Origin of the sequence: Pseudomonas sp. 313, from assembly GCF_000316965.1 — a bacterium.
Lineage (GTDB): Bacteria > Pseudomonadota > Gammaproteobacteria > Pseudomonadales > Pseudomonadaceae > Chryseomonas > Chryseomonas benzopyrenica.
On the sequence record NZ_ANBZ01000024.1, the window covers coordinates 224,428 to 338,696 of the forward strand.

General features: G+C 65.0%; 99 protein-coding genes, 1 other RNA gene and 2 pseudogenes (2 of these 102 only partly in view). 40 read left to right on the forward strand and 62 right to left on the reverse strand.

Annotated features, from left to right (window positions below; genetic code table 11):
- The 16 genes from C722_RS0104465 to C722_RS0104540 form a co-directional block, all read right to left on the reverse strand.
- Positions 1-762: the 5' portion of a lipopolysaccharide assembly protein LapB gene (locus C722_RS0104465; protein WP_017639353.1), read on the reverse strand. Its footprint begins 228 nt before the window's first position; 762 of the gene's 990 nt are visible here — the first part of the coding sequence; it begins with the start codon at positions 760-762; the stop codon falls past the left edge of the window.
- On the reverse strand, positions 740-2,113 hold the full coding sequence (locus C722_RS0104470; RefSeq protein ID WP_017639354.1) for a PelD GGDEF domain-containing protein: 1,374 nt from the start codon (positions 2,111-2,113) through the stop codon (positions 740-742). Before C722_RS0104470 ends, C722_RS0104465 begins: the two co-directional genes overlap by 23 nt.
- Positions 2,113-2,628: a hypothetical protein gene (locus tag C722_RS0104475; protein ID WP_017639355.1), complete on the reverse strand. Its 516-nt coding sequence runs from the start codon at positions 2,626-2,628 to the stop codon at positions 2,113-2,115. Before C722_RS0104475 ends, C722_RS0104470 begins: the two co-directional genes overlap by 1 nt.
- A 22-nt stretch (positions 2,629-2,650) precedes the next feature.
- A complete protein-coding gene (locus C722_RS0104480; RefSeq protein WP_017639356.1) occupies positions 2,651-6,247 on the reverse strand; it encodes a tetratricopeptide repeat protein in 3,597 nt (1,198 codons plus the stop codon).
- Complete coding sequence (locus C722_RS0104485; RefSeq protein ID WP_017639357.1) at positions 6,228-8,951, reverse strand: bifunctional glycoside hydrolase 114/ polysaccharide deacetylase family protein; 2,724 nt, start codon at positions 8,949-8,951, stop codon at positions 6,228-6,230. Before C722_RS0104485 ends, C722_RS0104480 begins: the two co-directional genes overlap by 20 nt.
- Positions 8,952-9,315: 364 nt before the next feature.
- Positions 9,316-10,428, reverse strand: coding sequence for a polysaccharide biosynthesis/export family protein (locus C722_RS0104490; protein WP_017639358.1), 1,113 nt, complete (start codon positions 10,426-10,428; stop codon positions 9,316-9,318).
- A 285-nt stretch (positions 10,429-10,713) separates the two neighbouring features.
- Positions 10,714-11,748, reverse strand: coding sequence for a glycoside hydrolase family 5 protein (locus tag C722_RS0104495; protein ID WP_017639359.1), 1,035 nt, complete (start codon positions 11,746-11,748; stop codon positions 10,714-10,716).
- A gap of 57 nt (positions 11,749-11,805) precedes the next feature.
- Positions 11,806-13,077 (reverse strand): flippase, encoded by a 1,272-nt coding sequence (locus C722_RS24615; protein WP_256204520.1) that lies wholly within the window; start codon positions 13,075-13,077, stop codon positions 11,806-11,808.
- Between the two features lie 55 nt (positions 13,078-13,132).
- Entirely contained in the window at positions 13,133-14,410 is a 1,278-nt protein-coding gene (locus C722_RS0104505; protein WP_017639361.1) for a hypothetical protein, read from the reverse strand.
- Positions 14,411-14,495: 85 nt separating this feature from the next.
- On the reverse strand, positions 14,496-15,236 hold the full coding sequence (locus C722_RS0104510) for a WecB/TagA/CpsF family glycosyltransferase (protein WP_017639362.1): 741 nt from the start codon (positions 15,234-15,236) through the stop codon (positions 14,496-14,498).
- On the reverse strand, positions 15,229-16,104 hold the full coding sequence (locus C722_RS0104515) for a glycosyltransferase family 2 protein (protein ID WP_017639363.1): 876 nt from the start codon (positions 16,102-16,104) through the stop codon (positions 15,229-15,231). Before C722_RS0104515 ends, C722_RS0104510 begins: the two co-directional genes overlap by 8 nt.
- A gap of 201 nt (positions 16,105-16,305) precedes the next feature.
- A complete protein-coding gene (locus tag C722_RS0104520; protein WP_017639364.1) occupies positions 16,306-18,522 on the reverse strand; it encodes a polysaccharide biosynthesis tyrosine autokinase in 2,217 nt (738 codons plus the stop codon).
- 15 nt (positions 18,523-18,537) lie between these two features.
- The gene (locus C722_RS0104525) at positions 18,538-18,975 is read right to left on the reverse strand and encodes a low molecular weight protein-tyrosine-phosphatase (RefSeq protein ID WP_017639365.1); all 438 of its coding nucleotides are present in this window, start codon (positions 18,973-18,975) and stop codon (positions 18,538-18,540) included.
- A gap of 156 nt (positions 18,976-19,131) precedes the next feature.
- Positions 19,132-20,541, reverse strand: coding sequence for an undecaprenyl-phosphate glucose phosphotransferase (locus C722_RS0104530; protein WP_017639366.1), 1,410 nt, complete (start codon positions 20,539-20,541; stop codon positions 19,132-19,134).
- 470 nt (positions 20,542-21,011) lie between these two features.
- Positions 21,012-21,224 carry a hypothetical protein gene (locus tag C722_RS0104535; protein WP_017639367.1) on the reverse strand — a complete coding sequence of 71 codons (213 nt, stop codon included), beginning with the start codon at positions 21,222-21,224 and terminating at the stop codon, positions 21,012-21,014.
- Positions 21,225-21,362: 138 nt separating this feature from the next.
- A complete protein-coding gene (locus tag C722_RS0104540) occupies positions 21,363-22,571 on the reverse strand; it encodes a methyltransferase (protein ID WP_037063176.1) in 1,209 nt (402 codons plus the stop codon).
- A gap of 298 nt (positions 22,572-22,869) precedes the next feature.
- Between C722_RS0104540 and C722_RS0104545 the strand changes: the two genes are divergently transcribed.
- Complete coding sequence (locus C722_RS0104545) at positions 22,870-23,733, forward strand: oxaloacetate decarboxylase (protein ID WP_017639369.1); 864 nt, start codon at positions 22,870-22,872, stop codon at positions 23,731-23,733.
- Positions 23,734-23,736: 3 nt separating this feature from the next.
- Here C722_RS0104545 and C722_RS0104550 read toward each other — a convergent pair whose 3' ends face one another.
- From C722_RS0104550 to C722_RS0104630, 17 genes are all read right to left on the reverse strand, one after another.
- Positions 23,737-24,936, reverse strand: coding sequence for a glycosyltransferase family 4 protein (locus C722_RS0104550; protein ID WP_017639370.1), 1,200 nt, complete (start codon positions 24,934-24,936; stop codon positions 23,737-23,739).
- Positions 24,937-24,981: 45 nt separating this feature from the next.
- Positions 24,982-25,296, reverse strand: a complete 315-nt coding sequence (locus tag C722_RS0104555) for a hypothetical protein (RefSeq protein WP_017639371.1) — start codon at positions 25,294-25,296, stop codon at positions 24,982-24,984.
- Positions 25,297-25,333: 37 nt separating this feature from the next.
- Positions 25,334-26,422, reverse strand: coding sequence for a glycosyltransferase family 1 protein (locus C722_RS0104560; RefSeq protein ID WP_017639372.1), 1,089 nt, complete (start codon positions 26,420-26,422; stop codon positions 25,334-25,336).
- Positions 26,423-26,452: 30 nt separating this feature from the next.
- The gene (locus C722_RS0104565) at positions 26,453-27,700 is read right to left on the reverse strand and encodes a glycosyltransferase family 4 protein (RefSeq protein ID WP_017639373.1); all 1,248 of its coding nucleotides are present in this window, start codon (positions 27,698-27,700) and stop codon (positions 26,453-26,455) included.
- Positions 27,697-28,695 carry a glycosyltransferase gene (locus tag C722_RS0104570; protein WP_017639374.1) on the reverse strand — a complete coding sequence of 333 codons (999 nt, stop codon included), beginning with the start codon at positions 28,693-28,695 and terminating at the stop codon, positions 27,697-27,699. The genes C722_RS0104565 and C722_RS0104570 overlap by 4 nt, the downstream gene beginning before the upstream one ends.
- Positions 28,696-28,730: 35 nt before the next feature.
- Positions 28,731-29,261 carry a transcription/translation regulatory transformer protein RfaH gene (gene rfaH, locus C722_RS0104575; RefSeq protein WP_017639375.1) on the reverse strand — a complete coding sequence of 177 codons (531 nt, stop codon included), beginning with the start codon at positions 29,259-29,261 and terminating at the stop codon, positions 28,731-28,733.
- Positions 29,262-29,300: 39 nt separating this feature from the next.
- A complete protein-coding gene (locus tag C722_RS0104580; RefSeq protein WP_017639376.1) occupies positions 29,301-31,514 on the reverse strand; it encodes a polysaccharide biosynthesis tyrosine autokinase in 2,214 nt (737 codons plus the stop codon).
- Positions 31,515-31,571: 57 nt separating this feature from the next.
- On the reverse strand, positions 31,572-32,507 hold the full coding sequence (locus tag C722_RS0104585; RefSeq protein ID WP_017639377.1) for a glycosyltransferase: 936 nt from the start codon (positions 32,505-32,507) through the stop codon (positions 31,572-31,574).
- 1 nt (position 32,508) lies between these two features.
- Positions 32,509-34,044: an oligosaccharide flippase family protein gene (locus C722_RS0104590; protein WP_026083658.1), complete on the reverse strand. Its 1,536-nt coding sequence runs from the start codon at positions 34,042-34,044 to the stop codon at positions 32,509-32,511.
- A 19-nt stretch (positions 34,045-34,063) separates the two neighbouring features.
- On the reverse strand, positions 34,064-35,236 hold the full coding sequence (locus C722_RS0104595) for a DegT/DnrJ/EryC1/StrS aminotransferase family protein (RefSeq protein WP_017639379.1): 1,173 nt from the start codon (positions 35,234-35,236) through the stop codon (positions 34,064-34,066).
- 44 nt (positions 35,237-35,280) lie between these two features.
- Positions 35,281-36,660, reverse strand: a complete 1,380-nt coding sequence (locus C722_RS0104600) for a hypothetical protein (protein ID WP_017639380.1) — start codon at positions 36,658-36,660, stop codon at positions 35,281-35,283.
- 959 nt (positions 36,661-37,619) lie between these two features.
- Complete coding sequence (locus C722_RS0104605; protein WP_017639381.1) at positions 37,620-38,342, reverse strand: HAD family hydrolase; 723 nt, start codon at positions 38,340-38,342, stop codon at positions 37,620-37,622.
- The gene (xerC, locus tag C722_RS0104610) at positions 38,339-39,232 is read right to left on the reverse strand and encodes a tyrosine recombinase XerC (protein WP_017639382.1); all 894 of its coding nucleotides are present in this window, start codon (positions 39,230-39,232) and stop codon (positions 38,339-38,341) included. The genes C722_RS0104605 and xerC overlap by 4 nt, the downstream gene beginning before the upstream one ends.
- Before the next feature lie 15 nt (positions 39,233-39,247).
- Complete coding sequence (locus C722_RS0104615; RefSeq protein WP_017639383.1) at positions 39,248-39,934, reverse strand: DUF484 family protein; 687 nt, start codon at positions 39,932-39,934, stop codon at positions 39,248-39,250.
- The gene (gene dapF, locus C722_RS0104620; protein ID WP_017639384.1) at positions 39,931-40,761 is read right to left on the reverse strand and encodes a diaminopimelate epimerase; all 831 of its coding nucleotides are present in this window, start codon (positions 40,759-40,761) and stop codon (positions 39,931-39,933) included. The genes C722_RS0104615 and dapF overlap by 4 nt, the downstream gene beginning before the upstream one ends.
- A 10-nt stretch (positions 40,762-40,771) precedes the next feature.
- A complete protein-coding gene (gene lysA, locus C722_RS0104625) occupies positions 40,772-42,019 on the reverse strand; it encodes a diaminopimelate decarboxylase (RefSeq protein ID WP_017639385.1) in 1,248 nt (415 codons plus the stop codon).
- Positions 42,020-42,028: 9 nt separating this feature from the next.
- Positions 42,029-42,154: a lipoprotein gene (locus C722_RS0104630; RefSeq protein ID WP_007161378.1), complete on the reverse strand. Its 126-nt coding sequence runs from the start codon at positions 42,152-42,154 to the stop codon at positions 42,029-42,031.
- Between the two features lie 170 nt (positions 42,155-42,324).
- On the opposite strand from C722_RS0104630, the gene cyaY reads away from it, so the two are divergent.
- Entirely contained in the window at positions 42,325-42,654 is a 330-nt protein-coding gene (gene cyaY / locus C722_RS0104635; RefSeq protein ID WP_017639386.1) for an iron donor protein CyaY, read from the forward strand.
- 190 nt (positions 42,655-42,844) lie between these two features.
- Positions 42,845-43,228 (forward strand): nucleoside diphosphate kinase regulator, encoded by a 384-nt coding sequence (gene rnk, locus C722_RS0104640; RefSeq protein ID WP_017639387.1) that lies wholly within the window; start codon positions 42,845-42,847, stop codon positions 43,226-43,228.
- Here the strand turns inward: rnk and C722_RS0104645 are convergent.
- The gene (locus C722_RS0104645) at positions 43,225-43,503 is read right to left on the reverse strand and encodes a hypothetical protein (RefSeq protein ID WP_017639388.1); all 279 of its coding nucleotides are present in this window, start codon (positions 43,501-43,503) and stop codon (positions 43,225-43,227) included. The genes rnk and C722_RS0104645 overlap by 4 nt on opposite strands.
- Positions 43,504-43,558: 55 nt before the next feature.
- Here C722_RS0104645 and C722_RS0104650 point away from each other — a divergent pair, with 55 nt between their 5' ends.
- Positions 43,559-44,545: a magnesium transporter CorA family protein gene (locus tag C722_RS0104650; RefSeq protein ID WP_017639389.1), complete on the forward strand. Its 987-nt coding sequence runs from the start codon at positions 43,559-43,561 to the stop codon at positions 44,543-44,545.
- Between the two features lie 36 nt (positions 44,546-44,581).
- Positions 44,582-45,457, forward strand: a complete 876-nt coding sequence (locus tag C722_RS0104655) for an NAD(P)-dependent oxidoreductase (protein ID WP_017639390.1) — start codon at positions 44,582-44,584, stop codon at positions 45,455-45,457.
- 225 nt (positions 45,458-45,682) lie between these two features.
- Here C722_RS0104655 and C722_RS0104660 read toward each other — a convergent pair whose 3' ends face one another.
- Complete coding sequence (locus C722_RS0104660; RefSeq protein WP_242455144.1) at positions 45,683-46,447, reverse strand: endo alpha-1,4 polygalactosaminidase; 765 nt, start codon at positions 46,445-46,447, stop codon at positions 45,683-45,685.
- Positions 46,448-46,725: 278 nt separating this feature from the next.
- Positions 46,726-48,120 (reverse strand): argininosuccinate lyase, encoded by a 1,395-nt coding sequence (gene argH, locus C722_RS0104665; protein ID WP_017639392.1) that lies wholly within the window; start codon positions 48,118-48,120, stop codon positions 46,726-46,728.
- Positions 48,121-48,248: 128 nt separating this feature from the next.
- Between argH and C722_RS0104670 the strand changes: the two genes are divergently transcribed.
- From C722_RS0104670 to C722_RS0104705, 8 genes are all read left to right on the forward strand, one after another.
- Complete coding sequence (locus C722_RS0104670; RefSeq protein ID WP_017639393.1) at positions 48,249-49,325, forward strand: sensor histidine kinase; 1,077 nt, start codon at positions 48,249-48,251, stop codon at positions 49,323-49,325.
- Between the two features lie 4 nt (positions 49,326-49,329).
- A complete protein-coding gene (locus tag C722_RS0104675; protein ID WP_017639394.1) occupies positions 49,330-50,076 on the forward strand; it encodes a LytTR family DNA-binding domain-containing protein in 747 nt (248 codons plus the stop codon).
- A 93-nt stretch (positions 50,077-50,169) separates the two neighbouring features.
- A complete protein-coding gene (gene hemC, locus C722_RS0104680) occupies positions 50,170-51,108 on the forward strand; it encodes a hydroxymethylbilane synthase (protein WP_017639395.1) in 939 nt (312 codons plus the stop codon).
- Positions 51,105-51,863, forward strand: coding sequence for a uroporphyrinogen-III synthase (locus C722_RS0104685; protein ID WP_017639396.1), 759 nt, complete (start codon positions 51,105-51,107; stop codon positions 51,861-51,863). Before hemC ends, C722_RS0104685 begins: the two co-directional genes overlap by 4 nt.
- A 17-nt stretch (positions 51,864-51,880) precedes the next feature.
- Positions 51,881-53,047 carry a uroporphyrinogen-III C-methyltransferase gene (locus C722_RS0104690; protein ID WP_017639397.1) on the forward strand — a complete coding sequence of 389 codons (1,167 nt, stop codon included), beginning with the start codon at positions 51,881-51,883 and terminating at the stop codon, positions 53,045-53,047.
- Complete coding sequence (locus C722_RS0104695; protein ID WP_017639398.1) at positions 53,044-54,252, forward strand: heme biosynthesis HemY N-terminal domain-containing protein; 1,209 nt, start codon at positions 53,044-53,046, stop codon at positions 54,250-54,252. Before C722_RS0104690 ends, C722_RS0104695 begins: the two co-directional genes overlap by 4 nt.
- Before the next feature lie 88 nt (positions 54,253-54,340).
- Positions 54,341-54,826, forward strand: coding sequence for a disulfide bond formation protein B (locus tag C722_RS0104700; protein ID WP_017639399.1), 486 nt, complete (start codon positions 54,341-54,343; stop codon positions 54,824-54,826).
- A gap of 304 nt (positions 54,827-55,130) precedes the next feature.
- Positions 55,131-55,607 carry an Rsd/AlgQ family anti-sigma factor gene (locus C722_RS0104705; RefSeq protein ID WP_017639400.1) on the forward strand — a complete coding sequence of 159 codons (477 nt, stop codon included), beginning with the start codon at positions 55,131-55,133 and terminating at the stop codon, positions 55,605-55,607.
- On the opposite strand, the gene C722_RS0104710 is transcribed toward C722_RS0104705, so the two are convergent.
- On the reverse strand, positions 55,604-56,068 hold the full coding sequence (locus C722_RS0104710; protein WP_017639401.1) for a TIGR02444 family protein: 465 nt from the start codon (positions 56,066-56,068) through the stop codon (positions 55,604-55,606). The two genes, C722_RS0104705 and C722_RS0104710, sit on opposite strands and share 4 nt — an antisense overlap.
- A 47-nt stretch (positions 56,069-56,115) precedes the next feature.
- On the opposite strand from C722_RS0104710, the gene C722_RS0104715 reads away from it, so the two are divergent.
- The 3 genes from C722_RS0104715 to C722_RS0104725 are packed head-to-tail and all read left to right on the forward strand — an operon-like array spanning position 56,116 to position 59,247.
- Positions 56,116-58,029 (forward strand): ATP-binding cassette domain-containing protein, encoded by a 1,914-nt coding sequence (locus tag C722_RS0104715; RefSeq protein WP_017639402.1) that lies wholly within the window; start codon positions 56,116-56,118, stop codon positions 58,027-58,029.
- Positions 58,029-58,607 (forward strand): mechanosensitive ion channel family protein, encoded by a 579-nt coding sequence (locus C722_RS24620; protein WP_017639403.1) that lies wholly within the window; start codon positions 58,029-58,031, stop codon positions 58,605-58,607. Before C722_RS0104715 ends, C722_RS24620 begins: the two co-directional genes overlap by 1 nt.
- Positions 58,608-58,611: 4 nt before the next feature.
- On the forward strand, positions 58,612-59,247 hold the full coding sequence (locus C722_RS0104725) for a LysE family transporter (RefSeq protein WP_017639404.1): 636 nt from the start codon (positions 58,612-58,614) through the stop codon (positions 59,245-59,247).
- A gap of 9 nt (positions 59,248-59,256) precedes the next feature.
- Here C722_RS0104725 and C722_RS0104730 read toward each other — a convergent pair whose 3' ends face one another.
- Positions 59,257-60,021 (reverse strand): SDR family NAD(P)-dependent oxidoreductase, encoded by a 765-nt coding sequence (locus C722_RS0104730; protein WP_017639405.1) that lies wholly within the window; start codon positions 60,019-60,021, stop codon positions 59,257-59,259.
- A gap of 101 nt (positions 60,022-60,122) precedes the next feature.
- On the opposite strand from C722_RS0104730, the gene C722_RS0104735 reads away from it, so the two are divergent.
- On the forward strand, positions 60,123-60,584 hold the full coding sequence (locus tag C722_RS0104735; protein ID WP_017639406.1) for a YaiI/YqxD family protein: 462 nt from the start codon (positions 60,123-60,125) through the stop codon (positions 60,582-60,584).
- 17 nt (positions 60,585-60,601) lie between these two features.
- On the opposite strand, the gene C722_RS0104740 is transcribed toward C722_RS0104735, so the two are convergent.
- A complete protein-coding gene (locus C722_RS0104740) occupies positions 60,602-62,722 on the reverse strand; it encodes a bifunctional diguanylate cyclase/phosphodiesterase (protein ID WP_017639407.1) in 2,121 nt (706 codons plus the stop codon).
- Positions 62,723-62,843: 121 nt separating this feature from the next.
- Positions 62,844-63,398, reverse strand: coding sequence for a DedA family protein (locus C722_RS0104745; RefSeq protein WP_017639408.1), 555 nt, complete (start codon positions 63,396-63,398; stop codon positions 62,844-62,846).
- Between the two features lie 263 nt (positions 63,399-63,661).
- Here C722_RS0104745 and hemB point away from each other — a divergent pair, with 263 nt between their 5' ends.
- Entirely contained in the window at positions 63,662-64,684 is a 1,023-nt protein-coding gene (hemB, locus tag C722_RS0104750; protein WP_017639409.1) for a porphobilinogen synthase, read from the forward strand.
- Between the two features lie 9 nt (positions 64,685-64,693).
- Positions 64,694-66,913: a polyphosphate kinase 1 gene (ppk1, locus tag C722_RS0104755; protein ID WP_017639410.1), complete on the forward strand. Its 2,220-nt coding sequence runs from the start codon at positions 64,694-64,696 to the stop codon at positions 66,911-66,913.
- A gap of 929 nt (positions 66,914-67,842) precedes the next feature.
- On the opposite strand, the gene ppx is transcribed toward ppk1, so the two are convergent.
- From ppx to C722_RS0104780, 5 genes are all read right to left on the reverse strand, one after another.
- On the reverse strand, positions 67,843-69,342 hold the full coding sequence (gene ppx, locus C722_RS0104760; RefSeq protein ID WP_026083659.1) for an exopolyphosphatase: 1,500 nt from the start codon (positions 69,340-69,342) through the stop codon (positions 67,843-67,845).
- 111 nt (positions 69,343-69,453) lie between these two features.
- Positions 69,454-70,185 (reverse strand): amino acid ABC transporter ATP-binding protein, encoded by a 732-nt coding sequence (locus C722_RS0104765; protein ID WP_017639412.1) that lies wholly within the window; start codon positions 70,183-70,185, stop codon positions 69,454-69,456.
- A complete protein-coding gene (locus C722_RS0104770) occupies positions 70,172-70,822 on the reverse strand; it encodes an amino acid ABC transporter permease (protein ID WP_173148739.1) in 651 nt (216 codons plus the stop codon). The genes C722_RS0104765 and C722_RS0104770 overlap by 14 nt, the downstream gene beginning before the upstream one ends.
- Positions 70,819-71,484: an amino acid ABC transporter permease gene (locus C722_RS0104775; RefSeq protein WP_017639414.1), complete on the reverse strand. Its 666-nt coding sequence runs from the start codon at positions 71,482-71,484 to the stop codon at positions 70,819-70,821. Before C722_RS0104775 ends, C722_RS0104770 begins: the two co-directional genes overlap by 4 nt.
- A gap of 3 nt (positions 71,485-71,487) precedes the next feature.
- On the reverse strand, positions 71,488-72,270 hold the full coding sequence (locus C722_RS0104780) for a transporter substrate-binding domain-containing protein (RefSeq protein ID WP_017639415.1): 783 nt from the start codon (positions 72,268-72,270) through the stop codon (positions 71,488-71,490).
- 267 nt (positions 72,271-72,537) lie between these two features.
- On the opposite strand from C722_RS0104780, the gene C722_RS0104785 reads away from it, so the two are divergent.
- From C722_RS0104785 to C722_RS0104805, 5 genes are all read left to right on the forward strand, one after another.
- Positions 72,538-73,233, forward strand: a complete 696-nt coding sequence (locus C722_RS0104785; protein ID WP_017639416.1) for a FadR/GntR family transcriptional regulator — start codon at positions 72,538-72,540, stop codon at positions 73,231-73,233.
- A gap of 193 nt (positions 73,234-73,426) precedes the next feature.
- Positions 73,427-73,753, forward strand: a complete 327-nt coding sequence (trxA, locus tag C722_RS0104790) for a thioredoxin TrxA (RefSeq protein ID WP_017639417.1) — start codon at positions 73,427-73,429, stop codon at positions 73,751-73,753.
- A gap of 227 nt (positions 73,754-73,980) precedes the next feature.
- A complete protein-coding gene (gene rho / locus C722_RS0104795; protein WP_017639418.1) occupies positions 73,981-75,243 on the forward strand; it encodes a transcription termination factor Rho in 1,263 nt (420 codons plus the stop codon).
- A 119-nt stretch (positions 75,244-75,362) separates the two neighbouring features.
- Entirely contained in the window at positions 75,363-76,829 is a 1,467-nt protein-coding gene (gene ubiD, locus C722_RS0104800) for a 4-hydroxy-3-polyprenylbenzoate decarboxylase (RefSeq protein ID WP_017639419.1), read from the forward strand.
- Between the two features lie 11 nt (positions 76,830-76,840).
- Entirely contained in the window at positions 76,841-77,809 is a 969-nt protein-coding gene (locus C722_RS0104805) for a CDP-6-deoxy-delta-3,4-glucoseen reductase (RefSeq protein WP_017639420.1), read from the forward strand.
- Positions 77,810-77,956: 147 nt separating this feature from the next.
- Here C722_RS0104805 and glpT read toward each other — a convergent pair whose 3' ends face one another.
- Positions 77,957-79,297 carry a glycerol-3-phosphate transporter gene (glpT, locus tag C722_RS0104810; protein ID WP_017639421.1) on the reverse strand — a complete coding sequence of 447 codons (1,341 nt, stop codon included), beginning with the start codon at positions 79,295-79,297 and terminating at the stop codon, positions 77,957-77,959.
- Positions 79,298-79,487: 190 nt separating this feature from the next.
- On the opposite strand from glpT, the gene C722_RS0104815 reads away from it, so the two are divergent.
- Both C722_RS0104815 and C722_RS0104820 read left to right on the forward strand, forming a co-directional pair.
- Positions 79,488-80,513 (forward strand): DUF5924 family protein, encoded by a 1,026-nt coding sequence (locus tag C722_RS0104815; protein WP_017639422.1) that lies wholly within the window; start codon positions 79,488-79,490, stop codon positions 80,511-80,513.
- 45 nt (positions 80,514-80,558) lie between these two features.
- Positions 80,559-80,966 carry a flagellar basal body-associated protein FliL gene (locus tag C722_RS0104820; protein WP_017639423.1) on the forward strand — a complete coding sequence of 136 codons (408 nt, stop codon included), beginning with the start codon at positions 80,559-80,561 and terminating at the stop codon, positions 80,964-80,966.
- 6 nt (positions 80,967-80,972) lie between these two features.
- On the opposite strand, the gene C722_RS0104825 is transcribed toward C722_RS0104820, so the two are convergent.
- Complete coding sequence (locus tag C722_RS0104825) at positions 80,973-81,428, reverse strand: EVE domain-containing protein (protein ID WP_017639424.1); 456 nt, start codon at positions 81,426-81,428, stop codon at positions 80,973-80,975.
- 182 nt (positions 81,429-81,610) lie between these two features.
- Here C722_RS0104825 and C722_RS26405 point away from each other — a divergent pair, with 182 nt between their 5' ends.
- Positions 81,611-81,778: a hypothetical protein gene (locus tag C722_RS26405; protein ID WP_017639425.1), complete on the forward strand. Its 168-nt coding sequence runs from the start codon at positions 81,611-81,613 to the stop codon at positions 81,776-81,778.
- On the opposite strand, the gene C722_RS0104835 is transcribed toward C722_RS26405, so the two are convergent.
- The 4 genes from C722_RS0104835 to C722_RS0104845 all read right to left on the reverse strand — a co-directional run bounded on the left by C722_RS0104835 (position 81,745) and on the right by C722_RS0104845 (position 83,162).
- A complete protein-coding gene (locus tag C722_RS0104835) occupies positions 81,745-82,380 on the reverse strand; it encodes a 5-formyltetrahydrofolate cyclo-ligase (protein ID WP_017639426.1) in 636 nt (211 codons plus the stop codon). The genes C722_RS26405 and C722_RS0104835 overlap by 34 nt on opposite strands.
- Before the next feature lie 9 nt (positions 82,381-82,389).
- A non-coding RNA gene (ssrS, locus tag C722_RS25655) (6S RNA) lies at positions 82,390-82,567 on the reverse strand.
- A gap of 59 nt (positions 82,568-82,626) precedes the next feature.
- Positions 82,627-82,935, reverse strand: coding sequence for a cell division protein ZapA (locus C722_RS0104840; RefSeq protein ID WP_017639427.1), 309 nt, complete (start codon positions 82,933-82,935; stop codon positions 82,627-82,629).
- Positions 82,932-83,162 (reverse strand): TIGR02449 family protein, encoded by a 231-nt coding sequence (locus C722_RS0104845; protein WP_017639428.1) that lies wholly within the window; start codon positions 83,160-83,162, stop codon positions 82,932-82,934. The genes C722_RS0104840 and C722_RS0104845 overlap by 4 nt, the downstream gene beginning before the upstream one ends.
- A gap of 98 nt (positions 83,163-83,260) precedes the next feature.
- Between C722_RS0104845 and C722_RS0104850 the strand changes: the two genes are divergently transcribed.
- From C722_RS0104850 to C722_RS0104865, 4 genes are read left to right on the forward strand one after another with little or no spacing between them, the layout of a single operon-like run.
- Positions 83,261-83,815, forward strand: coding sequence for a UPF0149 family protein (locus C722_RS0104850; RefSeq protein ID WP_017639429.1), 555 nt, complete (start codon positions 83,261-83,263; stop codon positions 83,813-83,815).
- Positions 83,816-83,821: 6 nt separating this feature from the next.
- Positions 83,822-85,171, forward strand: a complete 1,350-nt coding sequence (gene pepP, locus C722_RS0104855; RefSeq protein ID WP_017639430.1) for a Xaa-Pro aminopeptidase — start codon at positions 83,822-83,824, stop codon at positions 85,169-85,171.
- Positions 85,158-86,339: a 2-octaprenyl-6-methoxyphenyl hydroxylase gene (gene ubiH / locus C722_RS0104860; protein ID WP_017639431.1), complete on the forward strand. Its 1,182-nt coding sequence runs from the start codon at positions 85,158-85,160 to the stop codon at positions 86,337-86,339. The genes pepP and ubiH overlap by 14 nt, the downstream gene beginning before the upstream one ends.
- Positions 86,340-86,358: 19 nt before the next feature.
- A complete protein-coding gene (locus C722_RS0104865; protein WP_017639432.1) occupies positions 86,359-87,588 on the forward strand; it encodes a 2-octaprenyl-3-methyl-6-methoxy-1,4-benzoquinol hydroxylase in 1,230 nt (409 codons plus the stop codon).
- A gap of 4 nt (positions 87,589-87,592) precedes the next feature.
- On the opposite strand, the gene cysQ is transcribed toward C722_RS0104865, so the two are convergent.
- Positions 87,593-88,435 carry a 3'(2'),5'-bisphosphate nucleotidase CysQ gene (cysQ, locus tag C722_RS0104870; RefSeq protein WP_017639433.1) on the reverse strand — a complete coding sequence of 281 codons (843 nt, stop codon included), beginning with the start codon at positions 88,433-88,435 and terminating at the stop codon, positions 87,593-87,595.
- On the reverse strand, positions 88,432-88,998 hold the full coding sequence (gene nudE, locus C722_RS0104875) for an ADP compounds hydrolase NudE (protein WP_017639434.1): 567 nt from the start codon (positions 88,996-88,998) through the stop codon (positions 88,432-88,434). The genes cysQ and nudE overlap by 4 nt, the downstream gene beginning before the upstream one ends.
- Before the next feature lie 63 nt (positions 88,999-89,061).
- Between nudE and yrfG the strand changes: the two genes are divergently transcribed.
- The 5 genes and pseudogenes from yrfG to C722_RS0104900 all read left to right on the forward strand — a co-directional run bounded on the left by yrfG (position 89,062) and on the right by C722_RS0104900 (position 94,671).
- Positions 89,062-89,721, forward strand: a complete 660-nt coding sequence (gene yrfG, locus C722_RS0104880; RefSeq protein WP_017639435.1) for a GMP/IMP nucleotidase — start codon at positions 89,062-89,064, stop codon at positions 89,719-89,721.
- Between the two features lie 69 nt (positions 89,722-89,790).
- Positions 89,791-90,684 (forward strand): LysR family transcriptional regulator, encoded by an 894-nt coding sequence (locus C722_RS0104885; protein WP_017639436.1) that lies wholly within the window; start codon positions 89,791-89,793, stop codon positions 90,682-90,684.
- Positions 90,685-90,778: 94 nt separating this feature from the next.
- A pseudogene (fdhD, locus tag C722_RS24625) lies at positions 90,779-91,593 on the forward strand (formate dehydrogenase accessory sulfurtransferase FdhD).
- A 16-nt stretch (positions 91,594-91,609) separates the two neighbouring features.
- Positions 91,610-93,934 (forward strand): FdhF/YdeP family oxidoreductase, encoded by a 2,325-nt coding sequence (locus C722_RS0104895; protein WP_017639437.1) that lies wholly within the window; start codon positions 91,610-91,612, stop codon positions 93,932-93,934.
- A gap of 176 nt (positions 93,935-94,110) precedes the next feature.
- A complete protein-coding gene (locus tag C722_RS0104900; RefSeq protein WP_017639438.1) occupies positions 94,111-94,671 on the forward strand; it encodes a nucleotidyltransferase family protein in 561 nt (186 codons plus the stop codon).
- Positions 94,672-94,714: 43 nt separating this feature from the next.
- Here C722_RS0104900 and C722_RS26925 read toward each other — a convergent pair whose 3' ends face one another.
- Together C722_RS26925 and C722_RS26930 are read right to left on the reverse strand one after the other, a co-directional pair.
- Positions 94,715-95,587, reverse strand: coding sequence for a methyl-accepting chemotaxis protein (locus tag C722_RS26925; protein ID WP_371099769.1), 873 nt, complete (start codon positions 95,585-95,587; stop codon positions 94,715-94,717).
- Positions 95,570-96,604, reverse strand: a pseudogene (locus C722_RS26930) (methyl-accepting chemotaxis protein); the annotation flags it as partial. The gene C722_RS26925 and the pseudogene C722_RS26930, both read right to left, overlap by 18 nt.
- A 541-nt stretch (positions 96,605-97,145) precedes the next feature.
- Between C722_RS26930 and C722_RS0104910 the strand changes: the two are divergent.
- On the forward strand, positions 97,146-98,135 hold the full coding sequence (locus tag C722_RS0104910) for an LLM class oxidoreductase (protein WP_017639440.1): 990 nt from the start codon (positions 97,146-97,148) through the stop codon (positions 98,133-98,135).
- Positions 98,136-98,404: 269 nt separating this feature from the next.
- Positions 98,405-102,373 carry a trifunctional transcriptional regulator/proline dehydrogenase/L-glutamate gamma-semialdehyde dehydrogenase gene (gene putA / locus C722_RS0104915; RefSeq protein ID WP_017639441.1) on the forward strand — a complete coding sequence of 1,323 codons (3,969 nt, stop codon included), beginning with the start codon at positions 98,405-98,407 and terminating at the stop codon, positions 102,371-102,373.
- A gap of 316 nt (positions 102,374-102,689) precedes the next feature.
- Here putA and C722_RS0104920 read toward each other — a convergent pair whose 3' ends face one another.
- Entirely contained in the window at positions 102,690-105,038 is a 2,349-nt protein-coding gene (locus C722_RS0104920; RefSeq protein ID WP_017639442.1) for an FdhF/YdeP family oxidoreductase, read from the reverse strand.
- Between the two features lie 98 nt (positions 105,039-105,136).
- Complete coding sequence (locus C722_RS0104925; RefSeq protein WP_017639443.1) at positions 105,137-105,604, reverse strand: tRNA (cytidine(34)-2'-O)-methyltransferase; 468 nt, start codon at positions 105,602-105,604, stop codon at positions 105,137-105,139.
- A gap of 72 nt (positions 105,605-105,676) precedes the next feature.
- Between C722_RS0104925 and C722_RS0104930 the strand changes: the two genes are divergently transcribed.
- Positions 105,677-106,234 (forward strand): hypothetical protein, encoded by a 558-nt coding sequence (locus C722_RS0104930; RefSeq protein ID WP_017639444.1) that lies wholly within the window; start codon positions 105,677-105,679, stop codon positions 106,232-106,234.
- Positions 106,235-107,470: 1,236 nt separating this feature from the next.
- On the opposite strand, the gene ntrC is transcribed toward C722_RS0104930, so the two are convergent.
- The 5 genes from ntrC to glnA form a co-directional block, all read right to left on the reverse strand.
- A complete protein-coding gene (ntrC, locus tag C722_RS0104935; RefSeq protein WP_017639445.1) occupies positions 107,471-108,901 on the reverse strand; it encodes a nitrogen regulation protein NR(I) in 1,431 nt (476 codons plus the stop codon).
- Between the two features lie 12 nt (positions 108,902-108,913).
- Positions 108,914-109,978, reverse strand: a complete 1,065-nt coding sequence (glnL, locus tag C722_RS0104940) for a nitrogen regulation protein NR(II) (protein WP_017639446.1) — start codon at positions 109,976-109,978, stop codon at positions 108,914-108,916.
- A gap of 171 nt (positions 109,979-110,149) precedes the next feature.
- Positions 110,150-110,788: a DUF4124 domain-containing protein gene (locus C722_RS0104945; RefSeq protein ID WP_017639447.1), complete on the reverse strand. Its 639-nt coding sequence runs from the start codon at positions 110,786-110,788 to the stop codon at positions 110,150-110,152.
- On the reverse strand, positions 110,788-111,306 hold the full coding sequence (locus C722_RS0104950) for a DUF4124 domain-containing protein (protein WP_017639448.1): 519 nt from the start codon (positions 111,304-111,306) through the stop codon (positions 110,788-110,790). The genes C722_RS0104945 and C722_RS0104950 overlap by 1 nt, the downstream gene beginning before the upstream one ends.
- A gap of 174 nt (positions 111,307-111,480) precedes the next feature.
- On the reverse strand, positions 111,481-112,887 hold the full coding sequence (gene glnA / locus C722_RS0104955; RefSeq protein ID WP_017639449.1) for a glutamate--ammonia ligase: 1,407 nt from the start codon (positions 112,885-112,887) through the stop codon (positions 111,481-111,483).
- Positions 112,888-113,272: 385 nt separating this feature from the next.
- Between glnA and thiI the strand changes: the two genes are divergently transcribed.
- Positions 113,273-114,269 carry the 5' portion of a tRNA uracil 4-sulfurtransferase ThiI gene (gene thiI / locus C722_RS0104960; protein WP_017639450.1) on the forward strand. It continues 458 nt past the right edge of the window, so 997 of the gene's 1,455 nt are visible here — the first part of the coding sequence; it begins with the start codon at positions 113,273-113,275; its stop codon lies beyond the right edge, outside the window.

The following is a 114,269-nucleotide window of genomic DNA, read 5'->3' on the forward strand; positions in this document are numbered from 1 at the left end:
GCGCAGTTCTTCGTTTTCTTCACCGGCCAGGGCCAGCTCGATGTGTTCCCGCGCCTGACCCAGCACGTGGCGCAGGACGCTGCCCTGGGCCAGGCCCAGATAGGCCAGCTCCCAGTAGCCGCGGGCCAGGGTGCCGTGCAGCGCCGGCTGGCGCTCCGCAGGCGTGCTGGCCAGTTCGCCGAGCTGGGTCTCGATGCGCTGGTTGATCTGGCTTTCCTGCTGGTCGAGCATCGAATAGGCGAGCAGCCGGACGTCGTCGGCCGGATCGCGCAGGGCCAGTTTGAGGATGGGGATGGCATCGCGTCCGGGCATGCGCCGGGTGGCGAAGAGCGCGGTCAGGCGCTTGTCGGTGCTGGGCGCATGGCGCAATACGTCCTGCAGGCCGCCATCGCTGAACAGCATCTCCTCGCGCCGCTCCAGTGGGCGGAACGGCAGATTGGGCACGCTACGCGCCTCCCAGGCGATCTCGCGGTGCTTGCGCGGCAGATAGAGCGCCGGAAACACCGCGGCGATCACCCCGACTGCACCCAGCAGCGGAATGAAGAAGGCCAGGGCAAAGAGAAACAGCGGACTCCAGGGCAGCGGCCGTTGGTAGCGTCGCGGCAGCAACAGCCAGGCACCGCCCGCCAGCAGAGCACTGCCGGCGGCATGGGCGGTGGCGAAGGCCAGGGCCGCCGCCGCTACCGGCAGATTGGCGAACAGCAGCGCCCAGCTGCTGGCCTCGAAGGCGAAGGCGCCGCTAAACAGCCACTTGCTGTTCATGCAGACCACACTCGTTGAACAGGAAGACGCGCAACTCCTGGGCGCGGGTCTTGGGCAGCAGCTCGTGTTCGTGGCTGCGCACGCCCAGGCTTTCCAGGGTGCTGTCCTGGCCATGGCGCTCGGCCAGCAGCTGACGCAGCCGGCGGCGATAGCCTTCCAGGCCGTCGGAGGAGGTCAGCGGCAAGAGCACCAGCAGGCAGGGGTGGCCGGCCTGATTGGTCAGGCGCAGTTGCAGGTCGAGACCGCGGCGGCTGCCTTCCAGCAGCGCCAAGGCGCGCTCGCCACCGTCGGCCTCGGTCATCTCGAAGCAGAACAGGCAGGCGGGCAGGGCGTGCTGCTGGGCATCGCGCAGCGAGCGCTTGAGGTGCTGGGAAAATTGCTGGGCGTCGTCGTCGGCCAGGGCCAGCGCCTGGGGATCGCTGCCCAGCAGGTCGGCGATGTGGCCGGCGAGGATGGTCAGCAGATTGAGGGTGCGCTCGTTGAAGGAAAAGAACGGCATCTGCTCGATGGCCAGCACCGCCAGCAGCCGCTCCTCGGTGTCCAGCAGCGGCACGCAGGCCTGCAGCGCCGAATGCTGGGTCTCGCCGCGCTCCAGCAGCGCCTGGCGGATGCTCAGGGTCTCACCGCGCGCCAGGGTCAGGCGCACCAGCAGGTCGTCGGGATCGATGCCAGGCATCTCGCCCTGGCTGGCGAGGGCGCGACGATCCACCCGGCCATTGGCGTCGACCCGGTAGAGGCCCGCCACGCGCAGCGAACCGTATTGGGTCAGCAGGCCGACGATGGGTTCGGCCAGGGCCTGCAGGGCATCCTGCTCGCGGGGCACCTCGCGCAGCTGGCGCCGCAGGTCCAGCAGCGAGCTGCGCAGGCTGAGGTCGTTGCCGGCGACGCGCTGTTCCAGGCGATCGTGGGAGATGCGCAGGAGGTGGTGGGCGCGGGTGAATTCGTCCAGACGCAGCTGGCGATAGTCGTTGGCCAGGTCCAGGCGTTCCAGGCGGCGATCCCAGAGATCGCGGAATTCGCCCACCAGCATGGCGCTGAGCAGCACGCCGACGATAAAGGACGGCGGGATCTCTTCATAGGCCGGATAGCCCTGGCGATGCAGATAGAGCAGCGCCACCACTAGCAAGCCGGCACTTACCAGGCCGCGCATGAAGCCATAGCGCACCCCCATGAGGATGGGCGCGAACACCACCCAGGGAAAGGCCAGGCCAACCATAAGGGGGTCTTCCGGCACTAGCCAGAAGCCCAGGCCCAGGGCGGCCGCCGTGACCAGCAGGGTCTCCAGCCAGGACAGGCGGCCACTGGCGCGCGGCGCCAGGGTGTAGTCCTTGTGGACGGATTGCAGGGCCATCAGCGCAACTGCAGCTCTTGCGCGGTGCCGCGCAGGACCTTTTGCGCGGTGGCCGCCAGGCTCTCGCGGGACCAGCCGGAGCGGGCGCCGCTGTTGCTCCAGACCACCCGGCCGCTGGCCGGCTCGACCACCTGCAGGGTCACGCCCACCGCCGGCTCGCCGTCCAGACCGTTCTTGTACTGCCACTCGTCCACGCTGCCGGTGAGCACGTATTGCAGATTCTGCTGCCGCGCCCAGTCCAGGGCCGCGCGCTGGCGGGCTTTCTCGTCGTCGGTGGGGTTGCCGCCCTGGCTGTCGTCGTAGACCTGTGGGCGGATGCCGCGCTCGCCGAGCACGCTGACCAGGATCTGCGCCGCGCGATCGCCGGCCATGGGCGCCTGGGCATAGTTGGCCAGGGGCACCAGGCCCCAGCGGGCATCCTTGGGCAGGGCCTCGCCGCTGGGACGGGTAAAGCTCGAGCAGCCGGCCAGCAGCACGGTGGCGACACTGGCGACGAGCAGACGCGTGATGTTCATGAGGTCTCTCCCTTGAAACGGCCTAGCGACCGATTCGATTGCTGTATTGAATGCCCAGGGTGCTGCCGGCCTGACCGCCGCTGCCCTGGGGCGCGGACTGGTAGCCGGCGGTGAACGCCAGTTCGTCGTCGCCGAGCACTGCCATGCCCAGGCCGACATTCAAACCGTAGTTGAATTCGCGCTCGGTCCACTGCCAGCCGACCAGGGTATCCACCAACCAGCTGTACTGGGGATGGGTGCGGTTGAGCGAACCGGGAATGCCACGCCGCCAGCTGCTGCCGACATAGAGCTGGCCATAGCGATCCTGCAAGAGCTGGGTACCGCCCAGGGCCTCCAGGTCGGCCACGGTGACCTCGCCGTTCTCGCCACTGCCGGCCAGGGGCTGCAAATAACGGGTGACGCTGGCGGGCAGGGTGCTGCGCGCCTTGTTCTGCTGATAGGTGATGCCGCTGCGCACCTGCCAAGTCGGGCCTTCGAAGAAGATCATATGGCTCAGCTCCAGGTTGAAGGCGAAGCCGCTGCCCAGGGCATCGCCGTCGCGACTGGAATAGCGATTGTGCGCCGCCCGCCAGCTCAGCTGGTCGCGTGGCGTGAGGTTGTGGCGACCGGCCAGGCTGACGCTGTCGCGCCGGCCCAGGGCGCGCAGATAGCCGCTTTCGTCGGGTTGCCGGTGCCAGTCCAGGGCCGCTTCGATCTCGGTGTTGCCATCGATACGCCAAGTGCGGGCGACGCCCAGGCCCAGGCGATTGCTGTCCGACCGCTGACTGGCGTCCACGGTGGTTTCCAGACCGCCGTCGGTCAGATTCTTCAGCACCTTGAGCAGCATCTGGTGCTCGTTGCCCAGGGCATCGGACTTGAGGCCGTCGCTTTCCACGCGATTCTGCTTGAACTGGACATCGGCGTAGACGTCATCGCTGAGTCGCCGGGCGGCGCGTACCTCGGTGCCCTGCTCGACCAGGCCGCCATAGTCGCGGCGTTCCCAGCCGGCCTGGACCCCATTGGGGGTGCGTTCGGCCTGCTCGGTGGCCTGTCGCAGCAACTGTCGCTGGATGACCTCCGGCGGCTCGTCGCCGGCCGCCGTCAGGGCCGCGGCCTGGGCGTCGCCGGCATGGCCGAGGCGCTGCAGCACCTCGACGCGCTGGGCCGGATCCAGATCGCCGGCCGCCAGCAACTTCTCCAGCTCGCCGCGATTCTGCCGGCGCAGGACCTCCTGCAACTGCTCGTACTGGCGCACCTTCAGGCCACGGCTCTTGGCCCAGGCCAGCCATTCGCTCTTGAGGCCGTCGTCGTTGTTCTGACTGAGGGCGTCGAGCCACTGGTCGAACCAGAGCTGCAGCATGCTTGGCGAGCCGTCCTGCCAGGCGCGCGCCTGGGCCAGGGCTGCCTGGGGACCGCGCAGGCTGGAGAGCAGTCGCAGATAGGTGGCATAGCGCTCGGGGGTGGCGGGCACCTCGTCGTTGGCCAGGTGCGGCGTGACCGCCTTGCGTAGCCGCAACGCCGCGTCCTGGTGGCCGGCGGCGTCCAGGGCATCGGCATAGGCGGCCTGGACCAGCCAGTCCTGGGCATGGGCGTCCAGATAGCGGCGATACCAGCCCAGCGCCTCTTCCGCCTGGCCCAGCAGCACCAGGCCACTGCCGAAGGGCAGCCAGAGCACGTCGCTGTCGCGGGCCCGGCCCTTCCAGTCGCGCAACAGGGTGGCCAGTTCGGTCTGGCGATTCTGGTCGATGAGCAGCCACAGCAGGCGCTCGCGGAAGCGGTCGTCGTCCGGGAAGCGCTGCAGGGCCCGGCGATAGCCTTCTTCGGCCTGGGCGATGCGCCCGCGTTGGAAGTCAAGACCCGATCGCGCCAGCCAGACGGCGGGATTGTCGGCCGATGCCGGTTCGCGGGCGGCGCTGGCCAGCAGCCGCTCCAGCGCGGTGGCATCCTTGAGTTGCTCGGCCCATTGCAGGGCTTCGGTCAGGCGCCGCTGGTCCTTGCGCTTCTCCCAGCTCTGTTCCAGCAGCACCAGCGCCTTGCGCGGCGCCGTGCGCCGGTACAACTCCAGCAGCCGATCCTCGTCGTTGGCCATCAGCCCCTTGCTGCTGGCGGCCAGGCGTTCGAAGGCCACCTGGGCGTCCGCGTCGCGCTCCAGTTCCCAGGCCAGTTCCGCGCGCTGCCGCCAGTAGTCGTCGCGCTGGCGCTGCTTGGCCGGGACCCGTTCGAGTACCGCCCAGGCCTCTTCGGGCTTGAACAGGGTCCACAGGGTGTCGGCCCAGGCCAGGTACTCCTCGGTGGTCAGCGGGAAGCGCTTGCCAAAGGCGGCCCAGCCTTCGGCTTCGGCCTCGCCCTGTTCGGTGCGGGCCAGCAACTGTTGCAACCGTTCCCACACCAGGCGCTGCTTCGGTTGGCGCTTGATGTAGCCGCGCAGCCAGCGTTCTTCCGCCTCGGGATCACCCAGGGACTCGTAGGCGAAGATCAGGGCATCCAGTTCGGTCTTGTCCAGCTGGCGCTCGTGGGACACCCGACCGAGCAATTCGACCACGGCATCGAAGCGAAAGGCCCGGGCGGCCAGCTTCCAGGCATGATCGCGACGGGCGGGGTCATCCTGGCGGGCGAGCAGGCGCAGCCAGAGGTCGAGTGCCTCGTCCACCCGTCCGGTCCATTCACCCAGCTGGGCGAGCTCCGCGAGCAGTGGCTCATCGTCAGGACGCAGCGCCAGCAGTTGATGACCTTCCTCCCAGGCGCGTTCGGTGTCACCGCGCGCCAGGGCCAGCCGGTAGGCGGCCTCCAGGGCGGCCGGATCGTCCGGTTGCCACTCGCGCCAGCGTTCGATCAGGCGCTGGGCCAGATCCAGGCGTCCGCTGCCCTGGGCCGCGGCAACCCCGGCCTGCAGCCAGGCCAGACCACGGGCATCGTGCTGCAGCCGAGGCAGTTCCTGTTCCAGCAGGGCGGCGGCTTCGGCGCCCTGGCCGGCGGCCAGCCAGGCATCGAAGGCCTGGTGCCGGTAGCCCTGGCGCTGCTCGGCCGAGTCGGCGAGATCGGCCAGGCGCAGATAGAGGCGGGCGGCTTCCTGCTGACGACCGCTCGCCAGATTCCAGCGCGCCGCCTGTTCCAGCCATTGCTGGCGTCGGGGTGGATCGCGGCGCGCCAGTTCGACGAAACGCTCTGCCGCGGTGGCCGGATCGGCCAGTTGCAGGGCGCGCTCGGCCACCCGTTGCAGCTGGGGCATGCTCAGGGTCGCCACGTCGAGGGCGCTCAGCCGTTGCGCCAGGCGTTCGCGGTCGGCATCGGCCAGACCCTGCGGCTGGGCTTCCGCCTGCAGGATGTCCAGTTCCAGGGCATAGAAGGGCGTCGACGCCAAGGGTTCCGGCAGCAGTTGCAGCTGACGCCGCGCTTCGTCGATGCGCCCCAGGGCGATCAACTGGTCGATCAGCTTCATGCGCAGCCCGGTATCGTCCGGGGTCGCCTTGAGCAGCACCTGGGCGTAGCTGATGGACACCTGATCGGCCGGCTCTTCGCCCGGCAGGAACACCTGCTTGCCGTGAAAGGTCAGCACCAGCACCAGGGCGGTGAGGAGCGCGACCCCCAGCAGCGTCCAACCACTCAGGAGCCGGGTTTTCTTAGCCGCAGACGATCTCACCGTCACTCACTCGTGTTAGCGGAAGTTTGAACGTCCAGAGTCCGGCCTGTCCCGGCTGGCCCTTGTAGCGCTCGCGCCCGACCCGCACCTCACAGGCCGAAGCCGCTCTTAGGGTCAGCTCCAGCGGAAACTGCCCGGCGAAGGCGAAACGGATACGGGTCGGCGACAGGTACTCCCATTGCTGCAGCGGAATATTGGCCTCTTCGAGCGCGGGGGTGGGATCGCGACTGTCGCGCAGCACCAGCTGGGCGCTCTCGCCGGCCAGGTGGACATAACGCCCCTGCGGCAGGTCACGCACCCCGGCGATGCCCTTGGAGCGCTGCAAATCCGGCCAGCCCAGGCGCGGATCCAGGCGCAGGGTGCGCAAGCCATCGAGGGCCTTGATCGACCAGCTGCCGTCGTCTTCGCGGGCGAGACTGGCGGTATAGAAGCCGTGCAGTCGGCTCAGGTAATCGCTCATCCACAGCGACAGGGGACGCTCGGCGGCCATGCCCTGGTAGATCTCCTCCATGACCTTGAGCGAGGCCTGCTTGGTGCCCGAGTAGAAGTGATAGTAGAGATGCAGCCCACGCAGACGGCGGGGGTGCTCGGTTCGCTCGAAGGTATAGAGCAGGTCGCGAAAGCCGTAGTAAGGGCCGCGCCAGAGATTGGTGTAGACGTTCTCGTTGATGATCGGCGCGTAGAACTGCAGGCCGCCGGGAGTGGGGCGGATGAAGGGATAGAGGCCACTCACCGAGGGTTGTGAACGGGTGATATGGGAGTTGCCGCCATTCACGTTGAGCAGGCCGTTGTCGTAGGCGAGCTTGAGGGTGGCCGCATCGGGCTGGGCGTCACCGGACCAGAACACCATCTTCACCGGCTTTTGCGGGGTGGTCAGGCGCTCATTGATATAGCGGGTCGAACCCACGATCTCCCGGGTGAAATCCACCTTGTCGTAGCCGGGAATCTGCATCATGTAGCCGTACTGGGCTTCGAAGTTCTCGCTCTGCTCGGCCACCGCTGGTTGCCAGAAGAATGGATGGCTGAAGGTATGGGTGGCCACCTCCACCTTGGGATCGGCGAACAGCCGGCGGGCGATGGGCTCCAGCTGCGCGGTCAGCTCCGGATAGCGGCCCTTGGGCCCGACCTCGCCCTCGATGATCGACGCCGAGGTCAGAAAGGGATGCGGCTGGATGAACTGTTCCAGGACCACCTGGCCGGCATAGGGTGCGCCGGGTACTTCGGCCTTGGACACGAAGGCGTCGCCGTCGATATGCACGGTGGCGATGCGGCGGCCGTTTTCAGTGGTGGGGTCGGGTACCGGCAGGGGCGGCAGCTGTAGAGTCTTCGCCGTGAAGGCGAAGGGGTCGATGATCCAGCGACTGGCCTCGGGGCCGTCCTCCATGACGTAGGGGCTGAAGACGAAGCCGCCCCAGGGGGCCACGCCCATGGGCACGAAGCTGCCATCCTGGCCCGTGAGGCTGACCACCGGCGTCGGCCCGCCTGGCAACGTCTGCACGGCCGGCAGGCCACGGGTGCGCAACTTGACCGGCGCCTCGAAGTTGCCGGCGAGGGCGGGGTCCGCCACCTTGAGGGTCAGGTTGTCGGGCAGTGGCTTGCGACTGACGCCAAGGCCCAGTCGCTTGAGCAGGGCCTCGTTGTCCAGCGGCAGGCCGCCGAGGATCAGCAAGGGCGTCTTTTCATCCAGGCGCTGGCCGATCCAGTCGCTGAAGGCTCGCGAATTGGGTGGCGAGCCGCTGGTCATCCACACCACCACCCCGGCGTAGAGCGCGCCAGGCCAGGCCGTGGGCAGCGGTTTGGAGGCATCGAAATAGTCCAGCCGATAGCCCTGGTACTCCAGGGCACTGCCCAGGAAGCGGTGCACGGCCGACTGGCGCAAGGCGCCTTCGCGGCCATCGTAGAGCAGCGCCAGCCGCCGCGGCTGCAGGGCCACCGAGCTGATGCCCAGGGTATTGAGATCGGGGGTGGTGATATAGGGCACATAGCCTTCGTCGCGCAGCCGCTTGGCAAGGCGCCGGGCTTCGTCACGCTGTTCCGGCGGCAGGTATTCGATGGCGATGACCGGGATGCCGGCACTGCGCGCCGCCTCGATCCGCGGCTTCAGCCATTCGCGATCTCCGGCGCTGACCGGTCGATAGGTTTTCTTGCCGGCATCCCAGCCCGCATAGATGGACTCCACCGCCATGGCGGCAGCCACGCCGGGCAGCTCGGGTTGCACCTCGAAGCCGCGATTGAAAAACAGTTTGAGCGATGGCTGACGACGGTGTAGTTCGGCCAGCAGGCTCTGCAGCGCCAGGCGCTGGGTTTCGCGCTGGTCTTCGGCCACCAGCTGGAAGCTGTCGAGGGTATCGAGGAACAGTCCGGTGTAACCGGCCTTGGCCAGCTGGGCGGCGCGTTCGAGCAGATGGGCCCGCCAGACCGGCGTGGCCAGATTCATCACCTGGCTGCCCCAGGCCTTATTGGCCACCGGGCTGGCCCCCGCGCTGAGGCCGGCCTTCTCCAGCGCCGCCGCGTCGCCGGCGAATTCGCCGATGGACAGATAGGCGAAGGGCTGGGCACCGCCGTCGCGCAGGGCGCGGACATCGGCAGCACTGGCATGGCCGGGTTCGAGCACCACCCAGTCGAACTGGGCGAGTTCGGCCACTGGCGGTTTTTCCGCGTACCAGAAGGCCACGCTGGCGGGCGCGGCCAGGGCCGTGCCCATGAAGGACAGATAGCCTAGCAGCCAGACCGTCAGCTTGCGCCACCCACCGAAGCGGGACCCTGCCCTTGTTGCCTTGCCTGACGCCACACCCAGTCCTTAAACGTACCCAACTTCGGTATCAGGTTAGCTACATTACGCAAAAGCGTGACGAAAAACTGCCCGTGCCAAGCCGAGCGGCAGCAATTACCAGGTTAATAGGTATCGAAACAATTGATGGCCGCCAGGCAAGCGCGTCTAGGCAGCGGCTTTCAAGTGTGGCGATGGGGAGAGGTGTAGCGCAGGAAGGCAGGAGGGGGTGTAGCCGAATGTCAGGAGAATTGCCGTCATGCGCGGCGGTAACCGGCATGACGGCAAGCGAGCGCTATTACTTGAAGCTGCTGTTCAGGCTGGCGCTGGAGGAGAGGACGTTGGTGGAGCCCAGCAGTTGGCTGACGAAGCGGTTCCAACGGGTGATACCGGCCGGGCCGACGAAGACCACGTCCTGCGGCTGCAGATGGAAATTCTGCGCCAACACGTAGGCGGTGGGGTTCTTGGCCGCCAGGTGGAAGACCTGGGCGGTGGCACCCGGAGCCTTCAGGTCTTCCGGGCCACGGATGACGTAGACGGCATCGGCATTGGCGGTTTCCTGCTGGATGCCACCGGCTTGGCTCAGGGCTTCCATCAGGTTCAGGTTGGTGATCTTGTAGCTGACCGCGGACGGCGTGCGGACTTCACCGACCACGTAGACCTTGCGGGCGTCGTTATAGGGCAGGTGGATGCTGTCACCGTCCTTGAGGTAGATGCCGTACAGCTTGGAATCCTTGCGGTTCAGGCTGTCGGTATCCAGGCGGTATTCCTTGCCGTCGCGCACCAGGGTCACGCCGGTCAGGTCGGCACCACCGGTGTTGGCCACGCCAACCTGGCCCAGGGCTTCCACCAGGGTGATGGGCTTGGTGGTCAGGGGAATGGCGTCGCCCTTGTTCACGGCGCCGGAGATGGTGACCTTCTGGCTACCGAACTTCAGCACGCTGACGTCGACCTGGGGATTGTCGATGAAGGTGGCCAGACGACGGGAAATGTCGGTACGGATCTCTTCCAGGGTCTTGCCGGCGGCGCGCACGGTGCCGACGTAGGGATAGAAGAGGGTGCCATCCGGACGTACCAGGCGACCGTTGGCTTCCAGCTGCTGCTGGGCGCCGGACGGAGCGGTCAGTTCGGGGTGATCCCAGACGGTGATGTAGAGCAGGTCGCTCGCACCGACGCGGTAAGCCTGCGGCTTGTAGTCCAGCAGGGGCTTGAGGTCGGGAGCCTTGGTCAGGGCCGCGGAATCCTGACTCATCAGCAGCGAGCTGGTGATCGGGATCAGCTGGACCTTGGTGCCCTGGATGCTTGGATCGCTCTTGAGGTCGTCCTGGTCCAGGTACTGACCCGGGGAGTAGGCACAACCCTGCAGGACGATGCCAGACAGCAAGGCCAGAGCGGTAAATTTGGTTTTCATGTCATTCGTCCTTGATTGCTGATTGAGTGTGAGCAAGAGGAATAAATCGGAAGGTAGAAGCAACGAGCCGGTTATTCATGGTGTTCCTTCGCGAGACGAGGCACTTCTCGACAGTGGACCGGTTTCCATGCGGCTAGCCTGCCCAGTGTGCGAGAGAACTCGAGGTCTCAGCTTTTAGTTGTACGAGCACCTGAGTCTGCTGGTCTAGGACTGGCCTTTAGCCATCGAGTTCAGCGCCCCCAGAGCGGAAAAAGGTGACGCCGTTCGAAATCTGTCACATCTCCCTCAACGAGGTCCTATGACCTGGCAGTCATGCCGGTTCAGGTGTTTTTCCAGCAGCGCCGTCTGGGGCTTTTCCACGCCGTTCTTCGGTTCGATGGCCAGGGGATAGTCGCCCCAGCCCGGACCGGCCGCCCAATAGGCGCTAGGTACGCACTGCTCGCCCAGATAGCTCAGCAGATTGTCCATGGCTTCCAGCCACTGTGGGTGTGCAGGTATCCCATATTCGCCAATGAAGCCGCGCAAATTGTGCTTTTTCAGCCACTCGATGAAGGGCCGGGTTCTTTCCACCCCGATCATGGGATGGACACCCTTGGTGCCGGAGGCATAGTTGCCGCTGGAGTCCTCGTCGAAGTAGATGTGGGCTTCGTAGATCAGGTTGTCCGCCGGATCCTTGATCAGCAGATCGCCGTTCGCCTGGGGCCAGCGCTGGGCGCTGGACCAGCTGTCACCAGCGATGAAGATCGGCGTCTTCATGTCGACGCTGCGGATGCTGTCCACCGCCGTCTGCGCGGCCTGAGGCCAGAGGCCTTGGGTGTCATGGGGTTCGTTCATGACGTCGTAGCCGTACAGCGCCGGATGCTTCTGGAAGGTGGTGGCCAGGCGCTTCCAGGCATCGGCATAGCTGGCATAGGGCACCTGCGGCGAGCCGATCAGCTGACCGCGATAACGCGCGTAGTTGTGCATGTCCAGGATCACCCGGATGCCGTACTTGTCGGCGAAATCCAGAGTGCGCTGCAGCAGGGCGACCTGGGCCTGGTCCAGCTCACCGCCCAGCTGGGGCTGCACCCGTTCCCAGAGGAAGGGGAAGCGGATGAAGCGGAAGCCCTTGGCCGCGTAGCGGCGGAAGTAATCCTCGGTGGGATAGAAGTAGTTGGTGCCTTCCACGCCAGGCAGGACCTGACCCGCGAAGCCGGCGGCCGACATGTTGATGCCGATCAGATCCACCTTGGCTGTCGCCGGCGCTGCCTGCGCCTGGCCATAAAGCGCCGCGGACAGTAATACGGTGGCCAGCAGGCCACCACCGATACGACGTTTCACTCGTGACACGGACAGCACCTCTCGTGTATTGCGGACGTTCGTCTAAGCAGAGCGCCCTCAGGGACTCTGCTGATAGACGGGTGTGGGTTGCAGCGGCGGCGTGCGTCGAGCGAAGTATTCCAGCGCCAGGTAGTCCACGGTTACCCGGATGGTCCAGGCAATGGCGGCGCCCATGATGGAAAAATGCTGGATGCACACCACCAGCAGGCCCAGATAGGGCAACAGCTCGGCGAGATGGATCATCGCGGTGGTCCGCGAATGGCCCCGGGCCTGAATCTTGGCGAAGGGAATCTGCGCCAGGGCGTTGAAGATGAAGCCTACCACCAGAATACGCAGGATCTGCGCGGCATCGCCGCCGTACTCCGGACCCATCCACACCGTCATGATCCAGGGCGCCAGCACCAGGATCGGCAACACCATCGCCAGGCTGATCAGCAGCAGACCCCAGAACGCCTTGTTGGCCTGGCGCGCGGCGTCTTCGCCGCTCTTGCTCAGGAGTGGGAACACCACCCGGGCCACGGCATTGGGGATGATCAGCATCCGCGACACGGCCTCCGCAGGAGCGGTGTAGAAGGACACCCGGCTGGCGCCGACCATGTGCGACAGCACGAAGCGGTCGAAATAGACCATCAGCGGACTGATGATGTTGCTCACCGTCATCCAGCTGCCGAATTTCAGCAGTTCCTTGAACACCTCGACCTTGAAGGTGCGGATGCCTTCCGGGAAGTCCTTGTGCAGCGGCCAGTAGGCCAGCGCCATGGACATCACCCGGGCCAGCACCAGGCCGATCACGGTGGCGGAAAAGCTCGGTTCGATCAGCACCGCGATCAGCGGCGCGATCGCCAGCAGACTGTTGGAGAAGGTCCGCAGGATGTTGAATTCCCCAAAGCGCTCGTTGCCCTCCAGGTAGGCGAACCAGACCGTCGCCAGCAGGAAGGGTGGTACGCACAGGCTCAGCCAGCGAAAGCCGGCCACGGCATTGTCGAAATGCTCGGGCGAGACGTGCAGCAGACTCACCACCTTGCCCGCGCCGAACCACAGCAGCAGCGTCGCCAGCAGGCTCAGACCGATGACGGCGCCGGTGGCCGTGCCCATGACCAGTCGATTGAGCCCCTTGTCGCCGTGGTGCATGGCGACGGCGCGGATCACCGCGCGCGACAGGCCGGCATCGAACAAGGTGGCATAGCCGACGATGGCGAAGGCCAGGGTGAACAGGCCGAACTGCTCGACACCGAGCAGACGCGACAGCACGCCCATGGTGGGCAGCGCGATGGCACTGGGAATGACGACACCCAGGATGTTCCAGGTGCTGTTTTTGATCATCGACATCGTGGGGGTGAAAACTCCTTGGGGCCGCCCGGCGGACGCCGGGCGGCACGAGGGATCAGACCGAACGAGCCAGCTGGCTGCTCGGACGCGGGTAGGGGCTGCTGACGTAGGTCTCCTGGACGGGTGCGGAACTGTAGTGATGCAGGGCGCGCAGCGCCTGGATCACCATCAGGTAGCAGATGGTGGCCTGGAGATACTCGAAGAAACCGGCCAGCGGCCAGATCACCAGCTGGGCCAGGGTGGCGGTCACCACGAAACCGGTATCGGGGTGCAGCATCTTCGCCCAGCGATAGTAGAGGAACAGCGACACCGGGATGATGATGAAGGCCAGGAAGCCAAAGCGGAACACGGTGCCGAACACGCCTACGTCGGACAGGAAGAAATACTCGCCGAAGTAGGGAATGAAGCCGTTGTTCCACATCAGCGACAGCGAGCCGCTGGGCAGCCAGTGGTTCTGGCTGAGGTGGGAGAAGATGTAACCGATGGTCTGCTCGCGCACGCCATCGGTGGGGCCGTCTTCCACCGACTGAGCGTAGAAATCCAGATTCAGCCCCAGCACCTTCATCAGGTCCGGGAAGATGAAGAAGGGCGACAGCAGCAGGGCGGAGACGCAGATCCAGACGATCGACTTGCTCTTCAGGCAGAACACGGTGAAGCAGAGTGCCAGCACGATGAGCTGCCGGGTCTGGGTGCCGAACACCAGGGTCAGCAGGAAGAACATGGCCAGCACGATGTGCACGGTCTTGCTGCGCGCCGAGCCGTCGATCGGCGAGATGCCCTTGTTCCAGGTCTGGATACAGTAGAAGTAGGCCAGGCACAGGGCCGGAGCGCCGATGGAAGAACGGTCCGGACGGTCGAAGGAGGACTGCTTGTCACGCAGATCCGGCAGCGCGCCGAACTTGAACATCCAGGCCATGGCCGCTGCCAGCAGCGCCGTGATCAGCAGGGCTTTCTCGAATTGCGAGGCGCTCATGTTGCGCCCGAGGAACATCAGGGTGGCGAAACCGAAGCTGAACAGGATCCGCCGCTCTTCGATCAGGCCGTAGAAGATCGGCTGACCGTAGAACAGAAAGGAAAAGATCGCCGGCAACCCGATGAACACCACCGACGAATAGACGGCGTAGGTCATCAGGATCTTGAATTCGCGCTGCTGGGTGCCAATGCTGGTCAGCAGGTAGAAGAAGGTGAAGGCCATGCAGATGGCCAGATACAACTCGTTCAGATAGAGGATGCCGACCGGGTTGTGCGGGCTTTCGCCGAACACGTCCAGGTGCAGGATCAGCAACGGGATCAGGAGAACGAAGGAAACGGTACTTTTACGGAGAATGCTCATAGACCTACCCATCCAGACGGGACCACCGGACTGCTTGTCCGGTGGTCATCTTCCTTGCGGCTGAGAATGCTGCGGGGGCAGCGCCTCAGGTGCGGCGACTGCTGCGTTCCTTGAGATAGATGGGCAGGATGCTCAGGGCATCGTGCACGTAACGCTTGGCCAGCCGCTTGGGCTCCGAACACATCCGGTGCAGCCATTCCAGCTTGGCCTTCTGCATCCAGCGCGGGGCACGCTTGACGGTGCCGACGGCGAACAGGATGGAGGCGCCAATGCACAGGCCGACGCCGGTACGCTTGCTGCTGTCGATCTGCCGTGCGAGCTTTTCCTGGCGCGGCGCCCCGACGGCATAGAGGATGAACTCGGAAGGGTTCTGCATCACGAAGTCGACGCATTTCTGCGTCTCCAGCGGATCGTTGATGAAACCCATCGGCGGGTTGTAGTGCGCCAGCTGGATGTGCGGATACATCCGGCGCAGCTTGCCCACGTCATTCTCGCTCGAACCGATCAGCACCACCGACAGGCGCTCGTCGTTGGCCTTGCGCAGAATGCTCAGGGTGAGATCGCTGCCGGTGATGACCTCGGGCACGGCGACGCCCAGCGACTTGAGGATAGGCATCAGGATCCGGCTGTCGCAGATGCGTTTGCCGGCGCGCTGATAGGACTCGCGCATGTCCGGATTGCTCTGCAGCTGCACGACATGGTCGATGTTCGGTGTGACGATGTAGCTGTAGGGACGATGGATGTCCTGGCTGATCGAGCTCATCAGCTCGTCCTTGGTACCGGTGAAGAAGTCGATACCGAAGGCTTGGTTGCTTAGGTTAGACATGCATCGTCGCTCCCTTGAAGGCACCCTTGACGCCGGACCAGGCCAATTTCGGATTCTTGAATTCCTTGAGCACGGTGATGCCGGACAGGAGCACGGCGGACACCAGCGCATAGGGAGTGCCATGGAATTTACGATTGAAGCGGGTCGCCGCACGATTACGGAAGTAGTGATAGAAGGCGCTGCGACCGCCCGAGCTCATGGAGCCGTAGTGATAGAGCTGGCTCTCGCGTGAGACCTTGAGCACGACGCCCTTGCGTTTGGCCTGGTGCTGCCAGTCCACTTCCTCGGAATACATGAAGTAGGCTTCGTCCATGAAGCCGATCTCGGTCAGCAGGCTGGCGCAGAAGGCCATGCTGCAACCCATGATGTAATCGGGTTCACGGTCCAGCTGGGAAATCTCGCTGACGTCGATGTCCTTGCCCAGCAGCTTGGACTTGCCCAGCAGTGGATAGAGGATGCCGCCGCCATAGCATTCCAGGCGCCCGGTCTGGGAGCTCAGGATCACCGAGCCGACGATGGTCTTGGGCGCGCGCTGCAGCTCGGCCAGCAGCGGGGCGAAGGCATCATCCTTGACGTAGGCGTCGTTGTTGACGACCCAGAAATGCTTGACCGCTAGATTGTCCAGCGCCCAGCGCATGCCGTAGTTGTTGCCGCCGGCGTAGCCGTCGTTGCGCGGGCTGGCGAGCACGGTGACCTGGCTCAGGGCGTTGTCGGCCTGCCAGCGTTGCAGGACGTCGATGGAGCCGTCCTGGGAATCGTTGTCCACCACCACCGCGTGATCGATGGACGGGCAGTGCTTGAGGATGCTCTCCACGCAACTGATGGTTTCGTTGGGGGCCTTGTAGTTGAGCACCATGACTACGTTCATTGGCGTGTTCCTATTCTTCAGAATCATCAATCCGGTACAGCGTCGAGATGCAAGGCTGCCAAGCGTGGCTGGGTTCAGGAGGAAACCCTTCGAAATCGCTGTGTGAGGTAGTTTCTTGTTCGATGCGCCTGTACGAATACTGCCGCGATCCCTGAAGGGATCGGCTGGACGGCGATCAGGCCGTCCAGCCGGGGTAGTGCATCAGCTCTTGGCGTTCTGCTCGTAGGAGTAGTGGTAATTGCCATAGGAGCCGTAGTTACTGGCCTTGCGCTCCACGGCGTTGAAGATCACGCCCTTGAGCGGAATGCCGTTGAGGTCGAAGCGGCGCTTGGTCGCCTCAAGCTCCTTGACACTGTTCACGCCGAAACGTGCGACGATCAGGCTGGTACCGGCGTGACTGCCGATGATGCCGGCCTCGGTCACCGCCAGGATCGGCGGGGTGTCGATGATCACGATGTCGTACAGCTCGCTGAATTTCTTCAGCACGGTGGTGAAGCGGAGGCTCATCAACAGTTCCGACGGATTCGGCGGGAACTGACCGCAGGAGACGAAATCCAGGCTGCCGACTTCGGTCTTCTTGATGGCGTCGTTCAGGGCGATGCGGCCACTCAGCAGATCGGACAGACCGTCCTGCTGCTTGGTGTTCATCAGCTTGTGCAGATAGCCCTTGCGCATGTCGCCGTCGATCAGCAGGACGCGCTGGCCGGACTCGGCGATCACCGCGGCCAGGTTCGAGGACACGAAGGACTTGCCGACGCCCGGGCTGGGACCGGAGATCATCAGGATGTTGTTCTTGGCCTCGATCATGGCGAAGTGCAGGCTGGTACGCAGGCTGCGCAGCGCCTCGGTGCTCAGATCGGTCGGGTGGGTGAGAGCGGTCAGCGAGGATTCGCCCGGCTGCTTGGTGCCCAGTACCTTGGTGGTGTCCGCCTGATTCTTGCTGTAGGGGATCGAAGCGTAGACCGGCAGACCGATCTGCTCGATGGCTTCCGGCGTCTCGACGCCGCGACGCAGGGTGTGACGGGTGTAGACGATGGCCAGGCCGACGATGCCGCCCAGGATGATGGCGACGGCGATGATCAGCGGCTTGTTGGGGGCGGACGGGTCATCGACGTTGGCGTTGGCGTTGTCGATGATGCGCACGCTACCCACGGTACCGGCGCGAATGACTTCTAGCTCCTGAGCCTTGTTCAGCATCAGCGCATAGGTCTGGCCGGTCACTTCGATGTCGCGGTTCAGGCGCAGCAGTTCCTGCTGGGTTTCCGGCAGTACTTCGACGCGCTTCTGCAGCTTGGCCCGCTCAGCTTGCAGCTGACCCAGCTGGCTCATCAGCGCCTGGTAGGCCGGGTGCTGACGGGTGAACTTGCGATCCATCTCGGTGCGCTTGAGGTTCAGCTCGGAGATCTGGTTGTCCAGCGCAACGGTCTGTTCCAGGACGCCCTTGGTCTCGCTGTCGATATCGACCGACTTCTTGTTGGTCTGGTAGTAGTTCAGCGCGGACTGGGCCTTTTCCAGATCGGATTTCACGACCGGGATCTGGGCACGCAGGAATTCCAGGCTCTGGGTGGACTCGGCGGCGTTGCGATCGATGTTCTGCTGAACATAGATGTCCGCGACTTCCTGGACGATGGCCTGGGCCTTCAGCGGATCCGCATCCTGCAGACCGACACCGATGATGCCCGACATCTTGCCGCGCTCACCGGCGACGATGCGACCCTGGTATTCCTGGATGGTCTTGGAGAAACGCTTCTTCATGATGGTGAATTCGGTGCCCGGGCGAGCCTGCAGCGTGGCGACCTTGATCTGGTAGCCCGCATTGCTCACCGGCTGGCCGAGGCCACCGTGCAGCACCACTTCGTCATCGGCATTGAAGACGGTGAAATTCTGGTTGTCCTCGACCTTCAGCTTCATCGGCTTGTCGAGGTTGCTGTCAGGCACTTCCAGCTGGTCGAGGACCAGTTTCTCACCGCCCCAGGCAAAGCTGTTCAGACCCAGCAGGGGCGAGGCCACGTCGGTCTCATTCTGCGGCTCGAAACGACGCGCGACGAAGTTGCCAATCAGCGGGAAATAGCGCGGCTTGACCTCGATATCCAGCTTGAGGTTCTCGATCGCCTTGCCGATCACGGAGCGCGACTTGAGCAGCTCGATCTCGGTCACCGCCTCGGGCATGGGCGGCGGCATGCCGCTGGTCTGATCGGTCAGTCGGGTAACGCCCTTCTTCTCCATTTCGATCTGGATCATGGCGTTGGACGAATACATGGGCGTGGCCAGGATGGCGTAGCCAATACCGAGCGCGGCGAAAATACCGATTACCGACAGGAGTTGCCATTTGTAATCGATCAACATACCGAAGAGTGCGGAAAAGTTGATATCCGACTCATTCTTAACTTCGGGAGTAAAGCGAGGCATCGTGGTCATGAAATTCCTTCTTCCCTATTTGATGTATGGAAGCCAACTGTTTACACAGCGCGTCAAAAGTATGTGGACATTTTGAAACATCTCTTTAGAAAGGCGATAAGGGTCTGGTACTTCTTGATTGCTCAACCATTTCCCGATCAGAAAAACCTTACCCCTGACTTCAGGAGCAATACTTTCGACGGAGCGTGAGTGAAACTCTTCCATGGTCAAAATCAAATCCGCCTTGCGCAGCATCTCTGCATCCGCTTGGCGAGCTTGGTGGGTGGTGAAATCTATGCCGTTTTGCCGTAGTACCTCTTGTGCGTTCTTCTCGATGCCATGGCCAACCAGTGCCCTGATGCCAGCGGAACCGACCTGGACGTCACGGCCTTCCAGCGCCTTGGCCAGTAGTGCTTCTGCGACCGGGCTGCGGCAGATGTTCCCTTCGCATACAACCAATATCGACTTGATCATTCTTCAAAACCTTCCTGTTGTCCGGACAACAGGTATCGACGGCAGATAGCCAGCGATGCCTGTCTCCAGGGATCGCTTGCTGCCGATGTAATTAGGGTCGGGAGTCCAGGCTCCAGATCGTCGTGCTGAGGGGCGGGCCAATGGCCCCGGCCGGTCTCAGTATGCGTTCTTATTGATGAAGCCTTTGAACAGCGTGAGGAAGATGATCTTGACGTCCCACCAGAAAGACCAGTGGTGGATATAGTCCAGATCGAACTCGACCCGCTTCTGCATCTTGTCCAGGGTATCGGTCTCGCCGCGCCAGCCATTGACCTGAGCCCAACCGGTAATGCCGGGCTTCATCTTGTGGCGGAGCATGTAGCCCTGCACCAGCTTGCGGTATTGCTCGTTGTGAGCGACGGCATGGGGGCGGGGACCGACGATGGACATTTCGCCGCGGAGTACATTAATGAATTGAGGCAATTCATCGAGAGACGTACGTCGTAAAAATGCACCAAACGGGGTGATGCGGGTGTCATTCTTGGTCGCCTGGGTGACCTTGGCGCCATTTTCCATGACCTTCATGCTGCGGAATTTCCACACTTCGATCGGCTTGCCATCCATGCCGTAGCGCTTCTGCTTGAAGAAGATCGGACCGGGCGAGGTGATCTTGATGCCGATGGCGATGGCCAGCATGGGCAGGGAGATCATGGCCAGGATGATGGAAGACAGCACGATGTCTTCGATCCGCTTGACGATGTGGCTGGCGCCATCCATCGGGGTATCGAAGATGCTGATGCTGGGCAGGCCATCGAGGCTTTCGCTGCGGGCATGCAGCAGGTGGAACATGAAGATGTCCGGGATGATGTAGACGGACGCCGTGGTGTCGCTCAGCTCCTGGACCAGCCAATTGATCTTGCTCTGATCGGCCATGCCGAGCGTGATGTAGACCTTGTCGACCTGGCCGGAGCGGACGTCCTGCATGAGCCGGTCGAGACCGCCATTCAGCACTGGGCTGGGCACGCCTTCTTCACCGGTGTCCTGGTTGTCGCTGTAGAACCCGGCGATGCGCAGGCCCATCCAGGGCGCGGTGCTGATGGTGTGCGCCAGGCGCTGGGCGACCATGCCGTTGCCGGCGATGGCAACGTTGCGGGTGTTGATGCCGGCTTTGCGCAGGGAGTGCATGATCGAGCGCAGCAGCACGCGATAGCCGCACAGCGTACCCAGCGTCAGGCCCAGCCAGCCCTGCATCACGCCAGGCGAGAGGTAGGACTGGTCGAAGAAGAAGTAATCGACCATGAACACGGTCGCGAAGGTCAGCACCCAGTAGGTGGCGATCTTGAGCAGTTCATCGGTGATGCGTTCACCGCGCCAGGAACCATAGACGTGGTTCAGCTCGGTGAGGAAATGGAAGATCAGCAAGGACAGGAAGATGACGACCCAATGCTCGGGACGCATGCCGGTTTCCGACGCCCAGGTACCTGCCACGTAGGCGCTCAGCGTGATCACGGCGAGGTCGAGCAGGCGGTGTGCGAGCGAGATTGCCGAGGAATTCGTATGCAAAATGCCGCGTTCTTTCAAATTCATGGTTCCATCCTTGTGCGTATACCGTGCACGAACTTTCAACTGGGCGAGGCAGCTACCAGCGTCTGAAATGTTCACTATGGCGCTCTAGGACCGATGACTGGCCACCGATCGCTAAATGCCATGATGGCTGTAGCGACGTTAGGACTCGGCACTGATTAAGAGGTTCACACGGTAGAAAGGCGGGGAGGCGCTGTCGAGCAAGCCCAAATCAGGGCAAATAGCACGCCAGACGAGGTGCGGCAGGAGAGGGGATGTAAAGAAGGAGGGAGTGCGTCACAGTGCGGGCGGACGGCCGGCACACTTCTCTCGTCGCAGGGTGCGATGAGCGGTTTGTCCGGGCAGCAGAAGGGAGGAAAACGTTCCGTCGGACTTTAATGCGGGATACGGGATTTGTGCGCTGCTTCACCAAACAATGAGACAGCCAGACCCGTCAGGTCGGGTGTAGGCCAGTCCCTGGCCTGGAGCACGCCTCAATGGCGATGATGGGACTGAAAGCTCAAGGGGGAATTGACGGGGAGGGTGGAGATCTTGGAATGCCAGGCTGAATTCCTTGCGTTGTCGTGCGAGAACAGCAAGAAGGACCAGCTGACGAGGAGGGAGGCCACCGCAAGCCAGGGCAGCTGGGCTTGGGCGAAGACGAGGCAACCGGCGACGCCGGTCCAAACGGGCAGGTAGTAGCGCATTTTTGTTATTCCTGCTTTTTTTGCGAGATTGCAACCTAACTATTGTGCAGACTTTGTGAGAAGTCCATCACCAAAAGGTATTTTTTACATTTCGTCGCGCAGATTCCGACAAACGTGCAGGATAGAGCGGCTGTGAGCCTAGGCCGAGTGGGGTTTTTCCGCCGTCAGCAGCAGGTTGCGCGGTGTCAGGTGGGCTGGACAGAAGGTCCCCAGCGTCACTCTGTAACCTTGCTCCTGTAGGAACAGCGCCTGATCCAATACCAGCCAGAGCTCCAGGGGACGGCGGAACAGGCCGCGCAACAGCTCGAGATTCCGAACTTCCGCCAGCCGCTGGAAGCCTCGCCTTTCCCAGAGCGGCCAGTCGATTCCGTTCGGCAGCAGCAGATCCTTGCGTCTTGCCAGCTCTTCACCGAAGGCGGCGAAGGGTTGGCGCAGCCAGTGGCTGGGCAGTGGCGGCGTATTGAGATAGACATCGTGCCCCGTGACCTCGCGTTGCAGCAGATCGAAGCCCAGCCGTCGCGCCATGGACAGGTCTCTATCCCGGCGTACCCGTTGCCCGCCGGTGATGGTTTCACAGAGGGCCAGACGCAGGGCTTCCCGGTCCAGCCGCAGTGCCGAGGCCTTCGCCGGCGCGGACAAGGGGCCATACACCTCGGCGGAGATGCGGTCATAGCAACAGGGCGCCAGGGCCAGTTGCTGACAGCCGCGCGCTGCCGTCACCCTGAGCAGCTGGGTGTGCAGGTCGCCGCAGGCATGCAGGGCGACGGGTGTGTCGCGGCTGCCAAGCTGGTCGCCTGCCAGCCTTTGGAGCACATCGGCCTGATAATGGTGCACGGAGGCCCGGGCCCGGTGGCTGAGCCTTGCGCCTTCCACGACGAGGGCCGCATCGACCTCCAGGCAGACCGCTGGCGCACCCTGATAGGTCAGGTGCCTGGCCAGGTGGCCCTTGCCCGCGCACCAGTCGACCCAGCGCCGCACCGGTTGCTGGAAGTCCAGCTTGCGGCTGAAGGCCTCGATCTGCAGCCACTTGCGCCCCGGTACGTCGACGTCTTGCCTGCCGGACAGATTGCGGCCAGGAGCGTCTTGGTGTTCGGGGACCTGAGTGAGCGCCAGCGAGGTCTTGGCCAGGGAGCGGAAGGGTTCAGGTGCAGCCAGGAGCTGAGGGGTATTATGGGCCGCCTCCGCCGCTTCCAGGCTGCGGGCGCGCAACCAATCGGCCAGTTCCGGGCAGCTCGACTCCCAGGGCAGCTCACGCTCGACGAAGGGTCTGGGCCGCCACAGGTGCTGATGCCGGGTCAGGAAAAGATCCAGGGCGGTGAAGCGGTCTAGAAAGTCGGCAGCAAGCATGATGGCATTGGGCAATGACGGGATTGGCAGAAAGGCTGAGCCTGGCCACTATTGTCACTTTGCCCGGGCACGCTTGGGTATCGAAATCTCCAGTGTCTGGCCCAGCGGCGGGTTACCCGGGCTGATCCGTTCTCCGCGAGTTTCGACCTGTGGCTTGCGGCGCCTGAGCGGCGAGGCCGAACGGCGACCGTGGGTCAGTTGGATGAATCGATTTATCTCAAAGCCGGACATCTGGTCGTGTGACCACTACTTGTCGCGCTAACATTGTCTGTTCGGTTTATCCCAGAAGGAAAATTCTATGAAGCCAACCTCCCCGCACAAGCTGCGCTTAGCGTTCAGAGCCCTGCTGAAATCGGACAGCTGCTACCACACGGCGTCCGTCTTCGATCCCATGTCGGCGCGCATCGCCAACGACCTCGGTTTCGAAATGGGCATCCTCGGCGGGTCGGTGGCTTCCCTGCAGGTGCTCGCCGCTCCGGACTTCGCCCTGATCACCCTGAGCGAATTCGTCGAACAGGCCACTCGCATCGGCCGGGTCGCCCGGCTGCCCATCATCGCCGACGCCGATCACGGCTACGGCAATGCCCTGAACGTCATGCGTACCATCACCGAGCTCGAGCGCGCCGGGGTGGCTGCCCTGACCATCGAGGACACCGTGCTGCCGGCCGGCTATGGCCGCAAGTCCACCGACCTGGTGAGCGTCGAAGAGGGCATCGGCAAGATCAAGGGTGCGCTGGAAGCCCGTATCGACGAAGCCCTGAGCATCTTTGCCCGCACCAACGCCACCGAACTGAGCACCGCAGAGGTCATCTCCCGTACCAAGGCCTATGAGGCGGCGGGCGCGGACGGCATCTGCATGGTCGGGATTCGTGACTTCGATCATCTGGAAGAGATCACCCAGCACCTGAGCGTGCCGGTGATGCTGGTGACCTACGGCAATCCCCAGCTGCGCGACAACGCTCGCCTGGCCAAGGCCGGGGTGCGGGTGGTGGTGAATGGTCATGCCGCCTACTTCGCGGCGATCAAGGCGACCTACGATTGCCTGAGAGAGCAGCGCGACATCACCGCGTCCGACCTGTCCGCGTCCGAGCTGTCCACCAAGTACTCGACACTGCAGGAGTATCGAGTCTGGGCGCGGGAATTCATGGACGTGAAGGAGTAACGATCAGGCGGTGCTCAGCGAACTCGGCTGCAGACCCTTGCTGGGAAAGGGCGTGACGATCTCCAGATCCAGATCGGCGGGCAGATGCAGCGCGGCAACCCGGGCTTCGACGAAGGCACGCATTTCCTGACGGAAACGCTTGGTGGCGAAGCGCTCGGCATTCTGCCGGCACGCCTGTTGGCTGATCGGCGTCTCCAGGGCTTCGAACTGGCGCACGGCGGCGCACAGCGAGGCGACGCTCTGCTCCGGATAGAAGACGCCGGTGGGATGGGGCGCATCCAGGCCGCGTACGGTTTCCAGCACGCCACCCCGGCCATAGGCGATGACGGGGGTCCCGCAGGCCTGGGCTTCGATGGGGGTGATGCCGAAGTCTTCCTCGGCGGCGAAGACGAAGGCCCGCGCTCGGCGCATGTGGTCTAGCAGGCAGTCGAAGTCCTGGTAACCGAGCAGGGTGACGTTGGGACCGGCGACCTCCTTGGCCTTCTCGAATTCGGGGCCGGCGCCGATCACCACCAGTTTCTTGTCGGGCATCGAGCTGAAGGCTTCGACGATCATGGGCATGCGCTTGTAGGGCACCATGCGCGAGGCCGTCAGGTAGAAGTCGTCCTTGCCGCCGCTGGGCGTGAAGCGACTGATGTCGACCGGCGGATAGATGACCTTGGCTTCGCGGCGATAGGCCTTGCTGATGCGCCGGGCGATGAAGTGGGAGTTGGCGACGAAGGCATCCACGCCGGCGGCGGTGCGCTGATCCCAGATGCGCACATAGTGCAGGATGACGCGTGCCAGCTTGCCCTTCAGGCCGCGATCGAGCCCGGCTTCCTTGAGGTACTGGTGCTGCAGGTCCCAGGCGTAGCGGATGGGCGAGTGGACATAGCTGATGTGCAGCTGGTCCGGACCGGTCAGGACGCCCTTGGCCACCGCATGGCTGCTGGAGATGATCAGGTCGTAGCCGGACAGATCCAGCTGCTCGATAGCGTGCGGCATCAGCGGCAGATAGGTCTGATAGCGCTTCTTGGCCTGCGGCAGGCGCTGGATGAAGGTGGTCGTCGCCTGCTTGCCCTGCAGCTGCGCTCGATCTTCGTCCGAAAGGAAGTCGATCACGCTGAACAGGTCCGCCTCCGGCCAGATGTCGAGCAGTTCGGCGAGCACGCGTTCGGCGCCAGCAAAGGTTACCAACCAATCGTGAACGATGGCGATTTTCATGTCGTCTTCCTTAAGCGTGAAATGAAATCAAGTGCTGGTGCTGAATCATGGAGTGCGGGTCTTTCTGGTCACTGCATATCCCCAGGGCAGCCGGGTGATCTCGATGTCGTCCGAAGCGCTGTCGAGTTCGTGCAACTTGATGGTTGGGCTTTTTGCAAAGACGGCGTCTGTTGCAGGCGTTTCGAAACATTCAGCGTTCTCCGGGCGCTCCGCGGTCTCTGCCGCGGTGTCGTCCGAGCTGCTGCGCAAAAGGTGGCAATCAGCGACCTGAAGGACGCGTCCGGACACGTTCGATTCGTCGAGCGTCAGGGGTACAGAGGAACGGCGCTGGCCAGCCATGGCTTTGCTTGTCTCTTCCATGAGTTCTTGATCGCTGAATTGTTGTTGTGGGGTCGTTTCAGGCGGCCCTGGCCGCGGACTTCGTGGTGATCGCCAGGGCGCTGTCCAGCAGGTCGGAGACCTTTCTCGCGGAGGTCTGCCAGTTGAAGCGCTGGATGTTGGCCAGGCCCTTGGCGCGGAGCGCCTCCCTGAGCGGTGCGTCCTGCAGGATGGTGCGCATCGCCTGGGTGATGCTGGCCGTCTCGTAGGGGTCGAAATAGAGGACGCTGTCCTGCAGGACTTCCGGCATGGAGGCGGTATTGGCCGAGATCACCGGGCAGCCGCAGGCCTGGGCTTCCAGGGGCGGGATGCCGAACCCCTCGTAGAGCGACGGAAAGACGAAGGCGGTGGCCTGGCGATACTGGCGCGCCAGTTCGCCATCGTCGATGCGGCCGAGCAGCTTGACCCGCGGATCCCTGGCCGCCAGGGTCGCCAGATCGCTCTGGCCGAACACGGCGTGGCTGTCGCCGACGATGCGCAATTCGACCTTGAGGTCCCGCGGCAGGGCGGCGAAGGCTTCCAGCATCCGTGAGAAGTTCTTGTGGTAGCTGGGCGAGGACACCGCCAGCAGATAGGGGGTGTCGACGCTGTCGATCCGCGGCGCCAGGGTGAAGGCGTCGGCCACGGCGTTGGGCACGACAGTGATCGAGTCGCTCGGGTAGCGATAGAAGCGCGAGATCTCGTCGCGGGAGAATTCACTCACGGTGATCAGGGCGTTCGAGCGCTTGAGCAGCATGGGAATCAGGCAGCGGTACGAGGTGCGGAATTTCCACGAGTAACTCTCGGGAAAGCGCACGTAGTTGATGTCGTGGTGGGTGGCGATCTGGTTGCTGTAGAGCAGCGGCGCCGTGCTGCACAGTGACAGCAGTAGCGGGCTGCCCTGGCTCTTCAGCCAGTTCGGCAGGTCCCATTGCTCCCAGCGCTGGCCCTGGCGGGTGCCGATGACTTCGATGCCCAGCCGTTTGGCCACCTCGGGCCTGACGGCGCCGGGCGGCGCGACGAAGCGCAGGTCGGATCTCAGCTTCGCCAGCTCCAGCGAGATGCATTCCGCGAAGCGCTGGACGCCGCGAAGATCCTGGGTGATGAAGCGGGAATTGACGATGATCATGATTCTGCCCGTTGCCGTGACCTGGGTGGATCAGTTGGAAAGCTGTGTGTGAGGGACGTGAAGCTGCTTGGTGGCGCCGTGCTGCGCCTTGCCCAGCACGTCCTCGAAGAGCGCCTGGTACTGGTCGAGCATGGTGTCCATGTTCAGCAGATCGGCCACCGCGGTGCGGCTCAGCAGACTCAGCCGCTGGCGCAGCTCGGCATCGTCATGCAGGCATTGCAGGGCGCGGCCCAGGGAGTCGCGGTCGTCGGCGTTGCAGAGCAGGCCGTTGACACCATCCCGGACGATCTCCGGCAGGCCGCCCATGCGGGTGGCGATGACCGGCTTCTGGAAGGCGCAGGCCTCGACGGCGACCATGCCGAAGGGCTCGGCCCACAGCGACGGCGCCACGAAGACGTCGATGTTCCGGTAGAAGTCCTCGGGCTTCTGATAGCCGACGAAGCTGACCTTGTGCGGATCGGCCATGGCCTTGAGCTGGGTTTCGTAGTCCAGCTGGCCCTTGCCGGCGATGGTCAGGGTCGCGTTGAGTGACAGCCGCTGGAACTGCTCGATCAGCCAGCCCACCCCCTTGTTTTCCGACAGGGTGCCCATGTAGCCGAAGCGGACGACGCCCTCGGGACTGGGTGTCGAGGTTTCGCCATTGCTGCCGGCGATCAGGCTGGCGTTGTGGATCACCTGGCGCGGAACGCCGCCGAAGTAGCCCTTGTTGACGATGGTGTCCAGCAGATAGCGGCTGACGCCGACGACGGCATCCACCTTGGCGGACTGCTCGGCGTGGGGCCGGCGCAGGGCGGCGCAGCTGCCACAGAGTTTCTGGCAGCTCTGGCCCTTCTTGAACAGGGTGTTCTTCGGGCACAGCAGATACATATCGTGCAGCACCTGCACGATGGGGACGCCGCTGGCGCGGATCTCGTCCCAGGCCGCTACCGACCAGCCGGACAGGTTGTGGCACACCACCAGGTCCGGCTTTTCCCGTTGCAGGACCTGGCGCAGGGGTGTCCGCATCGCGCTGTTGTACTGGTCGCGAAAGTGCCAGCCGAAGCGCGCCAGCGGACCGGGGCGCTGCTGGGTCAGGGGCCAGTAGAAGTTCTTCAGCCCGGCGCGATAGACGCGGACGTCGTTCACCGTCTCCTCATGCACACCCTGCTCGGGACCGGTCACCAGCACGGCGACGTCGTGGCCACGCTGCTGGAAGCCTTCCACGCTGCGTTGCAGGATGAGCTCTGCACCACCGCCCACATGGGGCGGATAGAAGCTGTTGAGAAAGAGCAGTTTCATAGCGGATAGCTGCGGTTTATCCCCAGCGCGCCGGTTTCGCCGTCCTGGACCGCCTGCCGGATCAGCGCCAGGCGCTGGCGACTCTTGTCATCACGGGCGAACCACTTGAGCAGGGTGTGGAAGACGTAGCGGTTGAGGTTGTACATCGGCCGCGAGCTGGCCCAGACGTTCTTGTCGAACCAGGCCTGGTTGCGCGCGGCGTAGTAGGCGCGGAAGTCCGAGCCGGCCTGCAGGTAGTTCTGGTAGACGTTGCTGGTGCCTTCCTTGATGTTCCAGGAGTGCTCCAGCTCTTCGAGTTCCGCCTCGGTGACCATGAACAGCTTTCCGCCGGCCTGGGTGATGCGGTAGGTGTACTCGGTGTCGTCGGAATAGAGCACCAGCTCGCGCAGGGGCAGGCCGATGCGCTCATAGAGGCTGCGGTGGGCGAGCATGCCGCCATAGGGGGCGAAGGGCAGCTCGACCAGGGCTTCCGGCTGGCCACCGCGCGGACGGCCCCAGGGCAGGCGGCGCCAGATCTTGTAGGGAATGCGTGCCACGTGGAAGCCGAAGTAGCTCGAACGCGGCTGGGTGATCATCTTGGTCGGGATGCACTGGGCGATGTCGGCCTGCTGGGTCGGCCGATAGCCGAGCACGGCGACCTTGTCGCGGCCATGGACGGCGCCGAGTTCATCGAGGCGGCGGTGCAGCACGTCGAGGGCATCGCCCAGGGGGGCGTTGTCGTCGTCCATCATCCAGATATGGGTGGTGTCGCTGGCCAGAGCGGCTTCCAGGGCCACGGCGTAACCGTTGGCGGAGCCGGTGTTCTCGCTCAGGGCGATCACCTTGACCTGACCGGGCCAGCGGGTTTCGAGGCTATCCAGCGATACCGTCGCCGCATTGCTCACCACGACGACCTGGTGGATGGTGCGTTCGGCCAGGGCGCGGGTGACCAGCTGCTCCAGATAGCCGAGGCGATTGCCGTAGGTGACGGTCACGACCGTGGTCTTGCATTGCATGAATAGACTCCTCCAAAGGGTCTTACAGTTCTTGGTCAGGCGCGCAGCCGTTGGTTGACGGGAGCCGCTGCCGACAATTGATCAAGAGCGACGCTGACCCGTTGTTCGCGTTGCAGGATGCGCAGCAGGATGATGGCCCGCTCGTTGCCATCGGCACTCAGGAACACCGCGTCCATTTCCAGCTCCTGGCTGTACTGCACCCGCACGGTCGCGCCGGGCTGGTGGGCGGGCGCAGGTTCCGCCAGGGCGGCGAGTCGCTGGCGGATGTCGTCGATGATGCCTTCGCTCACCGCCGTCGGCTGGGTGCCGAAGCTGACGATCCGATTGACGCCGCGCGTCGAGCGGATGGGGTACCAGTTGTCGTTCACGTCATTGAGCTGAATGAACAGATACCCCGGGAACAGCGACTCGCTGCCAACCGCACGACTTCTGCCGGACGCCTTGCGCTCGCGCTGGGGCCGGAAGCAGACATAGCCCTGTCTGCTCAGGTTTTCTTCGGCCCTGGCTTCCTGATTGGGCTTGGTCTGCACCAGATACCAGTGACCGGTGGGAGGGGCGAGCGTCATGGGCGAGTTCCTTCTCTAGGGGCGATCGGTTGCGGCGTATCAGGTACGGGGGCCGTATTCGTAGTAGCCGTAGACGCCATCGTCTTCCATGGACGTCGAGGCCTTGCGCTGCACGCCGTTGAGGATGGCGCCCTTGATGGTGATGCCGTTCTGGGCGAAGCGCCGGCGGGAGTTCTCCACCGCCTTGAGGGTGCTCTGGCCGAAACGGGTGACCAGCAGCGTGGTGCCGGCGAGACGACCCACCAGGGCGGCATCGGTCACCGCCAGGATCGGCGGGGTATCGATGATCACCAGGTCATAAAGGCCGCCCACTTCGTCCAGCAGACGGGAGAAGTTGGCGTGCATCAGCAGCTCTGAGGGATTCGGCGCGGACTGACCACAGCTGATGATGTCCAGTTGGGCGATACCGCTCGGGACGATGGCTTCACGCAGCTTGCTGCGACCGGTCAGCAGCTCGGACAGGCCGGCTTGCGGCTGCAGGCCGAACACGCGGTGCAGATAGCCCTTGCGCATGTCGGCGTCGATCAGCAGCACGCGCTGACCCGACTGGGCGACCACCGCGGCGAGGTTGCTGGAGACGAAGGATTTGCCGACGCCCGGGGTCGGGCTGGAAATCATGATCACCCGGTTCTTGGCTTCCAGCATGGCGAAGTGCAGGCTGGATCTCAGGCTGCGCAGGGACTCCACCGCCAGGTTGGCCGGCTGCACCACGCTCAGCAGATTGGGTTCGCCGGTACGGGTCTTTTTCTTCAGGCGACGGTTCAGGCGCTCCTGGTCCTTGGTGAAGGGCAGGGTGGAATAGACCGGCAGGCCGATCTGCTCGACGGTGTCGGGATTCTCGATGCCCTTCTGGAAGGCCTGGCGGACAAAGACCACCACCACGGAGGTCACCAGACCCAGCAGCAGCGACAGGATCAGCGCGATCTTGCGGTTGGTGGCCGGCTCGTCGAGGTTGACGTCGGCGTTGTCGACCAGGCGCACGTTGCCGATGGTGCCGGCGCGGATGATGTCCTGTTCCTGGGCCTGGTTGAGCAGCAGCTGATAGGTCTGGTTGGTGACCTTCATGTCGCGATTCAGACGCAGCAGTTCCTGCTGGGTGCTGGGCAGGGCTTCCACTTTGCGCTGCAGGCTGCGCTTTTCCACTTCCAGCTGGGCGAGCTGGTTCAGCAGGGTCTTGTAGCTGGGGTGATCGCGGGTATAGAGGCGATCGTATTCGGCCTGCTTGAGCTTGAGCTGGGAGATGTTGGTGTCGAGGGTGACGATCTTGTCCAGGACCGCCTTGGTTTCCAGGCTGATGTCCACGGAGCGGCTGTTGGTCTGATAGCTGTTCAGGGCCGCTTCGGCGCTTTCCAGGTCCTTGCGCACCGCCGGCAGCTGACCACGCAGGAAGTCCAGGCGCTGGGCCGCTTCGGCCGAGCTACGCTCGACGTTCTGCAGCACGTACAGGCGGCTGATCTCGGACAGCACGCTCTTGGCCAGGTCGGGATTCTCGTCCGCCAGGGACAGATAGATGATGCCCGACTCCTTGCCCGCTTCGCTGGTCTTGATGCGGTTCTGATAGAGCTGTGCGGTGGTGATGACGCGGTTGCGGGTCACCTTGAATTCGGTGCCGGGGCGCGCGGTCAGGGTCTTGATCTGCATGCGGTAGCCGTTACCGCTGGCCATCTGGCCGACCTGGCCATCCAGCAGCGGCTGCTTGTCCTTGTCCAGCAGGCGATAGCGACCGTTGCTGCCGGCGACCACCGTCAGGGTCTCGCCGTACATGTCGTCCGGGACATCGAACTGGAAGACGTCGATCTTTTCGCCGCCCCAGGCGAAGCCGCGCAGTTGCGGCCAGCTGTCCGCCAGCTGACCCGGCTTGTCGGCTTCGTAGGTGCGCCACAGGTAGTGGCCGATCAGCGGGAAGAAGCGTGGCTTGGCCTCGATGTCCAGGCGCAGGTTCTCCACGGTCTTGGCCAGCACCGCGCGGGATTTCAGCAGCTCGATCTCGGCCACGGCCGGCGAGGCCGAGTTGGGGCGCACCACGGTCTCGGCGACCGCCGTGAGCGCATTCTTCTTGGGTTCGATCTGGATCATCGCCCCGGCGATGTACTGCGGGGTGGACAGCACGGCATAGGTGATGCCCACGGCGAGAAAGCCCGCGGTGATACCCGCGATCAGCTTCTTGTGATCAAGAAGCGTGAGGGCCATCGTCTTGAGGTCCAGGTGTTGTTCTTCGTGTTGTTCGAACGAAGAGCGCTGCATGACGGTCATTGGGGTCCCTTCCTTTTAGCTGGATACAGCGCAGCCGGAAAACTGCTCTGTGTACGTTCAGTAGGTGACGCGTTTGGGGGCGAAGCGTCGGCCGATGTTGAGGGTGATGTTGCTTACCGCCCGCAAGAGCGCCTTGACCTTCTGGGTCGGCGGAATCGAGGACAGCGAAAGACTCAGGACCTGGCGCAGGAAGAAGACATGCAGGTCACGCTCGCCCAGCCGGTAGTAGTAGTTGGCGAGGCAGTACTGGGTGTGGAGATCCATCTGCAGGCGCTTCTGGCTGGCGCGCATGGAAAAGATCCCGTTCTCGTGCACGCGGTAGGCGGCGGGGCGGATCTCGTCCATGAACTTGCCCTTGCCGTGGGCACCCAGCAGCGACCACCAGACGATGTCCATGAGCGCAGCGGTTTCCAGCTCCGGCGGCAGTTCCCGCAGGACATTGCGGAAGCAGGCGGTCAGGGTGGACAGCGGCAGGGCCTTCTTCAGCTCGGTTTCGCTGCGGTCGTAGTGATCCTGGCCACTGAAACGCTGCGGATTGACGATCCCCTTGCTGTTGAAGGCATAGGAGGCGTGGAAGGTCAGGGCGTAGTCCCGATTGCGCTCCAGGAAATCCACCTGCAGCTGCAACTTGCGCGGGTCGTTCCAGTAGTCGTCGCCTTCGCAATAGGCGATGTAGTCGCCGCGGGCGTGCTGGAACACCGGCATGCCATAGGGCTTGCCCTGGCTATACTGGTTTTCCTTCTGCAGGATCAGGCGGATCAGCCGGGGATAGCGGCGCTCGTAGTCCTGGAGGATTTCCCGGGTACCATCGGTCGAAGCGTCATCGTTGATGATGATCTCGAAGGGAAAATCGGTCTGCTGGCGCAGAAAGCCATCGATGGCCTGGCCGATGTAGTCGCGATGGTTGAAGGTCAGGCAGACGATGCTGGCGACCGGCCGACTGCAATCCGTCGGCCAGTTCTTCATGATCTCTGCTTCGGTCCGAGCGTCCATGTCAGATACCTGCTTTGTAGAGTTGGGAAAACAGGCGCGAGCGGGTCTGTTTCGGAGAACAGAGCACATAGCTCAGCGCCATCAGCACCAGGGTCAGGCCACCGCTCAGGGCAAGGGTGGCGAGAATGGCAAACCGCTCCTGCGGTTGAATCTCTTGGTACAGCAACTTGCTCAGGCCCACGCCGATGGCGGTCACCACCACGGCCACCAGCAGGTCCTGGTTCCAGTAGCGCTGCAGATTCGGCGCGAAGCGGCCGTGGACGATCATCGGCCAGATCACGAAGGGGATCAGGCGCATGAAGAACCAGGCCAGCGCCGCGCCGTAGGCGCCGTAATGCAGGACCACCAGGATCACGATGGGCACCGAAATGGCCGCGGACACCAGGCTGTACCAGACGTGCAGGCGCAACTTGCCGTAGGCGTACTGCAGATAGAACTGGAACTGACTGAGAGCCAGCAGCGCCGAGCCCAGGGCGTACCAGAACAGGATCGGTTCGCTCCAGTGGGCGGAGACCTTGTCGCCGGTCCAGGCGAAGATCAGCGCCTCGCCATGGAAGGCCACCATGGCCGCCAGCGGCAGCAGGATGGCGAAGGCGAAGCGCGCCGCGTTGCGATAGAGGCGTTCCAGTTCGAGCGGTTTGTCCTGGGACACCAGCACCGTCATGCGCGGCAGCAGCGCCTGCACCAGGGGATTGGTCAGGGTCACGATGCCGGTGGAGATCAGCGCCACCAGGCTGAAGTAGCCGTACTCGGCCAGGGGCAGCGCCTTGGACAGTACCAGCTTGTCGAGCTGGGTCAGGGCGATCCACAGGATCGAGGTAAAGGACATGCTCAGGGCGAAGGGCACGATGGGCTTGACCCGCTGCCAGTCGAAGCCGCTCCACCAGGTGGGGTTGGGCAGCAGGCGATAGGCCTTGAGCGCATAGACCAGCATCTCGAACACGGCGACGAAGGCCTGGAACACGAAGAAGTCCAGCGGCTCCTGGGAAATCCACATCACCAGGATCAGACCGCCGAAATAGCGCACCGTGGCGATCAGTACGTTGACCAGATTCAGCCAGCCGTGCAGCTCGACGCCCTGGACGCCGCTCTTGTACAGCGTCGACAGCAGGCGGAAGGCGATCATCAGCCCCATCAGGCCGATGCAGTGGGCCACGGTCTCCGTGGGCAGGCCCTGGACGTTGAGCCAGTGGCCCGCCATCCATTCCGAATTCAGCTCGATGGCGACGAAGGCCAGGGTCGCCAGGGGGATGAAGATGAACTCCAGCGAGCGCAGCAGCTGGCCACGGGTACGCCCCGCGCCGGTCTGGCCACGGCCATGGGCGACGTCACGTACCAGCGAGGCGGAAATGCCGACGTCGAGGAGTTGCAGCCAGGTCTGCAGCACGGCGAAGAAGCCGATCAGACCATAGGTTTCGGCACCCAGATGACCGAGATACATCGGCTGGATCAAGATGCCGATCAGCAGCGCATAGGCTTGGCCGGCATAATTGATCAGGGTGTTGCGCAACACCGACACTTTCGCGGGACTGGTCATGGGAGATAGCGGGCCAGGATCAAGTTAGAACAGGAGAGGAGTCGCCGGGAAAATCCCAGCTCGGCAGCAGCTGTGCCGGGGTGATGAGTGCCCGCAGGGATTCCATGCTGGTCTTTTTCTGTTGTGCCAACAGCAGGGTGTCGATCAGCAGGTCCTGGGTCGCCTGCGGCAAGTCCGGATAGAGCGGCACGCAGAGGATGCGGTGACTCAGCTTGCGCGAGACCGGCTTGATCGCCTGAGGCTGCAGGTAGTCCAGGGTTTCCAGCGACGGATAGAAGTAGCGGCGCGGATTGATGCCGACGGCGTTCAGGGCCTTTTTGGTGTCCAGCAGACTCGGCTCGTCGCGCAGGCCCACCGGGAAGTAGCTGTAGTTCAGCTGGCTGCCGTAGGTGGGGCGCTGCAGGTCGAAGGCGCCCTGCAGGCGTCGCTCATAGTGCTGACCGATGACGGCGCGGCGGGCCAGGATGTCTTCCAGCTCGTCGAGGATGCACAGCCCCATGGCCGCGGATACCTCGTTGAGCTTGGCGTTGATGCCCACGCCTTCGATGCGCTCGGCATCGACGATGCCGAAATTGATCATGCGGCGGACACGCTCGGCGAGCTCGTCGTCTTCGGTGATGATCGCGCCGCCTTCGATGGTGTGGAACAGCTTGGTGGCGTGGAAGCTGACGGTGGTGATGTCGCCCCACTGCAGTACCGAGCGGCCTTCGAAGCGGGTGCCGAAGGCATGGGCGCCGTCGTAGACGACCTTGAGGCCGTGGCGGTTGGCGACCTGCTGCAGGCCACGGACATCGCAGGGATTGCCGAACACGTGGGTGGCGACGATGGCCGAGGTGTCAGGCTCGATGGCGGCTTCGACGTTGGCCGGATCCAGGTTCCAGGTTTCCGGGTGGATGTCGGCGAAGACCGGGCGGATCCCTTCCCAGTGCAGGGTGCTGGTGGTGGCGACGAAGCTGAACGGCGTGGTGATGGCGCTGCCGGACAGGCCCAGGGCGCGATAGGCGACCTGCAGGGCCAGGGTACCGTTGTTGACCAGGATGATGTTTCTGACACCCAGATAATCGCGCAGGCGCTCTTCGAGCTGAGCGTGCAGCGGGCCTTGATTGGTGATCCAGTTGTTGGCGTAGATCTTGTCGATATACGCCTTGAAGCGTTCCTTGTCGCCCAGGTAGGGCTTGGTCACATTGATCATGATCCGGTACCTGCTTATCGAGTCCTTGATACGTGTCGGTTCGGTCAAGCGTGTTCGGCGACGGGGCTGGCCATCGGCCGGAAGGGGACGCCGGGCTTGTCCAGCCGCTCCAGAACCGATTCGAGGGCCTCGCGACTGGCATCGTTGTGGAACTGCCAGACCCCATAGATGCGTCCGGAAAAGGACGCTTCGCTGCCCAGTCGGGGGTCGACCGCTAACCCCGAACCCAGGCCGAACAGGTGCAGGCCCTTGAGGCGCTGGCCGTGCTGGTCCAGCGGGCTGCCGGCCGCGTCGGAATCCAGACCGCCGCGCAGGGTGCGCAGGGTCAGCGGACGACCGTCCTGGCAGCGCAGCTCGGGCACTATGGGTTGGTAACCCATGCCCTGAACCAGCAGGGCGGCGCTGTCGAACAGCGTCTGGGCGCTGGCGAGGCGCTCGGCGCTGCCATCCAGTTGCAGCGTCTTCACCTTGACCGGAGTGCCGCCGATGGCCTGACCGGCCAGGACCTGGCGACCGATCTCGTGGGCTCGGTAGCGCAACCCGCCCGAGCGGTTGACCCGCTTGGAAATGGGGCAGATGTCCTGCAACGGGTCGAAGTCATAGCCGGCGGCCAGGGCTTCGGCAGCGGTCTCGTAGAACAGTCGGATCGGCGAGCGATGGACCAGGGTCAGTTCGCGCAGGCCGTCGTGGTGCAGGGCACTGGCCAGGTTGTCCAGGGCGGAAAAGGCGCTGTGGGACCCGCCCACCACGCAGATCGGACCGCCATCCTTAAGACGGGCACGATAGCGCTGGCGCAGGGCCTCGGGTTGCAGGCGCAGCAGGCTGTCGGAGCTGTCGATCGAGGCGCTCTGGGGCAGCTGCAGACCCATGGCCTGGCTGCTTTCCTCGAAGCTGGAGCGGGTCTGCTTGCCGCCCAGGTTCAGCACCAGGCTGGAGGTGCGCACGCGGCGGATGGCGCCGGCCTGTTCCAGCCAGACGACATAGCTCGAACCTTCGCAGGTGACCTCGGTGATACGGGTCTGGCGCCAGGTGGGGATACCGTACTGGCGTTCCAGCCAGGGCAGGATCAGGCCGGCGGCCTGCTGGAAGAGCTGGCCGACGATGGGCAGCGCCGGCGCTTCCTGGGCATTCAACTTGAGGTGGCGAAAGGTCGGCGAGGCCTGCAGCGGCGCCAGGATGGGCGCCAACAGGGGGTCGCGCAGACAGTCCAGGAAGACGTCGCTCACCGAGTTGGCGATGATCTGATAGTCACCCAGCTTGCCGGCACCGAGTTCGGTCCCGGCGTCGACGATGATGGTGCCCGCCTGGGCCAGCTGCTCCAGGGCGCCACGCTTGATGGCATTGAACAGGAATCCCAGGCCCGCCGGACCAGCGCCGCCAATTAGACATCCTAATGTCGCTTCCGATAGATCATTCCTTGCCATCGGGGCATCCTCTCCGTGCGCCATCAGGGCGCAATTAACGTGGTTGAAACTGGCTTTCGCCGTGCCCGGCAGTCAGCAAAAAATGCAGCAGAGCTTTTTAATCTTTATTGAGTGAATGACCGTCTGATGAACGTCGGTCAGGGCCCGCGACAGCCAGTGCAGATAACTAATGCTTGGTTGTCAGTGCCAGGACTTCGCCAACTTGCTCGAGACTGTCTAGCGAGCGCTTTCCACTCTTTTCGAACTGATCCGAACCAGCACGCAGGGCGCTGAAGCCCGCGGTAGCTTGTTTGCCCGCACCGTCATTCGCTTGCCTGTTTCAGGCAAGACCGAAGTTGCGTGAGCAAAGAGAATTAAGTCCAGTTCAGATGACATCCATGTAGTCCTGCAGGTGCTCGCTGGCACGGTGATCGTCCCTCCCTGTCCAGCGCCTGGGCATGGCTACCGCACAGGTTTACCGCGTCTTGACTGGTAACCGGTCCGGTTCGGACATGGCTACCGCACGGGTTTGCACCTGGACGGAATGAACAGAGGGTTTAGTTACCGATATCAAGGCCTGACAACGCAACGTCCAGAAACTTGAGAAACCATCGGCGAGACGCAGAGGAGGGGGAGGTAATGCTGTCTTCCCTGACCTGTACGGCAGCAGATTCAGCGCGCAATCCCAGCGCTACTTCGAATCTGCGGCAATGATTGTCAAAAGGGTTTGGACTGTCAACGCGAGGTCCGGCAGGGGAAGTTGGTCAGCGAGACGGCCATTACTGCTGTTGTTCTTAGGGAATAGACGGCCAAATGAGGTGTGCTTGGCAAAAAACCGTCGGCTCCCGAAGTTTTTGGTGAAGGGGGTCGCAAAGCATCTGCTAATGCGGGCTGCAAGTGTGACGAATATTTTGACGATTGGTTAACAGAATCGAAGGAGCAAGCAGACGGCTGGCAAGCGCGAAAAAATCAGCTTTTCATTATTTAGTATTACTATTTTTCGATCTGCCTGACCATCCCTCCAGCACGGCGGGAAGCTCGCTCAGGCTGCGGACCTCCGCATCCGGTTTGCCGGGGCCCTGCCAGGGATGCTGCAAGGGGTTGAACCAGACCGCGCGGATACCGGCGCGCTGGGCGCCCTCGACATCATCCACGGGGTTGTCCCCTACGTGCACGGTGGCCCCGGCGGGAATGCCGGTGAGGCGCAGGGCTTCGCGAAAGGGCGTGGGGTCGGGCTTGCCGACACCCAGTTGCTCGGCATTCAGGGCGAAGCGGAAGTAGTCGGCCAGGCCGATGGTCTGGACGTCCGCATTGCCATTGGTCAGCACGCCCAGGGTGTAGCGATCGGCCAGTTGCTCCAGGGTGGGGTGGACGTCGTCGAACAAGGTGACCTGCTGGCGGGCGGCCAGGTAGACCGCGAAGCCCGCTTCGGCCAGCTGGGCGGCCTCGGGTTCGCCATAGCCGGCATCGAGCAGTGCCTGGTGGATGACCCGGCGGCGCATCTCGCTGACCCGGTGCTTGAGCCCGGCGTCCTGCTGCAGCAGGCGATCGCGGATCGCCCAGAGGTGCTCCACCGGAACGCTGCCCAGCCGCGGAGCGGCATCGGCGAACCAGTCGCGCAGCAGGGCCTCCGCGGAATGAATGACGGGAGCGATTTCCCAGAGGGTGTCGTCGAGGTCGAAGGTCACGAGGCGAATCGTCATCGGCTGGCCTTGCGCTTGGCGCGGGGGTGCGCCTTGTCATAGACCTCGGCGAGCTGGCCGAAGTCCAGGTGGGTGTAGATCTGGGTGGTGGTGATGTCGGCGTGGCCGAGTAGCTCCTGCACCGCGCGCAGATCGCCGGAGGCGCTGAGCATGTGGCTGGCGAAGCTGTGCCTGAGCATGTGCGGATGCAGGTGCTGGCCCAGTTCGCGGACGCCGGCCTCGCGCACCCGCAGCTGCACCGCGCGGGGCGTCAGCCGCAGACCGCGCTGGCCGATGAACAGGGCATCGTCACGCGGGGCGGCCTGGAGCCGGACCTTGAGCCAGGTCTCCAGGGCGTCGCGAGCCTTGCTGCCGATGGGCAGCACCCGTTCCTTGTTGCCCTTGCCGCGCACCTGAACCAAGCCCTGGGCCAGGTCCACATCCGCCAGGTCCAGACCCACCAGTTCGGACAGCCGCAGCCCGGAGCTGTAGAAGAGTTCCAGCAGGGCCTGGTCGCGCAGGGCGAGAAAGTCGTCTTCCACGGCGCCGTCGAGCAGCTGCATGGAGCGGTCGACGTCGAGCACCTTGGGCAGGGCCTTCTGGGCTTTGGGCGGCGAGAGCCCGTGGGCCGGGTCCTGGCTGCAGTGACCTTCGCGAATCAGGTAGAGATAGAAGCCGCGACAGGCCGAGAGCAGCCGCGCCAGGCTGCGGCTGGAGGCGCCGGCCCGGTGCAGCTGGGCGATCAGGGCGCGCAGGCGCCGACTGTCCAGGCCGCCCCAGTCGCTCAGCCCCTCGGCTTCGACGAAGGTCAGCAGCTTGCGCAGATCGCGGCGGTAGCCGTCGAGGGTGTGGGGCGAAACCTGGCGTTCCAGGCGCAGATGGTCGAGATAGGCATCGAGCTGGATCTGCATGCTCCGCTCCCGGGCTCAGCGCACCGTACGCAAGGGGACGGGGAAGCGGGGCAGTACCCGCGCCAGGACTTCCGCCACATGGCTCAGAAACAGCGTGCCCAGGCTGCTGCGATAGTGCTGGGGGTCGGGGCTGCCGATCGCCAGGACACCATGCAGGCCCTGGTGGGAGAGGGCGGCGACGGCAGCCGAGCCGACTTCTTCCTTGGCCGAGTCACCGAACAGGAAGGCCAGTTCGTGGGCGCGCAGGACGCCACTGGTGGTCTTCTCACCACCCAGCAGGCCGCCGATCACCTTTTGCGCTTCAGCGGGGGTGACGCTGCGGCCGACCGGCAGCGGGTGCTCGTGGAACAGGATGAGGCCGACGTAGGGCACCTTGAACTCATGACGCAGGCTGTCCTCGACGGTACCGATCACCTCTTCGAGGCTGTTGGCGTCCAGCAGGCCGATGATCAGCCGGCGGGTCTTGTCGAACAGCCGGTCGTTGTCCCGGGCCACGTCCATCAGGTGGGCCAGGCGATGGCGCATCTCGCCGTTGCGATCGCGCAGCAGGCCGAGCTGCCGCTCGACCAGGGAGATGGCGGTCCCCCGCTGGTGGGGGACACGCATCTCCGCCAGCAGCTCTTCGCGATCGGCGAAGAAGTGCGGATGGTCCAGCAGCCAGTCGGCGACCTGGTCCGCGGTCAGTTCGGGGGTATCGCTCATACTCTTACCTGGCCTTCGTAGACACGGGTGGCCGGACCGGTCATGAGCACCGGTTGGCCGACGCCGTCCCACTCGATGTTGAGCAGACCGCCTGGCAACTCGATGCTGACCGGCGATTTCAGCCAGCCCTGGCAAATCCCGGCCACGGCGGCGGCGCAGGCGCCGGTACCGCAGGCGCGGGTTTCGCCGACACCGCGCTCCCAGACCCGCAGGCGGGCGCGCTGGGCGTCGATGATCTGCAGGAAGCCGATGTTGGCCTTTTGCGGAAAGCGCGGATGGCACTCCAGCTTGGGCCCGAGGGTGAGCACCGGCGCCTGGTCGACGTCGGCGACCCGCAGCACGCCGTGGGGGTTGCCCATGGAGACCACCGCCAGCTCGACCGTCTCGCCGTCGACCTGGACGGCATGGCTCAGGGTCTCCGCCTCGGCGATGAAGGGGATCTCGGCGGTCTGCAGGCGCGGTGCGCCCATATCGACGCGCACCTGGCCATCACCCTTGAGGTGCAATTCGATGATGCCGCTCTTGGTTTCGACGCGGATCTGCTTCTTGACCGTGAGGCGCTTGTCGAAGACGAAGCGGGCGAAGCAGCGGGCGCCATTGCCGCACTGTTCGACCTCGGAGCCATCGGCGTTGAAGATGCGATAGCGAAAGTCCACGTCCGGGGTGGTCGGGGTCTCGACGATCAGCAACTGGTCGAAGCCAATCCCGGTGTTTCTATCTCCCCACAGACGGACGTGCTTGGGCTGGATGTGGGCGTGCTGGCTGATCAGGTCGAGGACCATGAAATCGTTGCCCAGACCGTGCATCTTGGTGAAGCGCAGTTGCATGGAACTCCCCTCAGGCCGGCAGCCGGCTCTCGCCTGCGAAGAGTTCTTCCAGCGTCTCGCGCCGACGGACCAGGTGCGCCTGGTCGCCATCCACCATCACCTCGGCCGCACGGCCGCGGGTGTTGTAGTTGGAACTCATGGTGAAGCCATAGGCCCCAGCGGAGCGGATGGCCAGCAGATCGCCCTCGGCCAGCACCAGCTCGCGGTCCTTGGCGAGGAAGTCGCCGGTCTCGCAGATGGGACCGACCAGGTCGTAGCGGCGGGCTTCGCCCTGGCGCGCGACCACCGGCTCCACCGCCATCCAGGCCTGGTACAGCGCCGGACGGATGAGATCGTTCATCGCCGCGTCGACGATGGCGAAATCCTTGTGGGTGGTGTGCTTGAGGTATTCCACGCGAGTCAGCAGGACGCCGGCGTTGGCCACGATGAAGCGGCCCGGCTCGAACACCAGGGTCAGGCTGCGCCCGGCGATGCGCTCGCGGATGGCCTGGATGTAGTCGCCGGCCAGTGGCGGCTGTTCGTCGCGATAGCGCACGCCCAGGCCGCCACCCAGGTCCAGGTGGCGAATCAGGATGCCGCGCTCGGCGAGGCGGTCGATCAGCGCCAGGAGGCGGTCGAGGGCATCGAGGAAGGGTGGCAGGGTAGTGAGTTGGGAGCCAATGTGGCAGTCCACGCCGAGGATTTCCAGGTTCGGCAGCTCGGCGGCGCGGGCATAGACGGCCTCGGCGTCGGCGATGTCGATGCCGAACTTGTTTTCCTTGAGACCAGTGGAAATGTAGGGGTGGGTGCCGGCGTCGACGTCGGGATTGACCCGTAGCGAGATCGGCGCGACCACGCCCAGCTCGGCGGCCACCTGTTGCAGCCGCTCCAGCTCGTCGGTGGATTCGACGTTGAAGCAGTGCACGCCCACTTCCAGCGCCCGACGCATGTCGTCGCGGGTCTTGCCGACCCCGGAGAACACCACCCGGTGCGGATCGCCACCGGCGGCCAGTACCCGCTCCAGCTCGCCCCGGGAGACGATGTCGAAGCCGGCGCCGAGGCGGGCCAGGACGTTGAGCACGCCGAGGTTGGAGTTGGCCTTGACGGCAAAGCAGACCAGGTGCGGCAGACCGGCCAGCGCATCGGTATAGGCGCGGTACTGGCTCTCGATGTGCGCTCGCGAGTAGACGTAGGCGGGGGTGCCGAACTGCTGCGCCACGGCGCTCAGGGCTACCCCTTCCGCATGCAGTTCACCTGCACGGACAGCGAAGACTTCCATGGGGGCTCCTTAGAACACGTCGTGGCGGTGTTCTTTGGCGGCTTTCTGGTCGTCGGGCAGGTACAGCGGGCCTTTCTGACCGCAACCGGCCAGCAGGCAGGCGCAGGCGATGAAGAGGAGAGACAGGCGCTTCATGACGCTCAACCTATACGAAAAGATAATATTGTCCCGAGTATAACGGGGTTGAGCGACTCTTTGACACGCCCGGATGGCTGAAGCGCAGCTGCCGACAGCCGCCACGACTGGACGTCATCTGGGCGGCCCGCTACCGTGCGGCGATTCTTTCCCTTCTTTCGAGGATCGTCATGAGCCGGCTCAGCGAAGCGCAATTCCATCACCTCGTCGACCAGACCCAGCGTCAGGTCGAAGACGCCTATGACGACAGCGGTCTGGACCTCGATCTGGAAAATGCCGGCGGCGTGCTGACGATCAAGTTCGACAACGGCAGCCAGGTGATTCTCAGCCGCCAGCCCCCGCTGGTGCAGCTCTGGGTCGCCGCGCGTTCGGGTGGCTATCACTTCGACTGGGACGGCCAGAACTGGATCTGCGACAGCTCGTCCGAGACCCTCGGCGCGCTGCTGGTACGGGTGACCCTGGAGCAGACCGGCGAGAGTGTGGCCTTGCCTGGGCTGTAATGACCTGCGGTCGGTGCAGCTTGACCCGAGCCTTGAGCCCTGTGCTAGCGTGACCTGACGGCGCCTTTCGAGCGCCGTTTTCTTTTGCCGCCCTTGTGCGGCTTCTCGCTGGGCGCCGGTCGCCCGTCATCCCGGTGGTCCGCCGCACCGCGCGGTTGGGCCGCATCGTCTCGTCTTCCAGGAGTCCGCCATGCGTCATGCATCGCCCATCACCGTTTCCGCCGTCGATCTGCCCCGTCTCGAACGGCTGCTCGACGCCCTGCCCGAATTCGGGCCCGTGGCCGAGGCCCTGGACGAGGAACTGGCTCAGGCGCGAGTGGTGGCGCCCGAGGAGATCGGCGCGGTGGTCACCATGAATTCGCGGGTGCGCTGCCGCGAGACCGATACCGGCAAGGAGTATCAGGTGGTGCTGGTCTATCCGGAGGACGCCGGCGCGGAGGGCCGGATTTCGGTGCTGGCGCCGGCCGGCAGCGCGCTGCTCGGCGCGACCCCCGGCGAGCGCCTCAGCTGGCCGGTGCCCGGCGGCAAGGAGCAGCAGGTGGAGCTGCTGGCGCTGGAGCCGGTCGAGGCCTAGTCGTCCGCGACCTCGGGCAGTTCCGGTAGAGCCCGTAGCAGGCGCTCGTAGTGGGCGCCGTCGAAGGGGCGATCGGCGTCGAGCATGGCGGCGATCTCGTAGGACAGCGCCTGGGCCATCAGCAGCACGGCCTCTTCGCGCTCGTAGCCGACCAGGGTCAGCTTGTTGAGTACGGCCTGCACATAGCTCGGCTCGCCAGCGGCAAGCTGGTTCTCCACCGCTTCGATCAGATGGGAGGAGACAAAGGATTCTTCGTCATCGGCGTGGTCAATCATGTTCGGATACCTTTTGTTACAGTGCGACCCCTGATGCTGGCCTGGAGTCTTCTCGATGATCACCTGCTATCGCCTGTCCGCCAACGAGCTGGTGGCCCAGCCGCTGTCGCCGGGAGACGCGCTGCCGGACGATTTGCTCTGGGTCGATCTGCTCGACCCCAGCGAGGCGGAGGAGCGCTATCTGGAGCAGGCACTGGCGATGGACATCCCCACCCGGGAAGAGATCGCCGAGATCGAGGAATCCTCGCGACTCTACCAGACCGACCAGGCTCTGCACCTGACCACCACCGTCGTCAGTGGCTTCAGCGAGCATCAGCCGCAGGCCTCGGTGGTCAATTTCGTGCTGACGCCCGAGTGGCTGGTAACGGTGCGCTACGCCGAACTGGCGGCCTTCAAGACCTTTCTCGGCAAGGCCCAGCAGCAGGCGAGCCAGCACTGTCGCAGCGATGTCATCTTCGCCTCGCTGCTGGATAGCCTGGTGGACCGGGTGGCCGACATCCTCGAATCGGTGCAGGCGCATCTCAATCGCCTGGCCAAGGCGGTGTTTCGCGAACCCCTGGATTCACCGCAGGAAAAGCAGCAGCCCAAGACCGACCTGCAATCCATCGTCAAGCAGCTGGGGCGCAGCAATCAGCTGCTGGCCCAGCTCAGCGAGAGTCTGCTGGGCATCAATCGCATCGTCTCCTACCTGCGCCGGGCGGGCGCCACCTGGATCTCCGGCACGGCCAAGACCTGGTTCAAGACCTTGGAGCGCGACGTCCGCTCGCTGAGCGACTACCAGGCCAAGATGAACGGCGAGATCGGCTTTCTGCTCGACGCCACCCTTGGGCTGATCAGCGTGGAGCAGAACAACATCGTCAAGGTGTTCACCATCGCCTCGGTGCTGTTCCTGCCGCCGACCCTGGTGGGCACCGTCTACGGCATGAACTTCAAGGTCATGCCGGAGCTGGACTGGCACTTCGGCTATCCGCTGGCGCTGGGCGCCATGGTGGTCTCGGCGTTGATTCCCTATGCCTGGTTCAAGTTTCGCCGCTGGCTGTAGCCGGCGGCATCCATCGCACCTCAAGGAGGCAACACTATGCGTATCGGATTCATTGGCCTGGGTGGCATGGGCCAGGGCATGGCCGCCAATCTGCTCAAGGCCGGTCATGAGGTCGTGGTCTGGAATCGCTCCCAGGCGCCGGTCCAGGTGCTGGTCGAGCAGGGTGCCCGCGCGGCGGCGACGCCGGCGGAGGCCTTCGACGTGGAGGTGGTCTTCAGCATCCTGGCCAATGACGCCGCCACCCGCGAGGTGATCCTCGACAGCGGCGCCCTTGAGCAGGCACGGGTCGGGCTGATCCACGTCAGCATGGCCACCCTGTCGGTGGCCCTGGTGGACGAACTGGTCGCGCGCCATGCCGAGGCCGGCCTGGGCTATGTGGCGGCACCCGTCTTCGGCCGCACCGACGTAGCTGCCAGTGGCCAGCTCAACATCGTGGTGGCCGGCGAGCCCGAGGCGATCCAGCGCGTCCAGCCGCTGCTCGACGTGCTGGGACGCAAGACCTGGCCGGTGGGCGCGGAGCCGCGCCAGGCCAACGTGGTGAAAATCGCTGGCAACTTCATGATCGCCAGCGCCATCGAGACCATGGGCGAGAGCACCGCCCTGGCCCGCAGCTATGGCGTGGAGCCGGCAGCGCTGCTGGAAATCCTCACCAGCACCCTGTTCGCCGCCCCGGTGTACCAAAACTACGGACGCCTGCTGACCGAGCGACGATTCTCGCCGGCGGCCTTCAAGCTCAGCCTGGGGCTCAAGGACGTCGGCCTGGCCCTGGCGGCCGGGCAGGAAAAGGCGGTGCCGCTACCCTTCGCCAGCGTCCTGAGAGACAACCTGCTGGAAGCGGTCGCCCAGGGCGAGGGCGATCTGGACTGGATCGCGCTGGGGCAGAGATCGCACAAGAAGGCCGGCCTCGACTGAGAACCTGTTTACGATCTCCTGGCCGTCGGCCATACGGCGTTAGAAACAGCTTCGGAATGCTCATTTACAACTTGTAAACTGCGCTTCCTCAGCTGTTTTTGCCTTGTCTGGCTCTAGTCCAAAAGATCGTAAACAAGTTCTGAGCGCCTGCTCAAAATCCGCTGCGCGTCGGCCAAGCCGCGTTGGGCGTGGCTCGCGCGACCTGACCCAGATCCCGCGCCATGGCTACTTGCAGGCGGTGCCCAGTGCCGCCAGCGACAGCGGGTAGAACTGCAGGTTGTAGCCCGAGGTCTTGGCCTGGCTGCAGCGCTTGGTGCTGTAGAGACCGTAGTCGATGATCATCACCGGCTTCTTCTGGGTGCGGAAGTAGCTGTAGGCGTTGCACTCGGCGTAGTCGTAGCAGCTCTCGTTGAGGGCGAAGTCGAACTTGGTGTAGAGGCTCGGCACCAGGTCCACGGCATTCTTCAGACCCACCAGCAGACTGCGCCTGTGCGCCTCGTCGGCCAGCCAGTTGAGGAAGTCCAGCTGCTGGGCTTTGGTCAGCTTGAGGCCGTTGGGGTTGGAGTAGCCGTCGACGTTGTCCGGGTCCACCCCTTGGCAGCCCTTCTGTACCGCCAGGTCCAGGCGCTTGGCCAGCAGCACGCGGACGTCGGCGCGACGGATGTCCAGCCAGCGCTCGCCCGGCCAGGCGTCCAACGCCTTGCCCAGGGCCGCCTTGGGATAGAGAGCGGCATCGGGCCGCCAGTCCTCCCAGGTGCCAGCGCTGAAATAGCAGATCACCGTCTTCCCGTTGCCCTTCAGGTTGGCGATCACCGCCTTGCTGGTGTCATAGAGATCGATGTCGTAGAGGGTGCGATTGGGCTTCTGCAGCACGCCGTTCAGCTGGACATGCCAGGTGAGCGTCTGTGGCAGCGGCGGCGGCAGGGCGGCCTGGCTGGAAGCCGCGGCGAACATTCCGCAAAGCAGGATGGAGCAGGCTGAAAGGCGCATGAGACTTGACTCGAACGGCTGGTCAAGTTTCCAGTATCGGCGGCCTGGTCACTGTCCTGAGTGCCGGTGGTCGTGCCTATCGACGGCTGGTCGGCGGCCGCTTAGCGGCCTGCCAAGGCCTTCAGCCAGAGAACCCTGTCGTAGACGGATTGCAGGCGGGCACAGTGCTACCAAGGCCATACGGCCTGGCTCTCCGTCAGGCAGAGCCGTCCGATGGACGGCTCTGCCTGCTCCCGGGCAACCACCGCTGAGAGGCGGTGGGGAGCGCAAGACAGCTTTCAGCGCTTGGCCAGCAGCTCGCGGCCGCGCTTCACGGCGGCGCGGACCTGGGCCGGTGCGGTGCCACCGATGTGGTCGCGGGCATTGACCGAGCCTTCCAGGGTCAGGACGGCGAAGACGTCCTGCTCGATCTGATCGCTGAAGCGACGCAGTTCGTCCAGGCTCATCTCGGCCAGGTCCTTGCCGCTATCCACGCCGTACTTCACCGCATGGCCGACGATCTCGTGGCAATCGCGGAACGGCAGGCCCTTGCGCACCAGATAGTCGGCAAGGTCGGTGGCGGTGGAGAAGCCGCGACGCGCTGCCTCGCGCATGATCTCGCGCTTGGGCTTGATGGCCGGGACCATGTCGGCGAAGGCACGCAGGGAGTCTCGTAGGGTATCGGCGGCGTCGAACAGGGGTTCCTTGTCTTCCTGATTGTCCTTGTTGTAGGCCAGCGGCTGCCCCTTCATCAGGGTCAGCAGGCCGGTAAGGGCGCCAAACACCCGGCCAGTCTTGCCGCGTACCAGTTCGGGAACGTCGGGATTCTTCTTCTGCGGCATGATCGAGGAGCCGGTGCAGAAGCGATCGGGCAGGTCGATGAACTGGAACTGGGCGCTGGTCCAGAGCACCAGCTCTTCGGAAAAGCGCGACAGGTGCATCATCGCCAGGGAGGCGGCGGCGCAGAATTCGATGGCGAAGTCGCGATCCGAGACGCCATCCAGGGAGTTGCCACCGATGGCCTCGAAGCCCAGCAGCTCGCAGGTGACCTGGCGCTGGATGGGGTAGGTGGTGCCGGCCAGGGCCGCGCTGCCCAAGGGCATGCGATTGACGCGCTTGCGGCAGTCGACCAGGCGCTCGTGGTCGCGGGAAAGCATCTCGAACCAGGCCAGCAGGTGGTGGCCGAAGGTCACCGGCTGGGCGGTCTGCAGGTGGGTGAAACCGGGCATGATGGTGTCGGCTTCGGTCTCGGCCAGTTGCAGCAGGCCGGCCTGCAGGCGATTCAGCTCGACGAGGATGGCGTCGATCTCGTCGCGCAGCCAGAGGCGGATGTCGGTGGCCACCTGGTCATTACGGCTGCGGCCGGTGTGCAGCTTCTTGCCGACCACGCCCAGGCGCTCGGTCAGGCGCGCCTCGATGTTCATGTGCACGTCTTCCAGATCGACGCGCCACTCGAAGGTGCCAGCCTCGATCTCGCGGCGGATCTCGTCCAGCCCTGCGACGATGGCGTCGCGCTCGGCTTCGCTGAGCACGCCGGCCTGGGTCAGCATGCGCGCATGGGCCTGGCTGCCGAGGATGTCGTGGCGGTAGAGGCGCTTGTCGAAGTCCACCGAAGCGGTGAAGCGGGCGACGAAGGCGTCGACGGGTTCGCTGAAGCGTCCGCCCCAGGACTGGTTGGTTTTTTCGCTGCTCATGGATCGGCCTGCTGCTGGGCTTGTCGGTGGAAGTGAGAGGGGGCCGATGATAGCAGTCCTGAGCGGGTTCCGGCCCGATTCAACGGAGCCGACTTGCCGACGAGTGGTATCTGACCCACACTGGCTCCATGATACTCGAACGCCGCAAAACCCCTCGGCCGGTCAAGGTCGACGACTTCTTCGTCCCGGCGCTCTGCGAACCGGAAGCCCTGCTCGTGCTGGTGGTGCTGGCCGAGCTGCTGGTGCTGGTCCTGGTCCTGGCGGAGCCCTTCACCCTGCAGTTCAACTGGATCCGGCTGGCGCTGGTGTCGCTGTTCGTGCAATGGATCGTGCTGCTGTCGGCGGCGCTGCTCTGTCGCCTGCGGCCCTGGCTCGCGCGGCATCGCCCGGTGGTGGCTGGCGGCTTCTGCTGCGCCATCGTGGTGGCCCTGACCCTGCTCTGCACCCTGGTGGCCGACTGGCTGCAACTGGCCGGCCCGCTGCAGCGGACCGGCGAGGTGCGGCTGTACATGCGCCATGCACTGATCGCCCTGATCATGTCCATGCTGCTGCTGCGCTACTTCTGGCTGCAGAGCCAGTGGCGCCGCCAGCAGCAGGCCGAACTGCACGCGCGTATCGAGTCCCTGCAGGCGCGCATCCGTCCGCACTTCCTGTTCAACAGTCTGAACAGCATCGCCAGTCTCATCGCCCTGGATGCGGACAAGGCCGAGCGCGCGGTGCTGGACCTCTCGGCCCTGTTCCGTGCCAGCCTGGCCCAGCCCGGCACCAAGGTGCGCTGGTCCCAGGAGCTGGAGCTGTCGCGCCGCTACCTGGAGATCGAACGCCTGCGCCTGGGTGATCGCCTGCAACTGCAGTGGGACGTGGACGGAGTGCCGGCGGATCTGCCGATTCCCCAATTGACTCTGCAGCCGCTGCTGGAAAACGCCCTGATCTACGGCGTCGCGCCGCGTATCGAAGGCGGTTTGGTGACCATCTTCGCCACTTACCGAGAAGGGGTGTTCGAACTGGTGATCAGTAACCCCTACGATCCCGAGGTGGAGCAGCAGCCCCGCCCGCCAAAGGGTACTCGTCAAGCTTTGAGCAATATCGAGGCGCGATTAACGGCACTTTTCGGACCAGCTGCGAGTCTCAAAATCGAACGCCGCGACCAGCGGCATACAACGTCTCTTCGCTATCCATGCGAGCGACTCATGCGGGAAGCCTGAGCTTATGAATGTCCTGATCGTCGATGACGAACCCTTGGCGCGCGAGCGTCTGGCCCGTCTGGTGGGGCAACTGGACGGTTACACCGCCCTGGAGCCAACAGCCACCAACGGTGAGGAAGCCCTCGCTTTGGTCGAAAACCTCAAGCCTGACATCGTCCTGCTCGACATCCGCATGCCGGGTCTGGACGGTTTGCAGGTGGCCGCGCGACTCTGCGAGCGCGAATCGCCGCCCGCGGTGATCTTCGTGACCGCTCACGATGAATACGCGCTCGACGCCTTCCAGGTGAGTGCCGTTGGCTATCTGGTCAAGCCGGTGCGCCAGGAAGACCTGGCTGCCGCCTTGGGCAAGGCCCAGCGTCCGAACCGGATGCAGCTCGCCGCCCTGACCAAGCCGCCGGCCAGCGGTGGTCCGGGGCCGCGCAGCCATATCAGCGCCCGGACCCGCAAGGGTATCGAGCTGATTCCGCTGGACGACGTGGTTTACTTCATCGCCGACCACAAATATGTGACCCTGAGACACTCGGGTGGCGAGGTCCTGCTGGACGAACCACTCAAGGCTCTGGAAGACGAATTCGGCGAGCGCTTCGTACGTATCCACCGCAATGCGCTGGTCTCCCGCGAGCGCATCGAGCGTCTGCAGCGCACCCCTCTGGGCCACTTCCAGCTGTTCCTCAAGGGCATGAACGGCGATGCCCTGACCGTCAGCCGCCGCCATGTGGCCGGTGTGCGCCGCCTGATGCACAGCATCTGACGTCGCTTCCGGGTCGATGACTGGCGCGTAGCGGGGGAGGGGCGCCGGTCGACCTGCTATCATGGCCGGCAATCTGACGTGCCGGTAATGCCCATGCTCCGCGAAATCCGTATCGCCACGCGCCAGAGTGCCCTGGCACTGTGGCAAGCCGACTATGTGAAAGCCCGCCTCGAAGCGGCGCATCCGGGATTGCGGGTGAGCCTGCTGCCCATGACCAGTCGCGGCGACAAGCTGCTCGACGCGCCGCTGGCCAAGATCGGCGGCAAGGGTCTGTTCGTCAAGGAGCTGGAAAACGCCCTGCTCGACGGCAGCGCCGACATCGCCGTGCACTCCATGAAGGACGTGCCCATGGAATTTCCCGCGGGCCTTGGGCTATACGCCATCTGCGAGCGGGAAGACCCGCGCGACGCCTTCGTTTCCAATCGCTATGCGCGACTCGCCGATCTGCCCCAGGGCAGCGTGGTGGGTACCTCCAGCCTGAGACGCCAGGCCCAGTTGCTGGCCCTGCGGCCGGACCTGGAGATCCGCTTCCTGCGCGGTAACGTCAATACCCGCCTGGCCAAGCTCGACGCCGGCGACTATGACGCCATCATCCTGGCCGCCGCCGGCCTGATCCGCCTGGGCTTCGCCGAGCGCATCCGTGAATCCCTGACCGTCGAAGACAGCCTGCCCGCAGGTGGCCAGGGTGCCGTGGGCATCGAATGCCGGACCGACGATGCCGAGGTCCATGCCTTGCTCGAACCCCTGCACCATTTCGACACCGAGCGCCGAGTCGCTGCGGAACGCGCCCTGAATCGTCGCCTCAACGGCGGCTGCCAGGTGCCCATCGCCTGCTATGCCGTGCAGGAAGGCGAGCTGCTCTGGTTGCGTGGGCTGGTCGGCCAGCCTGATGGCGGCCTGCTGCTACGCGCCGAAGCCCGTGGTCCCGTCAACGATCCGGCTGGTCTCGGTGTAGCCGTGGCCGAAGACCTGCTGGCCCAGGGCGCCCAGGGCATTCTCGACGCCGTTTACGGGGCCTCCGGCGCATCATGAGCGCCTGGCGACTGCTGCTGACCCGGCCGGCGGAGGAGAATCCACCCCTGGCCAACGCCCTGGCCGCGGCGGACATCGCCAGTGCCAGTCTGCCGCTGCTGGAACTCCAGCCGCTGGCGGAAACCCCCGAGCAGCGCACCCTCTGGCTCGATCTGGACCGCTATGCCGCCGTGCTGGTGGTGAGCAAGCCGGCCGCTCGCCTGGGGCTCGCCGCCTTGGACCGCTACTGGCCGCAACCCCCGTTGCAGGCCTGGTTCGCCGTGGGCGCGGCCACTGCCGCCGTGCTCGAAGACTATGGACTGCAGGTGCATCATCCCCAGCGCGAAGACAGCGAAGGCCTGCTGGCGCTGCCGGCCTTGCAGAAAGCCCTGCAGCGCCCGGAACCCGAGGTGCTGCTCCTGCGCGGGGAGGGCGGCCGTGATCTGCTGGTCGAAACCCTCACCGCCCGCGGCGCGCGCGTCGAGGTACTCGAACTCTATCGCCGCCAGTGCCCGGAGTACCCGCCAGGGCAGGTCCTAGAGACCCTGGCAGCGGAACGCCTGAATGCCATCATGGTCAGCAGTGGGCAGGGTTTCGCGCATCTGCAGGCCTGTGCGGGTGCGGACTGGCCCGCGGTGCGCCGTTATCCCCTGCTGGTACCCAGCGCCCGTGTGGCCGAACTGGCTCGCGCCAGCGGCTGCGAACTCATCATCGAGTGCCAGGGCGCCAGCGCCAGCGCCTTGATCACCGCGCTTGCCCATCACCATCCGGATTGACCCTACAAGGAATTCCCGTGAGCGAAACTCAAGCCCCCCGCGCCGACGACGTCTCTCCCGATCCAGTCGTGACTCCCGCCTCGCCGCCGCCGCCCCCCCCTCCGGCGGGTGCGCGCCGCAAGGGGTCGGGCAAGGCGTCCGGTCTGGCGCTGCTGGCCCTGCTGGTAGCCGCCGGTGGCCTGGGTGTCGGTGGCTGGAGCGTCTGGCAACTGCAGCAGGTGCGGCAGGCCGAGCAGGGCCAGGCCGCCCAGGCCGAGGATCTGCGCAGCCAGCTGCGCCAGCTGGAAATGCGCAACCAGGCCTTGAGTGCCGATCTGGGGCGTCTGCCTTCGGCCAACGAGCTGGAAGAGCGTCGCCGTCAGTTGGGCGCGCTGCAGGGCGATCAGCAGCACCTCGCCGAGCAGTTCAAGGAGGTGGTCGGCCAGAGTCGCCAGGCCTGGCGCCTGACCGAAGCCGAGCACCTGCTGCGCATGGCGACTCTGCGCATGGTCGCGCTGCAGGATGTGCCCAGTGCCCAGAATCTGCTGCAGGGCGTCGATGACATCCTCAAGGCGCAAAACGATCCGGCCGCCTTCAACGCGCGCCAGCAGGTGGCCAATGCCCAGCAGACCCTGCGTCAGTTGCCTGATCTGGATCGTACCGGGCAGTTCGTCCAGTTGGCCTCGCTGCGCAACCAGGTGCAGAGCCTGGAGCCCCTGCCGCCGCGCTTCTCCACCACGGTGGCCGACCAGCCCGGCGTGGAAAAGGCCGCGGTCCCGCCGAGCAACGCCCTGCAGCAATGGTGGCAGGATTTCCGCCAGCGCATCTCCAGCTATTTCCGCATCGACTTTTCCGCCGACCAGCCGATCCGTCCGCTGCTGGCCGAGGAGTCCCTGGCCCAGGTGCGCCTGGCCATGAGCCTGGCACTGGAGCAGGCGCAGTGGGCCGTGCTCAACGGCAATCAGGAGGTCTATCGACTCGCCATCGAGCAGGCCGAAGACGTCCTCGCCGCCCACTTCAACAACCAGAATCCCGACAGCCGTGCGGTCAAGCTGCGCCTGCAGGAGCTGGCCGAGCGGCCGGTCACCTTCGAAGCGCCTGACCTGACGCCGGCCTTGACCGCGCTGCAGGCCTACATCGCGCAACGTCAGCAAATCCAGCCGAACAATGCCGCCGCCGGCGCGGCTCAGGAGAATCGCCCATGAAGCGCCTGTACCTGCTGTTCCTGTTCGCCCTGCTCGTCGGCCTGGGCGTTGCCGTGGTGCTGGCCAAGGAGCCGGGCTACGTGCTGCTGTCCTACAGCAACTTCCGCTACGAATCGAGTCTCTGGGCCTTTCTGGCCCTGCTGGTGGCGGTCTGGCTGGCGCTCTACATCCTCAAGCTGGTGCTGGGCGCCCTGGGCCTGACAGGCAAGGTGCTCAATCCCTGGTCGCGGCATAATCGCCAACGCCGTCTGGAGCAGGCGCGCCACAAGGGCCAGCTGGAACTGGCCGAAGGCAACTGGAGCGGTGCGCTCAAGCACCTGAAGGGCGCCGCCGAGCACGCCGACCAGCCGCTGTTCGTGCTGCTGGGCGCGGCCCGCGCCGCCAACGAACTGGGCGACCTGGAAGAGCGCGATCGCCTGCTGCGCCAGGCCCGCGAGCGTGAGCCCCAGGCCGACCTGGCCATCGGCCTGCAGCAGGCCCGGCTGCAGATCGATCGTGGCCAGTACCTGGAAGCCCGCGACAGCCTGGCGCCGTTGCAGGCCAAGTATCCGAAGAATGGCGAGGTGCTGCTGCAGCTGCAGCGCCTGCAGGTGACCTTGCGCGACTGGCCGGCGTTGATTGCTCTGTTGCCGCAGCTGCGCAAGCAGCAGGTCTTGCGGCCCCAGGAGCAGGACGACCTGGAACGCAAGGTCTGGATCGCCACCCTCGACGAGGTCCCCGCCCAGGGCGCGGAATCGGCGGTGGATGCCCAGTGGCAGCAGGTACCGACGGCGCTCAAGGGCGATGCCTCGGTGGTGCTGGCCTATGCCCGTCAGCTGCGTGCCATCGGCCGCGACGATCTGGCCGAAGAGGTCTTGCACATCACCCTCAATCGCCAGTGGGACGAGCGTCTGGTCGAACTCTATGGCCAATTGCGTCCCCGTGACGCCAGCCGGCCGCTGCACCATGCCGAAGGCTGGCTCAAGGATCGGCCCCAGGATCCGGTGCTGCTGCTGGCCCTGGGGCGGCTGTGCATGAACAACCAGCTGTGGGGCAAGGCGCGGGAGTACCTGGAGCGCAGCCTGGCGCAGCGGCCGTCTGCCATTACCGCCGGCGAACTGGCCCGGGTGGCCATCCAGCTTGGCGATGTGAACCGCAGTCAGCAGCTCCTGCAGAGTCAATGGCGCGAGTCGGATGCCACGTCGCTGCCGACCCCCAGGGTCTGACGGCGCGTCTCGTCTACCCGGGTCCTTGAAAGGTGCCCGGGCTTTCACTACCGTAACGTCCCAATTCCTTGCTGGAGACGGCGCGTCCGTGAATAGTCCCCGCTTCATCTTTCTGTTCATGGCCGCCACCTGTGCGGTGCTCATGGGTGTCGGTCTCTATCTTGAACACGTGGTCGGCCTCGAGCCCTGCCCGCTGTGCGTCGTGCAGCGGATCTTCTTCATCCTGGTCGGGGTGGTGGCGCTGATCGCGGGCATCCAGGCGCCCGGCAAGCGTGGGCGGCGCATCTATGGCGTGGTCCTGCTGCTGCTGGCTGCGGCCGGCGCCGCCACCGCGGGTCGCCAGGTCTATCTGCAGACGGTACCGGCGGAAGAGCTGGCGGCTTGCCTGCCGAGCCTGGACTACATGATGCAGGCACTGCCCTTCCAGGAGATCATCCGCCTGGTGCTGCACGGCACCGCCGACTGCGCCGAGGTCAACTGGACGCTGTTCGGCCTGAGCATCCCGGAATGGAGCCTGCTGGCCTTCGTGGTGCTCATGGCCTTGAGCCTGATCAAGATCTTCCGCCGTCGCTAGTGTGGTGTTTCTGAAGTTCGCGCAAGAGTTGGCGAGTGATTTTTGTTCGGTTCGGCGCCCCGAATGGACTAGGCGCCGGGACGAGTCATAGCAGGGCTATGGCGAGGAGTGGCAACGACGTCCAAGGCGGTCCGCCGCTGCGGAGAAAAAGCGCCGCCAAAATTGTGGAGGTAACTTCTGAAACACCACACCAGGCCTTTCTCCGAGCAACGGCACTCGCCTGGCGGGACGATGTCGGTATAGTTCCTGATAACAGCCGGGTGCCTGCGCCCGGATCGTTTCGCCCGCATAGAGAGCTGCCGTCATGCTAGAAACCTGCCGCAATGCCCAGGAACGCTGGGGTGGGGTCCACCAGCTGATCGACCGCTGGCTGATTGCCCGCCGCGAGCTGGTGACCGCTTATGAAACCCTGGACATGGAGCCCCTGCTGGCACCGGTACGCGAGGTGAGCGAACTGGAGCGACTCTGCGACATGCTGGTCGACTACATGTCCACCGCGCATTTCGAGATCTACGAGCAACTGGTGGCCGAAGCCCGGGAATTCCAGGACGAGCGCGCCATCGAGTTCGCCGACAGCGTCTATCCGCGCCTGCAGGCCCTGACCGACGCCGCGCTGAACTTCAACGACAGATTCGAGCGCGGGGCCTATCGGGACCCGGGTCTGCTGACCATCGAACTCAAGCTGTTGGGTGAAACCCTGCGCGAGCGCTTCGAGCTGGAAGACTGCCTGATCGAGGTGCTGCACACCTCGCACCAGCAACCGCGGCTGGCGTCAGTCTAGACCCGGATCGCTCGTGCCGCCTCGGCCAGCAGGTCGAGGTCCGCTGGCACTGCCTCGCGCGGTGCCAGTGCATGCAGCCAGCCCCTTGAGTCCTGCGCATCGCGGCACGGCCAATGTCCGGCCAGTCGCGCCAGGCGGGCGAGCTGTTCACGCTCCGCGGCCAATTCCAATCCCTTGAGCTGTTCGCGCAGCGCCGCCAGGCGTTCGTCGGCGCCGGACGGCGCCTTCCAGGCCTGCCGCAACTGGCGCAGGGGGCGCACCACCGTGTCCTGCCAGTGCCGCGAGGCGCGCTGCAGCCGGGTCAGCCCCTCGGCATCCAGGGCGCAGGCGCGCCGATCCAGCCAGAGCGCCGTCAGCACCAGGCAGACATCGGCGCCAGCCTCCTGCAGACGCAAACAGGCGCCTTCCACGCCGGGCCGGGCGTATACTGCCAACGCGAATTCCCACAGGTCCTCTTGCATGTCCGCCTCCCCATTCGTGGGTGGTGGAGCTGCTACACTCCGCCGCCATGATCCGACTACAGAACCTTACTCTACAGCGTGGTCCCCAGCGTCTGCTCGAAAGCGCTGAGCTGACCCTGCATCCCGGCCAGAAAGCCGGTCTGATCGGTGCCAATGGCGCCGGCAAATCCAGTCTGTTCGCCCTCCTGCGTGGGCAGCTCGGGGCCGACGCCGGTGACTGCCACATCCCGGCGGCCTGGCGCATCGCCCACATGCGCCAGGAGGTGGATACCCTGGAGCGGCTGGCGGTGGACTATGTGCTGGACGGCGACATCGACCTGCGCCGCATTCAGCGCGAGCTGGCGGCGGCCGAAGCCGCCCAGGACGGCAACGCCCTCGGCCGGCTGCATGCCGACTTCGAGGCCGCCGACGGCTATACCGCCGATGCCCGGGCGCGCAAGCTGCTGGCCGGTCTGGGCTTCACCGCCGCACAGATGGAGCGCCAGGTCGGCGACTTCTCCGGGGGCTGGCGGATGCGCCTGAACCTGGCCCAGGCGCTGATGTGCCCCTCGGACCTCCTGCTGCTGGACGAACCCACCAACCACCTGGATCTGGACGCCATCCTCTGGTTGGAAGACTGGCTCAAGGGCTATCCCGGCACCCTGATCCTGATCTCCCACGACCGCGACTTCCTCGATGCCGTGGTCGATCATGTGGTGCACCTGGACCAGCAGAAACTGGTGCTTTATCGCGGCGGCTATTCCAGCTTCGAGCGCACCCGCGCCGAACGCCTGGCGCAGCAGCAGCAGGCCTACGACAAGCAGCAGGCCCAGCGCGCCCACATGGAGAAGTACATCGCCCGCTTCAAGGCCCAGGCCACCAAGGCCCGTCAGGCGCAGAGCCGGATCAAGGCCCTGGAGCGCCTGGAAGAGCTGGCGCCGGCCCATGTCGACTCGCCCTTCGAGTTCGTCTTCCGCGAGGCAGACAAGCTGTCCAGCCCGCTGCTCGATCTGGCCGAGGGTCGGCTCGGCTACGGCGAGACCACCATCCTGCATCCGGTCAAGCTGCAACTGACGCCGGGCGCACGGATCGGTCTGCTCGGCCCCAATGGCGCCGGCAAGTCGACCCTGATCAAGACCCTGGCCGCGGAACTCGAGCCCCTCGGCGGCCGGCTGCAGCGTGGTGAGAACCTGGCCATCGGCTATTTCGCCCAGCATCAGCTCGATTCGCTGGACGCCAAGGCCAGTCCGCTGCTGCACCTGCAGCGCATCGCCCCCGGCGAGCGCGAGCAGAGCCTGCGCGACTTTCTCGGCGGCTTCGATTTCCGCGGGCCGCGCTGCGACGAAGCGGTGCTGAATTTCTCCGGTGGCGAGAAGGCGCGCCTGGCCCTGGCGCTGATCGCCTGGCAGAAGCCCAACCTGCTGCTGCTGGACGAACCCACCAACCACCTGGACCTGGACATGCGCCTGGCCCTGACCCTGGCCCTGCAGGAATTCGCCGGGGCGGTGCTGGTGGTCTCCCACGACCGTCACCTGCTCAAGAGCACCACCGACGAATTCCTGCTGGTGGCCGATGGCAAGGTGCAGGCCTTCGACGGTGATCTGGACGACTACAGCCGCTGGCTGGTGGATTTCCGCGCCCGTCAGGAGCCAGGCCTCGCCGCCGGCGAGGGCGCCGCGGTCGACAAGACCGATCGCAAGGCCCAGCGCCAGGCCGCTGCCGCCCTGCGCCAGCAGCTGGCGCCGCTGAAGAAGACCGCCGACAAGCTGGAAGCCGAACTCGGCAAGCTGCAGGAAAAACTCGCCGCCCTGGAAGCTCGGTTGGGTGACAGCGGCCTCTATGACGCGGCCCGCAAGGAGGAGCTGCGCCAGGCGCTGGCCGATCAGGCCGCCGCCAAGACCCGCGAGGCCGAACTGGAAGAGCAGTGGCTGGAGGCCCTGGAACGGCTGGAAAGCCTGCAAGCCGAACTCGAGGGGGCCTGATGATCGAGTGGCTGCACACCTGGCTACCGGGTTGGGGCGACTACCTGCTGGTGGCCGGCCAGGTCGCCCTGGTGCTGCTGATCGGCTACGTGCTGCAGCGCATCGTGGCCCGCACGGTCACCGGCCTGGGCGAGCGCTATCCGCTGCCGCCGCAGATCGTCCTGGGGCTGCGCGGGACCCTGCGCTGGTTGATCATGGGCAGCGCCATCCTTATGGCCCTGGAGCGCTTCGGGGTGTCCGCGGCGGTGCTCTGGACGGCCATCTCCGGTTTCGTCGCCGTGGCCGCGGTGGCCTTCTTCGCCATCTGGAGCGTGCTCTCCAACCTGTTCTGCGCAGTGCTGATCTTTACCGTCGGACCCTTCCGCCTGGGTGATCGCATCGAGGTGCTGGACGCCTCGGACAAGCCCGGCATCAAGGGCCGGGTGGTGGCCATCAACATGCTCTTCGTGACCTTGCAGGAACTGGACGACAACCAGGAGGGCGCACTGGTGCAGATTCCCAACACCCAGTTCTTCCAGAAGTCGGTACGCCGCTGGCGCGATGCCGATGGCTCCTTCGATTTCCATCTCGACAGGTGAACCCATGAGTCTGCAGGTCTGGACCGGTTTCTTCATCGCCTGCTGGATGATCAGCCTCTCGCCAGGTGCAGGCGCCGTTGCCTCCATGAGCGCAGGCGTCAACCACGGTTTCCGGCGTGGCTACTGGACGGCGCTGGGCCTGCAGCTGGGCCTGGCGCTGCAGATCGCCGTGGTCGCCGTGGGCGTCGGCGCCTTGCTGGCGACCTCGCAGCTGGCCTTTACCCTGATCAAGAGTTTCGGCGTGGCCTATCTCGCCTACCTGGCCATCCGCCAATGGCGCGCCGCGCCGCTGGACCTGGGTGAGCAGGTGGTCGGCGAACGTCTGCCACCGCGTATCAGCGCCCTGGTCATGCGCGGGTTCCTGGTCAACGTGAGCAACCCCAAGGCGCTGATCTTCCTGCTCGCGGTATTGCCGCAATTCGTCGATCCCCACGCGCCCCTGGCTGCGCAGTACCTGATCATCGGGGCGACCATGGTCACCGTCGACCTGATCGTCATGGCCGGCTACACCGGTCTGGCCGCCCGGGTGCTGACCCTGCTGCGCACGCCAAGACAGCAGCGCATCACCAACCGGGTCTTCGCCAGCCTGTTCCTCGCCGCCGCGGCGCTGCTGTCCACGGTGCGCCGCGCCGCGGTGTGAAGCGAGGCGCTACCAGACTACCGGGTGCCCCTGCCAATCCCAGAAACTGCCGGTTTCGGCCGGCGTGCGCGCGGCCAGCACCTCCAGCAGTCGCTCGGCCGCATAGGCGGGCGTGAACAGCTTGTCTACCGGTACCCGCGCCTGGAAGGGGCGGGACAAGGCCGTGTCGGTGGTGCCGGGGTGCAGGGCCAGCACGCAACTCTGAGGGTTGAGCCGGGCGAGTTCGATGCTGGCGCAGCGCAGTCCCTGGTTGAGCGCGGCCTTGGCCATCCGATAGCCGTACCAGCCACCCAGATGATTGTCGCCGATGGAGCCGACCCGCGCCGAGAGCGCGGCGATCTGACAGGGGTGCTGGCCCTTGAGCAGCGGCGTCAGCTGGCGGATCAGCAGCAGCGGCAGCACGGCATTGGCCAGATAGCTTTCCAGCAGTCCGGCCTGGTCCACCTGCGCCAGGCTCTTCTCGGCGCGCGCCCGCTCGCCCTGCAGCAGCCCAGAGGCGCACAGCAGCAGATCCAGGCGTGGCGTCTCGGCCGCCAGCCGGGCCGCCACGTCGGTTGCGGCCAACGGATCGAGGTCGAGTCGGCACAGCCGCGGGCCATGTCGCCGTGCCAGTGCGGCCAGGGCCTCATACGTCTCGGCGTGGCGCGCGCAGGCCCAGACCCGCGCGACGTCGTCGCGGGCCAGCAGCTGCTCGCACAGGGCCAGGCCAAGGCCGCCGGTGGCGCCATACACCAGCGCCTGGGCAGGTCGCTCCAGGCGTTGCCAGAAGGTCATGGGGAGCTCCAATCCGATCGCTATCCCTGTCCGACCGCACCGCTGCGCTGGGGTGCGTCGCCGCGGCGCGGTATCCTGGGCTTTTGCCGGAGAAATCCCTCGTGATCCTGTGGATCGATGCCGATGCCTGTCCACGCGCCGCCAAGGAGCTGGTCTGCAAATTCGCCCTCAAGCGCAAGCTGGAGGTGGTGCTGGTGGCCGGTCAGCCGCAGATCAAGCCGCCCTTCGCCTGCGTACGCCTGGTGGTGGTCCCCAGCGGACCGGATGCCGCCGACGACCACCTGGTCGAGCAGGCGCAGCCGGGTGACCTGGTGATCTGCAGCGACATCCCCCTGGCCGACCGGCTGGTGAAGAAGGGCGTGGCCGCCCTTGATCCGCGTGGCCAGGAATTCGATGAGCGCAACATGGGCCAGCGCCTGGCCATGCGCAACCTGATGACCGATCTACGCGACCAGGGGCAGATGGGTGGGGGCCAGGCCGGCTATGGTGAGCGTGATCGCCAGGCCTTCGCCAATGCCCTGGATCGGCTGATCACCCGCCTCCAGCGCAGCGCCGCGGGCTAGCTGCGATCTGCAGCCGGCTAGGCCGGCACGGACGCGATGGCGGATTGCTGCAGCCAGGTGCGCAAGTGCGGCAACGGCATGGGTCGCCCGAACAGGTAGCCCTGCATGAAGTTGCAGTCATTGGCCTGCAGGAACTGGCGTTGCTCGACGGTTTCCACCCCTTCGGCGACGACATTGAGGCCCAGCTTGTGGGCCATGGCGATGATCGCCGCGGCGATGGCCATGTCGTTGCTCTGCTTGGGAATGGTGCGGACGAAGGCACGATCCACCTTGAGCGAATCCACGGGCAGCCGGCTCAGGTAGGCCAGGGACGAATAGCCGCTGCCGAAATCGTCGATGGACACCCGCACGCCCAGGGTACGGATTTCGTTGAGCACCTCGACGGCGACGTTGAGGCTGTGCATCAGCGCATTCTCGGTCACCTCGAGAATCAGTGCCGACGCCGGCAGATCCTCGGCCTGCAGCGTCCGGGCAATGGCTTGAGGCAGCAGCCGATCGCTCAGATTCAGCGCCGAGCAATTTACCGATACCCGTAGGGCCGCATGGCCTTCGCGATGCAGCTGGGCCAAATCGGCGCAGGCCTGGCGCATGACCCAGCCATCCAGGTCGGCGATCAAGCCGGTCTCCTCGGCGACGCGGACGAAGCGCTCGGGACTCAGCGGACCCAGCACCGGATGCTGCCAGCGGACCAGGGCCTCCAGGGCCACCGGAGCACCGGCGGGATCGACGATGGGCTGATAGGCCACATGCAGGCCGCCCTGGCTCAGGGCATGGCGCAGGTCCATCTCCAGGCTGAGCAGGTCGTCGGCATCGCGCTGGAGTTCGGTGGTGAATCTCTGGCTGCGATTGCGCCCGCTGCGCTTGCAATGGCCGACCGCCAGGCCCGCACTGCGCAGCAACTGGCCGGCATTGGCACCGTCCTGGGGATAGTGGGCGATACCCAGGCTGAAGGTCATGGCGATACGCTGTCCAGCCAGCTCGAAGGGCGGTCGCAACTGCTCCAGCAGGCGCATGGCCAAGGGCTGGCTGTCGCCGCGCTGACCGAGGGGCAGCAGCAGGCTGAATTCGTCACCGGCATAGCGGGCCAGTGGCAGGTCGTTGTCGAGGACCGCGCGGATCCGTTGCGCCATCTGGATCAGCAGTTCATCGCCCAGGGCATGGCCGAGGCTGTCGTTGATACGCTTGAAGTGGTCGATGTCCAGCATCAGCAGGGCGAACTGCTCACCGGTGCGGGCCTGGCCGATGGCCCGGTCGACGGTCTGGATGAAGCTGCCGCCGTTGAGCAGGTGGGTGAGGGGATCGTGCAGGGTGATCTGATCGAGGGTGGTCGAGACCCGCTCCAGCCGCAGGCGCTGGGCATGGAAGCGTTCGCCGGCCCAGGCCGCGAGCAGGCCGACCATGATGATGAACAGGGTGCCGAGGGCGATGCCCATGCCCAGCTCCAGGTGCTGATTCACTTCCGCCAGGCCGTCGGGTTCGAAGCCGATGGGTACGGCCAGGGTGAGGGCGGCCATGCCGGTGAAGTGCATGGAGACGATGGCGAAGCCCAGGGCCAGGCTGCCCAGCAGGCGCAGCCAGAAGGTCCTGATACCGGTCCTGCCACGCAGGCGGAAGGCCAGCAGCAGGGCGCCCAGGGAGGCGAGGCTGGCGATCATCACCGAGACCACCACCAGCAGCGGATCATAGAGCTGTACGGCAACCGATTGCATGGCCAGCATGCCGGTGTAGTGCATGGTCGCGATGCCCAGGCCGGCAGCCAGGGCGGCGAGCAGGTACTGAGGTGCGGTGAGGGATTCACGCCCGATCAGATGCATGACCGTGTAGGACACGGCGATGGCGATCAGCAACGAGGCCAGGGTCTGCCACGGCGCGTAGTGCACATGGATGCCGATCTTGAACGACAGCATGGCGAGGAAGTGCATCGACCAGATGCCGCCGCCCAGGGCGATGGCGCCGATCAGCTTGGCCAGCTCGCTGCCGCGACGGGAGCGGCTATTGGTGACCCAGTCGGCCATGGCCAGGGCGGTATAGCCAGCGGCGCTGGCAATCAGGTACGACAGGACCACGAGTACGCTTTCGTACTCGTTGGCAGCCAGGATCTGATGGCCGGGGGGAAGCAAGGTGGAGAAGTTCAGCATGCTCGATCGCCAGCTTGCCGCACGGGGCGTTGAAAGAGGTTGATGCTCAGGGCATCGGCAGCGCTGACCGAGCCTTTAATCCGGTTTCGATAGACGTACCGAGTAAAGAGCTGGCTGGCAATCAGGTCTTGGGCGTACGGCTGCGTCGCCACAGCCAGAGCAGCAGCCCGATGACTACCAGACCGCCCAGCACCATCAGTTCATAGCGCTTGAGATTGCCCAGCACGCCTTCGAGGACGGCACCGAAGTGGTAGGCGGCATAGCCTAGCACCGTGGCCCAGACAATGGCGCCGATGCCATTGAGGATCAGGTAGCGCGCCGGGGGATAACCCGACAGGCCGATCGCCACCGGCATCACCGTGCGCAGGCCATAGACGAAGCGAAAGCTGAGCACCCAGAGATCCGGGTGGCGCCGGATATGCGCCAGGGCCTTCTCGCCAGCGGCTTCCCATTTGGGTTTGCGCGCCAGCAGTTTGCGCCCGTGGCGGCGGCCGAGGAAATACCAGAGCTGATCGCCGGCGTAGCTGCCGCAGAAGGCGACCAGGATGACCGTCTGGATGTTCATGTAGTCGCGAAAGGCAAGAAAGCCGGCCAGCACCAGAATGGTTTCGCCCTCGAAAAAAGTACCGAGAAAAAGGGCGAAATAGCCGAAATCGTGGAGGAATTGCTGGAGCATTCGGCGCTACACGAGGTGGATAAGGATGGCGCAGCCTACCCCGGTTGGCGTCTGGAAAGAAAGTGTGACGAACTTCCGTCCGCCGGGTGCCAGACGGTCAGTCCGCGATTTCCATGCGACTCTGTGTCACGCCGGGTCCAGCCGGCGTCTGCCTTGGATAGCACCTATAGGCACACCATATTGTCATCCGTTGTTACCAATCGGTCATGATTGTGGCCTATAACCCCTCACACTGACCCGTGATCCGGGTCCGGGAGTCGATCGTGAGTTTTACCCCCATCAACCGTAGCTATCCTGCCACTCGCATGCGTCGTCAGCGCCGTGACGAATTTTCCCGTCGGTTGATGCGCGAGCATGTGCTGACGGTGGATGACCTGATCCTGCCGGTCTTCGTGCTCGACGGTGAAGGCCGCCGCGAGGCGATCCCCTCGATGCCTGGCGTCGAGCGGCTGTCCATCGACCTGCTGCTGGAAGAGGCCGCCGAGCTGGTGGCCCTGGGAATCCCCGCGGTCGCCCTGTTCCCGGTCACCCCTACCGAGCGCAAGTCCCTGGACGGTGCCGAAGCCTACAACCCCGACGGCATCGCCCAGCGCGCCACCCGTGCCTTGCGCGAACACTTCCCCGAGCTGGGGGTGATCACCGACGTGGCCCTGGATCCCTTCACTACCCACGGCCAGGACGGCATCCTCGACGAGCGCGGCTACGTGCTCAACGACATCTCGGTCGAGGTGCTGGTCAAGCAGGCGTTGTCCCACGCCGCCGCCGGGGCCCAGGTGATCGCGCCCTCGGACATGATGGACGGTCGCATCGGCGCCATCCGTGCCGCCCTGGAAGACGCCGGTTATCACAACGTGCAGATCATGGCCTACTCGGCCAAGTACGCCAGTGCCTACTATGGGCCGTTCCGCGACGCCGTCGGCTCGGCCGCCAATCTGGGCAAGGGCAACAAGGCCACCTACCAGATGGATCCGGGCAACAGCGACGAGGCCCTGCACGAGATCGCCGGCGATCTGGCCGAGGGTGCCGACTCGGTGATGGTCAAGCCGGGCATGCCCTATCTGGACATCGTCCGCCGGGTCCGCGAGGAATTCCGCGTGCCGACCTTCGTGTACCAGGTGAGCGGCGAGTACGCCATGCACATGGCCGCGATCCAGAACGGCTGGCTGTCCGACGCCGTCATCCTCGAGTCGCTCTTGGCCTTCAAGCGTGCCGGGGCCAACGGCATCCTCACCTATTTCGCCAAGCGCGCCGCCCAACAACTTTGCCAGGGGCCTTCGCGTTCCTAAGGAGCTTCAATGAGTAGCCAGGATTTCGTCGAAACCGATCTGCAACAGTCCGTCGCCGCCGAGTCTCCAGAATCCACGGAAGAGACGCTGGCGCTGGACGCCGAGGTGCCGGCCCCCGCCGAATTGCCGGCCGTGCCTAGCGTGCCGGCGGCCAATGTGGATGACAGCAGCCTCTACATCCATCGCGAGTTGTCGCAGCTGCAGTTCAACATCCGGGTGCTGGAGCAGGCCCTCGACGAATCCTATCCGCTGCTCGAACGGCTCAAGTACCTGCTGATCTTTTCCAGCAACCTGGACGAGTTCTTCGAGATCCGCGTGGCGGGCCTGAAGAAGCAGATCACCTTCGCCCGTGAGCAGGCCGGCGCCGACGGCCTGCTGCCGCACCAGGCGCTGGCGCGCATCAGCGACATCGTCCACGGCCAGGTGGAGCGGCAGTACGCCATCCTCAATGACGTGCTGCTGCCGGCCCTGGCCGAGCAGCAGATCCGCTTCATCCGTCGGCGTTACTGGGACGTCAAGATCAAGGCCTGGGTGCGCAAGTTCTTCCGCGACGAGATCGCGCCCATCATCACCCCCATCGGCCTGGATCCGACCCACCCCTTCCCGCTGCTGGTGAACAAGAGCCTCAACTTCATCGTCGAGTTGGAGGGCATGGACGCCTTCGGCCGCGACTCGGGCCTGGCCATCATCCCGGCGCCGCGCCTGCTGCCGCGGATCATCCGGGTGCCGGAGGAAGTCGCCGGTCCCGGGGACAACTACGTCTTCCTGTCCTCGATGATCCACGCCCATGCCGACGATCTGTTCCCCGGCATGAAGGTCAAGGGCTGCTTCCAGTTCCGTCTGACCCGTAACGCCGATCTCTCGGTGGACACCGAGGATGTCGAAGACCTGGCCCGCGCCCTGCGCGGCGAGCTGTTCTCTCGGCGCTATGGCGATGCGGTACGGCTCGAGGTGGTGGACATCTGCCCGAAACACCTCACCGACTACCTGCTCAAGCAGTTCGGCCTGGGCGAAAACGAGCTGTACAAGGTCAACGGCCCGGTCAACCTGACCCGGCTGTTTTCCATCACCGGCCTGGACAGCCACCCGGAGCTGCAGAACGCCCCCTTCACCCCGACCATTCCCAAGCTGCTGCAGAAGAAGGACAACCTCTTCAACGTGCTGGGCAAGCTCGATGTGCTGCTGCTGCACCCCTTCGAGTCCTTTACCCCGGTGATCGACCTGATGCGCCAGGCGGCCAAGGACCCCAACGTCCTGGCGATCAAGCAGACGCTCTACCGCAGCGGCGCCAACTCCGAGATCGTCGATGCCCTGGTGGACGCGGCGCGTAGCGGCAAGGAGGTGACCGCGGTCATCGAATTGCGCGCGCGTTTCGACGAGGAGTCCAACCTGCAGCTGGCCAGCCGCCTGCAGCAGGCCGGCGCCGTGGTCATCTATGGCGTGGTGGGCTTCAAGACCCACGCCAAGATGATGCTGATCCTGCGCCGCGAGAACGGCGAGCTGCGCCGCTATGCCCACCTGGGCACCGGCAACTACCACGCCGGCAACGCCAAGCTGTACACCGACTACAGCCTGCTGACCGCCGACGTGGCCCTCACCGAGGACGTGCACAAGCTGTTCAACCAGCTGATCGGCATGGGCAAGACCCTGCGCATGAAGAAGCTGTTGCACGCGCCCTTCACCCTGAAGAAGAACCTGCTGGAGATGATCAACCGCGAAGCGGTGGCGGCCAGCGAGGGGCGCCCGGCGCAGATCATGGCCAAGGTCAACGGCCTCACCGATCCCAAGGTCATCCGCGCCCTCTACAAGGCCAGCCAGGCCGGGGTGAAGATCGACTTGGTGGTGCGCGGCATGTGCTGCCTGCGTCCGGGCGTACCGGGCGTGTCCCACAACATCCAGGTGCGCTCCATCATCGGCCGCTTCCTGGAGCACAGCCGCATCTACTACTTCCTCAACGGCGGCGACGAGAAGCTCTATCTCTCCAGCGCCGACTGGATGGAGCGCAACCTCGACATGCGCGTCGAGACCTGCTTCCCGGTGGAAGGCAAGAAGCTCATCAGCCGGGTCAAGAAGGAGCTGGAAAGCTACCTCACCGACAACACCCAGGCCTGGGTGCTGCAGGAAGACGGCAGCTACGTGCGGCAGTCGCCGACCGGCAACCAGAACGCCCGTAGCGTGCAGGCGACGCTGCTGGAGCGGCTGGCCAGTCCGGTGGTGAATACCCGCTGAGGGAGTTTCGGGCCCATGCCGCCATGGGCCCTGACCGTTCCGTAGGTTGGGCTGAGCGCCAGCGAAGCCCAACGTTGCGGTACTTCAGCTCGGCTTTATTGGTGCCATAGCTGCTTATCGAACTCTGCAGATTGCTCTTGTTTCGCCCACCCGGGCGAGTCACTTTTGCCAGTCGCAGCTGCGCGCCCCGGACAAAAGTAACCAAAAACGCTTGCCCCGGACATCCGGCCCTCCGCTGCGCCTCGGGTGACTCGCGTTGCTCGCCCTTCGGGCCAGCCTGCGGCTGTTACTTCGCTACGCTACGTTTCGCTCACCCCAGCGCCGTTCCGGGGTCGGCCTGCACGGGCCGTCCATGGCCCGTTAGGCCTCTCGCCGCATCCATGCGGCTCGACCCACTCCACGACGCTAGGGTTCGTCCTCCTGAACGGGGCGATTTCGCCAGCCTGAAAGTTTTGGTTGAAAAACCAGAGCCGACTAGTAGCGTGGACAACAGCCAAGTCTTGTCCACTGATGACGTCGGTATTCACCTGTGGAAAACGCTGCGCGGTTTTCCACGCTACGAATCCGCTCTAGTTCTCTCTGTAAACACTGTGGCCTCCGGCTGGCGCCCCGTCCCCGTCAGTGAGGCCGAGTTCCGGTGTCGTGGCGGGGGTTGCGAGGCAGGACGCCGAGCAAGGCGCGAGGGGCAGGAGGCCCCTTCGTGCCGTGCCCCCGCCACGGCGCCGGGACGAGGGGACCCGGAGCGCAGCGTAGGGCCGAACTGTTGGGGTGTGCTTTCTTTTGCTTACTTTTCTTTGCACAAGCAAAGAAAAGTAAGTCGCCGGCCAGGCGAAACAAGAGCCATCAACAAAACACGATAATCAGTTAGGGCGGTGAAAAGCCAACAGTTGGGCTTCGCTGGCGCTCAGCCCAACCTACGAAAAATCCCCTCAGCGCACGCTCAACCGATACCCCACCCGCTCCAGCCACTGGGCTTCCAGTTCGAAGTCGGCTTGGGTCAGGGGATTTTCCTCCAGCCAGCCGTCGGGGAACTGCACGTCCAGGCTGCGCTCGCCGGCGCTGAGCTGGACGTCCGGGATGCTCTTGTGGCGGATGTGGTGGAAGAGGATGGCGAAGCGCAGCAGCAGGGTCAGGCGCAGCAGCGGCTCGCCTTCCGGGCCGAGCTCCTGCAGGCGCTCCAAGGGGATGTTGCGGCGATGGCCGCGTACCAGCAGAGCCAGGGCCTGTTGATCGCGGCGGGAGAAGCCGGGCAGGTCCGAGTGCTCGATCAGGTAGGCACCGTGCTTGTGGTACTGGTAGTGGGCGATGTCCAGCCCCACGCCATGCAGGCGCGCCGCCCAGCGCAGCAGTTCGGCATGGTTCTCGTCGGTCAGGGCCCAGGCCTCGGCGACCTGTGCCAGGGACTTCAGGGCGCGCTTTTCCACCCGCTCAGCATGGCGCTGATCGACGTGGTAGCGCTCGGCCAGGCCCTTGAGGGTGCGTTCGCGCACGTCCTCATGGCTGTGCCGGCCGATCATGTCGTAAAGGACCCCTTCGCGCAGGGCGCCTTCGGAGAGGTGCATCTCCTGCAGTTCCAGGGCCTTGAACAGGGCTTCGAGGATGGCCAGGCCGCCGGGCAGGATGGCGCGCCGATCCGGCTTCACGCCGTCGATGTTGAGCAGGTTGATGTCGCCCTGCTTGAGCAGCTTGCGCTTGAGCCACTCGATGCCGTCCGGGGTGATCTCGCCAGTGCCGCGACCGGCGGCCTGGATCGCCAGAGCCACGGCGCGAATGGTGCCGGAGGCGCCAAGGGCCTGGTGCCAGCCCATCTCGCGCAGACCCTGGTCGATGTTCATCAATTCCAGACGCGCGGCGGTATAGGCACGGGCGTACTGGGCGGCGGTGATCTTGCCGTCGGCGAAGAAACGCTTGGTGAAGCTGACGCAGCCCATCTGCAGACTCTCGCGCTGCAGGGTTTCGAAGCGCTGGCCGATGATGAATTCGGTGCTGCCGCCGCCGATATCGGTGACCAGGCGACGCCCGGGCACATCGGGCATGGAGTGGGACACGCCCAGGTAGATGAGACGCGCCTCTTCGCGACCGGAGATGACCTCGACCGCATGGCCGAGCACGGCTTCAGCGCGCTGGATGAATTCGGCGCGATTGCGTGCCTCGCGCAAGGCGTTGGTGCCCACCACCCGCACGGCGCCGCGCGGCATGCCGGCGATCAGCTGGGCGAAGCGGCGCAGGCAGTCCAGGCCACGCTGGATGGCCTCTTCGCTGAGCAGGCGCGAGTCGTCCAGGCCGGCGGCCAGCTGGATCTTTTCGCCCAGCCGCTCAAGGATGCGGATCTCCCCGTGGAAATTGCGTGCCCGGACGATATGAAAGCTGTTCGAGCCCAGGTCGATGGCGGCGATCAGTTCGTGGGGTTCGGCTGGCGAAGGCTGCATCTGGAGGCTCTCGGCGATAAACCGCGCCATCGTGCCAGCTAGCCGGTGACGGCTTCAAGCGCACAGCGGTGACGGTTGCGCAAAGTGGCAGAAAAAATGGGGTTTTTCGGCTCAGGAGGCCACTTGACCGATGAATTGGGCCAGTTCCGGGGTCTGCGGCTGGGCGAACAACGCCTGGGGATGGCCGCTTTCATGCACCTTGCCCTGATGCATGAACACCAGCTTGTCGCCCACCTCGCGGGCGAATCTCATCTCGTGGGTGACCATGATCAAGGTCATGCCTTCGCTGGCCAGTTGCTTGACCACCGCCAGCACCTCGTTGACCAGCTCAGGGTCCAGCGCCGAGGTGATCTCGTCGCACAGCAGTACCTTGGGCGACATGGCCAGGGCGCGGGCGATGGCCACCCGCTGCTGCTGGCCGCCGGACAGCCGATCCGGATAGCTGTCGAATTTTTCCGCCAGGCCGACCCGGTCGAGCATCTGTCGGGCCAGGGCGTGGGCCTCGTCCTTGCTCGTCTTCTTGACCACCTGGGGCGCCAGCATCACGTTCTCGCCCACCGTGAGGTGCGGGAAGAGGTTGAACTGCTGGAAGACCATGCCGACCTTTTGCCGCAGGGAACGCAGATTGACCCGCGCGGCGTCCAGGTACTCGCCATCCACCTCGATGACGCCGTCGTTGATCGACTCCAGACCGTTCAGGGTGCGCAGCAGGGTGCTCTTGCCCGAGCCGCTCTTGCCGATGATGGCCACCACCTGGCCTTCCTCGACGGTCAGGTCGATGCCCTTGAGCACATGGTGATTGCCATAGTGTTTGTGCAGGGCGGTCACTCTAAGCAGCGGCATGCAGTCTCCTTTCCAGCCAGCGCGCGGCCAGCGACAGGGGGTAGCAGAGGAGGAAGTAGCCCAGGGCGGCGAGGCCGTAGACGGTGAAGGGCTGGTAGGTGGCATTGGCGAGCATGCCGCCGATCTTGGTCAGCTCGGTGAAGCCGATGATGGAGGTCACCGCGGTGCCCTTGACCACCTGTACCGAGAAGCCCACGGTAGGCGCCACGGCGATGCGCAGGGCCTGCGGCAGGATGACGTGGCGCAACTGCTCGAAGCGGGTCAGGGCCAGGCTTTCCGAGGCTTCCCACTGGCCATGGGGAATGGCCTCGACGCAGCCGCGCCAGATCTCGGCGAGGTAGGCGCTGGTGAACAGGGTCAGGGCCACGCCGGCAGCCAGCCAGGCGGGAATCTCCAGCCCCAGCAGCGAGACGCCGAAGAACACCAGGAACAGCTGCATCAATAGTGGCGTGCCCTGGAACAGCTCGATGTGCAGGCGCGCCAGCGTGCGTGGCGTCCGCAGCGGCGACAGTCGTGCCCAGAGCACCAGCAGGCCGGCCAGACCGCCGCCGGCAAAGGCCGCCAGCGAGAGGACAAAGGTCCAGTACAGCCCGGTGCCCAGGTTGCGGACGATGTCCCAGAGGGTGAAGTCCATCAGCGGCCTCCCTGGATGAAGCGCCGACCGATCCAGTGCAGCAGCTGGCGTACGCCGATGGCCATGACCAGATAGAGCACGGTGGTCAGCAGATAGGTTTCGAAGGCGCGGAAGTTGCGCGACTGGATGAAGTTGGCGGCAAAGGTCAGCTCCTCGGTGGAGATCTGCGAGCAGACCGCCGAACCCAGCATCACGATCACCACCTGGCTCGACAGCGCCGGCCAGACCTTGGCCAGGGCGGGCCTGAGGATCACGTGGCGAAAGGTCTCGGCGCGGGTCATGGCCAGGGCCGCGGCGGCTTCCAGCTGGCCCTTGGGTACCGCCTGGATGCCGGCACGGATGATCTCCGTGGAGTAGGCGCCCAGGTTGATCACCATGGCCAGCACCGCCGCCTGCCATTCGCTGATGTGCACCCCCAGCGAGGGCAGGCCGAAAAAGATGAAGAACAGCTGGATCAGAAAGGGCGTGTTGCGGATCAGCTCGACATAGACGCCGAACACCCGGTCGAAGGGCTTGAGCTGCCAGGCGCGGCAGACCGCGCCCAGGATGCCCAGGCCGATGCCCAGCACCGCGCCAATGGCGGTCAGCTCCAGGGTGAAGAGGGCGCCCTTGAGCAGCAGGTCACCCTGCTGCAGGACCGGCTGGAAGTCGAACTGATAGGCCATGCCTTACATGTCCTTGGGCAGCGGCTGGCCCAGCCATTTCTCGGCCTGGCGATCCAGGCTGCCGTCGGCGCGAGCGGCGTCGATGATGCTGTCCAGCTTGGCCTTGAGTGCCGGTTCGTGCTTGGCCAGGCCGATGTAGTTGGGCGAATTCTTCAGGGTGAGCTTCATTTCCGGCGCGCGCTCGGGCTTCTTCTCGGCGATGGAAGCCATCACCGAGCTGCCGCTGGCGATGAATTCGGTCTGGCCGGCGAGATAGGCAGCGATGGTGGCGTTGTTATCCTCGAATCTCTTGATCACCGCCTCCTTGGGCGCCACCTTGCTCAGCTCCATGTCCTCGATACCGCCGCGGGTCACGGCGATGGTCTTGCCGGCTAGCTCTTCGGGCGTGCTCAGGCCGCTGCCCTTGGCGCCGAAGACGCCGAGAAAGAAAGGCGCATAGGGCTTGGTGAAGTCGATGACCTGTTCGCGCTCGGGATTCTTGCCCAGGCTGGAGATGACCATGTCCACCTTGCCGGTGGTCAGGAAGGGGATGCGGTTGGTGCTGGTGACCGGGGTCAGCGCCAGCTTGACGCCCAGCTTGTCGGCGACCAACTGGGCGGTGTCGATGTCCAGGCCGCGGGGCTTGAGGTCGGGGCCCACGGTGCCGAAGGGCGGAAAGTCCTGGGGCACGGCGATGCGCACCGTGCCGCGCTGCTGGATATCGGCCAGCTGGTCGGCCTGGACGGGGGTGTGCAGGGCGGTCAGGCCCAGGGCGAGCAGGGAGAGGGCGGTCCAGCGCTTGAGCATGACGAGACTCCGGAAGCAGGATGGGATGGCTATGCCCAGTGCATTTCATGTGCCAGTCCCTGGCCAGACGGGCGCGAGGGCCGTCAGACCTGAGGATTGGTCTTACTGGTCTGAACAGTTCGCTGGTGGCTAAGCAGACCTCTGCTTTGGGTGTGGGCCGCTTTGGTGCGCGCTTACCGCCCTGTGCTCCGCCATGGGGCCAGGCTTGAACTGGCGGGAAAATCGGCATAAAAGGCGAACTTCCGGACTGACTGGCCTGACCACCCCATGCCCTTCGCTGCCACCCGCGCCGTACCCCAATATGCCGTCGACGCCATTCGCCGGCTGATCGAGACCGAAGGCTATGCCCCCGGCGCGGCGCTCCCGGCGCAGCGTGAGCTGGCCGAGCGGCTGGGGGTGAGTCGCGCCTCCCTGCGCGAGGCGCTGTCCACCCTCAGTGCCCTGGGCCTGGTCAGCGTGCAGCCTGGACGTGGGGTCTATGTCCAGGAGACGGCGAGCACGGCGGACGGACACTGGCCCTTCGCTGGCGAGGTCGCCGCCGCCCATGTCTTCCAGCTGCGCTTTGCCCTCGAAGGCTTCGCGGCCGGTCTGGCCGCCGTTACCCTGGGCCCCGCCGACCTGGATCGCCTGGAGGTCAATCTCGCTGCCCTGCACCGGGCGCTGCGGGCCAATGAGCTGGAAGAAGCGGCCGCGCTGGACTTCGATTTCCATCGCCAGCTGCTGCTGGCCGCGGACAATCCGGCCATGCTGGCAGTGATCACCACCAGCCCCGAGCGCTTTCACGAAAGTCAGAAGCTGCCCTTCGTCCGGCCCGAGCGGGCACTGGAAACCTGGCAGGAACACCGGCGTATCCTTCGGGCCCTGAGTCGCCGCTCGCCGGCAGCGGCGCAAAAGGCCATGCGCGAACATATTCGCAATGCGGCGCTGCGCAGTGGAACCCCTTTCCCGGTGCCCGCTGTCTAACCAGCTGTCCATGATCGGCGGCGCGGTGGTCAAACGGTACTAAAAAGACCCTATCGCCGGCTCGCCGGATCGTGAGCTGCCTCTGCCATCAATGCCCGTCATAGTCACCATCAATGTTCGAATGCTTTCGAAGTGACGGCAGCAGGGCTATCATGGCCATACTTCAAGTCGCACCCGAATTCGGAGAGAGTCAATGAGCGAATACATCACCAACGTCAGCGACGCCAGCTTCGAGCAGGACGTGCTGAAGTCCGACAGCCCCGTGCTGGTCGACTACTGGGCCGAATGGTGCGGTCCGTGCAAGATGATCGCCCCGGTCCTGGACGAGATCGCCAAGGATTACCAGGGCAAGCTCAAGGTCTGCAAACTGAACATCGATGAAAACCAGGACACCCCGCCCAAGTACGGCGTGCGTGGCATCCCGACCCTGATGCTGTTCAAGAACGGCGCGGTCGAGGCCACCAAGGTCGGCGCCCTGTCCAAGTCGCAACTGGCCGCCTTCCTCGACGCTAACGTCTGAGGAATCCAGTCGAAAGCCCCGCCATGCGGGGCTTTTTTATGCCTGGACGGCTGGACGAGCACCCATGCAGGTGCTAGATTCCAGCCCACGACCCCATCAGCGGGTCGTCTTCTCATCTGCTGCAGCCGTCAGTTCTCCTCTTCAGAACGCATCCCGCGAAGCTAATCTCGCATCCGACCGCTCAGCTCGATTCCCTCCTTCGCCTCTTCTCACGTCAACATACGTCTATGAATCTGACCGAACTCAAGCAAAAGCCCATCACGGAACTGTTGGAAATGGCGGATGCCGCGGGCTTGGAAAACATGGCCCGGTCCCGCAAGCAGGACATCATCTTCGCGCTGCTCAAGAAGCATGCGAAAGGTGGCGACGAGATTTCCGGAGATGGCGTGCTGGAGATCCTGCAGGACGGCTTCGGCTTCCTGCGTAGCGCCGACTCCTCCTACCTGGCCGGTCCCGACGACATCTATGTCTCCCCCAGCCAGATCCGCCGCTTCAACCTGCGCACCGGCGATACCATCATCGGCAAGATTCGTCCGCCGAAAGAGGGCGAGCGCTACTTCGCGTTGCTCAAGGTCGACACCATCAACTTCGACCGGCCGGAAAACGCCAAGAACAAGGTGCTGTTCGAGAACCTCACGCCCCTGTTCCCCAACAAGCGCCTGACCATGGAAGCCGGCAACGGCTCCACCGAAGACCTCACCGGTCGGGTCATCGACCTCTGCGCCCCCATCGGCAAGGGTCAGCGCGGTCTGATCGTCGCGCCGCCCAAGGCCGGCAAGACCATCATGCTGCAGAACATCGCGGCCAACATCACCCGCAACAATCCCGAGTGCTACCTCATCGTGCTGCTCATCGACGAGCGTCCCGAGGAAGTGACCGAGATGCAGCGCACCGTGCGCGGTGAAGTGGTGGCCTCCACCTTCGACGAGCCGCCGACCCGCCACGTGCAGGTCGCCGACATGGTGATCGAGAAGGCCAAGCGCCTGGTCGAGCACAAGAAGGACGTGGTCATCCTGCTGGATTCCATCACCCGTCTGGCGCGGGCTTTCAACACCGTGATCCCCAGCTCCGGCAAGGTGCTCACCGGTGGTGTCGACGCCCATGCCCTGGAGAAGCCCAAGCGCTTCTTCGGCGCCGCCCGTAACATCGAAGAAGGCGGCAGCCTGACCATCATCGCCACCGCGCTGGTGGAAACCGGCTCGAAGATGGACGAGGTGATCTACGAGGAATTCAAGGGCACCGGCAACATGGAACTGCCCCTGGAGCGTCGGATCGCCGAGAAGCGCGTCTTCCCGGCCATCAACATCAACAAGTCCGGCACCCGCCGCGAAGAGCTGCTCACCGACGAGGAAGAGCTGTCGCGCATGTGGATCCTGCGCAAGATCCTGCATCCGATGGATGAGATCGCCGGCATCGAATTCCTCCTCGACAAGTTGCGTCAGACCAAGACCAACAACGAGTTCTTCGATTCGATGAAGCGCAGCAAGTAAGGCGCCGTCGCATGCAAAGGCCGGGGAAATCCCGGCCTTTCGCGTTTCTGGGCCAATGCTTTCTCGATGCGCGACTCAGGCGGTAGACTGCCAGACTTTCCCCAGCGCCAAGAGGCCGCATGCAATACCGAGATCTGCGTGACTTCATCCGCAGCCTGGAGCAGCGTGGTGAACTGAAGCGCGTGACCGCCCCGGTCTCGCCGATCCTCGAGATGACCGAAATCTGCGACCGCACCTTGCGCAAGCAGGGCCCGGCGCTGCTGTTCGAGAATCCCGTGGGCTTTTCCATGCCTGTGCTGGGTAACCTGTTCGGTACGCCCCAGCGCGTGGCGCTGGGCATGGGCGCCGAGGACGTCGGCGCCCTGCGCGAGATCGGCAAACTGCTGGCCTTCCTCAAGGAGCCCGAGCCGCCCAAGGGCCTGAAGGATGCCTGGTCGAAGCTGCCGATCTACAAGAAGGTCATCAGCATGGCGCCCAAGGTCCTCAAGGACGCTCCCTGCCAGGAGGTGATCGAAGAAGGCGAGGCGGTCGATCTAGGCAAGCTGCCGATCCAGCACTGCTGGCCGGGCGACGTGGCGCCGTTGATCACCTGGGGCCTGACCGTCACCCGCGGGCCCAACAAGGAGCGCCAGAACCTCGGTATCTATCGCCAGCAGGTCATCGGCCGCAACAAGCTGATCATGCGCTGGCTGAGCCACCGTGGCGGTGCCCTGGATTTCCGCGAGTGGTGCCAGAAGCATCCCGGCCAGCCCTATCCGGTGGCCGTGGCCCTGGGCGCGGATCCGGCCACCATCCTCGGTGCGGTCACGCCAGTGCCTGATACCCTGTCCGAATACGCCTTCGCTGGCCTTCTGCGCGGCAGTCGCAGCGAGCTGATCAAGTGCGTGGGCAACGACCTGCAGGTGCCGGCCAGCGCCGAAATCGTGCTGGAAGGGGTCATCCATCCGGGTGAGACGGCGCCGGAAGGCCCCTATGGCGACCATACCGGCTACTACAACGAGGTCGATACCTTCCCGGTCTTTACCGTGGAGCGCATCACCCGCCGGCGCGACCCCATCTATCACAGCACCTACACCGGACGACCGCCGGACGAGCCGGCCATCCTCGGCGTGGCGCTCAACGAAGTCTTCGTGCCCATCCTGCAAAAGCAGTTTCCGGAAATCGTCGACTTCTACCTGCCGCCGGAAGGCTGCTCCTACCGCATGGCGGTGGTGACCATCAAGAAGCAGTACCCGGGCCATGCCAAGCGGGTGATGCTGGGTGTCTGGTCGTTCCTGCGGCAGTTCATGTACACCAAGTTCGTGATCGTCACCGACGACGACATCAATGCCCGCGACTGGAACGATGTCATCTGGGCGGTCACCACGCGCATGGATCCCAAGCGCGACACCGTGATGATCGACAACACCCCCATCGACTACCTGGACTTCGCCTCGCCGATCTCCGGCCTGGGCTCGAAGATGGGCCTGGATGCCACCCACAAGTGGCCGGGCGAAACCACGCGTGAGTGGGGGCGGGCGATCGTCAAGGACGAAGCGGTGGTCAAACGGGTGGACGAGATGTGGTCCAGTCTCGGGATCGATTAACGGAGACGACGATGAAGGTCACCCTGCAGCCCTCGGGTGCGGTATTGGAAACCCAGCCCGGCGAAGCCATCCTGGCCGCCGCGCAGCGTCTCGGCTACAGCGGACCGCACAGCTGCCGCAACGGCAACTGCCAGCTCTGCGCCGCGCTGCTGGTGGAGGGGCAGGTCACCCAGCACGGAAAGACCGTCGATCACGGCGAGGTTTATGTCTGCGTGGCGGTACCGCTCAGCGATTGCTTGCTGCAGTGGGATGGCGTCCTGGCGCCCGGTGAGTTGCCGGTGCGTCAGCTGGCCTGTCAGGTGGTTGCCCTGGATGACGTGGGGGGTGATGTCCGCCGGGTGCGCCTGCGCGCGCCGGCCGGCCGGGCGCCGCGCTATCACGCCGGTCAGTACCTGTTGATCCAGCGCGATGACGGCAAGCAATCGGCCTTTTCCCTGGCCTCGGCGCCCCACCAGGGGCGTGAGCTGGAATTGCACGTGCTGGCCCGCGAGGCCAGCAGCCAGGCGCTGCTGGCGCAACTGGAAAGCAGGGGCATGGCCCAGGTCGAGTTGCCCTATGGCGACGCCCATCTGGCCGAATTGCCAGCTGGCCCCCTGGTGCTGATCGCCGCCGGGACCGGCATGGCCCAGATGCACAGCCTGATCGAAGACGCCCGTACCCGGGGCTTCGCTCATCCGGTGCACCTCTATTGGGGCGTGCGCACGCCGGACGACTTCTATGCCATCGAGGCCTGGGACGCCTGGGCGGAACTGCCCAATCTCACCCTGAACCGGGTGGTGAGCGAGGCCTGTGGCTGGGAAGGGCGCTGCGGTCTGTTGCACGAGGTGGTGCGCGCGGATTTCGCTGACCTGGGCGGGCTGCACGTCTATGCCAGCGGCTCACCGGCGATGGTCTATGCCACCCTGGATGCCCTGGTGGACGCCGGCATGGACGCGCACCAGATGCGCGCCGACGTCTTCGCCTACGCGCCGCGGGGGTGAGTCTATCGCGGCCATGGGCCGCTCCTACGGGTAAGCTCTACCTGTAGGAGCGGCCCATGGCCGCGATTGATCGAAAAGCACAAAGCGTTTTCGACCAGGACCCAGAGTGGATGAGGCTGTGCCGTCATCCATCCTGGGCAATCGGCGCTACTGCGCCGCCTTGGCCACCATGCCGGTGTGTCTCAGAGTCATCGCCAGGAAGACGATGGCCAGGACGCAGGAGCCGACCAGCAGCATGAAGCCACCATCCCAGCCGAAGTGGTCCACGGTGTAGCCCACCAGGGCGTTGGCCGCCACCGAACCGCCCAGATAGCCGAACAGGCCGGTGAAGCCCGCGGCGGTGCCGGCGGCCTTCTTGGGCACCAGCTCCAGCGCCTGCAGGCCGATCAGCATCACCGGGCCGTAGATCAGGAAGCCGATGGATACCAGGGCCGCCAGATCGACACCGGGATTGCCTTCCGGGTTGAGCCAATAGACCAGGGTGGCGACCAGTACGCCGAGCATGAACACCACCCCGGTGGCGCCGCGGTTACCGCGGAACAGCTTGTCCGAGAGCCAGCCGCAGAGCAGGGTCCCGGGGATGCCGGCCCATTCGTAGAAGAAGTAGGCCCAGGAGGTCTTGTCCACCGAGAAGTGCTTGGCTTCCTTGAGGTAGGTGGGGGCCCAGTCCAGCACGCCATAGCGCAGCAGATAGACGAAGACGTTGGCAAAGGCGATGTACCAGAGCAGGCGATTCTTCAGCACGTACTCGACGAAGATCTCCTTGGTGGAGAATTCGCGTTCGTGACCTTCGCTGTAGCCCTCGGGGAAGTCCTGTTTCCAGTGTTCCACCGATGGCAGGCCGCAGGACTGCGGGGTATCGCGCATGGCGATGAAGGCGAAGACCGCCACCGCCAGAGCCACCACGGCCGGGACATAGAAGGCGGCGTGCCAGTCGTTGAACCAGGCCAGGCCGAGCAGGAACAGCGGGCCGATCAGGCCGCCGCCGACGTTGTGGGCGACGTTCCACACCGAGACCACCCCGCCACGCTCCTTCTGCGACCACCAGTGCACCATGGTGCGACCGCTGGGCGGCCAGCCCATGCCCTGGAACCAGCCGTTGAGGAACAGCAGGACGAACATGATGCTGACACTGGAGGTGGCCCAGGGTGCGAATCCGAACAGCAGCATCACCAGCGCCGACATCACCAGCCCGAAGGGCAGGAAATAGCGTGGATTGGAGCGGTCCGAGACCAGCCCCATGAGGAACTTGGACAGGCCGTAGGCGATGGCCACCGCGGACAGCGCCACGCCCAGTTCACCCCGGCTGTAGCCTTGCTCCACCAGATAGGGCATGGCCAGCGAGAAGTTCTTGCGGAGCAGGTAGTAGCCGGCATAGCCGATAAAGATCCCGGCGAAGATCTGCCAGCGGAGACGGCGGTAGACGGGATCGATGCGATCGGCGGGCAGCGGCGTGCGATGGGCCGCAGGGGCGAAGATTCCAAGCATGGGAGCCTCGGTATTGTTATAGGTATTAATCGAAAGCGAACATTCCAGGTTCGTTTTCGAATATTACAATGATATTACAGCCTGCATAGGCTTTTCCGCCCTGTGGCAGTGGGTGCCCGGATTCCCCCTTGATCTGTACGGGTTGCGCGCCTAGGGTGGCGCGTCTTTGCTGCCGTTTTCACGAGTCATCATGCCTGCCTGGAAAGTCCTGTCCTCCCGCGCCCTGACCCTGATCACCACCCTGTTCGAGCGCTATCCGCGATTGATCGCCCTGGCCGGCTTCATCTCGGGGATCTGCAGCTTCCTGCTGGTGGACCGGCAGAAGGGTTTCGCCCCGGTGATGGCGGTGATCATGCTGGCGAGCTGGGTCTGGCTGATGCTGGAAAACGTGCTGCGGGGCTGGGTCAGCCGCCGTTTCGGCTGGGAATTGCCACCACCGCTGCTACGCTACGCCACCCAGTTGATCCACCAGGAAAGTCTGTTCTTCTGCCTGCCGTTCTTTGCCATCACCACGGCCTGGAACAGCGGCCAGGCGCTGTTCACCGGACTGCTTGGCGCGGCCGCCCTGGTGTCCATCATCGATCCGCTCTACTACAAGACCCTGGCGCCGCGGCGCTGGGTATTTCTCAGCTATCACACCCTGACGCTGTTCGCGGTACTGCTCACGGCGCTACCGATCATCCTGCACCTGACCACTACCCAGAGCTACGAACTGGCCCTGGGCGTCGCCGTGCTGCTGTCCTTTCCCAGTCTGGCGGTGGCCTTCCGGGTACGCCTGGGCTGGCGCTGGCTGGGGCTGCTGGGCCTGTGCCTGGCCATCGGCGCCTTTGGCTGGCTGGGGCGCGCCTGGGTGCCGCCGGCCACCCTGTGGCTGACCGACATGGGCATGAGCACCAACTTCGACAGCCTCAAGCGCCAGCCCGGCGATGCGGTGAAGAGCCTGAGCAGCGCCCAGCTGCGCGCCCAGGGGCTCTATGCCTTCACCGCCATCAACGCACCGCGTGGCCTGAACGAGCGTATCTACCATGTCTGGCGTCATGCCGGTCGGGAGGTGGATCGGATTCCCCTGGATATCAGCGGCGGTCGCGAGGCCGGTTATCGCGCCTGGACCCACAAACAGAACTTTCCCGGCGACGTGACCGGCCGTTGGCAGGTGCAAGTGGTGACGGACGTCGGCCAGGTGATCGGAACCCTCAGGTTCGAGGTGACCCCTTGAATTCCGCTGGCTATGCTGCAGCCATCCATCTCTAGAGGATTCGCCGTGAAAGCCGTCGCCGCCGTTTTGTTGTCCTTCTGCCTGGCCTTCACTGCCTGGGCGAACGAAGAGAAAAAGGAAGGGGAGGCCCCCAAGACCGAATTCTACAACCTGACTCCGGCCCTGGTCGGCAACTATGGCAGCGGGCCCAAGCTCAAGTACTACAAGGCCGACATCGCCCTGATGATGACCGGCAAGGAAGCCAAGGATAAGGTCGAGTTCCACGAGCCGCTGATCCGCAATCAGCTGGTGATGCTCTTCGCCCAGCAGACCGACGAGACCCTGGCCGGCGTGGAAGCCCGCGAAAAACTGCGCCAGGAGGCGCTCAAGCAGGTGCAGAACGTGCTCACCCAGGAGGAAGGCAAGCCCCTGGTGGAAGACCTGCTGTTCAACAACCTGATCATCCAGCCCTGAGCGCGGTCAGGCGCGGGCCGCGGCGACGATCGCCGCCCACTCCTCGGCGCAGACCGGCATCACCGACAGACGATTGCCCTTGCGCAGCAGGGCGAAGTCGGCGAGTGCCGGCAACTGGCGCAGGCGCGGTAGGCTCAGCACTCGCGGAAAGGCCTCGACGAAGGCCACCTGGCGCGCCGTCCAGGGATTGTCTGCGGCGCTGGCCTTGGGCGCATGGTAGGGGCTTTCCGGGTCGAGGGCAGTGGGGTCGGCGAAGGCTTCGCCCACGATCCGGCCGATGCCGGCGATGCCCGGTTCGGCGCAACTCGAATGATGAAAGAAGAACAGCTCGTCGGGTTTCATGGCGCGCAGGAAGTTGCGTGCCTGGTAATTGCGCACGCCGTCCCAACGCGCCTGGCCCAGGCGTTGCAAGTCGTCCAGTGAGAACTCATCGGGCTCGGATTTCAACAGCCAGCAGGCCACGGTTCGTCTCCTGACGAATGGAGGCTCGGGAGCTTCCAGGAAGGGGTCTGGTCGATTGCAAGGGGCGACCGCTTGTCGCAGAATGCCGCGCATTCCGGATGTAGTCTGATCGTACGCGCTGAGCATAACAGGGCGACGTCCTGTCCTGCCCAAAGGTGCCAGCAAGGGGGTGGCCCAGTTCGATGAAACGCAAACCTGATCTGTTGTGGGTGCTGGTCCTGATCTTTACCCTGGGCGTGGTCACCACCGGGTATACCCAGAGCTTCTGGGAGCAGCGCCAGAACCAGCAGCAATACGCTCGCTACACCAGCGACGCTCAGCCGGCGCGGGAAGTCTCTCCGGTACGCTGACCGTACCAGCCGCCATCGCTCACCACGGCCGCCATGGGCACGTCCCAGGCCGCCAGTGCCAGTCGCTCCACCTTCTGACATTCATGGGCACAGCCGATCAGCCGCGGGCTGCGCCATTGCCGCCGGCGTGCCAGATAGGCCAGGTTGCGGTCATAGAAGCCCTTGCCCATGCCCAGGCGTCCGCCCTGCGGATCGAAGCCCACCAGCGGCATCAGGATCAGCCCGAGAGCCCAGGTCGGTCGACCCAGGCGCCGATCCGGGCGTGGCTCGGCGATGCCGAAGCGATTGCGCACCCAGGATTCACCGCGGCCGACGCGCTGAAAGATCATGGCGGTGCGTGGCCAGCGGGAGAGTACCGGCAGATAGGTGGCCTTGCCGCGGCGCTGGGCTTCTTCGAGCAATGGACGCGGATCGATCTCGCCATCGCTGGGCAGGTAGAAGGCGATATGGCGGGCGCGACGAAACAGCGGATGCTGGGCAAGCTGGCGATACAGTTCGCGGGCGGCCTGGCGTTGCTGTACGGGGGTGAGGGCGCGACGTCGCTGGCGGAGAAGCTTGCGCAGCGCGGGCCTGCTGAGATCGGTAGAAGGCGGGGTGGTCATGGAAGAAATGAGCTCTCCGGAATGCCGCTGCCGGTGTAGCCCTTGAACCCTTGGTTCAAGGTGGGAGAAGTCGTAGACCTTTAGGCTTTCCGCCGTAGCGGACATGCACACCAGTCTTACGAGCAACCCCCGGGGTGTTGCTTATCGGCTCGGGGACATGACCGACTGGCGCACACACCAGAGAGTGACCTCCAGTATACGCCCCTGAGCCAGGATGCAAACCCCCGCCGATCCCCGGGTCGGCGGTCAGGCAGTGGTGTCGTGTTCGGTGATCAGGGCGCGGTCGACGCGATCCAGCAGGTCGCGGACCCGCTCGCGGGTGCTGCTGACTTCCAGGCTGACGTCGTCCTGGCGGTGCAGCAGTTCGTGGGTGATGTTGAGGGCGGCCATCACGGCCACGCGGTCGGCGCCGATGACCTTGCCGCTGGCGCGGATCTCGCGCATCTTGCCGTCCAGGTAGCGAGCGGTGCTCTCCAGGTTGGCGCGCTCGTCAGCCGGGCAGCTGATGCGATATTCCTTTTCCATTATCTGGACGGTCACGGTCTCGATGCTCATGAGTCCTGCTCCAAAGCTTTCAGGCGTAAAATCATCGCTTCGACCTTCGATCTGGCCAATTCGTTCTTTTCGATCAACTCGGCGCGCTCCTGGCGCCAGTTGCGCTCGCCCTGGCGCAGTTGTCGATTCTGCCGCTGCAATTCCTCAAGCCGCAGGAGCAGGCGCTCCACACGGTCACCGAGGGCTTCCAGATCGGCGTCGAGGGGCGTGTCGCGAGACTCGCTCATGAGGGCTACAGCTCCAGAAGGGTGCAACGAGATTGGCCGCCGGCGGGGTCAGCGCGTAGGATAAGGCTTCATTCTAGCCAGCGCCTCACCTCGACGCCATGTCCAGCTCAGCATCCGCCTACGCCGCCTTCTCCACCCTGCTCGCCGAGGCCGCTCTGCCGGTCTCGCCCGCCGAACTCCACGGTCACCTGCTCGGTCGGGTCTGTGGCGGCGCGGGCTTCGACGAGAACGACTGGCTGGCCGCGGCCAGCGAGCTGCTCGGTGGCGCGCCGGGCGAACGTCTGCAGGCGGCGCTCTCGGGGCTGCTGGGCATGGTGCAACAGGAATTCGCCGGCCAGCAGGTGGCCCTGGTACTAATGCTGCCACCGGACGAATTCTCCCTGGTCGAGCGCACCGCCGCCCTGGGCGAGTGGTGCCAGGGCTTTCTGGCCGGCTTCGGCCTGTCCGGGCGCACGGGCGAAGTCTCCGGCGAGGCGCGCGAGGTGCTCGAAGACCTGGCAGCCATCGCGCAGATCCAGGAGCCCGCCGAGGAAGGCGAAGAGGGTGAGAACGACTTCATGGAAGTCACCGAATACCTGCGCGTGGCCCCGCTGCTGCTCTATGGCGAGTACGGCCGCGGCCCCCTCCCCGAACCTGCGCCCGTGGTGCACTGAGCGGCCATGCCGCGAATCCACAAGGCCGAATTCGCCCGCCGCCGCCGCGCCCTGATGGCCGAGATCGGCCACGGCGGCATCGCCCTGCTGCCCGCTGCGCCGGTGTGCCTGCGCAACCGCGACATCGAGCAGCCCTATCGCCAGGACAGCGATTTCCAGTACCTCACTGGCTTTCCCGAACCCGAGGCCCTGGCCGTGCTGATTCCCGGCCGTGCCCATGGTGAATACCTGCTGTTCTGCCGCGAGCGGGATCTGGAGATGGAACGCTGGGAGGGCCGGCGCGCGGGTCAGGAAGGGGCGCTGGCCGACTATGGCGCGGACGACGCCTTTCCCATCGGCGATCTGGACGACATCCTGCCCGGCCTGCTGGAAGGCCGCGAGCGGGTCTACTACGCCATGGGTGCCCATCCGGAATTCGAGCGGCAACTGCTCAACTGGATCGAACTGATCCGCGCCAAGGCCGATCAGGGCGCTTCGCCGCCGCGGGAGCTGCTGGCGCTGGATACCCTGCTGCACGACAGCCGACTGTACAAGTCGGCCGCCGAGGTGCGCCTGCTCAAGGCCGCCGCCGAGCTGACCTGCGCCGCCCACCTGCGCGCCATGCAGGCCTGCCGGCCGGGGCTGCGCGAGTATCACCTGGAGGCGGAGCTGGACTACTGTTTTCGCCAGGGTGGCGCACGGCTGGCGGCCTATGGCTCCATCGTCGCCGCGGGGGCCAACGCCTGCGTGATGCATTACCAGGCCAACGACGCACCCCTGCGCGACGGCGACCTGGTGCTGATCGACGCCGGCTGCGAACTGGAGTGCTATGCCAGCGACGTAACCCGTACCTTTCCCGTCAATGGCCGCTTCTCGCCCGAGCAGCGGCAGCTGTACGACATCGTGCTGGCGGCCAACCAGACCGCCATCGCCTGCGTGGCACCCGGGCGGCACTGGAACGAACCCCATGAGGCCACGGTCAGGGTGATCACCGAAGGGCTGTTGGCCCTGGGCCTGCTCCAGGGCCAACTGGACGACCTGATCGAGGCGGGCGCCTGTCGCGAGTTCTACATGCACCGCGCCGGTCACTGGCTGGGGCTGGATGTCCATGACGTGGGTGAATATCGCATCGGCGACCAGTGGCGGATGCTGGAGCCGGGTATGGTGCTGACCGTGGAGCCCGGACTCTATATCCCGCCGGACGCCGAGGTGCCGCGCAAATGGCGTGGCCTGGGCATCCGCATCGAGGACGAGGTGCTGGTGACGCGCAGTGGTTGCGAGGTGCTGACCGCCGGCCTGCCCAAGGCGGCTGCGGAGATCGAAGGCTTGATGGCGGCCGCGCGCGACCGCCGGGAGAACGCTCATGCAACGTCCTGATATCGCCATCATCGGCGGCGGTCTGGTGGGTGCCAGCCTGGCCCTGGCCCTGCAGGCCGGCGCCAAGGCGCGCGGCTGGCGCATCCTGCTGGTGGAACCCTTCGCCCCCGGCGATACCTATCAGCCCAGCTACGACGCCCGCTCCTCGGCGCTGTCCTATGGTTCACGGCTGATCTACCAGCGTCTCGGCGTGTGGGAGGCTCTGGCCGAACATGCCGAGGCGATCCAAGAGATCCAGGTCTCCGACCAGGGCCGCTTCGGCGTGACCCAGTTGCTCGCCCGTGACGAGAATCTGCCGGCGCTGGGCTATGTGGTGGAGAACGCCTGGATCGGCCAGGTGCTCTGGCAGGCGCTGGATCGCGAGGTGGTGGACTGGCGCTGCCCGGCCGAGGTGCGCACGCTCACCGCCATACCCGATGGCTATCGTCTGGAACTGGATGATGGCGACGTCCTCGAATGCGGCCTGGCGGTACTGGCCGACGGTGGGCGTTCGGCGCTGCGCGAATCCCTCGGCATCGAGGTGCGCCGCACGGTCTACGAGCAGACCGCGTTGATCGCCAACGTCTCGACCAATCTGGGGCATGGGGGTCGCGCCTTCGAGCGCTTCACGCCCCATGGTCCCCTGGCGCTGCTGCCCCTGCCGGGCCAGCGCAGCGCCCTGGTCTGGACCCAGCCGGATGCCGAGGCATTGCGGTTGCAACAGGCGACCGATGCCGTCTTTCTCGCCGAATTGCAGCAGGCGGTGGGCTATCGCCTGGGCAGCTTCACCCAGGTGGGCACCCGTCACGCCTATCCGCTGACCCTGCTGGAGGCTAACGAACAGGTCCGCCCGCATCTGGTGGTGCTGGGCAACGCCGCCCACAGCCTGCACCCTATCGCCGGCCAAGGCTTCAATCTGTCTCTGCGCGACGTGGACAGCCTGGCCGAGTGCCTGCTGGAAAGCGGCGCGGCGCCCGGTGATTTCGCCACCTTGCAGGACTATCTGCAGCGCCAGCGTCTGGATCAGCAGCTGACCATCGGCTTTTCCGATCGTATCACCCGGCTGTTTTCCAACAGTCGGCCCTGGCTCAGTGCCGGACGCAACCTGGGCCTGGTCGGCCTGGAGCTGTGCCCACCGGCCAAGAGTGCCTTCGCCCGCCAGGCCATGGGCCTGGGTACCCGTCCCTGACCTGCGAGGAGAAACGAGCATGCTGACCCATGCGGATCTGGTGATCGTCGGTGCCGGCATGGTCGGCAGCGGCCTGGCCCTGGCGCTGGCCGACAGCGGCCTGTCGGTGGTGCTGCTCGACCGCGGCCCACTCACGCCGGGCGCGGTCGAAAGCGACCTGCCCTTCGAGCCCCGGGTCAGCGCCCTGTCGCTGGCCAGCCAGCGCATCCTGCAGCGCCTGGGTGCCTGGGACGGCATCCTCGCGCGCCGCGTCAGTCCCTACCAGGCGATGCACGTCTGGGACGGCTCCGGCACCGGCGCCGTGCATTTCGATGCCGCCAGCGTGCACGCCGAGGTGCTCGGCCATATCGTCGAGAATCGCGTGGTGCAGGACGCCCTGCTCGAACGCCTGGCCGAGGCCAACGTCCTGCTCCTGCCGGAGGCGCGCCTGGAGTTGCTGCGTCGCTCCGGCGACCAGTGGCTGGTGCAATTGGCCGGCGATCGTCAGATCCGCGCCCCGCTGGTGGTGGCCGCCGATGGCGCCACCTCCGCCGTGCGTCGCCTGGCCGGGCTGGAAACCCGCGAGTGGGACTATCTGCACCATGCCATCGTCACCAGCGTGCGCTGTGCCGAATCGCACCAGCGCACCGCCTGGCAGAGATTCACCGACGACGGCCCGCTGGCCTTCCTGCCGCTGGACCGCGGTGGCGATACCCGCTGGTGCTCCATCGTCTGGTCCTGCACGCCCAAGCAGGGCGAGCGGCTGATGGCCTTGGACGACACGGCCTTCTGCCAGGCCCTGGGCGAGGCTTTCGAGCATCGCCTGGGCAAGGTGGAGTGCAGCGACACGCGACTGTGCATCCCGCTGCGCCAGCGCCATGCCAAGCGCTATGTGGAGCCTGGCCTGGCCTTGATCGGCGATGCCGCCCATGTCATCCATCCGCTGGCCGGGCAGGGCGTCAACCTGGGCTTTCTCGACGCCGCGGTGCTGGCCGAGGAATTGCGTCATGCCCAGGCGCGCGGTGAATCCATCGCCGAACAGCGGGTGCTGGAACGCTACGAGCGCCGCCGCATGCCGCACAACCTGGCGATGATGGCGGCGATGGAAGGCTTCCAGCGCCTGTTCCAGGACGACCGCCTGCCGCTACGCTGGCTGCGCAACGCCGCGCTCAAGCAGGTCGATCGCCACTTCGAGGCCAAGGCGCTGTTCGTGCGCCGCGCCCTGGGCCTGTCGGGCGATGTGCCGGAGCTGGCCAGGGTCGTGGTCTGACGGCTCAGGCGTCGCCCAAGGAGCCGGCCAGCTCCAGCACCTGCTGCCTCCAGGCGGCCTCACGGGGCAGGGCGAGGAAGTGCGGATTGAGGAAGGACTCGCGCATCTCGTAGGTGAGGGGCTGACCGTCCAGGGTCAGGACCTCGCCGCCGGCGCCTTCCAGCACGCCTTGGGCGGCGGCAGTGTCCCACTGAGAAGTGGGGGCGAGCCGCGGATAGAAATCGGCCAGCCCCTCGGCTAGCAGGCAGAACTTCAGCGAGCTGCCGACGCTGACCAGCTTGGGTTCGCCGAGGGTGTTGCCCAGCTCCTCCAGCAGCCGTTGCTGCGCCGGACTGCCATGGCGGCGGCTGGCGACCACGGTAAAGGCGTCTTCCGGCTGATTGCGCACGCCGATCTCGACGCCGTCTTCACCCTGGATGCGGAAGGCGCCCAGTTCACGACCGCCGCTGAAGCAGACATCCCGGGTGGGGATGCCGACCACGCCGAAGATCACCTGGCCGCGTTCGACCAGGGCCACGTTGACGGTGAATTCCTCGCTGCCGTCGATGAATTCCTTGGTGCCGTCCAGGGGATCGACCACCCACCAGACGTCCCAGGCGCTACGCGCCGCGAAGGGGATGTCACAGGCTTCTTCCGATAGCACCGGCACGTCCGGGGTCAGCCGGGCGAGGCCGTCCGCCAGCACCCGGTGGGCGGCGAGGTCGGCGGCGGTCACCGGCGAGTCGTCGCTCTTCTGCCGCACCGCCACGCCCTGGCGCCAGTGGGGCAGGATGGCCGCGCCGGCCTGGCGCACCAGGTCGATGACGTTGAGTACCAGCGGAGCGGTAATGGAAACGGGCGCCATCATGCCGGCAGTTCTCCGCGTTGGGTGAGCAGGTCGCGCACCAAGTAGAGGGCGGCCAGGGCGCGGCCTTCGGAGAAGCGCGGATTCTGCACCAGCTGCGACAGCTCGCGCAGGTCGACGCTGCTGACTTCGAGTGGCTCGGGTTCATCGCCCGGCAGGCGCTCCGGATAGAGGTCGCGGGCCAGCACCACATGGATGCGCTGACTCATGTAGCCGGGGCTCAGCGACAGCGCGGTGAGGTATTCCAGCTGGTTGGCACCGAAACCCGCCTCTTCCTTGAGTTCGCGATTGGCGGCGTCAAGGATATCTTCGCCCGGCTCCACCAGACCCTTGGGCAGCGACAGTTCGTAGTTTTCCACGCCGCCGCAGTATTCCTCGATGAGCAGGGCGCGGGTGGCGTCCTGCAGGGCCACCACCATCACCGCGCCGTGACCGGTGCCCTTGTTGGCCAGGCGCTCGTAGGTGCGCTCCTCGCCGTTGGCGAAGCGCAACTGCATCTCCTCGACGGTGAACAGACGGCTCTTGGCCACGATCTGTCGGGCGAGAACAGTGGGTTTCTGGCGCATGGACGGCTCCTGGGCTGGGCGGACGGGTATGATAACCCGCCTGTTACATGATCCGGAGTCACCATGACCCCTCTCGACTGGAGCCGTATCGATACCGTGTTGCTGGACATGGACGGCACCCTGCTCGATCTGCATTTCGACAACCATTTCTGGCTGGAGTATCTGCCGCAGCGCTATGCCGAGCGCCACGGCCAGTCCCTGGCGCTGGCCAAGGCCGAGCTGGAGCCGCTGTTTTTCAGCCACCAGGGCAAGCTGACCTGGTATTGCCTGGACTTCTGGAGCGCCGAGCTGGGCTTTTCCATGCGCGAACTCAAGGAGGAGATCGCTCACCTGATCGCCCTGCGTCCGGATGCCGATACCTTCCTGGCCGCCCTGCAGCGCGCCGGCAAGCGCGTGGCGCTGATCACCAACGCCCATCGCGATTCCCTGTCGCTGAAGCTGGAGCGCATCGAACTGGCGCCCTATTTCGACCGGCTGATCAGTTCCCACGACTATGGCTTCCCCAAGGAAGAACAGCAGTTCTGGCACGCCCTGCAGGCCGACTTCGCCTTCGATCCGGCGCGTACCCTGTTCATCGACGACAACCTGCCGATCCTGCGCAGCGCCCGCGACTACGGGGTTGCCCACCTGCTGGCGATCCACGAGCCGGACAGCCGCCGCGGGCCCAAGGACAGCGAGGAGTTCGAGGCGGTGCGCGATTATCGGGAAATACTGCCCGCTTGAAGAAAGACCCTCACCCCAACCCTCTCCCATGGGGAGAGGGGGTAAAGCAGGCGAGAGCGGAGTAGACCGGTGGATATCAAGCAACTGCGTTTTCTCATCGCCCTGGACGAGACGCGCCACTTCGGCCAGGCGGCGGCGCGCTGTCACGTCACCCAGCCGACTCTGTCCATGCGCCTGCGCGGCCTGGAAGACGAGTTGGGGGTGGAGCTGGTACGCCGCGGGCAGCGTTTCGAGGGTTTCACCGAGGCCGGTCAGCGCATCCTCGCCTGGGCGCGTACCCTGATGGCCGCCCACGACGGTCTCTATGCCGAAGCCCAGGCCTTCCAGGGGCAACTGGTGGGTACGCTGCGGGTCGGCCTGGTGCCCCTGGCCAGCTTCGATCCCATGCCGCTGCTGCAGCACCTGCGCCTGTTGCACCCCAAGCTGCATTTCCAGCTGCAGGTGCTGAGCACCGAGCGCATCCTCGAAGCCGTGGCCAGCAATCGCCTGGAGCTGGGCATCTCCTACCTGGAACACCTGGATCCGACGCGCTTCGACAGCCTTACCCTTACCGAGACGCGCATGGGCCTGCTCTATGACGAGCGCCATTTCAGCTTCGACCAGGCCGCGCTGGACTGGCAGGCGGTGGCCGGGTTGCCGCTCGGTCTGCTGACCGGCGCCATGCATTTTCGCCAGTCGGTGGATCACGGCTTTCGCAGCCTGGGCCTGACGCCGCAGCCGGTGCTGGAGACCGATGCGGTCTATCTGCTCTTGCAGGCGGTCAATGCCGGACTCTGCTGCGCCGTGGTACCCCTGGCCGGCGGCTTCGATCGCCTTACGCCCCATGCGCGGCTGATTCCCATCGACACGGCCCGCACCCTGACGCCCCTGGGCCTGCTCATTCGTCGGACCGAGCCCCGACTGGCGGTCGCCGATGCCTGTTTCCAGGCGGTCAAGGCGCTCTACGCCGAGAGTGATAGATAGCGTTTATCAAGGCATCGGTCATAGCGATTAGACGCCCCGGGATGTGCTGGTTAATCTTTGATCTGTGTCAAACCGCCGCAGGTCGTTTTCGCCCATGTCCCAGCAATCGCCAGACCTCGTTGCCGCGCCTCCTGCCGGCTATGCCTTCGCCGAGCTGGAGCAGCCTACCGTGCGGGGCGAACAGCCGCTGGCCGAAGAGGTGGCGTTGGCCATCGCCTACAACGGCATCAGCCATGCGGTGATGATGGCGACGCCGGCCGACGTGGAAGACTACGTGGTCGGTTTCAGCCTCAGCGCCGGCATCGTCGATGCCATCGACGACATCTATGGCATCCAGGTGCGGCGTGTGGGCGAGGCGCTCAATGTCGACGTCGAGATCAGCAGCCGCACCTTCTGGGCGCTCAAGCAGCAGCGTCGGCAACTGGCCGGCACCAGCGGTTGCGGCCTGTGCGGGGTCGAGGCCCTGGAGCAGGCGCTGCCGCAGCTGGATCGACTGCGCAAGGTGCGGCTGCCCCCGGCGCCCATCTGCATGACCTGCGCCAGCGGATCGACGCCGCCCAGGATCTTGGGCAACGCAGCGGGGCGGTACATGCCGCGCTGTTCATCGACGCTCAGGGCGAGCTGACCCTGTGCCGCGAAGACATCGGCCGCCACAACGCCCTGGACAAGCTGATCGGCGCCCTGCTGCGCCAGCGCCAGCCGGTGCGCGAGGGCTGCGTGGTGGTCACCAGTCGCTGCAGCCTCGAACTCATCCACAAGGCGGTGCGTGCCGGACTCGCCACCCTCATCACCCTGTCGGCCCCCACCGGGCTGGCGGTGGAGTGGGCGCGCCGTCATCGTCTCAACCTGATCCACCTGCCACACCGGTCGCCGCCGCGGGTCTATGCCCCGGCGCCGGTAGCCCCTTGATCCCACGGGAATCGCCATGAACAAACCTCAGCAGTCCTTCAAACCCTATCAAGGCCCCGCCGCCGGCTGGGGCGCCCTGAAGAGCGTGGTGCACTTCTGGCTCGACAGCGGCAACGCCTTCAAGAATCTGCGGACCCTGCTCAAGACCAACCAGGACCACGGTTTCGACTGCCCCGGCTGCGCCTGGGGCGAGGCGCCGGAAAACGGCCTGGTGAAGTTCTGCGAGAACGGCGCCAAGGCGGTCAACTGGGAGGCCACCAAGCGCCGCGTCGATGCCGCCTTCTTCGCCCGCCACAGCGTGACCTCGCTGCTGGAGCAGAGCGACTACTGGCTCGAATACCAGGGCCGGCTGACCGAACCGCTGCGCTATGACGCGGCCACCGATCGCTATGTGCCCATCGCCTGGGACGCCGCCTTCGCGCTGATCGCCAAGGAGCTCAAGGCCCTGGCCAGCCCCGACGAAGCCGAGTTCTATACCTCGGGTCGCGCCAGCAACGAGGCGGCCTTCCTTTACCAGCTGTTCGTGCGCGCCTATGGCACCAACAACTTCCCCGACTGCTCGAACATGTGCCACGAGGCCAGCGGCGTCGGCCTGGGCCGCAGCATCGGCGTCGGCAAGGGCACCGTGACCTATCACGACCTGGACGAGGCGGATGCCATCTTCGTCATCGGCCAGAACCCCGGCACCAACCATCCGCGCATGATCGAGACCCTGCGCAACGCGGTGAAGCGCGGCGCCCAGGTGGTCTGCTTCAACCCGCTCAAGGAGCGGGGCCTGGAGCGCTTCCAGCATCCGCAAAGTCCGCTGGAGATGCTCACCAACGACTCGCGGCCGACCAACACCGCCTACTTCCGTCCGGCTCTGGGCGGCGACATGGCGGCGCTGCGCGGCATCGCCAAGTACCTCCTGCAGTGGGAGCGCGAAGCCGCTGCCAAGGGCGCCAAGCGGGTCTTTGATCACGACTTCATCGCCGCTCACACCCTGGGCATGGACGACTACCTGGCCCAGGTCGACGCTACCTCCTGGGAGCTGATCGAGCGCCAGTCGGGCTTGTCGCTGCACGAGATCGAACAGGCCGCGCGCATGTATGCCCGCGCCGAGAAGGTCATCATCTGCTGGGCCATGGGCATCACCCAGCACCGCCACTCGGTGGCCACGGTGCAGGAGATCGCCAACCTGCAACTGCTCTGCGGCCACATCGGCCGGCCCGGCGCCGGCCTCTGCCCGGTGCGCGGCCACAGCAACGTCCAGGGCGACCGCACCATGGGCATCGACGAGAAGGCCCCGGCCTGGCTCAGCGATGCCCTGGCCAAGCGCTTCGCCTTCGAACCGCCGCGCAATCGCGGTCACAATACCGTGGAGGCCATCGCTGCCATAGAGCAGGGCCAGGCCAAGGTGTTCATCGCCCTGGGTGGCAACTTCGCCCAGGCCACCCCGGACACCCCACGCACCCACAAGGCGCTGCGCAAGTGCCGGCTGACCGTGCACATCGCCACCAAGCTCAACCGCAGCCACCTGGTGACCGGTCAGCAGGCGCTGATCCTGCCCTGCCTAGGTCGCACCGAGATGGATGTGCAGAAGGGCGGCAAGCAGGCCATCACCGTGGAAGACAGCTTCAGCATGGTGCATGCCTCCGCCGGCATCCTGCGGCCGCTGTCGGCGCAGATGAAGTCCGAGCCGGCCATCGTCGCCGGTCTGGCCAAGGCCGTGCTGGGTAACCATCCGGTGGATTGGGACTGGCTGATCGAGGACTACGACCGCATCCGCGACCTGATCGCCGACGTCATCCCCGGCTTCCAGGACTTCAATGCCCGCCTGGCCGCCCCCGGTGGCTTCTACCTGGGCAACAAGGCCGGTCGCCGGGAGTGGAATACCGCCACTGGCAAGGCCAATTTCGCCGCCAATGCGCTGCTGCATGACCTGCTGCCGGACGCGGTCCGCCGCCAGGGCATCAAGCCGGACCTGATCCTGCAGACCATGAGATCCCACGACCAGTACAACACCACCATCTACAGCCTGGATGACCGCTATCGCGGCGTGAAGGGCCAGCGCGACGTGGTCTTCGTCAACCAGGCCGATCTGGATCGCCTGGGCGTGGCCGCCGGCGAGAAGGTGGATCTGGTCGCCCTGTGGGATGACGGCATCGAGCGCCGGGTCCGCGGCTTCACCGCGCTGCCGTTCGACATCCCGGTCGGCCAGGCCGCTGGCTACTACCCGGAGACCAATCCGCTGGTGCCCCTGGAGAGCTATGGCGAGGGCAGCTTCACGCCCACCTCCAAGTTCGTCGCCATCAAGGTCGAGAAGGCCAGCGCCGGCAACCGCATCGCCTCGGTGGCCTGACCGGGGTAGGCTGTCCTATGGGAAAGTCTGTACAAAGTCTCGCGAGCTAGAGCCAAACGAGACGAAAAGGGCTGAGGAAGCGGAGTTTACGACTGGTAAATGAGATCCGAAGCCTTTCCAACGCCGTTTGGCCAACGCATAGCAGCCTTTCAACAGGCTCCGAGGGGAGGGCAGCGATGCAACGCATCGCCACCTGGCTCGGCGAGGATCCGGTCCGCTGCCAGCTGCTTGCCGTTCTTGCGGGATTACAACTGCCCGATGCCTGGCTGGCGGCCGGCTTCGTGCGCAATCTGGTCTGGGATCGGCTGCACGGCTATACCGTGCCGACACCGCTGGTAGATCTGGATGTCATCTATTTCGATGTGACCGACTGCCGGCCCGAACGGGACAGGGCCATCGAGATGGCCCTGGCGGAGCGGGCGCCGGGGTGGCCCTGGTCGGTGCGCAACCAGGCTGCCATGCATCTACGCAACGACGATGCACCCTATGCCGATAGCCTGGATGCCATGCGTTTCTGGGTCGAGGTGGAGTCCGCGCTGGCCGCGCGCCTCACCGAGACGGGCGAACTCGAGGTGGTCAGCCCCTTCGTCCAGGATGGGCTCTTCGCCTTGCACTTGACGCCGAATCCCTGGCGGCCCCGGCTCGACGCCTTTCGCCAGCGCCTGTCGAGCAAAGGCTGGCTGACGCGCTGGCCGCGCTTGCACGTGCAGAAGCCTGGGTTTGCCGAGCGGGATTGATGGCAAACGCCGAAGCGGGTGGCGAACTGCTTCGGCGCTGGCGTCAGACCTTGAAGCGTGCGGTTAGCTCCTGCAGTTGCAGGCTCAGGCGGGCCAGCTCGGTACTGGAGCCGGCGGTTTCCTCGGTGGCGGCGGCGGTGTGGTCGGCGACCTCATGAACCTTGACCACGCTGCGACTGATGTTCTCACCCGCCGCGCTCTGCTGCTCGACGGCAGCCGCGATCTGCTCGTTCATGGCCTCGATTTCGCCCACCGCGCTACTGACACTGGCCAGTACCACGCCGGCTTGGCGGGTCAGGCCGACACTGTCGCCGGTCAACTGGATGTTGCGCTCCAGCGCCTCGCTCATCTTGTCGGTGCTGCCATGCAGGCTGGTGATCAGGCTGGCGATTTCATCAGTGGAAGAGCGGGTGCGCTGCGCCAGCCCGCGTACCTCGTCGGCCACCACGGCAAAGCCACGACCTGCCTCGCCGGCACGGGCCGCCTCGATGGCCGCATTGAGCGCCAGCAGATTGGTCTGTTCGGCGACAGCCTTGATCACGTCCAGCACGCCGCCGATGCGGTCGGCGTCCTGCTTGAGCAGCTCCATGGTCACCTGGGTACTGTCCACTTCCTGCGCCAGGGTTTCGATCTGGGTGGCGACCTGGTTGACCATCTCATCGCCTTCGCGAGTCTTGAGCGTGGCCTCGCGGGCGGTCATGGAGGCCTGCTCGGCATTGCGGGCCACCTCGCCAATGGTGGCGGTCATCTGCTGCATGGCGGTGGCGATCTGCTCGGTCTCCACCTTTTGCGCCGTGGCGCCCGCCCGCGTCTGCTGGGTGATGGCGGAGAGCTCTTCAGCGGCGCTGGCGACCTGGACGACGCCGTCTTTCTGCTCGCGGATAAGCTCGCGCAGATTGACGATCATGCGTTGCATGGCCGCCTGCAGGAGGCCGAGTTCGTCCTTGCGGTCGGCCTGGGTCTCGACGGTCAGGTCGCCCGCGGCGATCCGTTCCACGGTGCCGAGGGTCTGGCGCAGTGGCGTCACGATGGAGCGGGTGATGATCCAGGCGGCGACCAGGCTCAGCAGCACCGCCAGGAGCAGGCCGCCAAAGAGCATCAGCTTGGCATCGCGGATATCGCCGAGACGGAACTGGTTCTGCACCTGCTTCATCTCGTCGGCGGTCTTGAGCAGCGCCAGGATGCGCTGGTCCAGGCCGTCGTCGGCTTGTTCGAACTGCTTCTGAATGGTGAACAGCTGCTGTATCTGGCGCTGATACTGGTCGAAGAGTTCTGGCAGTCGCTGCAGGCTCGTGGTCGAGGCGCTGCTGGCCGGCAGAGTCTTGAGTACGGCACCGACCTTGCCCAGTGAGGTCTGCAGGGCTTCCTGCTGCGGGCCGGCGGATTTAAGCACATAGACGCGGAAGTCGATTCGCAGTTTTTGCAGGGCCGCCAGCAGGGACGAGAATTGCACGCCGCCATGGTCGATCTGGCTATCCAGCGCGCTGGAGGCGTCTTGAAGCTGCTTGTCTAGCGTATCGCCAGTCTCTCTTATGCTCTGGATGGTGGCATCGCGGTCCTGGGTCACCTTCAGCGTCTGCTGATAGAGGTCACGATACTCCTGGAGGGTTTGCTCGGTGCGGGCGAGCAGCGCCTGGCTCTGGGGGCGTCGAAACAGCGGGCGAGCTTCCTGCAGTTGCTTTTCGAGGGCGTCGATGGAGAGCTTCCAGCGATTGGCCTGCTCCGTTTCCGGCAGTAGGGCGAAGGCCCCGCGGGCATTGCGCATGTCGCGAGTGAGCAGGCCGATCTGGGTGAACTGCTCGATGAGATTGCCGCGCCGGCCCAAGGCCTGGATGCCAGACCAGCCTGCGTAGGCAATGGCCAGTGTGAGGATGATCAAGGCGGTGAAACCGGAAAAAAGCTTTGTACGAACACTCATATTGTGCAACTGCATGGATGCTATTCCTGATGTTCGGAAAAATGTTCCGGAGCCAAGGGAAAGAAAAAGGGAAAGATCTTAAACCAGCTGGAAAGGCTCTGGGATGAGCATTTTCCGCTTCGAAGAAGATGCGCCAAATTGGTAAATCTATTTATGGAGTGTCCCTTCAAGCTCTGCCTGGAGGCTTGGCCGACCACCGTTTGCAAGAAAAGCCTTTTTGTTTCAGCTATAGCGAGACTCGAGCATTATTTGGCGAAGTTGATAAAAGTAAAAAGCTAAAAGTTTATCCTTGCTATTAGTCTGTCTTTATATGAAGAAAGTAGGTTAAGTAATTTTTCTGAAAAAATGGCTTGCAGGGTGGGGTGTAAAAAGACCGCATAAGGAGAGTGCCAAGGTCGATGCAGGCTGCCGGGGCGGCGGAGAATGCGCAGTCCGTGGCGCGCTGGGTCGCAAGGGGGTGGCTCGAGGATGAGCGAGCCGGCACTCGGCGAACCCTGGAATGCCGCTAGACTCCATAGAAAGGTCATTCGCTTTCCCTCTCTGGCAAGGAATCCCCATGTCCACCACGGAGCGTCGCCGCGCCTTCCTTCAGCATCCGGGTTTTTCGCGGCTGTTCGCACCCGGTCGCCTGACCCTGGGCTTCCTGCTACCGCTGGAGGGCTATCCCGATGATCCCATGCCGACCCTGCGCGACCATGCGCGTCTGGCGCGGCTGGCCGACCAATTGGGCTTCGCTGCGCTCTGGGCACGCGACGTGCCCTTCTATGATCCTGGTTTCAACGACGCCGGCCAGGTATTCGAACCCTTCACCTATCTCGGCTATCTGGCCGGCATCACCCAGCACCTGACCCTGGCCACTGGCAGCGCCGTCATCACCCTGCGGCATCCCCTGCACTTGGCCAAGATGGCGGCCTCGGTCGATCAGTTGAGCGATGGTCGCCTGGTGTTGGGAGTAGCCTCCGGCGATCGCCCGGTGGAATACCCGGCGTTTGGCCTGGAAGGCGAGTTCGAGCGACGGGGCGAGCGCTTTCGCGATGCCTTCGAGATGTTCCGGCTGGCCGGCGAAACCAATTTTCCCCTGGCTGAATTCCGCCGTTTCGGCGATCTGCAGGGGCTGGCCGATCTGGTGCCCAAACCGGTGCACGGTCGCATCCCGGCGTTGGTGACCGGGCGCAGTCGGCAAACGGTGGACTGGATCGCCGCCAAGGCCGATGGCTGGTTCTATTACTTCGTGCCTGCCGAGCATGTCCCGGCGCTGACGCGGGTCTGGCGCGAGGCGCTGAACGAGATCGGCGGGCGCGAATTGTTCAAGCCCTTCGCTCAGGGCCTGTTCTTCGAGCTGGCCAGTGATCCGGACCAACCCCCACGGCCCATCCATGCCGGCCTGTCCTGTGGGCGGCGAGCGCTGGTGGACTATCTCACCCAATTGCAGGAGGCGGGCGTCAATCACCTGGCGCTCAATCTGCGTCCCTCGCGCCGTCCGGCCAGCGAAGTCGTCCAGGAGCTGGGCGAGTTCGTGCTGCCGTACTTTCCGTCCCTGCAGTGAAAGGCCCGGCCCCGTGTGAAGCCAGGTAACACTTGCCTGGCTAACGACTTTCCCAAGTCGTCATTCGAATGCGCGATTCCTCTGTGGCGGGGGTTCGACCAGGTCGCAACCCTTGGCCTGATCTCTGCATAGTTTTGCGATCTGTTACCTTGCCATTGGTGCAACCAGATCGACGGTAGAACCTGCCGGGTTGCACTTGGTTGCACTTTTCTTTCGAGCGGCGCTAAGCTGCGCCGAATTTCGATGCCTTCTTGCTTGAGGACCTGCGCATGGCCACCACTACCACCCTGGGCGTAAAGCTCGACGAAGCCACTCGCGATCGCCTCAAGGAAGCGGCTCGCCGTATCGATCGGACGCCCCATTGGCTGATCAAGCAGGCTATCTTCACCTATCTGGAAACCCTGGAAAGCGGTGCGACCCTGGCCGATCTGCAGGGTATCGCCCAGCGGCTGGCCGAGGGGGACAACGAGGCGGTGGAAGCCCTGGCCGATCCGGTCTATCAGCCCTTCCTGGAATTCGCTGAAAGCATCCTGCCGCAATCGGTCCTGCGCTCGGCCATCACCGCCGCCTATCGCCGCCCAGAAGAAGAGCTGCTGCCGCTGCTGCTGGAGCAGGCGCGCCTGCCCGCTGCCCAGGCCAAGGCCACCCACGAGCTGGCCCACCGCATCGCCGAGAAGCTTCGCAACGCCAAGGGTGCAACCGGGCGCTCCGGGATGGTGCAGAGTCTGCTCCGTGAGTTCTCACTGTCGTCCCAGGAAGGCGTGGCCCTGATGTGCCTGGCCGAAGCCCTGCTGCGCATCCCCGACAAGGGCACCCGCGATGCCTTGATCCGCGACAAGATCAGCACCGGCAACTGGCAGCCGCACCTGGGCAACAGCCCCTCGTTGTTCGTCAACGCTGCCACCTGGGGCCTGCTGCTGACCGGCCGCCTGGTCTCGACCCATAACGAAGCCGGCCTCACCAGTTCGCTCAATCGCCTCATCGGCAAGAGCGGCGAGCCGGTGATCCGCAAGGGCGTGGACATGGCCATGCGCCTGATGGGCGAGCAGTTCGTCACCGGCGAGACCATCGCCGAGGCCCTGGCCAACGCCAGCAAGTTCGAGGCGAAGGGCTTCCGCTACAGCTACGACATGCTGGGCGAAGCGGCCCTGACCGAGGCCGACGCCCGTCGCTACCTGGCCTCCTACGAGCAGGCCATCCACTCCATCGGCAAGGCCTCCCACGGCCGTGGCATCTACGAAGGCCCGGGCATCTCCATCAAGCTGTCGGCGCTGCATCCGCGCTACAGCCGCGCCCAGTACGACCGGGTGATGAGCGAGCTCTATCCGCGCCTGCTGGAGCTGACTCTGCTGGCCAAGCGCTACGACATCGGCCTGAACATCGACGCCGAGGAAGCCGATCGCCTGGAGATCTCTCTGGATCTCTTGGAGCGCCTGTCCTTCGAACCGCAACTGGCCGGCTGGAACGGTATCGGCTTCGTCATCCAGGCCTACCAGAAGCGCTGCCCGCTGGTGATCGACTATCTGATCGACCTGGCCCGGCGCAGCCGTCGCCGCCTGATGATCCGCCTGGTCAAGGGCGCCTACTGGGACAGCGAGATCAAGCGCGCCCAGGTGGAAGGCCTGGAGGGCTATCCGGTCTACACCCGCAAGGTCTACACCGACGTGGCCTACCTGGCCTGCGCCCGCAAGCTCCTGGCGGCGCCGGAATCCATCTATCCGCAATTCGCCACCCACAACGCCCACACCCTGGCCGCCATCTACCAGCTTGGCGGGCAGAACTACTACCCCGGCCAGTACGAATTCCAGTGCCTGCACGGCATGGGCGAGCCGCTGTACGAGCAGGTGGTGGGCAGCGTCAAGGACGGCAAGCTGGCGCGGCCGTGCCGCATCTATGCCCCGGTGGGCACCCACGAGACGCTGCTGGCCTACCTGGTCCGCCGCCTGCTGGAAAACGGCGCCAACACCTCCTTCGTCAACCGCATCGCCGACCACTCCATCTCCCTGGACGAGCTGGTGGCCGATCCGGTGGTGCAGATCGAGCAGCAGTCCACCAGCGAAGGCGCCATCGGCCTGCCGCATCCGCGCATTCCTCACCCCAGCGCCCTCTACGGCGCCGAGCGCTGCAATTCCAGCGGTCTGGACCTGTCCAGCGAACACCGCCTGGGTTCGCTGTCCGCGGCGCTGCTGGCCAGTGGCAACACCGCCTGGGAAGCCCGCCCGCTGCTGGGTCGCGCCAGCGAGCCGTCGATTGCGCAACCGGTGCTCAATCCGGCCGATCGCCGCGATCGCGTCGGCCAGGTCAGCAACGCCACCCGCGCCGATGTCGACATCGCCCTGGAAGAAGCCCTGGCCGCCGCGCCCATCTGGCAATCTACCCCGCCCGAGCAGCGCGCCGCGGCCCTGGATCGCGCCGCCGAATTGATGGAGGCGCAGATCCAGCCGCTGATGGGCCTGCTGGTGCGCGAAGCCGGCAAGACCTACGCCAACGCCATCGCCGAGGTGCGCGAGGCGGTGGACTTCCTGCGCTACTACGCCGCCCTGGTGCGTCGCGACTTCGCCAACGATAGCCACCGCCCGCTGGGTCCGGTGGTCTGCATCAGCCCCTGGAACTTCCCCCTGGCCATCTTCAGCGGCCAGATCGCCGCGGCCCTGGCCGCCGGCAACACCGTGCTGGCCAAGCCGGCCGAGCAGACCCCGCTGATCGCCGCCCAGGCCGTGCGTATCCTGCTGGAAGCCGGCATCCCCGAAGGCGTGCTGCAACTGCTGCCGGGCGAGGGCTCCACCATCGGCGCCGCCCTGGTCAACGATGTGCGGGTCAAGGGCGTGATGTTCACCGGCTCCACCGAAGTGGCCCAGATCCTGGCGCGCAACATCGCCGGACGCCTGGACGCCCAGGGCCGGCCGATCCCGCTGATCGCCGAGACCGGTGGCCAGAACGCCATGATCGTCGACTCCTCGGCCCTAGCCGAGCAGGTGGTGGCCGACGTGGTCGCCTCCGCCTTCGACAGCGCCGGTCAGCGCTGCTCGGCCCTGCGCGTGCTCTGCGTGCAGGAAGACGTGGCCGATCGCGTGCTGGAAATGCTCAAGGGCGCCATGGCCGAATGCCGACTGGGCAACCCGGAGAATCTGGCCATCGACATCGGTCCGGTGATCGATGGCGAGGCCAAGGCCACCATCGACAAGCACATCCAGACCCTGAGAGGTAAAGGTCGTCGGGTGCACCAGGGCGGACGCGTGGAGGGCGATGCCATCCACCGTGGCACCTTCGTCATGCCCACCCTGATCGAGCTGGATAGCCTGGCCGAGCTGGGGCGCGAGGTCTTCGGTCCGGTGCTGCACGTGGTGCGCTACGCTCGCAAGGACCTGGACAAGGTTATCGACCAGATCAATGCCACCGGCTATGGCCTGACCTTCGGCGTGCATACCCGTATCGACGAGACCATCGCCAAGGTGGTGGAGCGCGCCCATGCCGGCAACCTCTACGTCAACCGCAACATGGTCGGCGCGGTGGTCGGGGTGCAGCCCTTCGGTGGCGAAGGCCTCTCGGGTACCGGTCCCAAGGCCGGTGGCCCGCTGTATCTCTACCGCCTGCTCAGCACCCGTCCGGATGGCGATCCGGCCGTGGCCCTGGCCAAGGGCAGTACCGGCGAGACTGAATGGCAGGTGCGCGATGCCCTGCGTCAACAGGCCGGCAATCCGCTGGGCGCTCTGCATGACTGGGCCAAGCAGCAGGGCCTGGGCGAGTTGGAGCAGGCCTGCCTGAGATTCGCCGAGGAGTCCCTGAGCGGCCTGACCCGCCTGCTGCCCGGCCCGACGGGCGAGCGCAACAGCTACAGCCTGCTGCCGCGCAGCCAGGTACTGTGCCTGGCGGCGGACGAAAGCGATCTGCTGCTACAGCTGGCGGCGGTCATGGCGGTGGGTAGCACCGCGCTGGTCGAGGAGGCGCACAAGGCCACCCTGAATCGTCTGCCGCAAGCCATGCGGTCGCGGGTGCAGGCCACCGCCGACTGGCGCAAGGATGAGGTCGCCTTCGAGGCGGTCCTGCACCACGGTGACTCCGACCAGCTGCGCCAGATCTGCCAGTTGGTAGCCAAGCGCAACGGCCCCATCGTCGGCGTCCAGGGCCTGGCCCGCGGCGAGACCGCCATTCCGCTGGAGCGCCTGCTCATCGAGCGCGCCCTGAGCGTGAATACGGCAGCGGCCGGCGGCAATGCCAGTCTGATGACGATCGGCTAAGAAGTATCGGGCTGCGAAAGCGCGTAGCCTGAGCGCAACGAAAAGCCCAGCACGTGAATGCTGGGCTTTTTACCTTCCGGGCGGTCGCAGCCTTGTCCGTAGCACGGACAGCTCGTAGGTTGGGTTGAGCGCAGCGATGCCCAACAGTCAGCCTTGCCGTTGGGCTTCGACGGTGAAGCTGTCTCAGCTCGGTTACCCGTAGATTGGATCGAGCGTTGCAAAAAAGCCCAGCACTTCAATGCTGGGCTTTTCGTTTTCCGGAAGGCAGTGGTATGGACCAGGCTTCAACGTTTTCTACGCTTGGTTTGATCCACTTTCAGTACTGCGCCCCGTACCCCTCCGGCTCCACCGGAAAGCCGCCGTCGTTGGCGGCGATCAGCTTGTTCAGGCGCACCGGAATGGCCTTGGCCGCCGGTACCTTGCTGCCTTCGGCGTGGTGCCAGAGCGGAATCAGGGCATTGCATTCCGGGTAATAGCCACCGCAGGCGCCTTCCGGGATGTTGTAGGGCGTGACCCGCAGCGGCCCTACCTCACGACGCACGCCGTCGTCGGCCACCGTCGACACCTGCACCTTGTCGCCCTCGGCCAGGCCCAGGCGTTCGATGTCGTTGCGATTCATCAGGAGCACCGCGCGGGTGCCCTTCACGCCGCGGAAACGATCATGATAGCCATAAATGGTGGTGTTGAACTGGTCGTTGCTGCGCAACGTCATCAGGGTGAGGACGTCACGCCCGCTGGCAGGCATGTCCGGATCTGCATCCAGGCTGCGCGGCACGATGAGATTGGCCTTGCCAGTCTCGGTCTTCCACTCGCGCTTGGCCGCCGGCAGCGGTCGATGGAAGCCGCCCACCTCCCACATTCTGGCATTGAAGTCGTGGAAGATCTCCGGGAAGGAGAGGGCGATCTCGTCGCGGATCAGCGCATAGTCGGCCACCCAGGCATCCCAGGTGACCTTGGGGTTGTCTGGCAGGGTGGCCTTGGCCAGGCCAGCGACGATGGCCGACTCGGACAGCAGGTCACCTTCAGGCGGCTCGGCCACGCCGCGCCAGCCGTGAATGCAGCCGGTGCTGTCCTCGGTGCTGTGAGCCTGCTCCACGCCATTCTGGCGATCGATTTCGGTACGACCCAGGCAGGGCAGCAGATAGGCCTTGTCCGCCGGGACGAGGTGATTGCGATTGAGCTTGGTGGCGATCTGTACCGACAGGCGCAGGGTGCGCCAGGCCGGTTCCATCAGACTGGTCTCGGGAATGGCGCGCAGGAAGTTGCCACCCAGGCCGATGAAGGCCTTTACCGAACCATCGAGGATGCCTTCGCAGGCCTCCACGGTGTTGCGGCCCTTGTCCTGCGGCGGGGTGAAGCCGAAGCGCTCGCCGAGCTGCTCCAGCGGCGCCAGTTCCGGTTTCTCGGTGATGCCCACGGTGCGCTGACCCTGGACATTGGAATGGCCGCGCACCGGGCAGATGCCGGCACCGGGTTTGCCGATGTTGCCGCGCATGAGCAGCAGGTTGGTCAGCATCTGGATGGTTTCCACACCATGGCGATGCTGGGTCAGCCCCATGCCATAGATGCCGATGACCTTCTGGCGACGGCCATAGACGGCGGCAGCCGCTTCCAGCGCGCTGCGGGTCAGACCCGACTGGCGCTCCAGTTGCGGCCATTCCTGACGCTGCAGCCACTCGCAGAACTCGGCGAAACCATGGCAGTGCTCGGCGATGAAGGCATGGTCGAGCACGGCGGGCTGGCCCTGCTCGCGAGCCAGGTCATCGGCGGTCAGCAGCGCCTTGCACATACCGGTGAGGGCGGCGATGTCGCCACCCGGCTTGAGCTGATGGTACTGGGTGCTGATCTGCGTGGGGTGATCGGTCAGCATCTCCACTGGCGACTGCGGATTGACGAAGGTCTCCAGGCCACGCTCGCGCAGGGGGTTGAAGGTGATGATGGGCGCGCCGCGTTTGCGTGCTTCCTGCAGGTCATGCAGCATCCGCGGGCTGTTGCTGCCGGGATTCTGGCCAAAGAACAGCAGGCAGTCGGCCTGATCGAAATCGTTGAGGGTCACGGTGCCCACGGTCACGCCGATGCTCTTGGGCAGAGCCACCGAAGTGCTCTCGTGGCACATGTTGGAACTGTCCGGCAGATTGTTGGTGCCGTACAGGCGGGCATAGAGCTGATAGAGGTAGGAGGTCTCCAGCGCCGCGCGACCCGAGGCGTAGAAGATCACCGAATCCGGATCCAGTGCCTTGAGCTCGGCGCCGATGTCGGCGAAGGCTTCAGCCCAGCTCACCGGCCGATAGCGATCACTGGCGGCGTCGTAGCGCAGGGGGTGGGTGAGGCGTCCGACTTCTTCCAGATCGTAGTCGCGCCAGCCGCGCAGTTCGGTGAGGGAATGACCGGCAAAGAACTCCGGTCCGCACCTCTTGCTGGTGACCTCCCAGGCGGTGGCCTTGGCGCCGTTCTCGCAGAATTCCAGTGGGTGAGGCTTGCCCGGCTTGGCCCAGGCGCAACTCACGCAGGCGAAGCCGCCATGCTTGTTCTGCCGGGTCAGCAGGGCACCGGATTTGAGCGGCACCCGCTCGCGCAAGACGATCTCGGTCACCGAGCGCGCCGAGCCCCAACCACCGGAGGGCGCGTCGTAGCGTTCAACCTTGGGTTTGCCGATCTTGCTCATGGTGCGCCTCGTGTGACGGTCTGGCGATGTGCCTGTAGGTCTCTGGCGATGTGCCTGTAGGTCATGGGACGGCGCGTCTGGCAGTAAGGTTCTGGCGGTCAGCCAGGCGGTGCGGCGAAGCCCAGCTGACGCCAGCCTTCGTAGACGGCCACGGCCACGGTGTTGGACAGATTGAGGCTGCGGCGATTGGGCAGCATGGGCAGGCGCAGCCGCTGTTCGGGTGGCAGGGACTCCAGCACCTCAGCCGGCAGACCGCGACTTTCCGGGCCGAACAGCAGGGCATCGCCCGGCGCGTAGGCGATCTCGGTGAAGGGACGGCTGGCCTTGGTGGTGAAGGCCAGCAGTCGGGGTGGCTGCAAATCTGCTATACAGGCCGCGAGGCTGGCATGGGTCCGCACGCTGGACCACTCGTGGTAGTCCAAGCCGGCGCGGCGCAATTTCTTGTCGTCCAGCGCGAAGCCCAGCGGCTCGATCAGATGCAGGCGGCAGCCGGTGATGGCGCACAGGCGAATGACGTTGCCGGTATTGGGCGGAATTTCCGGTTGGTAGAGGATGATGTCGAACATGAAGGGCAGGGCGCCTGGCAAAGCGCCTATGGTACTGCGCCGCCGACGCGGCGTCGCGAGCGGGGCAGGGCGATGAGCCTCTGGCGCCGGCTGTTCGACTGGCTGTTGCGCGAACAGCGCGCCCGCCGGGACGAACTGGCGCGGGTGGAGGATCCCGAGCTGCTCAAGGCCGAATGGCGCGGCCAGCGCCAGCGCCTGGCCCTCTGGCTGGCCTCGGCGGCCCTGGGTGCCGGCCTGTTCGGCATGATCATCGGCCAGCTGGTGTACCAGCGCACCCATCCCGATCCCTGGTCGTCCGAGGCCCGCCGCCCGGTCATCCTGGGAGTGGACAGTCGCCAGGAAGCCGGCCGCTTCGAATTGCTCATCACCGCCGATCGCTCGCTGTTCTACGAACGCTATCGCCCCGAAGGCGCCCTCAGCCTGCGTCTGCCTCGGGCCCGCTGGGACGGTGGCGAACGCCAGGGACGGGTGGTACGACCGGGCGGCAGCTTTTCCTGGGCGGTACGCCAGGACGGACAGGACTTGAAGATTTTGCTGGTAGGCGTCGGCGGCGCCCTGCAGGCCAGCGATCGTATCGTCGAGGAAGGCGAGGACTGGGTGCTGCACATCGAGGTCCCGCTGACACCCTGAAATGCCCCGTTATCAGGCAAGAGGCTGGCTGTTTGCACCAGAGCGGAACGGGGTGGGGTGCCGGGTTGCCTTGGTGCTTCGGCTGCCATTGCCAATCCCATGGGCTTGGCCGTGGGGTGAAAAGCGCTCTAGCTTGGGGTTTGCGACTTTTCACGGACGAAAAAAGAGGCCATCACAGTGAGTGATGGCCTCGAGAAGAAAAGAGGGGATTCCCCAGCCTGCCTGTACCGAGGTCCCCAAAAGGGTAGTTACCTAGGATATTGCAGAAGGTGTGCCAAGTTTTGAGTTGGGTGGTTTTTGGGAGCGTCGTAGGTTGGGTTGAGCGCTAGTGAAGCCCAACGTTATTAGCGGTGCCTAGTCTTATTGCTGCCCTAGCTGCCCTAGCTGCCCTAGCTGCCCTAGCTGCCCTAGCTGCCCTAGCTGCCCTAGCTGCTCTAGCTACTTATCGCGGTTGCGGACGGCTCTGGTTTCGCCTAGCCGGCGACTTACTTTTCTTTGCCTGTGCAAAGAAAAGTAAGCAAAAGAAAGCACACCCCACGCTTCGGCCCTTCGCTGCGCTCCGGGTCCCCTCGCTCCGGCGCCGCTCCAGGGGCACGGCACGAAGGGGCTTCCTGCCCCTCGCGCCTTGCTCGGCGTCCTGCCTCACATCCCCCTCCACGACACCTGCACTCGGCCTCACTGACGGGGCGGGGCGCAGGCCTGAGACTCCGCTGTTCATAGGATTCGTAGCATGGAAAACCGCGCAGCGTTTTCCACTGGCGCGTAACGCCGATCCCTGTGGACAAGGCTTCGCCGTTGTCCACGCTACGGGCTATGGGCTATGGGCTATGGGCTACGGGCTACGGGCTACGGGCTACGGGTTTTTGTGGCTATTCAACCAACACTTTCAGGCTAGCGAATCGCCCCGTTCAGGAGGGCGAACGCCAGTGCCGTGGAGTGGGTCGAGCCGCATGGATGCGGCGAGAGGTCCAGTGGGCCATGGACGGCCCATCTGGACCGACCCCGGAACGGCGCTGGTGTGAGCGGACCTGGAGCGAAGCGGAAGGCCGGATGGTCGGGGCAAGCGTTTTTGCTTACTTTTGTCCGGGGCGCGCAGCCGCGACTGGCAAAAGTGAGTCGCTCGGGAGAGCGAAACAAGAAGTACCGGCAAAACTCGGTAACCGGCTAGGGCACCAATAGTCCAAAGCGTTGGGCTTCGCTTACGCTCAGCCCAACCTACGGCACCGTAGAGAACCCTCAGTCCTCCCCCTCTTCATCCGGCCCGTCCACCTTCATGCCCAGCTCCTTGATCTTGCGGGTCAGGGTGTTGCGGCCCCAGCCGAGCAGGACGGCGGCGTCGCGGCGCCGGCCGGCGGTGTGCTTGAGGGCGGTCTCGATCATGATGCGCTCGAAGGCCGGCACGGCGTTGTCCAGCAGGCTGGACTGGCCGCGGGTAAGGGCCTGGTCGGCCCATTGGCGCAGCGCCTGTTCCCAGTTCGCGGCGGGGGCGGCGTCCTGGGGCTGGTTGAGCAGCTCCGGCGGCAGGTCGTCGATCAGCACCTCGCGGCTGGAGGCCATTACCGTGATCCAGCGGCAGGTGTTCTCCAGCTGGCGCACGTTGCCCTGCCAGGGCAGGCCTTTCATGTACTCCTCGGTCTCGCTGCGCAGGGTCTTGGGCTCCACGGCCAGCTCCTGGGCGGCGCGGGCGAGGAAGTGGCGGGCGAGGGCGGGGATGTCCTCGCGGCGGTCGGCCAGGCGTGGAATGTGGATGCGGATGACATTGAGGCGGTGGAAGAGGTCTTCGCGGAACTTGCCCTCGCGCACCAGGCCTTCAAGGTTCTGGTGGGTGGCGGCGATGATGCGCACGTCCACCTTGACCGGGGTATGGCCACCGACGCGATAGAACTCGCCATCGGCCAGCACGCGCAGCAGGCGGGTCTGGGTGTCGGCCGGCATGTCGCCGATCTCGTCGAGGAACAGGGTGCCGCCATCGGCCTGCTCGAAGCGGCCGCGGCGCTGGGCGGCGGCGCCGGTGAAGGCGCCTTTCTCGTGGCCGAACAGCTCGGACTCCATCAGGTCCTTGGGGATGGCGGCCATGTTCAGGGCGATGAAGGGCGCGGCGGCGCGCGGGCTGTGGCGGTGCAGGGCGTGGGCGACCAGCTCCTTGCCGGTGCCGGATTCGCCGTTGATCAGCACCGTGATGTTGGAGTGCGAGAGGCGGCCGATGGCGCGGAACACCTCCTGCATCGCCGGCGCCTCGCCGATGATCTCGGGGGTGCGGGTCAGGTGCGCCGGCTCGGCGAAACCCTGCTGCTCCTGGGCATGCTGCCCGGCGCGCTTGACCAGGGCCACGGCCTCGTCGACATCGAAGGGCTTGGGCAGGTACTCGAAGGCGCCGCCCTGGTAGGAGGCCACGGCGCTGTCCAGGTCGGAATGGGCGGTCATGATGATGACCGGCAGGCGCGGGTGCATCTCGCGGATGCGTGACAGCAGGTCCAGGCCACTGGTCCCCGGCATGCGGATGTCCGAGATCACCACGTCCGGTTGCTGGCGACCGAGGCGGGTCATGACGCTGTCGGCGCTGTCGAAGGCGACGGTGGTCATGCCTTCCTGTTGCAGGGCTTTTTCCAGGACCCAGCGGATGGAACGGTCGTCGTCGACGATCCAGACGGTCTCCTGACGGCTCATGCGTACTCCTCGTTATTCCAGCGGCAGGAAGATGCTGAAGGCGGTGTGGCCAGGATGGCTTTCACACTCGATCAGCCCCTGGTGCTGGGTGATGATGTTCTGGGTGATGGCGAGCCCGAGGCCGGTGCCGTCGGGGCGACCGCTGACCATGGGATAGAAGATGGTTTCCTGCAGGTCCGGGGGGATGCCCGGGCCGTTGTCGGTGATCTCCACCTTGCACACCAGACGATGGCGGTGGTGGCCGATGGTGAACTGGCGCAGGGTGCGGGTTCTCAGGGTGACCCGGCCCAGGCGCAATTCGTTCTGCTGGGAGATGGCCTGCATGGCGTTGCGCACGATGTTAAGCACCGCCTGGATCATCTGCTCGCGGTCAATCATCAGATCGGGAATGCTCGGATCGTAGTCGCGCACCAGGTTGATCAGTCCCTGGCTTTCCGCTTCCACCAGGCTGCAGACCCGTTCGAGAACCTCGTGCACATTGGTGACGGCCAGCTTGGGCAGCTTGTTGGAGCCGAGCATGCGGTCGACCAGATTCCGCAGCCGATCCGCTTCCTCGATGATGACGTTGGTGTAGTCCTTGAGCGCCTCTTCCGGCAGCTCGCGGGCCAGCAGCTGGGCCGCGCCGCGGATGCCACCGAGAGGATTCTTGATCTCGTGGGCCAGGCCGCGCACCAGCAGCTTGGTGGTCTCCTGCTTGGAGAGCTGCGCCTCTTCCTTGGTGATGCGCAGCAGCCGGTCGCGCGGATGGACTTCCAGCAGCAGCAGGGTGTTGTGGCGATCCAGGATCGGGGTCACCGCATAGTCCACCGTGAGGCTGTTGCCCGAGGTGGAGATCAGCAGCGCCTCGCGCTTGGTGAAGGGATGGGCATGATCGACCGCCTGCCGCAGCGCCTGCAGGGCCTCGGGCGATTCGGTGAACAGCTCGCTGATGAACTGGCCATGGCTGCGCTGGCCACTGATGGCCAGGAGCATCTCGGCCGCCGGGTTCATGTACTCCAGGCGCAACTCCGCATCGAGCAGAATGACTGCGGTGGTGAGGTTGTCGAGCAGGAGTCGGTGAATGACGTCGGTAGGCATGAGAGGCCACAGCGCTATAGGGACGATAGGAAAATGCAAGAAGCAAACCAAGACGCCCCGAGTTAGGGCAGATGGCTGAAACGTGCACTAACAGCCGCCGCGCGACGGGCGGAACGAAACTGGATTTGTATCAAGATGGTGCACAATGAAAAAGCGCACCAAATAGGTGCGCTAGAGGAAGGGTAGCCAGGATTTCCTGGGTTCGGGCGGTTTCATGTCCAATGGGCATTCCGGCCGCTTGCCCCAGTCCTTGTCACTGCAGGGATGGGCACGGCGCTTCTGCTCCAGCGAGGGGCGGCGCAGATGGAAGGGCTGGGCCGGGGTACGCTCCAGTACGTTGCCGTCGGCGGCGAGGATCTCCGCCACCAGGCTATGGGTGCCACGATTCAGGTTGTCCAGGGGAAACACTGGACTGCGACCGACGCCGGCTTCCTTGTCATCCAGCAGCAGCCGGTAGCTGTGACCCGGCTGCAGCTCCGGTTCGCTGACCAGGCTGACGATGAGCTGCCCTTGCTGATCGATCACCGTAGCATCGGGCTCGGGTACCAGGATGCGCAGCATCTGGTAGCGGAAGGGCGCGGCCTTGGGCGTCCTGGCCGCCGGTGCGGCCGGTGTCGGACTCAGCTTGCGGGTCGGCTGGCCCTGCTGATTGAGGTTGTTGGGCACCGTGATCGGCACCTGGGTCGCCTTGACGCCCTTGGGTGGCTGGTCGGTGTAGACCCGATTGCCGTCCTTGTCGACATAGCTGTAGACCGCCGCCTGGGCGGGCAGCAGCAGGCAGAGCAGAACCAGTGCCAGGAGCGTGCGCATCAGCGAGCCGGGCTGTTGACGCTGATGCGCTGCACGGTCACGGTCTTCTCGGCACTGGTCTGGATCACCTCGCCAGTGCCGGACAGCACCTGGGCGGCGAAGCGGTGCTCACCGCGCTCCAGGTTGGCCACGCCGAAACGGGTGCTCTGACCTGGGCTGCCATAGGGCGCGCCGTCCACCAGCAGTTGCAGCGACTGCCCCGGGCCCAGGGCCGGTTCCACGGAGACCCCCACAGAGAAGGTGCCGTTGTTGGCGCGGATGGCCTCGTCGTCGGGCACATTGACTTCCAGACGGCTGAAGGCCGGGCCGGCAGGGGTCGCCGCCGCAGGCGCACTGGGGATGGGCGGCGCCGGTCGTGGATTGTCCACGGTGTTGGTGGGCGCCACCTGCACCGGCTTGGCATTGGCCGAGGGCTGATCGCTGAATACCGTGTTGCCTTCGGCATCCACCGACTTGTAGATCGCGGCCTGGGCGGAGCAGGCGAGGCAGAGCAGACAGCAGGCAAGCAGGCGAGGCATGGCGGAATCTCGGCCGGGCGATGGAGATCAAGGGTAGCAGGCGCGTCGTGTGGTCAGGTAGGCAGCTCGGCCGCTCCGCGCTGGCGTCGGTCGCGGCGGCTATTCCTACGCAAAGAAAACCCGCGCAAAGAAAAGGCCTCCCGAAGGAGGCCTCTTTCAGTTACTGCAGCGGGATCAGACGCTGTAGTACAGATCGTATTCCAGCGGGTGCACGAAGGTACGCACCTTGATCTCTTCCTCGGACTTCAGCTCGATGTAGGCATCGATGAACTCGTCGGTGAAGACGCCGCCCTTGGTCAGGAACGCACGACCGGCGTCCAGGGCTTCCAGGGCTTCCTTCAGGCTGCCGCAGACCTGGGGGATCTTCTTGCCTTCTTCCGGCGGCAGATCGTACAGGTTCTTGTCGGCGGCATCGCCGGGGTGGATCTTGTTCTGGATACCGTCCAGGCCGGCCATCAGCAGGGCGGCGAAGCACAGGTAGGGGTTGGCAGCCGGATCCGGGAAGCGGGCTTCGATGCGGCGGGCTTTCGGGCTCGACACATAGGGGATACGGATGGAGGCGGAGCGGTTACGGGCCGAGTAGGCCAGCATGACCGGGGCTTCGAAGCCGGGCACCAGACGCTTGTAGCTGTTGGTGGACGGGTTGGTGAAGCCGTTCAGTGCCTTGCCGTGCTTGATGATGCCGCCGATGAAGTACAGGGCGGTATCGGACAGGCCGGCATAGCCTTCGCCAGCGAAGGTGTTCTTGCCATCCTTGGAGATGGACATGTGCACGTGCATGCCGGAGCCGTTGTCGCCGTACAGGGGCTTGGGCATGAAGGTGGCGGTCTTGCCGTAGGCATCGGCCACGTTGTGCACGACGTACTTCAGGGTCTGGGTCTCGTCGGCCTTCTTGACCAGGGTGTTGAACTGTACACCGATCTCGTTCTGGCCAGCGGTCGCCACTTCGTGGTGGTGGACTTCCACGACCAGGCCCATCTCTTCCAGGGCGTTGCACATGGCGGTACGGATTTCGTGGTCGTGATCGACCGGCGGTACCGGGAAGTAGCCGCCCTTGACGCCCGGACGGTGGCCCTTGTTGCCGGACTCGAAGTCGGCATCGGTGTTCCAGGAGGCCTGCTCGGAGAAGATCTTGAACATGGAGCCGGAGATGTCCGACTTGAACTTCACTTCGTCGAAGATGAAGAACTCGGGCTCCGGGCCGACGAACACGGTGTCGCCGATACCGGTGGACTTCAGGTATTCCTCGGCAGCACGGGCGATACCGCGGGGGTCGCGCTCGTAGGGCTGCATGGTGGAGGGTTCGATGATGTCGCAGACCAGGATCAGGGTCGGCTCTTCGGTGAAGGGATCCAGAACGGCGGTGCTGTCGTCGGGCAGCAGGATCATGTCGGAGGCTTCGATGCCTTTCCAGCCGGCGATGGAGGAGCCGTCGAACATCTTGCCGTGGGCGAAGAAGTCTTCGTCCAGCGCGTCACGCGCCGGCATGGTGACGTGTTGCTGCTTGCCTTTGGTGTCGGTGAAGCGCAGGTCTACCCACTTCACGTCGTTTTCTTTGATCAGTTGAACAGCCTTCGACATGGTTTCCTCCAGAGGAATTTCGGCCGGGAGCGGTTGGCGGTACTCCCGGTATCAGCTGTGCCCTTGAGGGGCGCTTCCGTACTGCCTGGTCCACGACCGGCGTTCCACGAAAAGCGCCCTATGCTGGCCCAGGGGCGGCTGCCTCACAAGAGAGCAAGTTGTATGCCAGTGCCCTCAAATGGGCTGGAGGCCCTTCCTGACGCCTGTCGTGCCGTTTTCAGGCCAATCAGTGACGCATCGGCGCACCAATTTGGTGCTTCATAATTCATAACTGCACCTAAATGGCGCCTCAAGTGATTTTGTCGGCTGGATTCGAGTGCGTGATGGTTTTCAGGTATGATATTGGCCCTTTTCTTTCGCGTTACCCGCCCCCCGTTTCCCGCTCATGAAGCTCATCATCAAGGTCTTTCCGGAAATCACCATCAAGAGTCGCCCGGTGCGCAAGAATTTCATTCGCCAGCTGGTGAAGAACATTCGTGTCGTGCTGCGCGATCTGGATCCGGATGTCCGCGTGGAAGGGGTCTGGGACAACATCACCCTGGAGACCGCGCTAAGCGAGCCGCGGCTGCTGGCGGACATGAAGCAGCGCCTGGCCTGCACCCCGGGCATCGGCCAGTTCCTCGAGGTGCACGAGTATCCGCTGGGTGACTTCGAGACCATCCTGGAACTCTGCGTGCGCCACTTCGGCGAGCGGGTGCGCGGCAAGGTGTTCTCGGTGCGCTGCAAGCGCGCCGGCCGCCATGACTTCTCCTCGATGGACGTGGAGCGCCATGTCGGCGGCGGCCTGCGCGAACGCTGCGGCGGCGCCGGCATCGCCCTGAAGAATCCCGAGGTGAACGTCCGCCTGGAGATCCGCGACCAGCAGCTGTTCATCATCGACGAGCACCACGAAGGCCTGGGCGGTTATCCGCTGGGCGCCCTGGAGCAGGTGCTGGTGCTGATGTCCGGTGGCTTCGACTCCACCGTGGCCGCCTACCAGATGATGAGACGCGGGATGGTCAGCCATTTCTGCTTCTTCAATCTCGGCGGGCGGGCCCACGAACTGGGCGTGATGGAAGTGGCCCACTATCTCTGGGAGAAGTACGGGCGCTCCCAGCGCGTGCTGTTCATCAGCGTGCCCTTCGAGGAAGTGGTGGGGCAGATCCTCACCCAGTGCGACGACAGCCACATGGGCGTCATCCTCAAGCGCATGATGCTGCGCGCGGCCAGTCGCATCGCCGAGCAGCTGCAGATCGAGGCGCTGGTGACCGGCGAAGCCGTCTCCCAGGTTTCCAGCCAGACCCTGACCAATCTGGCGGTGATCGACAAGGCCACCGATACCCTGGTGCTGCGCCCGCTGCTGGCCAGCCACAAGCAGGACATCATCGACACCGCCCAGCGCA

Excerpts from the sequence above, each read along its gene's own strand:
- C722_RS0104470 (WP_017639354.1), bottom strand. The coding sequence starts at position 2,113 with ATGGCCCTGCAATCCGTCCACAAGGACTACACCCTGGCGCCGCGCGCC.
- C722_RS0104475 (WP_017639355.1), bottom strand. The coding sequence starts at position 2,628 with ATGAACATCACGCGTCTGCTCGTCGCCAGTGTCGCCACCGTGCTGCTG.
- C722_RS0104485 (WP_017639357.1), bottom strand. The coding sequence starts at position 8,951 with ATGGGCACGGCCCTGGCCGCGCCCGCCAGCGTGGCCTTCTGGTACGCG.
- C722_RS0104490 (WP_017639358.1), bottom strand. The coding sequence starts at position 10,428 with ATGAAAACCAAATTTACCGCTCTGGCCTTGCTGTCTGGCATCGTCCTG.
- C722_RS24615 (WP_256204520.1), bottom strand. The coding sequence starts at position 13,077 with ATGTCGATGATCAAAAACAGCACCTGGAACATCCTGGGTGTCGTCATT.
- C722_RS0104505 (WP_017639361.1), bottom strand. The coding sequence starts at position 14,410 with ATGAGCATTCTCCGTAAAAGTACCGTTTCCTTCGTTCTCCTGATCCCG.
- C722_RS0104510 (WP_017639362.1), bottom strand. The coding sequence starts at position 15,236 with ATGTCTAACCTAAGCAACCAAGCCTTCGGTATCGACTTCTTCACCGGT.
- C722_RS0104515 (WP_017639363.1), bottom strand. The coding sequence starts at position 16,104 with ATGAACGTAGTCATGGTGCTCAACTACAAGGCCCCCAACGAAACCATC.
- C722_RS0104520 (WP_017639364.1), bottom strand. The coding sequence starts at position 18,522 with ATGACCACGATGCCTCGCTTTACTCCCGAAGTTAAGAATGAGTCGGAT.
- C722_RS0104525 (WP_017639365.1), bottom strand. The coding sequence starts at position 18,975 with ATGATCAAGTCGATATTGGTTGTATGCGAAGGGAACATCTGCCGCAGC.
- C722_RS0104530 (WP_017639366.1), bottom strand. The coding sequence starts at position 20,541 with ATGAATTTGAAAGAACGCGGCATTTTGCATACGAATTCCTCGGCAATC.
- C722_RS0104535 (WP_017639367.1), bottom strand. The coding sequence starts at position 21,224 with ATGCGCTACTACCTGCCCGTTTGGACCGGCGTCGCCGGTTGCCTCGTC.
- C722_RS0104540 (WP_037063176.1), bottom strand. The coding sequence starts at position 22,571 with ATGCTTGCTGCCGACTTTCTAGACCGCTTCACCGCCCTGGATCTTTTC.
- C722_RS0104545 (WP_017639369.1), top strand. The coding sequence starts at position 22,870 with ATGAAGCCAACCTCCCCGCACAAGCTGCGCTTAGCGTTCAGAGCCCTG.
- C722_RS0104550 (WP_017639370.1), bottom strand. The coding sequence starts at position 24,936 with ATGAAAATCGCCATCGTTCACGATTGGTTGGTAACCTTTGCTGGCGCC.
- C722_RS0104555 (WP_017639371.1), bottom strand. The coding sequence starts at position 25,296 with ATGGAAGAGACAAGCAAAGCCATGGCTGGCCAGCGCCGTTCCTCTGTA.
- C722_RS0104560 (WP_017639372.1), bottom strand. The coding sequence starts at position 26,422 with ATGATCATCGTCAATTCCCGCTTCATCACCCAGGATCTTCGCGGCGTC.
- C722_RS0104565 (WP_017639373.1), bottom strand. The coding sequence starts at position 27,700 with ATGAAACTGCTCTTTCTCAACAGCTTCTATCCGCCCCATGTGGGCGGT.
- C722_RS0104570 (WP_017639374.1), bottom strand. The coding sequence starts at position 28,695 with ATGCAATGCAAGACCACGGTCGTGACCGTCACCTACGGCAATCGCCTC.
- rfaH (WP_017639375.1), bottom strand. The coding sequence starts at position 29,261 with ATGACGCTCGCCCCTCCCACCGGTCACTGGTATCTGGTGCAGACCAAG.
- C722_RS0104580 (WP_017639376.1), bottom strand. The coding sequence starts at position 31,514 with ATGACCGTCATGCAGCGCTCTTCGTTCGAACAACACGAAGAACAACAC.
- C722_RS0104585 (WP_017639377.1), bottom strand. The coding sequence starts at position 32,507 with ATGGACGCTCGGACCGAAGCAGAGATCATGAAGAACTGGCCGACGGAT.
- C722_RS0104590 (WP_026083658.1), bottom strand. The coding sequence starts at position 34,044 with ATGACCAGTCCCGCGAAAGTGTCGGTGTTGCGCAACACCCTGATCAAT.
- C722_RS0104595 (WP_017639379.1), bottom strand. The coding sequence starts at position 35,236 with ATGATCAATGTGACCAAGCCCTACCTGGGCGACAAGGAACGCTTCAAG.
- C722_RS0104600 (WP_017639380.1), bottom strand. The coding sequence starts at position 36,660 with ATGGCAAGGAATGATCTATCGGAAGCGACATTAGGATGTCTAATTGGC.
- C722_RS0104605 (WP_017639381.1), bottom strand. The coding sequence starts at position 38,342 with ATGACGATTCGCCTCGTGACCTTCGACCTCGACGACACCCTCTGGGAA.
- xerC (WP_017639382.1), bottom strand. The coding sequence starts at position 39,232 with ATGCAGATCCAGCTCGATGCCTATCTCGACCATCTGCGCCTGGAACGC.
- C722_RS0104615 (WP_017639383.1), bottom strand. The coding sequence starts at position 39,934 with ATGAGCGATACCCCCGAACTGACCGCGGACCAGGTCGCCGACTGGCTG.
- dapF (WP_017639384.1), bottom strand. The coding sequence starts at position 40,761 with ATGCAACTGCGCTTCACCAAGATGCACGGTCTGGGCAACGATTTCATG.
- lysA (WP_017639385.1), bottom strand. The coding sequence starts at position 42,019 with ATGGAAGTCTTCGCTGTCCGTGCAGGTGAACTGCATGCGGAAGGGGTA.
- C722_RS0104630 (WP_007161378.1), bottom strand. The coding sequence starts at position 42,154 with ATGAAGCGCCTGTCTCTCCTCTTCATCGCCTGCGCCTGCCTGCTGGCC.
- cyaY (WP_017639386.1), top strand. The coding sequence starts at position 42,325 with ATGAGCCGGCTCAGCGAAGCGCAATTCCATCACCTCGTCGACCAGACC.
- rnk (WP_017639387.1), top strand. The coding sequence starts at position 42,845 with ATGCGTCATGCATCGCCCATCACCGTTTCCGCCGTCGATCTGCCCCGT.
- C722_RS0104645 (WP_017639388.1), bottom strand. The coding sequence starts at position 43,503 with ATGATTGACCACGCCGATGACGAAGAATCCTTTGTCTCCTCCCATCTG.
- C722_RS0104650 (WP_017639389.1), top strand. The coding sequence starts at position 43,559 with ATGATCACCTGCTATCGCCTGTCCGCCAACGAGCTGGTGGCCCAGCCG.
- C722_RS0104655 (WP_017639390.1), top strand. The coding sequence starts at position 44,582 with ATGCGTATCGGATTCATTGGCCTGGGTGGCATGGGCCAGGGCATGGCC.
- C722_RS0104660 (WP_242455144.1), bottom strand. The coding sequence starts at position 46,447 with ATGCGCCTTTCAGCCTGCTCCATCCTGCTTTGCGGAATGTTCGCCGCG.
- argH (WP_017639392.1), bottom strand. The coding sequence starts at position 48,120 with ATGAGCAGCGAAAAAACCAACCAGTCCTGGGGCGGACGCTTCAGCGAA.
- C722_RS0104670 (WP_017639393.1), top strand. The coding sequence starts at position 48,249 with ATGATACTCGAACGCCGCAAAACCCCTCGGCCGGTCAAGGTCGACGAC.
- C722_RS0104675 (WP_017639394.1), top strand. The coding sequence starts at position 49,330 with ATGAATGTCCTGATCGTCGATGACGAACCCTTGGCGCGCGAGCGTCTG.
- hemC (WP_017639395.1), top strand. The coding sequence starts at position 50,170 with ATGCTCCGCGAAATCCGTATCGCCACGCGCCAGAGTGCCCTGGCACTG.
- C722_RS0104685 (WP_017639396.1), top strand. The coding sequence starts at position 51,105 with ATGAGCGCCTGGCGACTGCTGCTGACCCGGCCGGCGGAGGAGAATCCA.
- C722_RS0104695 (WP_017639398.1), top strand. The coding sequence starts at position 53,044 with ATGAAGCGCCTGTACCTGCTGTTCCTGTTCGCCCTGCTCGTCGGCCTG.
- C722_RS0104705 (WP_017639400.1), top strand. The coding sequence starts at position 55,131 with ATGCTAGAAACCTGCCGCAATGCCCAGGAACGCTGGGGTGGGGTCCAC.
- C722_RS0104710 (WP_017639401.1), bottom strand. The coding sequence starts at position 56,068 with ATGCAAGAGGACCTGTGGGAATTCGCGTTGGCAGTATACGCCCGGCCC.
- C722_RS0104715 (WP_017639402.1), top strand. The coding sequence starts at position 56,116 with ATGATCCGACTACAGAACCTTACTCTACAGCGTGGTCCCCAGCGTCTG.
- C722_RS24620 (WP_017639403.1), top strand. The coding sequence starts at position 58,029 with ATGATCGAGTGGCTGCACACCTGGCTACCGGGTTGGGGCGACTACCTG.
- C722_RS0104725 (WP_017639404.1), top strand. The coding sequence starts at position 58,612 with ATGAGTCTGCAGGTCTGGACCGGTTTCTTCATCGCCTGCTGGATGATC.
- C722_RS0104730 (WP_017639405.1), bottom strand. The coding sequence starts at position 60,021 with ATGACCTTCTGGCAACGCCTGGAGCGACCTGCCCAGGCGCTGGTGTAT.
- C722_RS0104740 (WP_017639407.1), bottom strand. The coding sequence starts at position 62,722 with ATGCTGAACTTCTCCACCTTGCTTCCCCCCGGCCATCAGATCCTGGCT.
- C722_RS0104745 (WP_017639408.1), bottom strand. The coding sequence starts at position 63,398 with ATGCTCCAGCAATTCCTCCACGATTTCGGCTATTTCGCCCTTTTTCTC.
- ppk1 (WP_017639410.1), top strand. The coding sequence starts at position 64,694 with ATGAGTAGCCAGGATTTCGTCGAAACCGATCTGCAACAGTCCGTCGCC.
- ppx (WP_026083659.1), bottom strand. The coding sequence starts at position 69,342 with ATGCAGCCTTCGCCAGCCGAACCCCACGAACTGATCGCCGCCATCGAC.
- C722_RS0104765 (WP_017639412.1), bottom strand. The coding sequence starts at position 70,185 with ATGCCGCTGCTTAGAGTGACCGCCCTGCACAAACACTATGGCAATCAC.
- C722_RS0104775 (WP_017639414.1), bottom strand. The coding sequence starts at position 71,484 with ATGGCCTATCAGTTCGACTTCCAGCCGGTCCTGCAGCAGGGTGACCTG.
- C722_RS0104780 (WP_017639415.1), bottom strand. The coding sequence starts at position 72,270 with ATGCTCAAGCGCTGGACCGCCCTCTCCCTGCTCGCCCTGGGCCTGACC.
- C722_RS0104785 (WP_017639416.1), top strand. The coding sequence starts at position 72,538 with ATGCCCTTCGCTGCCACCCGCGCCGTACCCCAATATGCCGTCGACGCC.
- trxA (WP_017639417.1), top strand. The coding sequence starts at position 73,427 with ATGAGCGAATACATCACCAACGTCAGCGACGCCAGCTTCGAGCAGGAC.
- rho (WP_017639418.1), top strand. The coding sequence starts at position 73,981 with ATGAATCTGACCGAACTCAAGCAAAAGCCCATCACGGAACTGTTGGAA.
- ubiD (WP_017639419.1), top strand. The coding sequence starts at position 75,363 with ATGCAATACCGAGATCTGCGTGACTTCATCCGCAGCCTGGAGCAGCGT.
- C722_RS0104805 (WP_017639420.1), top strand. The coding sequence starts at position 76,841 with ATGAAGGTCACCCTGCAGCCCTCGGGTGCGGTATTGGAAACCCAGCCC.
- glpT (WP_017639421.1), bottom strand. The coding sequence starts at position 79,297 with ATGCTTGGAATCTTCGCCCCTGCGGCCCATCGCACGCCGCTGCCCGCC.
- C722_RS0104815 (WP_017639422.1), top strand. The coding sequence starts at position 79,488 with ATGCCTGCCTGGAAAGTCCTGTCCTCCCGCGCCCTGACCCTGATCACC.
- C722_RS26405 (WP_017639425.1), top strand. The coding sequence starts at position 81,611 with ATGAAACGCAAACCTGATCTGTTGTGGGTGCTGGTCCTGATCTTTACC.
- C722_RS0104835 (WP_017639426.1), bottom strand. The coding sequence starts at position 82,380 with ATGACCACCCCGCCTTCTACCGATCTCAGCAGGCCCGCGCTGCGCAAG.
- C722_RS0104840 (WP_017639427.1), bottom strand. The coding sequence starts at position 82,935 with ATGAGCATCGAGACCGTGACCGTCCAGATAATGGAAAAGGAATATCGC.
- C722_RS0104845 (WP_017639428.1), bottom strand. The coding sequence starts at position 83,162 with ATGAGCGAGTCTCGCGACACGCCCCTCGACGCCGATCTGGAAGCCCTC.
- C722_RS0104850 (WP_017639429.1), top strand. The coding sequence starts at position 83,261 with ATGTCCAGCTCAGCATCCGCCTACGCCGCCTTCTCCACCCTGCTCGCC.
- pepP (WP_017639430.1), top strand. The coding sequence starts at position 83,822 with ATGCCGCGAATCCACAAGGCCGAATTCGCCCGCCGCCGCCGCGCCCTG.
- ubiH (WP_017639431.1), top strand. The coding sequence starts at position 85,158 with ATGCAACGTCCTGATATCGCCATCATCGGCGGCGGTCTGGTGGGTGCC.
- C722_RS0104865 (WP_017639432.1), top strand. The coding sequence starts at position 86,359 with ATGCTGACCCATGCGGATCTGGTGATCGTCGGTGCCGGCATGGTCGGC.
- cysQ (WP_017639433.1), bottom strand. The coding sequence starts at position 88,435 with ATGATGGCGCCCGTTTCCATTACCGCTCCGCTGGTACTCAACGTCATC.
- nudE (WP_017639434.1), bottom strand. The coding sequence starts at position 88,998 with ATGCGCCAGAAACCCACTGTTCTCGCCCGACAGATCGTGGCCAAGAGC.
- yrfG (WP_017639435.1), top strand. The coding sequence starts at position 89,062 with ATGACCCCTCTCGACTGGAGCCGTATCGATACCGTGTTGCTGGACATG.
- C722_RS0104895 (WP_017639437.1), top strand. The coding sequence starts at position 91,610 with ATGAACAAACCTCAGCAGTCCTTCAAACCCTATCAAGGCCCCGCCGCC.
- C722_RS0104900 (WP_017639438.1), top strand. The coding sequence starts at position 94,111 with ATGCAACGCATCGCCACCTGGCTCGGCGAGGATCCGGTCCGCTGCCAG.
- C722_RS26925 (WP_371099769.1), bottom strand. The coding sequence starts at position 95,587 with ATGCAACGCATGATCGTCAATCTGCGCGAGCTTATCCGCGAGCAGAAA.
- C722_RS0104910 (WP_017639440.1), top strand. The coding sequence starts at position 97,146 with ATGTCCACCACGGAGCGTCGCCGCGCCTTCCTTCAGCATCCGGGTTTT.
- putA (WP_017639441.1), top strand. The coding sequence starts at position 98,405 with ATGGCCACCACTACCACCCTGGGCGTAAAGCTCGACGAAGCCACTCGC.
- C722_RS0104920 (WP_017639442.1), bottom strand. The coding sequence starts at position 105,038 with ATGAGCAAGATCGGCAAACCCAAGGTTGAACGCTACGACGCGCCCTCC.
- C722_RS0104925 (WP_017639443.1), bottom strand. The coding sequence starts at position 105,604 with ATGTTCGACATCATCCTCTACCAACCGGAAATTCCGCCCAATACCGGC.
- C722_RS0104930 (WP_017639444.1), top strand. The coding sequence starts at position 105,677 with ATGAGCCTCTGGCGCCGGCTGTTCGACTGGCTGTTGCGCGAACAGCGC.
- ntrC (WP_017639445.1), bottom strand. The coding sequence starts at position 108,901 with ATGAGCCGTCAGGAGACCGTCTGGATCGTCGACGACGACCGTTCCATC.
- glnL (WP_017639446.1), bottom strand. The coding sequence starts at position 109,978 with ATGCCTACCGACGTCATTCACCGACTCCTGCTCGACAACCTCACCACC.
- C722_RS0104945 (WP_017639447.1), bottom strand. The coding sequence starts at position 110,788 with ATGCGCACGCTCCTGGCACTGGTTCTGCTCTGCCTGCTGCTGCCCGCC.
- C722_RS0104950 (WP_017639448.1), bottom strand. The coding sequence starts at position 111,306 with ATGCCTCGCCTGCTTGCCTGCTGTCTGCTCTGCCTCGCCTGCTCCGCC.
- glnA (WP_017639449.1), bottom strand. The coding sequence starts at position 112,887 with ATGTCGAAGGCTGTTCAACTGATCAAAGAAAACGACGTGAAGTGGGTA.